Raw genomic sequence first — 113939 nt, forward strand, 5'->3', positions numbered from 1 at the left:
GTTACACTTGTTTGTCCAGCAACATAGTTGCTATGGTTTTTATCTTTAACCATTACAGTTTTATAAGGAATTTTGGCTTTTTTTGCTTCGCTTTCGGTTAAACCAGCTCGCCCTGCCTCAATATCAAAAACCTTTAGGGCTGATGTGCCAATAGTACCGGGGTATTCATTATGTCCTCCGCCTAAATTTTCGCCTGCGATTTTACCAAGCTTGTTTGCGCCTGTAGCAAGCGGAATATACACCATTGATTGGCTAATTCTATGATGAAGTGCGGCACAATCTCCAGCGGCGTAGATGTCAGTAATATTGGTTTGCCCAAAGCGATTGGTTATGACTGCGCCGTTTTCAAGTGTGTTGATCCCCATGTTTTTATAGATAGCACTATTGGGTTTTACACCTGTTGCAATGATAACAACATCTGCTGGGTATTGCGATTTATCGGTAACCACATGAGTGACTGTATGAGCCCCTTCAAAGCCTAACACGCGTTCTTGTAAGTGTAGGTCACAATGTTGTTTGATGTTTTCTTCTATCAGTTCGGTAATTTGCTCATCAAAAGCATCAACAAGAATTCTATCATCTAGCTGAATAAGTTTAACTTTTTTTTGTAGGGCAACGAGTGATTCGGCTATTTCAAGCCCAATATACCCAGCACCAACAACAATAACATTTTGGGTATTTGGATTGGTTAACGCTTGTTTGATTGCTAGCCCATCATGTAGATCGCGTAAGGTGAAGATATTTTTTAATTGATTATTTTTAAAAGGCGGAATAATGGGGCTAGCACCAACCGCGAGTAGTAGTTTATCGTAGTTATCATCAAAGCAATTGCCTGTATTGAGATCTTTAATGGTTAATTTTTTTTGATTAACATCAAGTGCAATAACTTCATGTTGTGTCTTGATTTCAATGCCATCTTTTTGGAATTGTGCTGGTGTTCTGGATATCATTTCATTGGCATCAGTAAAGTGGTTACCAATGAAATAAGGTAACCCACAAGCACCAAACGATACAATATCCGATTTTTCATAAATACGGATGGTGGCCTCAGGGTTTGTTCTTTTGGCTTTTGCCGCAGCACTTGCGCCTGCGGCTTGAGCGCCAATGATGATTATTTTCACTTAATTTTCTCCTTAGTGCTCAAAAACAGAATTATTCAATACTAGCTTATCATACGTTATCAATCATACGGGTGATAGATAACTGCTTGGTTTTAATATTTGTTAGTTTAAAATTTGAATTATTTGAAAGATATCTGCTTTTTTATTTTATTAATCGTATTATGTTGTAAAAACTTTTCAAGTTACTGTGTTTTTGAATATCAGTTTTTAAGTTTAACTGGTTGAATATAATTTATTAAATCTATAATTAAATTAATCTGTAAATGAGTGTCATTTAATGCAGGAATATAATAAAAGTTTTTGCCACCTGCATTTAAAAAAACTTCTCGATTTTCTTCGTCAATTTCGTAAATGGTCTCAATACAGTCTACCGAAAATCCTGGGCAGATGACTTGCACATTTTTAACGCCTCTTTGAGCTAAAATTTGTAGTGTGCTACTGGTGCTTGGTGTAACCCATTTACCTTTGCCAAATTTGGATTGATAAGCCATTTGAATGGGGATATTTATACCATTTTCTCGACATTTTTTGACTAATAACTGCGTGGTCATTTCGCAACGTTGTATATAATCATCATTGCGGTTATGGATATAACGCTCAGGAATGCCATGATAAGAAAGCACAAGCACGTCAGGTTCTCCTTGGTGGTGAAAAGCCTGTTTAATTTGTAGATAAAGTGCATTGATATAGCTTCGATGATCGGCATAATCTCGAATATAGTCAATATGATCAATGATATTGAGCGAAGTTATAATTTGCTTGATTTTATCAAGTACTGCGAGTGTAGTGGTTGTTGAATATTGTGGAAAGAGAGGTAATACTGTAATTTTTGTGCATGATCGCAGGTTATTTAACGCAGATTGCAAATTGGGATCGCCATAAGTCATGGCTAATTCACATTGAATATTAGGTAAATGGTGTTGTAATTTATCACATAATAATCGGCTATAATGCAATAAAGGCGAGGCGTTATTTATCCAGATTTTTTGGTAATGATTAATAATATAAGGCACTCGTTTAGGTATTACGCGGTACTTTAAAATTGGATACCAAAGCAGTTTTGGCAAATCAACTACATGCCGATCAAGCAAAAACTCGGTTAGATACTGCTTTATTGCATCTGGCGTTGCCGCATTTGGTGTGCCTAGATTAACTAGCAATAATCCTTGTTTTTTGTCCATAAGCGAGCCTTATTTGACACAAAGATAAGGGTTGATAACATCAAGAAGCCTACCTAGTGCGCCTTGATTTTGTTTTAATACTTGATAAGCATTTTCGCCAATCTGTTTACGATTGGTGTTATTTTCTAAAAGATCATTAATTGCTGAATAAAGGGAAGCTGGGGAGCTATCACAAATGATCATCCCTTTAGCTGCAATAAGCTGTTCACAAATAACTTTAAAATTGAAAAAATGTTCGCCACTAATGATAGGAATATGGTGGAGAGCTGGCTCTAATGGGTTATGCCCACCATGTTTCACTAAACTACCGCCAACGAAAGCGATATCGGCAAGACCGTAAAGCGTGGCTAACTCGCCCATTGTGTCGCCTAAAATGACTTGCGTTTGTTTAGTAGGAACTTGCTTACTACTACGGTTTATATAAGTTAACCCGTGATCATTAATTAATTTTTCAACTGCTTTAAAACGCTCTGGATGGCGAGGAACAATAATTAATAGTAAATCAGGATGTTTGGTTAACAAAAGTTCAAAGGCAGCTAGGATGATTTCATCTTCACCATGATGTGTGCTTGCAGCGATAAAGACAGGTTGGTTTAATTGCCATTGTTGCTTTAGCTTTGTGGTTGTTTGCCGCTGTTGATCCGTTAAATTAATGTCAAATTTGATACTACCTGTTATCGCTAAATGATCGTTTGGCAACCCCAATGCGACAAACCGTTCGCCATCTTGTTTATTTTGAGCTGCCACTATACTGATTTTTGACAATAATTTACCAATAGCCGATCCTAGTTTGTGATATCTGTTAGCAGAGCGTTGCGATAATCTAGCATTGGCAATAACCAATGGAATATTTCGTTTATGGCACTGGCAAATAAAATTAGGCCAAAGCTCCGTTTCCATAATGATAACTAACTTAGGCTGGGTCGTTTTTAAAAAACGATTTATCGCGCAAGGTAAATCATAAGGTAAATATACATGATTGACACTATCGCCGAGCAATGCTTTAACTCGCTCAGATCCTGTTGGCGTCATGGTAGTAACAGTAATAGGTAAATTAGGGTATTGCTGTTGTAGCGCTTTAATGAGTGGAATCGCAGCAATCGTTTCACCGACCGATACGGCATGCACTAAAATACTATTAGCTTTCACTTTATTTTTACAAAAACCATAGCGCTCACGCCACCGCTTTCGATAAGCCGGAGCTTTACGACTGCGCCAAAGTAACCTTAGCCACACTAAGGGCTGAATCAAATATAATAAAACGGTATATAAAATTTGCATATCAATCAATTATCTTGATAGATCAAAAAAGTGCTGACGATAATAAGCCAGCTCGGCAATTGAATCACGAATATCATCAAGCGCTTGGTGTGAGCTCTGTTTGCTAATTCCTTTTAATATTTCAGGCTTCCAACGTTTGGCTAATTCTTTGATGGTACTGACATCTAAATAGCGATAATGAAAATAGCTTTCTAAATTAGGCATGTAGTTGAATAAAAAACGGCGATCTTGACCAATGGTATTACCGCAAATAGGTGAGCAGTTTTCAGGTACCCACTGTTTTAAAAATTCGATAGTCTGCTGTTCGGCTTGCTGTTCAGTGATAGTGCTTTTTCGAACACGTTCAATTAATCCTGATTTACCGTGGGTGTTTTGGTTCCACTCATCCATCAATGCTAATTGCTCATCAGATTGATGAACCGCAATTACAGGTCCTTCAGCAAGAATAGTTAAGTTAGAATCAGTCACAACAGTTGCAATTTCAATAATACGATCGGTTATTGGATTAAGCCCCGTCATTTCAAGATCGATCCAAATAAGATGACTACTGTTAATTTGTGGTTGGTTGTTCATAATTTTTGATAGAAATTTTCTTTTTGATACGCAGTAGTGTAGCATAACTGACAATCTGTTTTAGCAAAAAATGAGTACTATGGCAAAAAATCGACTTTCCAATAATCAAAAAAGACGTGTGGCGGCAAAACATCAACAACGATTAGCCATAAGGCAAGATGAAAACCTAGCAAGTTTTTCATCACCTCGTGATGGTGTGGTGGTAAGCCGTTATGGTAAATCGGCTGATGTTGAAGATAGTGGTGGGCTTATTTATCGGTGTAGTATTCGACGTACGTTACCTTCGTTAGTGACTGGTGATAAAGTGGTGTGGCGTGAAAGTTTAGAGCCAAACACCAACGGTATTATTGAAGCCGTTCACCCTAGGCATTCTGAACTTGTTCGACCTGATTTTTATGATGGGGTAAAACCTGTTGCAGCTAATGTTGATCAAATCGTGATTATTTCCGCTGTTTTGCCAGAGTTATCACTTAATATTATCGATCGCTATTTAGTCGCTTGTGAAAGTACTGATATACAACCTATTATTGTTTTAAACAAAATTGATTTACTCAATGATCAGCAACGCGCTGAGGTTGAAAAACAATTGGCGATTTATACTCGTATTGGTTATCAAGTGTTGTATGTTTCATGCCAACCTCAACAAGGTATTGCGGTATTACAAGATATCTTGCAAGGTAAAGTTTCAATTTTAGTTGGTCAGTCTGGTGTGGGTAAATCAAGCATTATAAATTTGCTATTACCTCATCAATCACAATCGGCGATGACTGGTGGTATTTCAGAAATATCTGGTCTTGGGCAACATACAACAACCTCGTCAAGGCTCTATCATTTACCCAATGGTGGCGATATTATTGATTCACCAGGAATACGTGAATTTGGCTTATGGCATCTAGAGCCTGAACAAGTGATAAGTGGCTTTAAAGAATTCGATAACTATCTTGGCGGTTGCCATTTTCGTGATTGTAATCACTTTGATACGCCAGGTTGTTTGCTACAAAAAGCCGTGCAAGACGGTAATATTGCACCATCCAGGCTTGCCAACTATCATCGAATTTTACAAACAATGCAAGAAGTAAAAGCGAAAACCAACAAAAGCTATAAATAATTAGCTATTTTTTACAATAGCAACGCTTTTGCTGGCATTAAAATATGCAAAAAAAACTAAATATAATTAAAAAATCATCTACTTATAAATAAGTGGGTTACTAGGTTGTAACAGCGTAGACTAGTTAAACCAAGCAAAAAACTTCAATAAAATCAATGGCTTTTCTGAATGATTTTTAAGGGTAGTATGCATACAATTTGTATATTCGCAATTTGTATACCTACTGAAAGTGATTATTGTCGCTATTTTGTATGGGAATGCGCCAATACCTAAAGTAAATTGCCTGCTTAAAATATGAAAAGGTCGTCATAAGAGATTGTTTTTGCATGTAACGCTCTAAATATTTAACTATTTTAAATAAAAATTAATGCTTTAACCAAAAATTAAAAAACTAAAAACCTAAACGACATTAAACATTGATCTGCTCACAATCAGTGGCCACCGCTAATGGCAAATAGCTTGATTGTGGGCAGTGAATGAACCTATTTACTATTGATGGTCTTTAAAGCAAAACCAATAGCGACATATGCCCAACCTTGGAAAATAAGATCAATACCTAAAAACATACCTAAAACGTAAAGGCTGTCGTATGGCCAACCAGTGATAATCATAAATCCTAAAATGAGGGTGATAATACCTGATGTGAGTATCCACCCCCAACGAGGTAAATCACGGTTATTCATAGCAGCAAATATTTGCGTAAAACCACTCATAATTAACAAAAAGGAAACCACTAAAGTTAAAGCGGATGAAACGGTAACAGGTTGAAAAAATGACATTAAACCAATAAAAATGTATAGTACCCCCATTACAGCCCATAGTGCAGATTGACCGAAACTTTTAACCTGAAATGAATGTAGTGCTTGGATAATACCAGCGATCAAAATTAATGAACCAATAACATAGACCGAAAAAACAGTTGCAATGAACTGATAACCTAATGCGAAGCCTCCTAATATAATTAAAATAACACCCACTAAAATAAACCAGTTTGATTTTTGTTTAAGACCGTAAAAATTATTTTGGTTAGATATCATATTACTTTCCTATTTTATAAGTTAAATTTGGGTTTGAAATTAAAATCACTTTTAAGACAGGTGGTTTTGTCACAAGTGATTAATCAGTGAAAAGAAAGGCTGTGATACAATTCATTGCACAGTAATTGTTTTATCAAAACAATTACTGTGCATATAAATTAGACAATATAATAAAACTAAATTTACAATTAATCTTTATCTTTCAGTGCTTCGTCTAATGTTGAATAGAACATGAGTTTGTTAGAAATAGGAACAATTTTAGCTCTAGCTAATGTTTTTAATGGCTGAAATTGTAACTCACAGATTGATAAATCAACATTTTCAGGCAACTCATCAATAAAATGTATTAAAGCATTAAGCCCACCAGCATCAAGTATGGGTACCGCATCCCATTGTAGTATTATGTGTTGATATCCATTAATCTTTTGATAAATTTCTAAAAAGGTACGTTCAGCAGCAGCAAAAAACAGCGGCCCATTAATACGAAGTACTAAAGTTTTGTCATTACTGCGATTAAGTTCAACTAAACGCGTCATTCGGGCTATTCTGCGCATAAATAGAATTGATGCAAGCACGATTCCCAATGTAATAGCTATCACCATATCAAATAGTACGGTTAGTGACATACAAAGCAACATAATTAAAATATCGTCTTTAGGTGCACATTTGATAATATAAATAACACGTTGAACCGCACTCATATTCCATGCCACGATAAGTAATAGCGCAGACATAGCCGAAAGTGGAATAAATGATAATGCTGGCGCAAAACAGATAAGTGCCAGTAAAACAACCAAGGCATGTAATACCGCCGCAATCGGTGAAGTTGCTCCCGCTTTGACATTAGCTGCCGACCGCGCGATAGCAGCAGTTGCTGAAATTCCACCAAAAAACGGCGCAATAATATTACCTAACCCTTGGCCAATGAGTTCACTATTTGAATGATGTTTGGTATGCGTCATTTCATCTAATACCACTGCACACAATAACGATTCTATAGCGCACAACATCGCCATGGTAAGTGAAATCGGTAATAAAGCGCTAAGTGTTGACCAATCCCATTTAAAATCAGTATGTTGCCAAGGTAAAGCAAATTCTGGTAGTACAGAGGGTATACCATGCCCTAGGGTATTATCGGCTAATGTATAGGTAAAACGTGAACCAATTGTTTCAATTTGATAGCCAAATTGATTAAAGATAAACATGACTATAATACCGGCAACGAGTGCAGGTAAGTGGCCAGATATTCTTAATTTAAGCCTTGGCCACATAATTAATACTATTAGTGTTACAGCTCCGACTAAGGTGTCTGCTATATTGATGGTAGGTAGTGCTTTAGTTAGCTCAATCACTTTACTAATATAACTTTCTGGCATATGTTCGAGCTGCAAGCCAAAAAAATCTTTAATTTGCATAGTTGCTATCGTGATAGCAATACCGGATGTGAAGCCTAATACAACAGGTAATGGTATATATTCGATTAATCTACCTAAGCGAATTATTCCCATTAATATAAGAAATATGCCAGATAGTAGTGTTGCAATGAGTAATCCTGATAATCCATATTGTAATGATACGGGGTACAAAATAACGACAAATGCGGCAGTAGGGCCAGAAACACTAAAGCGAGAACCACCCGTTAATGCAATAATAAAGCCTGCTATAATTGCGGTATATAGCCCATGCTGCGGTGGCACGCCACTTGCAATTGCTAATGCCATTGCTAAGGGGATAGCAATAATACCAACCGTAATTCCAGCAATCAAATCCTTGATAAAACGAGTTGTATTATAAGGGGTCGTTATACATGCTGATATAAATGCAATGCTAATTTTGGTGCGAGAAAGGCTATATAATTTCATTGTGTTTAATAGACTTATGGGGAATTGTTTGAGATGCTTAATAAGATAATCTTTTTTACAAAAAATAAAAGAGTGTTACAAAAATAATCATCTTTTTTATAAATTAGATAGGCTATACTCAGTAACTTGAGAAAAAAATCAAAGATAAAAATTTACTTATAAAATCAGCATTGGAAATAAAAGCCTGTTACATTCGTGGCGTTGATAGCATTAAACCGATATAATATGACTATCATGTTACTATATCGTTATCATCTTATCTTTTAGTGGATTTTAAATCATATAGTCTAAAGGTTGTGCAAATTTGCTAACGATTAAACGATAACAGTATATACTTAATTCATTGCTTATCTTGATGCCCCAAAAGAGCACTATGTCTGTTTACAAGCAAAATACTTGCTTGTGGTGGGTTGATGGGTAAACAATTAATGTCAGTTAAGTATATCAATAACACAAAGGTATGAGGTTTATTTTTTATGTTTTCTTGGTGGGCTAAAGCTTATTTTTTTCTTATCCAAATCTTGGTGAAACTTTTTGTGAAAAGTAAACCTGTTCCTACCGATCCAATAATAGAATTAGACCTTGATACCGATAAACCAATTTTATATGTCTTACCTTATAACTCTCAAATCGATTTGATGGTGTTGCGATCGCTTTGTTTGCAATATAATTTACCAGATCCACTAGCTGGCTTAGATATCAATGGTAAAAACATTCCTGCTTACATCTATATTGATAAAGGACCTGGTATTTTTGCCTCTAACCAACAAAAAAATAAAGCAATTGAAATTTTAAGAGATTATATTTCAGCACATCAACAAAATCATGATCTTGATGTCCAAATGTTACCTGTTTCGGTTATGTTTGGTCGCAAGCCTGATATCGAAGGGAAGAAAAAACTATCATTACAGGTACTTGGCGCAACTAGCAAATTTTTAAAAATCATCACGTCAGGCAGAGATTGTTATACTCGATTTTCTCGTACAGTTTCATTTAAAGATATTCATGTTGATAAACAGCAAGATCTTCCTATTTTAGCGCATAAACTAGCACGCGTTGCACGCATCCATTTCGCCAAACAACGTATGGCATCCATCGGACCTAAGCTTCCTGTTCGTCAAGCGATGCTAAATAACTTACTAAAAAAGCAAGTAATTAGCGAAGCAATACAAGAAGAAGCAAAAAGTAAAAATATTGACCTTGATAAAGCAAAGAAAAACGCATTAGCGATTTTAAATGAAATTGCCGCTAATTTTTCTTATCGTATGCTACGAATAACCGATTTTGTGCTGACCTGGGCGTGGAATAGGCTTTATCAAGGTCTTAAAGTCACTAATGCCGATCCTGTTCGAGAGCTTGCCCAAAATGGGCATGAAATTGTCTATGCTCCTTGCCACCGCAGCCATATGGATTATCTATTACTTTCTTATGTGCTTTATCGACAAGGATTAGTTCCTCCTCATATTGCTGCTGGCATTAACTTGAACTTTTGGCCAGCAGGACCCATTTTTAGGCGATTAGGCGCCTTTTTTATTCGCCGTTCATTCCGAGGTAATAAACTTTATACATCCGTTTTTCGAGAATATTTAGCGGAACTTTTTATCCGTGGTTATGCTGTTGAATATTTTGTTGAAGGTGGACGATCTCGTACAGGTAGATTACTCGATCCTAAAACAGGTATGTTAATGATGACAATTCAAACATTATTACGTGGTGATGCAAGACCCATTACCGTTGTTCCTGTTTATATTGGTTATGAGCATGTGTTAGAAGTCGCTACCTATGCCAATGAGTTACGAGGAGCAAAGAAAGAAAAAGAAAGCTTGTGGCGTACTCTAAAAGCATTTTTAAAATTAAAAAAATTGGGATTTGGCTATGTGAATTTTGGTCAACCAATACCGTTAAATCAGTTTTTAAACCAACAAGTTCCAGAATGGCGAGATGCAATCGAACCGACTGGTACTCAACGCCCGCAATGGTTAACACCAACAACCAATTTACTTGCTAAACAAATTATGGAGCACATCAACTCTTCAGCTGCAATCAATGCAATGAACTTATGCTGTTCAATATTATTAGCGGCAGATCAACGTGCATTAACGAAAGTTAGATTAATTGAACTGATTGATTATTTGTTAAAATTATTAAAAAATATTCCTTATTCAGAGTTGATAACCATTCCAGAACAAACGCCAGAAGAATTGTTTGAGCATGCCAAAGAAATGGGAAAATTTGTTATTACCACAGACGAAGCTGGCGAAATTGTTGGTTTAACTAACGAACAAGCGGTTTTAATGACTTATTATCGTAATAATATTCAGCATTTACTGATTATTCCAGCTATTGTGGCCAGAATTTTACTCAAACATAACCGGATTTCATCGGATGAAGTTTTAGAACAAGTAAAACGACTTTTTCCGTTAATCAAATCAGAGCTATTTGTTTATCACAATGATGAACAACTCACTGAATATGTAGATAAAATTATTAAAATCTATGCCGAATTAAACCTAATTTGTTATTCGCCAGATAAATTAACACTAAACTACTTAAAAATGTCGGAATTACAATTAATTGCTTCATCATCTAAAGATACATTGCAACGTTATGCTATTGCATTTTCTTTATTGCAAAAAGATCCAACAATTAGCCGTGCAACACTAGAAAAAGAGGCTCGACTCATTGCTGAACGATTATCCATTTTACATGGTATTAATGCCCCTGAATTCTTTGATAAAGGCGTATTTTCCACATTAGTTGCATCACTAAGAGAGCAAGGTTATTTAGATGATAAAAATGGCTCAAACTTAGCTAAAATTGAAACGATGAACAAAACACTTAAGCCTTTAATTACAACTAGAGTAATGCAAACTATCGATGATATAAACCCATTAATCAAATAATTCAAAAATACGCTAATTCGGAGATAACTTTAATGAAGTGCAATATTATTTGTTCATTGTAAGCTAAAGGTTATAACATGGTAGTTAACATCATTCTGCAAGAAACAATCAATGAGCAAGATTTTATCTTGTTGGCTAACAAATGGCAGCAAAATGCATCGGTTATCATTGAATCATTATTAGAAAATAATGAAGCTAAAAACCGTATTTTTAATCTTGCTCTAAACTATATTCCAAATTCATTTGCCGAAGCTGTCATTGATATTTTTCTTGAAGATAGTACTTTTATTATTCGTGATGATGATCTGCTAAAATGTGCAAAGCAAGGCTCTATGGGTTTAAAAAAGAGCATTTGTTATCGTAAAAATGTGCCTCAATATATTATTGATTTATGTAATTTTTATTAATCAACATATTATCTACGCTAGGAAATATAAAATATGTTAGATTTTTCCTATTTATCGGATCAAGATGGCAGTAAATCATCTCTGGTTTTAAATGATAAAAAAGCCCAATTGCTTGATCACGCTTTTACTTATTTAAGACAAAAAACTGGCATTATGATTGATCCTTATGGCCAAACAAGAATCTATCCAGACCATCAAAAAATATTAATCAATTTGTTACATCAGCATAATGACAGCGAGATCCAAAAACTCGTTTTGCTATTTAAGCAAGCATCCAGTGAGGATGAAATAATTCTTGCTGATGGTGATTAAATGGATAAATTATTTATTTAGCCATAATGACACTTACCTCAAGTTGCATTAAACTAATGTGTATTTATTACAAACGTTTATTACAAATGCAACGCTCTCATGCAAGTTATTTAAGAGGAATTTATGGATTTTATCGCTATACGTGATGTGCTTTCTAACATAAAGGATATGCCAAATCATTTTTTTTATCTTCCTGCTGATCACTCCTCTTGGACACTTGATACACAAGGTCGGTTTTTGGATGATGATGCGTTAAATAATTTTGATTCAGGTCTTTCCCAAAAAGCAATAGAAGAAGACTGGATCCCAACGCTAGAAAAAGCCGATATTGAAGATATTATTGAAGTTGCTAACAATGAATTAGGTAATCCAACATTAGAAGATTTATTTAACTCTTTTATTTTCTATATTGAAAATGACGCTTTTTTACAATATGCTGATTAAACATAAATGGCATATGTTTTTTACACAATATGCTTGTTTAACACAAATAGTACTAGCACATAAATTATGTTATAGCATTTAAGCATGGTGATGTCTTCTAATAAAAAAGTGATCGAATTGATATCACATTTATCAACTCAACTTAATCAATTAGGCATTTTATTACAAACCAATATTGCTGATCAATTTACAGTACATAATATGGCTAGCTATGTACATATTGATATCTTAAAACACCGAATTTATCTTCGCTTCAAATTATCAATTAACGGCATTGAGCTATTTGATAACGATATCATCAATATTCAAATCACAGAGGGTATAATACATGCCACTTGCACCGTTTATTCAAATTATGGTATCGATAATGTAATGAAATACCAAAACGATCTAGATGATTTTGAGCTGGCAATCTTCGACAAAATTTTCATAGAATTATTGTCATGTATTACATCACATATTAGCTTGCTGACCCAAAGCAACTAAATAGCTTAACCCACGAAAATGATTTAAGTAACTTAACAACTTTCACTAAAGGCTGACTGATATAAATGGACATGACCCAATAATGAAGACTAAAAAAATTTAATTAAAGTATATGATTAGCTACTATTATTTGATAATTTAAAACTGCATAATTTGGGATTAAACTTTAGAGTATCATTTATAAGTAAACTATAAGTGAAGGTAGATAAACAATAAATAGAAAAGCCAATAGAAAATGAGCCATATACAAAACATCACTCAATTGGAAAACGCCATAATCCATCAAGCTCAAGCAGAAGATGAACAATCATTTTTGTATCAATTGCATGAACTAAGTTTTTTTGATAAATCAACATTTAATCAACTATTAAATAATTGCCAAGCCTTAGCAAAAACCTATCAACAGTTAGGAAAAACGAATAATTATAACGAGGTAGTAAAAGGCATTTTACTGATTTTTGAATATACACTATTTTCATTTTATTGCCATCATGCTGAGCATGATTACTTTCATATCAGCAATTATGGCGATGAACTAACCGCCAATGACATATCTGACTATTATGATAAAATCAGATTAATCACACAACAAATCATCTTATAAACGCATAAAATAATCACTTACATGACCAGCTCAATAAGGTATTTAAACAAATGGGATTAGATTTTATTATCCATATTGATAATCAACGGCAGGTACAATTTGTTATGAACGAAGATCTACATAGTAAAATATTTAGCAAATCAACAAATTGGCGTAGCTTTAAACAATTAAAAAAAATCAGTGATTATTACAAAACTGATGCCGTTTTTAATAGCAACGAGCTAACAACATTAATAGCAGATTTGATGCAAATCACCCAACAAATCGATGATTTTCAAGATGAATTACAACAGCTTATCACTAAACTGAGTCAGAAAAATGCCAAACTATTACGCGTTACTAGCGATTAGTCATACTTAGATTACTATCCACTCATCCCCATAGCTCTATCAATTTTATCATGAATGACATAAATTGAGGCAAACTGTACAATATACAATTTATCTGGCTGGTTTTGATAATTATGTCGATAAGCAATCAAACTGATAGCAAAAATGAGACAGCAATGTGCAAACTTCAGGATGGTAATCAATGATTGATTTTACTGCTGATATTATTAGTTATAAATCAATGGCTAATATTCAAATTGGTGATAACATTCTTTCTTATCTCGATGAAATGTATCAATATTTTGATGTTAACTACCAAGAACACGAGCTTCATTTTTCAATGGGTGAGATGACTAGACAGAGTTTTTATTCATTAAATGATGATACATTGACGCTAACAACCACATTTGATGGCGATATCATTGGCATAGGATGCAACCAAAACTACCAAGGTAAATACCAAAATCAATATAAAAATGAATTATATGCTGGTATTACCATGGAAGAGCTATGCTCTTTGAGCAAATTTCAGAAGATTGTATATGGCACACTGATTGTTGATAACGATTATGGCTTATATTTTACGTTACCCTCGCCTTATGACGAAATTGCCGACACGCTAAAAGACATCCCCTATGATTTAAAGCTAAATGAAATTTACGTAGCGGATAATTCCAGCTGGCAGCTTAAGCCACAAAAAAAGAAAAAGCCTAAAAAGCGCAAAATTGCCAAACCTTATTCTTATTTTTAATATTAATAAGCAATAATCTAATATGCATTACTAATTAGGTGCTGTGACTTAACTATATCCACTTAAAACACTGCTAAAGTGCCCATTATTAGATAGGGATGCACGAAAGAAAGATCTGACTAAACCATTTAGTTAATATTTTTAACTTGTCATAATCAAATCGAAAGCTTGTCAAATTAAGGTGTATATTTTACCTACAACTTATTTATATCAATATGATTTCCTTTTCATCTTTTCGGCAATTAAAACGAGCATGAGCTTATTTTTTGACATATGTCAAACTTTGGTAATTCATACTGGCATTTTCCTTTATTTCTGCATAAGAAACGATTATTATTGATATAAATAGGAAAGTTTATAGCTTTAAAAATATAATAAATTAAATAATGTAATGTCAGTTTTCTAAGGAGTCCATATGCTATTTAACCGTAGACAGTTCTTTAAGATCTGTGCTGGTGGTATGGCAGGAACAACCGTCGCCACATTAGGACTCGCTCCAAATGTGGCGCTCGCACAAACTCGCCAATTTAAATTACTCAAATCAAAAGAAACCCGTAATAACTGTACCTATTGTTCTGTTGGATGCGGAATGTTACTTTATAGTCGTGGAGATGGTGCAAAAAATGCTGAATCATCTATTTTTCACGTAGAGGGCGATCCCGATCATCCTGTCAGCCGAGGATCACTTTGTCCGAAAGGGGCAGGTGTACTTGATTTTATAAAAAGCGAACAACGTGTTAAATACCCAGAATATCGAGCCCCAGGCTCAGATAAATGGCAACGCATTAGTTGGGATGAAGCCATTGACCGCATCGCTCGTTTAATGAAAGAAGACCGAGATAAAAACTTTATTGAAAAAAATAAAAATGGCACCACAGTAAATCGCTGGACAACCACTGGTTGGCTTGTTACATCAGCGGCTAGTAACGAAACGGGTTGGTTAGCATTTAAAGTTGCTCGCGCTTTAGGTATGTTAAGCCTTGAAACCCAAGCTAGGGTTTGTCATGGTCCTTCTGTATCAAGTTTAGCTGCCACCTTTGGTCGTGGCGCTATGACCAACAACTGGAATGATATCAAAAATGCTAACGTTGTTATCGTGATGGGAGGAAATGCGGCAGAAGCTCATCCTGTTGGTTTTAAATGGGCAATAGAGGCAAAAATTAATAATGGTGCAGAATTAATTGCAATTGATCCGCGTTTTCATCGAACCGCTTCGGTTGCAGATCATTATGTTCCCATTCGTGCGGGCTCTGACATTGCATTTTTGCTCGGTATTATTAATTATCTTATTACTAATAATGAAGTTAATTTCGACTATTTAGTCACACACAGTAATGCTAGCTTAATTGTGCGTGAAGATTTTAATTTTGACGCAAATAGCGGTTTATTTAGTGGCTATGATGCAACTAACCGCCAATATGATCAAAGCAGTTGGGCATATCAAAAAGATGAAAATGGTTATGCCCTTCGGGATAAAACACTAAGCCACCCTCGTTGCGTTTGGAATCTATTAAAACAGCATGTTAGCCGTTATACCCCTGAAATGGTAAATAAGGTCACTGGTAGCCCAATTGATGGGTTTTTACATGTTTGCCGTTCACTCGCTAGCACAAAAACCCATGATAGAGCCGCAACCTTTTTATATGCATTAGGTTGGACTCAACATACTTATGGCACACAAATCATCCGCACAGCGGCGATGATCCAACTAATCTTAGGCAATATAGGTGTCATGGGGGGGGGAATTAATGCGCTACGCGGGCATTCAAATATTCAAGGATTAACCGATGTCGGCTTGTTATCCAATCGTTTACCAGCCTATCTTGATTTGCCAAAAGATTCTCAAGTTTCACTTACTCAGTATTTGGAAGAAAAAACACCAAAACCACTTGGTCCAAGTGAAGTGAACTTTTGGGGAAATTACCCAAAATTCTTTGTCAGTTTTATGAAGTCGATGTATGGTGATAAAGCGACTATAGATAATGATTGGGGATTTGATTGGTTACCCAAATGGGATAAAACCTATGATATCTTAAGATTCAGTAAAATGATGCGTGATGGTCAGGCTAATGGCTTTATCTGCCAAGGTTTTAATCCTCTTGCTGCACTCCCAGATAAAAATAGCATCCGTGACGGCTTATCTAATTTAAAATTTTTAGTTAACATTGACCCAATGCCAACAGAAACGGCTGAGTTTTGGAAAAACCATGGTGAATCCAATGATGTTGACTCTAGTAAAATTCAAACAGAAGTCTTTAGATTGCCGTCAAACTGTTTTGCTGAGGAAAACGGAACAATAGTGAACTCTTCTCGCTGGCTACAGTGGCATTGGGCAGCAGCTCGCCCGCCTTATGAATCTTTATATGATCCTGAAATTATTGCTCGTATCTTTTTAAGAATCAAAGAACTATATGCTCAAGAAGGGGGTGCCTATCACGATCCAATTGATAACTTAGTTTGGGACTATGAAGATCCTCAAGGGCCAGCGGCTGAAGAATTAGCCAAAGATTACAATGGGCGTGCGCTGGCTGATATCACTGATGCCAATGGCAATGTGATTCTTAAAAAAGGACAGCTACTCAGTGGCTTTTCACAATTAAAAGCAGATGGTACAACCTCATCAGGCATTTGGATATTCTGTGGATCTTGGACTGAGCAAGGCAACCAAATGGCACGACGCGATCCAAGTGATCCATCAGGTAAAGGCATTCATGCAGGTTGGGCTTGGTCATGGCCGATGAATCGACGCGTACTTTATAATCGCGCTTCAGCAGATGAAAACGGTCAGCCGTGGGATCCTAAACGAGTTTTAGTAAAATGGAACGGCTCAAGCTGGGTTGGTAATGATGTGCCTGATTTTACTGCAACATTATCACCAAATACAGGGGCAGGCGCCTTTATTATGAATAACGATGGTTTAGGTGGATTGTTTTGCTTAAACCGATTAGTCGATGGTCCATTCCCAGAACATTATGAACCGTTTGAAACACCTATTACTAATAATCCATTACATCCAAATCAAGTAAGTAGCCCTGTAGCACGTGCATTTAAAGAAGATTTGGAACGCTTAGGAAAGGCTAGCCAATTCCCTTACGTGGGCACGACGTACAGCATTACTGAGCATTTTCATTTTTGGACGCAACATGCAAGGCTGGCTTCAATTACTCAGCCTGAGCAATTTGTTGAACTAAGTGAAAATCTTGCAAATAAAAAAGGCATAAAGGTAGGTGATACCGTAAAAGTGACGTCATACCGAGGTTATATCAAAGCGAAAGCCGTTGTCACTAAACGACTTCCGACATTAACTGTTGATGGTAAACAAATCGAAACCATTGGAATTCCAATTGTTTGGGGATTCACTGGTCAGACAAAGAAAGGATTTTTGGTTAATGAATTAACACCACATTTAGGTGATGCGAATTCACAAACACCAGAATATAAATCATTTTTAGTCAATATCGAAAAAGTCACCACAGCGGCATAAGGGAGGAAAACTATATTATGTCATTACAAACTCAAGATATTATTCGCCGCTCTGCAACCAATACATTAACTCCAGCGCCACGGGCTCGCGATTATCAACAAGAAGTAGCTAAATTAATTGATGTGACAACGTGCATTGGCTGTAAAGCTTGCCAAGTAGCTTGTAGCGAATGGAACGATCTTCGAGCTGAAGTTGGTAATACCGTTGGTGTTTATGACAATCCTGCAGATTTAGAGCCCAAAGCATGGACTGTCATGCGATATTCAGAAGTTGAAGTTAACGGCAAATTTGAATGGCTTATTCGCAAAGATGGCTGTATGCACTGTTCTGATCCTGGGTGCTTAAAAGCTTGCCCATCAGAAGGTGCTATTATTCAATATGCTAATGGTATTGTGGATTTTCAATCTGAACATTGTATAGGTTGTGGTTATTGTGTCGCAGGTTGCCCATTTAATATTCCCCGAATTAGTAAAGAAGATAATCATTCATATAAATGTACTTTATGCGTAGACCGTGTGGCAGTTGGGCAAGAACCTGCTTGTGTAAAAACATGCCCAACTGGCGCCATTCATTTTGGTACAAAACAAGATATGATTCGCCATGCAGAGAATCGAATTATAGACTTGAAAAAACGAGGATTTGCACAGGCTGGGCTTTATGATCCACAAGGCGTAGGCGGCACTCACGTTATGTATGTTTTACACCATGCAGATCAACCTGAACTTTATCATGGCTTACCTAAAGATCCGCAAATTAGCGAAGTGGTTAAATTCTGGAAAGGTATTTGGAAACCGCTATCGGCGGCAGCATTTATTGCAACATTTGGCGGCTTACTATTCCATTATATGGGAGTAGGCGCAATTGAGGTAGATGAACAAGACATTGAACAAGAAAAAGAAGCCGATAACCAAGCTCGAAAACGCCTAGGTTTACCCATTTTTCGGCGTAAACATAGTTCCCCATTGTCACAACAGGAGAATCATCATGAATAAGCAAAACATGATATTAAGAACCCCTCTTCTTGTTCGCTTCTGTCATTGGTGCATGGTTTGCCTTTTCATTTTAACGGCACTATCGGGGCTATCCTTGTTTTTCCCATCCATTAAATTATTTGGGTTGGTGCTCGGCACTCCACAGTTAGTCAGAGCATTACATCCCATTATTGGTTGTATTGTCTTTGTACTGCTGATGTTTATGTTTTTAAAACTTGCTCATCATAATATTCCAAATAAACAAGATCTGTTATGGATAAAAAACTTTAAAAAAGTGATTATGGGTAAAGAAGAAGGTATTCCCATTGGTAAATATAATGTCGGTCAGAAATTTTTATTCTGGTGCATTATGAGCTTAATTTTGGTCTTGTTTGTAACTGGAATGATCATGTGGCGACGATACTTTTCTGATTATTTTCCAATACCAGTTGTGCGTATTGCGATATTCTTTCACTCGCTTGCTGCTATTGGCTTAATTTTACTTGCTATTGGTCATGCTTATATGGCAATTTGGGTTAAAGGATCTATTAAAGGAATGATAACAGGCTATGTATCACGAGCTTGGGCTCGCAAAAATCATTCGGCTTGGTATGAAGAAGAAATGGATAAAATTTATCAAAATGAACTCAATACAAAAGCAAAGTCTGAAGTAGAATCAGCGGATGTTAAACATAAACCAGCATGATAACACTCTCTATCTCTAATTGTATTTACCGCTGATAGTTACTATCAGCGGTATTATTTTAAAAGCAAAAAACCAGTGACAATCGAAAATCACAATCAATGAGCATTTATAATGAATATAAAAATCATTCCTCAAGATCAACTTGAACAACAAGCAAGTAGCTCCGTTATTCGGCAAATTCCATTACTTTTATATCCATCACCTAAAACACTTTATACGCATCGAGTTGAGCGTTTGAAAAGCCTTGCAAACAATAGCCCAATTAGCGATTATTTAAACTTTTGTGCAAAAATTGTTGAACAACAAGCCGATTTACTCAAGCAAAAACCAATAGATATTGATGTAGCATGTTTATTAAATAGTGAGCATCCCCCGCTAAGTTTAGATAATTTACCACTTACAAATACGTGGCAAGATTACTTAGCATCATTGTTGGACTCATGTGCCAACACAACAGAGCAAATTACTTTAGTCATCGAGCAACTAAAAAAAAATAGCTCTCAAGCGTTGCAAAATAAAGCAATACATTTACTTACAGGTGAATTTGATCAAGTTAATGGCGATGAAACAATTTTTATTTGGTCAGCTTTATCGGTTTACTACTGCCAACTGGCCAGTCAAATCAAAGGCAAAGCCATCGCAGAAAATATAGACAAACTTTGGTTGTGCCCAGTTTGCAAAAGCATGCCCTCAGCCAGTGTTATTCAATTAGGTAGCCACAGTGGTTTACGCTATTTACATTGTAGTTTATGTGAAAGTGAATGGTACGTGCCTAGAATTAAGTGCACCTGTTGCGATAATATGAAGGATATACAATATCTGTCACTAGAACAGGAACTTGCAGCAACTAAAACGGAGTGTTGTGACACTTGCCATAGTTATTTAAAAATATTTGATCAAGATAAAGATCCCCATATTGAAGTCATCGCTGATGATATTGCCTCATTGATTTTAGATATAAAAACAGAAGAAGAAGGTTTTGCTAAAAGTGGCGTTAATCCGTTTATATTTGCTCAAAAGCAAGATTAATACACAAAAAACTAAAAATTAAGATTTCTTAATGAATATAAAAATAGCGGCAAAACGGCTGGGTGAATGGTTTATTGTTACAATATTATCGTTGATAAGCTCATTTATTAATAAAATACAACTTCACTTTTTAGCTTGATAAAGTTAAACTGGCACCATTGTACTAGTTTGTGAGTTCTTATTATGAAACGCTTTTTGTTATCGCTAATAATTCTTTTAGTTACCCCTTTTTTTAGTTTTGCAGATACAATAAAAAATGTCGCTATTACCGCGATTGTAGAACATCCATCTTTAGACCAAATCCGTGATGGTGTTAAAGATGAATTAACAGACAATGGCTATAAGTTAAACGAAAATTTAACGGTTCAATACAAAAGTGCACAAGGCAGCAGCGCAACTGCTGCACAAATTGCCAGACAATTTGTCGCAGCAAAACCTGATGTTATTGTCGCAATTGCCACACCGAGTGCTCAAGCAACTGCGGCTGCCACCAGACAGATCCCGGTGGTTTTTGCCGGTATTACAGATCCAATTGCAGCCAAGTTAATTAAAAACTGGCAACCTACAGGTACAAACATCACTGGCGTTTCAGATTATCAAGAAATAGGGCCACAAATCGACTTTATAAAAAAAATCGTACCCAATGTTAAATCGGTAGGATACATTTATAGCCCAAGTGAAATTAACTCAACTGTGGTATTAAAAAACCTACAAGCACTTTTATCGCAACAAAATATCAAATTAGTTGCGGTACCTGCTCAGCGAACCGCTGATATCTCAACTGCCGTCAATACATTAAAAGGAAAAGTTGATTTAATCTACACAACAACCGATAACAATGTTGTTTCAGCTTATGAGTCATTAGTAAAATTTGCTAATGAAAATAAAATCCCGCTGTTAGCCTCTTTCCCTGATGCAATTGAACGAGGCGCTGTTGCCGCATATGGCATGAGTTACTATGATGTGGGACGCCAATCAGGCAAACTTGTTGTTCGAATCTTACAGGGTGAAAAAGCAGGTAACATTGCTCCAGAAATAGGACAATCATTACGTCTTGCCATCAATATTGGTGCTGCTAAAAAACAAGGTGTAACATTGTCTCCTGAAGTTATCCAATCCGCTTACAAAGTCATAGACTAATAATTAATTCCAATCTATTGTAACCAACAAAACTTTGCTCATTTCGGTGGGCAAAGAGCTAGGTTATACATAATTAATTTAAGGTCAATAATATTACCGACAGCCTTGGGCTAATAAAATAACAAAATTTTATCCACACAACAAAGTGTACTTTAGTTTCATCAATCAACATTTAATGTAAAAAAATGTTTACATTCACAGCTATTTTTTAACTCTAGAAAATTATCTAAATTTGCTTTATAGTAGCTTGGAATTTATCTTAGTTGTAAATAAAATATTACAGGAGTGCCATATGCGTAATTCTATTATAAAATTTTTTATGCTACTTAGCTTATCATTGGCAGTATTTAACTCTTCAGCAGATCCTAAATCTGAGCAAAAATTTGTGGCTATTACCGCAATTGTTGAACATCCAGCATTAGATAATGTTCGTCGAGGTGTTGAGGATGAACTAAAAGATAGCGGTTATATTGCTGGCGAAAATTTAAAATTACACTTTGCAAGTGCACAAGGTAGTAGCGCTAATGCAGCGCAAATCGCTAAACAATTTGTAGCTAACAAACCTGATGTTATTGTTGGCATTGCGACACCAAGTTCACAAGCTTTAGTTGCGACAACCAAACAAATTCCAATTGTTTTCACTGCCGTTACCGATCCTGTAGCAGCAAAATTAATTCCAAGTTGGAATGCATCAAAAACCAACGTAACTGGGGTGTCTGATGCGTTATCATTAGATGCTCAAATTGACATGATGCTAAAAATTAAACCTGATACTAAAAATATTGGTTATGTTTATAGCCCAAGTGAAATAAATTCAACAATTATACTAAAACAATTACAAGTTGAGTTAGAAAAACGAGGTATGAAAATAATAGCTGCCCCAGCTCAACGTACTTCGGATATATCAACAGCCGCAAGAAGTTTAAAAGGTAAAGTTGATATGTTTTATACCACGACTGATAACAATGTGGTTTCTGCCTATGAAGCGCTAGTAAAAATAGCAAACGAAAGCAAGATACCTCTTTTAGCATCAAACCCAGAATCAGCAGAACGTGGGGCGATTGCGGCTTTGGGAATGAGTTATTATGATCTTGGTCGTCAGGCAGGTAAAATTGTTATCCGCATACTGAATGGTGAAAAACCGGGTGATATCCCATCACAAGTGGGCAATGTTACTCAACTAACGATAAATAAAAAGGCGGCTGAACGCCAAGGTGTTACGTTATCTGATGATATATTGAAATCAGCGGCAAAAATTATCGAAAAATAATATTGCTCTTTTATAACTATGCCGCCATTTTGGCGGTTAACTTGAATGGATTTTTTCATGTCTTTTGAATTTTTATTAGGCTCAATTGGAATTGGGCTTATTTATGCCTTAGTGAGTTTAGGTGTATTTATCTCATTTCGTTTACTTGACTTCCCTGATTTGACAGCTGATGCCAGCTTCCCTCTTGGGGGCGCAATTTGTGGATTATGTATTTATATCGGTATCGATCCTTGGATTGCGACGTTATTCGGCATGCTTGCTGGTTGCCTTGCTGGCGCAATGACAGGCATACTGTACGTTAAGCTCAATATTCTACAATTACTTTCGAGCATTATTGTAATGATAGGACTTTATTCTATTAATTTAAGAATATTAGGTCTTGCACCTTATATTATGGATGAAACACCAAGAATGGCGGGTTCACCTAACCTTTCTTTACTGGATGCCAAAACCATATTTTCACCATTTATTGCTGATGATTACAGTAATCAATATATTATACAACCGCTTTTGGTGCTGGGATTTGTCATTGTGTGTTGGGCATTACTCAATTTATTTTTGAAGACCCAGATAGGATTAGCATTAAGAGCAACGGGAACCAATCAACGAATGGCAAAATCCCAAGGCATACCAACTGGAGGAATAACCATCCTCGGTATGGCAATATCAAATGGCTTAATTGCACTTGGTGGATCGTTATTTATACAAACTCAAGGTGGCGCAGATATTACCATTGGTGTTGGAACAATTGTCATCGGGCTTGCTTCAATTATCCTGGGTGAAAGCATCTTTCCAACAAAACGTATCTGGCTTGTTATGCTTTCAGTTATTTTAGGCTCTATTTTGTATCGCTTATTTATTGCTTTTGCATTAAGCAATGAATTCCTACAAACAATCGGCGTTGGAACAGAGGATCTAAATCTGATTACCGCAATATTGGTTGTGCTAGCTCTTGTGGTACCAAAACAACTAAAAAAACACGCTAAAAGAAGAGGGAAATAAGCATGATTAAAGTTGAACAATTACAATTAACTTTTAATCAAGGTACACCAATTGAAAATTATGTGCTACGAGGATTAAACCTAAAAATTAGTGAAGGCGAATTTGTTACCATAATTGGTAGTAATGGTGCAGGAAAAAGCTCGTTGCTCAATGTCATTAGCGGAGATCTATTTGCTGACTCAGGTAGTGTTGTTATCAATGAACAAAATGTAAGCCACTGGCCAGCATGGAAGCGGGCTAGCATGGTGGCACGAGTATTCCAAGATCCTATGGTTGGAACTTGTGAAAACTTAACCATCGAAGAAAATCTGGCTATTGCTTACAATCGAGGTCATCGTTTTACTCTCGCTTCAGCACTTAATAACAATATCAGATCAATATTTAAAGAAAAACTGGCGACTTTAAATTTAGGGCTTGAAAATCGATTATCGGATATGATGGGCTTACTTTCTGGTGGTCAAAGACAAGCTATTAGTTTGTTAATGTCAACATTAAAACCCTCTAAAATATTATTGCTTGATGAACATACCGCAGCACTTGATCCTAAAACAGCACAGTTTGTTTTAGATCTGACTGATAAAATTGTTTCAAAAAACCATTTAACGACGATGATGGTAACCCACTCAATGAAACAAGCATTGGAATATGGAAATCGAACAGTCATGTTGCATCAAGGTCAAGTTGTACTTGATGTATCAGGTGAACAACGCGCAAAATTAACCGTAACCGATTTATTAGATATGTTTGAAAAAACACGCGGTGAAAAAGTGACTGACGATGCATTGCTTTTAGGTTAATAATAAATAAAAAAGTAATATTTCAAGCAGAAATATTGCTTTTTGTTAATTAGATTTGTTAGTTCTGACGTAATCTGCCTGTGTTAGCTCAAACCTAATCTGACAGCTACTAGTTTTTATTTTGTGTCTGTCAGATTAAAAAGTTTATGGATAAATTCGACCGACACCTTGTAAATTGCCAACATAAAACGTATTTTGTGAATCAAGTTATCCTTGCCAAAGTATTAGACAAAACTCACTGCTATAAAAGTGTTATTTAGGTCATACGACTTTTCATATTGCTTAGGCGATACCCAGTTATTAACTCCGTGTCGGCAAACCTACTTATAATCGGTTTTGATATAGGCGAATAGGCTTTATTGGCTTCTTCCTTGTTTTGTTATCATCATGAATCATGGGTGTTAACGGATGGAAAAACTTTCAGCAATGGCATTATTTCAACAATTGCCCGTTTGCTTCAGACTTTGGCTAAGTCCATACTGTAACACTAATCTGTAACACTAATCGCTTAAAATTAGCGTTGCAATATTGGTTTTTGGGGCCACTAGGTCGTCGCTTTCCTTTGAGAAATGGACGACAAAATAAGGTATTTTGGAGCGTGGTACAAACTAAATACTGATCAATATACTTAATGTATTAATCAGTAAACCATAAGATACAGCTTGCAATAAAAGGATTAATGTTATTATTTTTTTAAATAAAAAAATTAATAAAATCAATGGGTTTTCTGACTGATTTTTATTGTGCTAGAACTTGATTTGAATGGGCATACCGTATCGGTTATCTCAATACCGTTTAAGATGACCTCATCATATGAATAGGTTTGTTATGTATTTTTCAATGCAAATAATCTAACAACTCGTTTAATAATTTTCATTGGTTTATCCTTTTTTATCATCAATTTCTTTGACTTCTTTATTTAAACCCGAAGAACACAAATAAAGCTCTTGTGCATACCAGATACACTTACTTTCAACTGACGACAGACCAGCAGTGCCAGATACGATGACAACGGTTGCTTCATATATTGGTGCTTCACCGTCTTGGGCGGTTGATGAAGTACACATGCGCTTTTTTAGCATTTCATTGGCTATTTTTAGTGCTTTGTTTTCTGTTTTTAGCGCGATAATTTTTGGTGGCTCATTAGTTAGCTCATGGTTACTGGTTAGGATTAAGTTACTTAACCCATTTATCCAGCGTTGATTTACCAATACCTAAATGATTAACGATTTTAGCTAATGAAATATGGGCATTAGATAAAGCATAATTCACCGTCTGCTGTTTGAACTTTGTACTCAATTTTTTGTGCCATAATGTGTTCGCTTATGATTGTTCGTTATAGCATATTCGTTATATTATAAAGGTGACATTTGCCGATTTTAGGGCGAGGATCAACATCATGTATTGGTATGCTAATTTGTTAGGTGCTAAAGATAAAGTTTACTTTAAATCTGTGGAGTAACTTCGACAGGAGACCAAACTGAACATTTCCACTGTATAAAATGATTAGTTAGAATTTGTTTGATATAACTTTCAAATTCAGAATTAAAATATTCATCAGATATTATTGTTATTTCAAGCGTATAATGCTCATCACACAATAATTCACTAAGCATATCAATTTTGTCTATAACGGCTATGCTAAAATTGGCCAATTCAGCTCTGGCAATATAACGACCTTTTTCATCTTTACAGGATAATTTACATTGAAATGCTGATGCTATCTTAGCCTGTATTTCTTGGAATGATTCATTATTATCAACTAATACAAAAGTTAACCACCTTGTATTTATATTCATAGAACTATCAACCTTACCAGCCAATTTAATATCACAGTATCAACTTCAACTATGATCTTATAAAAATATTCCATTCTTGCCACATCACAAGATCCATTGTTTGTATGTTAGCAAGTTTTTTTAATATTACCAATGTGTTGTTTAATATCAAAATGGATCTATCTTAACAGACCACCTTGGCGTAAAATTAGGCATCTTAATTGCCTACTTATCATATTAAGATGCGATATTACTTCAGCTAGATAGATTTGTGCTTTTAATCCATCTTACTTATCTCGGCGACGGCTTGTTAAGCTTTTGGGCTAGCTCCTCTACACATTCCTGAGCTATTTTTTTGTATTTTATCGCATTTTCTATAGAAAAATTTTCATCAATCATTTTATAAAAGCCATCAACTGTGCCAAAAAAGCCATTTGCTTGAATAGCAAATCCCCCATTAGCCCAACAAGCAAAAATGGTTGTTAAGTTGCCTTGGTTGCTTTTGCGATAAACTATATTCTGTACTTTATCTACATCTAAATATATACCACAAGCAACGGATAAATTTTCAGGTAATAATTTGATTTTGGTTGACTCTATATTCAAGCGACCACCAATAAATAAATTTTTAGGCAATACTTGAATGTCTGTATTAGCAACACTTAAATATCCTCCTACCGATAAATTTTCTGGTAATGTTTTTATTCTGGTATTTCTTAAATTTAGATAACCGTTAACAGAAATTTTTTGAGGTAATTGTTTGATATGGGTATTTCTTAGATCAAGATCTCCCCCAACAGTTAAGTTTTCGCCTAATAATTGAATATTGGTATTTGCTAAGTCTAAATCACCGCCAACCGATAAATTTTCAGACAATCTATTAATTTGGCTATTTATTAAATATATGTCACCGCCAACCGATAAGTTTTTGGGTAATGTTTCGATATCTGTATTTGCTAGATTTAAATTGCCACCAACCGATAAGTTATCCGGTAATGTCTGAATCATTGAATAGGTAAGATCTAAATTGCCGCCAACTGATAAGTTATCTGGTAATGCTTTAATCATTGAATAGGTAAGATCTAAATTACCACTAATTGATAAGTTTTCAGGTAATGATTGAATATCTGTGTGAGCTAAATTCAAATCACCACCAATAGCCAGATTTTCAGGTAGCGCTTTGATGTCTGTAAATTCTAAATACAAATTACCACCCACAGATAAATTATCCGGTAAGACTTTAATTTTAGTGATCGATAAATTTAAATCCCCACTAATTGTAAAATCATTCGGTAAGGCTTGGATTTCGGAGTCTGTTAAATTCAAACTACCATGAATAGCCATATTTTTTGGTAGTATTTGCATTTTTGTTTTACTTAAATTTAAATCACCATGGATAAGTAAATTGTCTGGCAAGACACTAATTTCTTTGTTTCTTAAACGCAAATTATCATTAATGATAACTTTATTATCTTGAACAACGTGTTTTACCCCTTTTTTAGTTAGTAATTCGAGAAATTTTTCCATAGGTTATTTCACCAATAATAAGCACTCTTCTAATTTGATATCACAAGTTATATACAATGAATTACTCAGTTAGAAATTGTCTTTGCTTTTGTCCGATTACAAGTTTGGATTACTTCATTCGGGGTTAGTTTTAAATATAATTACTACATTCGTTTTCTAAATCAATTAATAAGCTCTCAGCATTAACAATAGGAGTGCTTGATAGCGTAGGAATGGAGAAAATACCAACTTGAGTTCCTTTGGCTGATAAATCAGGCAATAATTTATTCATTATATAATCAAGCGATAATGCCTTGGGTTTATAATTCTTCCAGCCACCTAAAGCACAATTTGCAGCATATTCACGAGCAGGCCATAATATAAGAACTTCATTATTGTTATCATTTCTACCGGTTAAGGCAAACCCGTCATCGTCTAAGACCCAAGCTACTTCGTTATCAACAATTTTTTTTATGGAATAAATGTATCTTTCTTGGCTCCCTTTATTTGACATAACTTCAACTTCTTTGGCTGATAAGACTATCATAAGTGAATACTCCTTATATTTTTGCTTACGTCTAAATAAATTGTTGTAATCATAATCATCGTGTCGATGCTAAAACTAAGCTCGTTTTTTGCAGTTTAGCATACTAATTAAGATTCAGATCACTCAGCAACTCAATCCATTCTAGCAAGATAAATCTTCTATAGCAGGATTATATTACCTAAAAATATTGTAATGCTATCCCGTTTATCTGTCTAAATATTGTCTATGATGCCGAATTTTTTACTCAATTGACGTTGTAACTATCTCTCAAATGGTAGCTATCCCCCTAAAATAGTACAGCAAAAAAGTAGAAAATTGGAATGGCAACACATTTCAAACAAAAATTAAGGCGATAATTACAATAACGTTTAACGACGTATTTTGATACGAGCAATAAAAATTTCATCAGCCGAACAATGTAACAGCGTGATACCCAAATGTTCTCTTTTTGCAAATCAAAACCAATTCGCCTTGTACCATAACAATGATAGCTTCGGTTAAATAGCGTCACTACTTTATCTGCATAAAGTCTTACTGATTTTTGTTTATTCAATTTACATTGGTAATAAGCATAATATCTTGATAATACGAAATATTGACATCGTTTTGTCGGGCTATAATGATGTCGGTTTGCGTTTAGGATAGTCATTTTCACCCCATTATCAGTGCGGCTTGCTTTAAAATATCGTTTTCTATGCGGCGCTTTTTTAAGCGCTTTGCGTAAACCCTTAAAAAAGTTGTATGATTTAATGTAACCGCTCCGAATAGGACTTATTATAAAGACGGTGGAAGAAGCAAAAGCCCATTCCAAGAGGCAATTGATTTAGCGCGAGAAAAATAATGTGTATAGAATTCTTTCATAGTGAAGTCATTAACTTTTTAAATTACCACTCTTTATTTACTTTAAAATTGGATGCTAGAACAAATTTTTTATATGAAAATGGAATACTTGATGAGCAATCTATGGCTCTTTCTAAGAAACAGATTTACAACAATGATATTTTAGATAGTTATAAATTATCATCGTTAATTAGAAATAAATACTTAGAAAACAAAATAAAAGACATTACCGGTAATGATATAAAAATAATTGATCATCCAGATAGTGAAATTACTGGTGTTGCTTGTATCTCATGTCGATACCTTGTTTTCAAGGATTATGAAGATTCGATTTTTGAAATATGTCCAGTTTGTGATTGGCAAACAGACCAATTAAATGAAGATGGATATAGTAAATTAAATCAAAGTTATTTAACCTCTTATATAAGCACTTCTTTATACAAAGAAAAAGTACTGCAATATCAGGATGTCTATATAAGAAAATAGCATAAATTCGAAAATAAATGCGCCAGTCTGCACCACGAAGTATTATGCCCCTAAGGATGGTTGAGCATCGAATTCAAATACTACTATAACAGCTGCTGGCAACACAAACACTCCCCTGCGAGGTTAGCATCCCATCCTACTCACATCCTGACAGAGCGCATCTACCAGTACGACAACCTCGGCGGGTTAGTTAGCATAAAAACACAGCAGATATGATCCTCGCAAAAAAATGGCAAATGAAATTGTAAAAAAGTGTTACATGTTATCTACTACTGGATCTGTTTTAGTTAGCCTAAAGCCTAAAGCCTAAAGCGTAGGGCTATTCTTGAATAGTGTAGAGTATTTATGATCCTATTTTTGATGTAATGGGTCGATACGAAATTAAATATTATTAAAAAATAAAATGATAGAAGCTGGCTCAATAATTAGATATGTGTAGGATCGTGATTTATAGCATCAGGTTTACTGGTGAATTTCACAATGAAATGTCGCAACAAACCTAACTGCATCCAAAGCAAACAAAGTGCCAACTACAGCTAGCGTTACCGCTATTTCTACGACCACCTTATCGAAAAACATCAGCTAGACAGTGCAGGCGACCTCTTGCAACGTTAAAAACAGAAAAATTGTTTTGAACAAAAATATCATTCCATCCAAAGTATTTTTATATGATATATGAATTAAAAATATTTGATTATCCTAATAGCTATGGTTTCGAAGCTGAATCAGATCAGATTTCAAATTATGATTTTTGTTTTAGTGGTGGGTCGGATTTTATTTCAGTTAAGCTTGCAAATCTGCTGTTAGGTTATAAAGGTTTTTTAAAAGAGGTTAAATGCCTTGATGCCAATGTCATTATCAATGGTCAGAGCAATTCAGACTATAACGTCTTAAATATTCTTCATTCATTATCATATATAGGCATAAGCCTGATAGTGAACCAATATTAAATTATTTGCCTAATAAATCAAAGAAGTTTCATAGAATTGTCTTTAAAAAAATATCAAAGAAAACTTTTATATGGCAAGATATTAGGAATCTCAAAAACATGTCGTTATTTCCGATAAGCTAAGGCAATTCTTTGTTGATAATAATGCCAAAAGAATATATTTATAACGACTTTTGTTAGCATGTGTCCTAGTTATTATTAGTTTTATGTATAATCGTAACTATCGCTAAAATAGTGTAGAAAAAAGTAGCAAATTCTTCATGATAAAAATAAAAGGGTTTGTATGAAGTTATTATGTAATCATTGTAAAAAACAATTTATAACATCAGAAGAGCAAGACCATTTTATCTCGGTTTCTCGCCAAAAGAATATGAAATTCATTATGATAAAATGCCATTATTGCTCAATGAGTTATGACATTAATTCGATGCTATTAAATAAGCAGGAGGATAAACAAACTGCTGTTGTAAATGGATTAAAGTGCCCTAAAGAAACATGTGCAGGTATTGTTTCTTATATTGAAGATGTCCCCCCATTTTTTGGTTGTGGTCAATGTGGTAATGTGTGGTTTAAAAAAGAAGACTTATATAACGACATTAAAAACATAATTGCTAAATACCCTTATAGAAAACAAGCATATAATATTGTGAATGATAAATACTTGCCTGCTTTAGATAGCGAAATTCCCTCATGCTATGATGATCAAGTAAACTTGGAACAATAAATCAATTTTAGACAGATAATAATGGTTAGTTTAGTTACCTAGTGACTGGGGAAACCAATATTGCAGTGCGGATTTTAATCGGTTAGTGTTAAAGCATAGATTTAACCAAAGCATGCTCTATTACAGATCCCAAAGATCCTAATAAGAAAAATCATCTCCTTGTTTATAATTTTAATTTAGGTAATTTTAAACTAAATGAAGTTGGAACTATTTTCACCCACGAGATATTATCAATGTTTAGTTATCATCCTAATTTAATAATGATTATTTGTATAATAAACTAAACCATCATTACTTCTAATAAAATGTTCCAATATCTTCATTGTATAATAGAGTATGTAATTGCCTCTTATCAACCTTACCGATAGCCGTTATAGGCATTTCATTTAGCTCAATGACTTTTTTCGGCATTTGATAACGAGCCACTTTACTACGCAGCCAAGTAAACAATGCTTCGTTAGATAAAACTTGGTTTTTTCCTAATATAATAAAAGCAACAAATCGTTGTCCAAATTCATCATCGTTGATGGGTATGACTGTGGCTTCTTCAATTGCTGGATGCTCTAGTAACTGTTGTTCAAGATCATAAGGATATGCATTTTCTCCTGCTGATACAATCATGTCATCTTTTCGACCTTGTAAATAAAAATATCCATGTTGATCTTTATACGCTAAATCACCTGTTGAGATCCATTTGTTAGCTTGTATCGACCATGCGCACTTAATCCATAATTCGCCTATTCCTTTAACTATTTCCTGCCCATCTTGCATTAATTTTATATGTAATCCGTTAATTGGGCGGCCAATACAACTGGGTTGTTTTTCTAAATCTTCAGGTGTGGCAATTGTACATATACCGGCCTCAGATGTACCATATAAATTAAATAGCATTGGCCCCAATTTATTTTGTGTTTCTTGAACAAGCGTTTCTGCTAAAGGTGAACCACCACTAATAATACATTTCAAACTTAGTAACTTGGTGTGATCATACTTAAGTAAACGACCTAGCATTAACGGAACTAAAGTAATAACCTCTATTTTATGTTTATCTAATAACTGACTAGCTTCTTGTGTTGTAAATTTTTTATGTAAAAAAATAGTAGAGCCGAGCAGTACAGCTATGCAAAATGTAGCAATACCAAACCCATGGTAAATTGGTGTTGCGATATAAATGCTTGAATACTGATTAAGTTTTAATTTTGTAAATAAAGCAGTAAAAGGAATGATAAACCCTTTAGCTTTTGTGCTGCGCCCCGCTATTTTAAAATTGCCTGTTGTGCCACTGGTTAATACAATGATTTTGGGAAAATGACACACTTTTCTTTTTTGTGTTGTTTTCATTAAACGACCATTTATTAATCGTTGAATAGAAGGAAAATTGTCGTGATAAGTTAATAGGTTATTTTCTTTCTGTAAAAATTTAATCTCTGGATCATGAATAATTAAGTCAAATGAATACGCTTCGTCTAGTTTTTTAAATTGTGTCGCAGACATCTGTGCATTTAATAAATAGATATCTGCGCCCAATACAGATAAAGCAAAGAGAGTGTGTGCTAAATAAATGTGGTTATAAGCCATCACTGCAATCTTCTGTTTAGCTTTAACACCATAAAAAGTAGCTAGTTGATCAGCTAAATGTTGTGATTGTTTATATAGGGTACAAAAATTAATATTATCTTTTTCATCTTGAAACGCAATTTTTTGTGGGTAGAACCGTTTGCTTATATAAAGCAACGTCATTAAATTGATGCCGACAACTTTTATTGCACAAATTAAATACCAAATTCCTCTAAAGGTTAATAAGTTACATTGATAGAGTATTTTTAAAGTCTTAATCATTTTTTATTCCGTAAATAATACTGTGTTATTTTTAACCATAATGGATATAATAAAACGGAAGTTAGTTGCGCCCATATACTCCACCAAGGCTTATAATATGTCTTACGGTTAATCAATAAGTTATTAATACGCATTGCCGCCTGTTCAGCGCGCATTGCTGGCGCTTGTTGATATGCTTTAGTTGGTGCTATCATTCTAGTCTTAACCAACGGCAAATAGGTGCTGGAAACGGTGATCTTGTTGATAGCAAGCTCACTACTGGCACAATTCAGCCATTGATCAAAAGCGGCTTTAGAAGCTTGATAAGCTGCCCAGTAGGGGGTTGGCGCTAATAATACATTAATTGCTGATACGTTAATAATTTGCCCTTTATTTTTTTGTAATTCAGGAATTAATGCTAAGCAAAGTTTCACTGGAGCAAAATAATTTAATTGCATTGTTCTTTGAAAATCATGGTATCTGTCTAATGATTGCATAATTGGACGACAGATAGATTTACCAGCATTATTAATAAAAATATCAATTGTAAATTGAGATAATATTTTTATAAACTCGTTAAGCTGTTGCTCATCGGATAAATTGACAGAAAAAACGTGCACCGTTGCTTTTTGACTGGTTATCTGTTGCTTTATCGTTTCTAGTTTTTCTGTTGTGCGCGCGACTAAAATGAGTCTACAATCAATGTCTGCTATCTGATAACAAAGCGCTACCGATACCAAAAGTAGCACCAGTAATCAACACGGTTTTATGATGTAATCGCTGGGTAAGGAGTGCTTTATTTACTTTTATAGGAGGAAATAGAATAAATTCCAAACATCGCTTTATCGCGTTCATTGTTTTTTTATTTTTCTCTTTAAACAATAAATACCGTGTAGAATAACATAGAATTTATTATTTATTACTCATAAATAGGCGACAGTCAAAACTGTAATTACCAGATTAGGTAGCAGTTTAAACTTAATCTAACAGACGCTAACGACTTATCAGAATTCATTTTAACAAAATGAGATCCTCGCCAAAAAATGAACCTATGTCACCTTTATGATATAACTAACAATCATAGGAGGACATTGTGGCCAAAAAATTTAGCGCACAAATTGGTGAAGTACCAATATATAAAGCAACATTTGTTACCATACCCATTATTGCTAGTCTGCCGTCACTTAGAAGTTAGCGTATCAGATTACTATACTTGGCTAAAACCTGAGCCTAAATCAACGGGGTTATTTGAGAATATCAAAGCACTTTATTGTTAACATAAATCCTGCTCAAGCACACCCAGCTTAGTACATGATATCAGGGACAAGGGCTAGGATGTATCATAAAGAAAGATTAGCTGAGCATGATAAAAATTAGTCAGAAAGGACATTGATTTTATTTGATTTTTTATTTGTAACGCGACGAAAAATAATGGCATTAATCTTTTTGCTACAAGTCTATCATTATGATGTGCGGACTAATACATTAAGCATATTGATAAGTATTTAGTTTGTCATTCACCCAAAATTCCTTATTTTGTCGTCAATTTCCTAAAGGGATATTATACCTACTAGCCAATGAAACTAAATATTACAGTGCGGATTTTAAGTGATTAGTGTTACAGCATGGAATTAACTAAAGCATGATTCGCTACCTATTATTTAAACGCTATACCCAATTTTTTGGCGAGGATCTGATTGGCTCACAGAAAAATTGAAGTGGCTATCGGCTTTGGTTAGGTTAAATGGTATAGAATCCTGAATAATTTTTACAAATAGATTCTAAAGTAAATATCCAAATCATAAATAATTTATGACAAAACATAATATTTGCGTGAATTGATTTAAATAAAGTGTGCTTTTTTATAAAACAAATTTTTATAAAACAATTTTTGGAAAAAATATTGAATCTAGCACCATAACAGTATGAATATTTTTAATATGGGTTATTATAATATTGAGTAAAAATGCGAGCATGTAGATATACATCAAATGCTTCGCCATACGATAATGATGGCCAATGTCAAAACAATTGCAACGGTTTATCCTAAAGGATATTGTTAATGATTAATTTAATTATCCCCCCTGATTCTATTCGCGTATCAAAAAGTAAAATATCAACGCAAATATTCTCAAAAATATATTTTCAGATCGGGAACATTTTCTTTCCTGATGAACAATGGGATGATTTTACCGTAGTTATATTAAATTGGTGGTTAAAAGAAGCTTGTAAAATTCAGCAAAATAACATAACTCATTTTTACTTTATGGATGGACCTTTTTATTTTGAAGTTTTTTGTATTAATAAAATTTGTAAAATCAAATTTATAGATAATCGGTTTGATAAAAAAGAAGTCGTATATAGTGGTGAAATAGAATACACATCTTTACTGAATTTATTAAAGAAAAATGCAAATTTATTAATTCGAAGCTTACCTATGGATGCCGAAAAACTAAAAGATGTCATAGAATTAAAACAAAATTTAAAATTAATACAAACTCGATCCTGTAAATAAGTTTGTATTTTTGTCTATTTTTATATTTATCTTTGGTATCAACATATGCTTTTCTACTTTACGAAAATAATGTTATTGATTACGAAGATAAGATGTATCTAACATTGCAATTCAATAGATTGTCAATAATTCATTGTGTCTTGATTTTTATCATTGGTTTAATGGAATACCTAAGTAGCTAAATATTAAGGTTAATACGATCGATAGCTTTACCATATTGGTAAAAAAATAAGATTTAAGCAATGATAATTGAGGCGTTCTCGATATTATAATTACAGTGAGCGCCTTATAATGTTTATTTTGATGCGGGCTATAAATGAAAATTAAACAACAAAAATTTGAAGTGAAATATTACTGGTCTCCAGATATCGGTGATCCTTGGCTGTGGCAGCCAGAAGATAATGCAGTTTTTTATTTATTAGAGATGAATATCGGTATTACTGGCGAGGATAATTCTGATATTTACTCAATCATTGTCGCAACTCCAGAAGGAATACTCAATTTAAATAAGGGCAGAATTCAACAGCCAAAACGATATAAAATTTTATTATTAAATCAATATGATTGGGATAAAGTTAGACAATCCATAGATGAAAAGCTGGCTTGTATAAAACCTGCTGATGGCACCCCCGCTTTTGATAAATTAGCGAGTGATTTTTATTGGGAATATGACGGTATGCCATAATCACCGCATTTTGTAATTGTGCATTTGCCGGTTAGAAGTGATGATTAATTTTATTACCAAATTGTGTAATCAATTAGCTGTAATAAAGTTGCTTAAAGTTGCTTATTGTACATAACCTGTTTGGGATAGGTATACGTCCACAACTAGCTAGCAAGAAAATGCCAACCTATTGTCAATAATGCTTTTATTATTGATTAATTCAAAGGATAGCAAAATGCCTTCATAATTAATGCCAAGGACAATTAATTGTTCATCGACTTTATAGTAGTAACGCATATGATCTTCATAAAGATGATCTTTAAGAATATAATTATGATTAAAGGTATCGGTTAAAATAAACGGGGAGCCTAATTTAAACTCAAAGCCCAAGAAATTCAAAATTTGATTGGCTTTATCAAGTAACAATATATTATCTATCACTTCATCAATTAATAAAACTTCAATATTATCGGCAAGATAAAAAAACATAATTTGATAACCACAAATATCTGCTGTTCCTAGAATATCGGCATAGGCAAAATCTTTAATGGTATTGCGTTGATCTGAATTAAAAAAATAATTGATATCAAGCGAGCTAAATTTATTTTTATTATACATATCTAAAACTTAAATTTTGTACAACCACATAACAATTTGGGGGAGTAAAATTCGCTATGTGGTTGTAAATGAAGATTTTGATAATGAAGCGCAAACACTTCATCACCGCTCTACATTGGCACGCCAATTCATTATTAACGGATTGATGTTAAATTAGCTATGGCTTTGGTACAAGGTATCTAAAATAGAGCGTAATTGTTTGGCGTCTAATTGACCCGGTGCCGAAGCATGTTTGGCAGCGCCAAAGGTCATTGCTGAGCCAAATGTCGCACCTGCAATACGGCTCACCACACCCAGCCCAGCCATAGACATGGTAATAATGGGGGTGGTTGCATGTTGTTGGTTCATTTCGGTGGTTGCTGCAAGTAGTGTTAATACATCATCTGTTGTTTGTGGCATGACGGCAATTTTAGGAATGTCAGCACCCAGTTCCTGCATTTTCCTTAATCGGTAGATAATATCACTTTTGGATGGTGTTTTTTCAAAATCATGGTTTGATGCGACAACAAATACCTGATTTTTGTGTGCAACGGCAATAATATCTTTTACATCATCATCACCAATAAATAGCTCAACATCAATAAGATCAATAAGCCCACTACACGCCATTTCTTTATTCAACTGAATATAAGATGCGAGTGGCCAAGGTTTAACCCCCCCTTCATTTGCGGTTCTAAACGTAAATAAAATCGGTTTATTGGGCAGTAAATCGGCTATGCTTTTAGCTGCTTGTTTTACGGCATTGATATTGTCAACTTGAGTAAAGTGATCAACACGCCACTCTAAAACGTCAAAATCAATAGATTGTAAAAACTTAACTTCATCAATTAATTCTGCTTGAGTCTTACCCACAATAGGTACAATAATTTTAGGTGCACCCAAACCGATCTCAAGTTCTTTTATGGTAATTGTTTTCATTTCATATTCCATTAGCTAGCAATTGCATTAATAGATGGTGATTTTATAACGCTTAACAATATTTATCACTGACTATCCATCATGAATAAAATCGTTAAAAACTTAGATTATTCATTAATCATTAAAACCCATTTGTTCTTTCACATATTCAATCGGTGCATCTTCACCCGTCCAAATTTTTATTTGAGCAGCACCTTGCCATAGCATCATGCCAATACCGTTTAATGTTCGGCAACCTTGTTGCTCAGCCATTTCTAATAGCTTGGTTTTTCGTGGGCTGTAAATGCAGTCGGTAACAATAAGATCAGGTCTTAACATCGTGGCATCAGTAATTAAGCTTTGCCCCTCTAACGGCTTCATCCCAACACCTGTTGCATTACAAAGCACAACACTATCTGCAATCTCTTTGCGTAATTGATCTTTATCGGCGAGATCGATAACACGCACATGGCATTGACTCGTTTGATTCAATTTTTTCGCAATGGCTTCTATCTTTGTATAGCATTCATCTTTTTGATTAAAGATGGTGATTGCTTTTACTCCATCAAGTGCCGCTTGTACAACAATGGCGGTTGCCGCACCGCCCGCTCCAAGAATGGTTATTTTTTTGCCTATCACATCAATATTGGCTTCTTTAAGCATACGCATGTAACCCATTCCGTCTGTGTTATAGCCAGTTAACACACCATTATCATTGGAAATCGTATTACACGCGCCACTTAATTCAACGGCCGGCGTTAACTTATCAAGGTACTGGCAGACAAGCTGCTTATTGGGCATTGATACCGCACTGCCACGCAAACCTAATGCTCTAAGTCCTTTAATTGCATCAGCAAGTTTTTCTTGATCAACTTCAAATGCTAAATAAACATAAGGAACATTCAATTTTGAATAAATCGTATTTTGCATTTGCGGGGATAAACTATGGCGAATAGGGTAGGCCATTAAACCAATTAATAAAAAATGTCCGTCGATATTATTTCTCATTAACAACGCTCCACAATAACGTGACTTTAATATATTGACTTTAATATAAAAGCTTTTATGCTTAAAATGACTTCAGTAACACAAATTTGGTTTTGTCTATTGCAAAACAGTGAGTATACACTATCAATTGCACTTTCAATACCTATCGCCTACAATAATAAGCTTTGCTTCTTAACTAAGAATCTATCTTATGAATACAATGCTTGATTTGTTCTCGTCAATAAATGCAGTTGTGGTTGCGGTAATTTGTATGTTAATTTTATCGCTTTGCCGTGTCCATGTTGTTATTAGCTTAATCATTGGGGCGTTTGTTGGCGGTTTATTTAGCCATTTATCGTTAAAAGAAACTATTGATGCCTTTAACACAGGCATCAGCAATGGGGCAAATATTGCACTTTCTTATGCCATGCTAGGTGCATTTGCTGTGGCGATATCAAAATCTGGCTTACCAGAATTATTGGCAGATAAAGCGATTAAACAGCTGACATCAAGCGATGCTAAAAAACGTATCAAATGGATTTTGATTGTTATTATTGGACTAGTAAGTATTTCTTCTCAAAATGTAATTCCGATTCATATCGCCTTTATACCTCTTTTAATTCCGCCCCTATTATATGTGATGTCACGCCTACAGCTTGATAGAAGAATGATTGCGTGTATTATGACATTCGGATTAATTACTCCTTATATGTTTTTACCGGTGGGATTTGGCAATATCTTCTTGCACCAAATCTTATTAAAAAATATTACCGCATCTGGCATGGATGTAAGCCATGTTAATGTAATGCATGCCATGGCTATTCCTGCGTTAGGTATGTTTGTTGGCTTATTATGGGCTATCTTTGTTAGTTATCGTAAACCAAGAGAATATAAAATTATTCGTAGCGAAGCGAATCAAGGTGCTGTAAAAGAGGTGAATAAGCATTCACTTATTGTTTCATTATTGGCAATTGCGTTATCTTTTTCCGTTCAACTTTATACCGGCTCAATGATTTTAGGTGCCTTAATTGGTTTTATTTGCTTTATTGTATCGGGATCGATTAAATGGGGCGAAGCGGATGGTGTTTTTACTGACGGCATCAAAATGATGGCAATGATCGGCTTTGTGATGATTTCAGCGCAAGGATTTGCCGAAGTATTAAAACAAACGCATGAAATTGAACCGCTTGTTATTAATAGTGCAGCTTTATTTGCAGGAAATAAAGTGATTGCTGCCTTTGTAATGATGCTAATTGGCTTGGTTATTACATTAGGGATTGGCTCTTCATTTTCAACCGTCCCAATCATTGCAGCTGTTTATGTGCCACTTTGTGTACAACTTGGTTTTTCACCGATTGCCACGGTATGTTTAATTGGCGCATCGGGTGCGATTGGTGATGCAGGATCACCACCATCAGATACTATTTTAGCGACATCGTCTGGATTAAATAGTGATGGGCAACATGACCATATTCGAGATAGTGTTATCCCAACATTTACCCATTTTAATATTCCGTTATTTATTGCTGGTTGGATTGGATCTTTAATTTTATAAACTAATCACAATAGATAAATTAAGGTTGTCATGATTTATGAATAAAAAATTACACCAAAATATACGAGCTGTTTGTGCGCAAGCTATTTTTAATGTATTAGAAGAAGGGCAATCATTAAGTGCCACACTGACTGCTTTGCATCACAAAATAGCGGATAAAGATCGAGCACTAGTGCAAGAAATGTGTTTTGGTGTGATGCGAGTATTACCCGAGCTCAATTTTTATATCCATACCTTAATGAGTAAGGTTTTGACAGGTAAAAATAGGGTTTTGCACTATTTATTGTTAGTGGGTATTTACCAGATCCTTTATACACGTATTCCCGAACATGCCGCTGTTGGTGAAACAGTTGATGCAGTAAATACTTTGCAAAAGGCGCCATTAAAAGGATTAGTTAATGGCGTGTTACGTGAGTTTTTGCGTCAGCAAGCATCATTACAACAAAGATTTATGCAAGATGATAAGCAACAAAATAGCCGAACATTACACCCAAGTTGGTTATTGACTCGTATAAAGCAAGCTTACCCACAGCAGTGGCAAACAATTATTGATGCGAATAACCAAAAACCGCCAATGTGGTTGCGGGTTAACCAAAACCAATATTCAATTCAAGAATATCAAAAACTGTTAGCAAAACAGCACATTGAGTCAGAACCACATGATCAATTACCTTGTGCATTGCGGTTATTATCGCCCGTCAATGTTGCTAAATTACCTCATTTTGATGACGGTGCAGTGACAGTACAAGACTTGTCTGCTCAGTATGCTGCTTATTTATTAGCACCACAAAATGGTGAGCAAATTCTGGATCTTTGTGCGGCACCTGGTGGTAAAACCACGCATATTTTAGAGGTAGCGCCAAAGGCACAAGTGTTAGCTGTGGATGTGGATGCAAACCGAGCCAAACGTATTGATGAAAATTTAACTCGTTTGAAACAGCATGCTGACGTCAAAGTTGGCGATGGCTTAACGCCAGAGCTGTGGTGTGAGGGGCGTTCGTTTGACCGTATTTTATTGGATGCGCCTTGCTCTGCAACAGGTGTTATTCGCCGTCATCCAGATATAAAATGGTTACGCCGAGATAATGATATTGCCCAATTAACTGAGCTACAACATGCAATCTTAACTAATATTTGGTCTTATTTAAAAATTGGTGGTACTTTAGTTTATGCCACTTGTTCAATTCTACCAGACGAAAATAAATTACAAATTGAGCGTTTTTTACAAGAAAACACCAGCGCCAAATTACAAGGTGAACTTAAACAATTTTTACCTATTGAAAATGGTGGTGATGGTTTTTTTTATGCGGTTTTAAAAAAGCATAGTTAATACAACATAAAATATGATGATTTATCAATTATTATAAATCATCATATTGATTTTTATTGGTTATATTTATTTATGATTTCAACTAACTGTTGCCCATGTTGTCGTGCTTTTGTTTTTATTTTAGCTTGCATTTCTTCAATCTCTGGTGAAATACCATATAAAAGTATTGGTGGCAGATATTCCATTTGCGTATATAAAGTTGATACTTTGACGGGCTCTAATAAATTATCCATTAAATCGTTGTGATATTTTTTATAATTTTGTTCTTGTTGTCCTATGGTTAAACTTGGTAATAGTTTTTTACCTTTTAATTTATCGCCTTTGGAGCCATAAGCAAATTGGTAAGTAAATACTTCATCAAACCATATTTTTAATATTGCCGGCATGTTAAACCAATACATTGGATATTGTAAAACGATAAGGTCATGTCTGAGTAATGCGGCTTGCTCCTCTTGTACATTGATTTGATAGTTTGGATAAAGCTTGTGAATATTGCGAATTTCAATATCCTCAACTTTATCTTGTAATGTTTCGATAATTGTTTTATTGGCGATAGACTGTTTAATATTGGGGTGACCTAAAATAATTAATGTCATAATGATACTTTTTTCCTTTTTTGCTGTTAAAATGATAGTTACTCTAATTAGTTTATTTGTAAATAAACTTATAGCAATATCTATCAAACTTGATAGTTAGGTGAATTAATGCAAATAGATGAACAAAGACCATTAAAACGTTATAACAATAAAACTTATTATTGCCCTATTAGTTTGGCAATGGATTTAGTTGGTGGAAAATGGAAAGGGGTAATACTTTATTATTTGCTTTTTGGTGAAAAAAGATTCAGCGAATTGAAAACCATTATTCCTCATATTACCGATATGACATTAAGTATACAACTTAAAAAATTAGAGGAAGATGGGTTAATTACTCGACACGTTTTTGGTGATAAACCCCCTTTAAAAGTTTTCTATAAATTAACGCCATTTGGCGAAAAATTAGGGCCTGTATTAGAGCAACTTTGTTCATGGGCGTTGAATATTTAAGATTGATATAAGCATTGAGATGGAATGATTAAAGGCAACCTACGGATTTATCTATTTTGTTAAAAAAGTTTCAGATAACTATGTGTTTAAGTATAAAAAACTAAAAAAATCACACAATCCTAACTTGGACAATCTTTAACAGTTATGGTAAATTTTGAGCCCGTTTTATGTTAGGAAGACTTTCTGATATGGCTTACACCCTCACCTATAATGATTTACCTGAAAATATCCAACGCTGGCAAGGCTTACCACTTTCATTAAATGGCTGCGAAGTGGTGCCTTTAGATTATAATGCAGGTAAAACAGGTTGGATTATTTATGGCAAAAAGCTAAATAAAACAGTATTGTCAAAATTCCAAAATCAACTTGCTATGCCAATGGTAATTGTTTCATCTTGGAAAATAAAAACTTATCAGATTGTTCGTATTGCTGGTGTTATGCCTAAAAAAGCCAAGGCTATTTCATTAACATTAGGCATCGATGTATCGCCAATTGACAATTTACCAACACTCCATTCACCAGGATTATTGGTTATGGATATGGATTCAACGGCAATCAAAATTGAATGCATAGATGAACTGGCTAAATTATATGGTGTAGGTCAGCAAGTTGCGGCTGTGACTGAACAAGCAATGCATGGTGAGCTTGATTTTGCAACCAGTTTACGAAATCGGGTGGCAACGTTGAAAGGAGCACATCAAGATCTTTTACAACAAGTAAAAGATAACTTACCGCTTACTCCTGGATTGACCTATTTAGTCAAAGAATTGCATAAAAAAAATTGGCATGTTGCTATTGCATCAGGAGGATTTACCTATTTTGCTGATCATTTAAAGCAGAAACTAAAATTAGCGGATGTTTATGCTAACGAATTAGAAGTCAAACATAATAAATTAACGGGCAAAGTAATTGGTCAAATTGTCGATGCAAAGTATAAAGCGCGAACTTTACAACAATTAGCGGCATCACTCGATATACCTATTGAGCAAACGGTGGCTATTGGTGATGGCGCCAATGATTTAATGATGCTACGTATTGCGGGTTTAGGCGTTGCCTATCATGGAAAACCTAAAGTGGTTGAAAAGGCTAAAATTAGCATTAATTATGCAGATTTAACTGGATTATGGTGTATTTTATCAACCAGTTTATTAAGTGAAGGTTAGGAGATTAAATTGGCAAAAACCGTTAAACGTGCTTATGTTTGTAATGATTGTGGAGCAGATTATCCTCGTTGGCAAGGCCAGTGCAGTGCTTGTCATGCTTGGAATACCATTACTGAAGTTAGACTAGCAAGTACTTCAACGCGCAATGATCGATTAACGGGTTACGCAGGTAGCGGTGTTGGTCAAACAAAAATTCAAAAATTATCCGAAATCAGTTTAGAAGCGCTACCAAGATTTTCAACCGGTTTTTCCGAATTTGATCGTGTGCTTGGTGGGGGCGTTGTACCGGGTAGTGCGATTTTAATTGGTGGTAATCCCGGGGCAGGTAAAAGTACCTTATTACTACAAACCATGAGTAAGCTTTCATCACAAATGAATACGCTTTATGTGACGGGTGAAGAATCACTTCAGCAAGTAGCCATGCGTGCACACCGATTAGGTTTACCTGCTGATAATCTTAATATGTTATCAGAAACCAGTATAGAACAAATCTGCTTATTGGCTGAGCAGTCGCAACCTAAATTAATGGTGATTGACTCTATACAAGTGATGCATCTTGCTGATATTCAATCCTCACCGGGGAGTGTTGCGCAGGTTCGAGAAACCGCCGCTTATTTAACGCGCTTTGCAAAAACAAAAGGTATTGCCATTATAATGGTTGGGCATGTGACGAAAGATGGCTCGCTAGCAGGGCCTAAAGTGCTTGAGCACTGCATTGACTGTTCCGTTTTATTAGATGGTGATGCTGATTCTCGTTTTAGAACATTGCGTAGCCATAAAAATCGGTTTGGGGCGGTAAATGAGTTAGGTGTGTTTGCGATGACCGAGCAAGGGCTTAAAGAAGTCAGCAATCCATCCGCCATCTTTTTAAGTCGTGGTGAGGAAATGCTACCCGGCAGTTCGGTTATGGTATTGTGGGAAGGTACTCGCCCATTGCTAGTTGAAATCCAAGCATTGGTTGATCACTCGATGTATGGCAACCCAAGGCGTGTGACAGTAGGCCTTGATCAAAATAGGCTGGCATTATTGCTTGCAGTGTTACACAGGCATGGCGGATTACAAATGGCCGATCAAGATATTTTTGTGAATGTTGTTGGTGGCGTTAAAGTCACTGAAACTAGCGCTGATTTGGCATTGATTGCCGCATTAGTATCAAGCTTTCGTAACCGCCCATTGCCACAAGATGTCGTTATTTTTGGCGAGATCGGTCTTGGTGGTGAAATTCGTCCCGTACCAAGTGGGCAAGAACGTATTTCTGAAGCGGCTAAGCATGGCTTTAAAAAAGCGATTGTACCTATTGCGAATATGCCTAAGAAGAAGCCCGAAAATATGCAGATTTTTGCCGTGAAAAAAGTGTCTGAAGCGCTAGATATTTTAGGTGATTTTTAAAAGCGATATAAATGATTAATAAAACATTAACTATCAATCGATTAAATCACTCCGCCGATAATCGTATCGGCGGTAAGATAACATTTACCCGCGATTAAATTACTCGCTAATATTTTTGTTAATAACAAATTTCATAACAAGGTTGGTAGGCGCTTCCTCCTGGTAATTTCATTCGATCTTGTTTAATAAAACTACGTAATAAATTATCGAGTTGCTTCATGATTTCGGGATCGCCTTGCAATTTGTATCGGCCATGCTTAGCAATTTCCTTCATACCGAATTCTTTTACATTACCCGCTACAATTCCCGAAAATGCTCGGCGTAAATCGGCTGCTAATAATTCAACAGGTTGATTTCGATGAAGATTTAATGAAGCCATATTGGCATGGGTTGGCTCAAAAGGGTGTTGTAGTGGTTCATCAATTTTTAGTAGCCAGTTGAATCCATAAGCATCACCTGTTTTTAAACGAGAAGATTTAACATGCTTAACACCCTCTTTCATAATACGAGCCACTTGTTCAGGTGAGTCGATCACAATTTGGTATAATTTGGTTGCCTCATCACCTAATGTACTACGAATAAAATTATCAATAGCAGTAAAATATTCCTCACACTCTTTAGGCCCCGTTAATATCAGCGGTAATGTTTGATGTTTATTGGCTGGATTTAATAAAATACCAAGAATATAAAGTAATTCTTCGGCTGTTCCTGGGCCTCCAGGAAATATGATAATACCATGCGCCATACGTACAAAAGCCTCAAGGCGTTTTTCGATATCAGGCATAATAATCAGCTCATTTACTAATGCATTAGGTGGCTCGGCTGCAATAATTGACGGTTCAGTCATGCCAATAAAGCGACTTTCTTTATAACGTTGCTGAGCATGACCAACCGCTGCGCCTTTCATCGGGGCTTCCATCACACCTGGCCCACAACCAGTACAAATGTTCAGCTCGCGCAAACCCAGTTGCATACCGACTTGTCGTGCATAATAGTATTCATTTTCGTTAATTGAATGCCCACCCCAACAGACAACCAGATTAGGCTCTTCACCCACATGTAGCGCATTTGCATTGCGCAAAATTGAGAAAACAAGGTTTGTGATATAAAACGAATGATCTCTTTCAAATTTGATATTAGAGATAAGTTCTTTAATGGCACTGATTTGACTATTTAAAAAAAGAATATCGCGCAGCACGGCAAAAAGGTTTGCTTGGATTGAACGAATAATTCGCCCATCAACAAAGGCACTTTCAGGTGCATTAATGAGCTCTAATTTTACGCCACGTTCTTTACTAATGACATTAATTTCAAAAGACTTAAATCTATCTAGCAAATCTTTAGTATTATCGGTTTTACTACCTGCATTGAGTGTTGCTAGCGAACAGTTTCTATATAATTGATAAAGCTCACTATTGGCAGATTTTTTTAGAATATCGACTTCAGCTTGAGCAAGCAAATCCATTGATCCTAAAGGGCTAATATGGGTTATCATCACAACCTCCATTTGATGGTTTTATCAGCAAATGGAGTATTATATACTTAAACTGATTGAATAAGTAAAGTAGATCAATTTAATCAATTCAATACATTGTTTTTAATTAATAATTTTGAATAAGCGTTCAGAATTGATCAATCTATTTTTTAGTAAGATATTAAATGAATTAATTTTTATTGTTGTTGATAATTTAATCATAATATAGAATTATTTACCATTATACTTATGGAACTCAACAAGGGGTAGAGTTAATGAGGAATGATTTTTACTTATTACAAGGAACTGTAAGCTGTTTACAATTAGATGAAAATTCGCAACAAACTGGCACTAAGCTGACAGCGACGGATCGAATGGAAAAAGATCTTTATGCCGTGATTTGTTCAATTATTGCATTTATTTGCTTTTTTATTTGTTGCCGCCCGCCTTTAAGGGGGCAATACTTTTGTTGCCATATCGGCAATAAAAAAGTAGAGGGAAGGCTTAACACGATTGGTTTTAATGAGGGTGATTATGTTGAAATGCTTGTTAAGCCAAAAAAAAATGATGTTTACCAACCTTATGCGGTACGAATTCCAAGACAACATGCGATAATTTTTCCGCAAGATATTGGTTTAACAACGTTCGCACTTTTAAAAATTAGTTTTATTTTGATGACGATATTTGCCGTTATTATCCTGCTTTTTTTGTTAATTTTTGAATTATTTAACGGTTGTTCATTAAATTATATTTTAAACATATTTAAATATTGTTTTTGGGGCTGGATCATTGCAATTATTGCTGTTTTTTTTATAAGTGGAGGTGGATACTCTTTTTTTTCCAATCAAATTTATGCCTGCTTTGGGTATGATAAACCGTGGAAGTATGATTCTGCAAAAGAAAAGGAACGCTTTAAGGAGCTGTATCGAAGCAATGATCCTGAAATATTTAACGACCCACAGACCCCTGACTTTGAAAAGTTCGAAAAATTTAAAGCATTAACATATTACTACTGTAGAACGCCAATTTTACCTAATTGGGTTAAAATTATTGATGAGCTAAACAAAAAATAACAAATAATCAAATTGATAGATATAAGGAATAAAAATATGGAACAGAATATAGGCGATAGTCATTATTACCAAATCATTACTGGTTATATTACTGATCTAGAGATCTATGACACGCAAGAAAGTTATCTTAATGCTCGCAAACTAGCTGGACGGCCTGATATCAATGTATTAACAATAGGGCATTTAGATTTAGTTTCTATGGCTAATCAAATGAGAATAAATTCAGCAAAAATCAAAAACATTGATTACGACACAGCCGATATTGAACAGTATTTTTGCTGCAAATTAGGTGATAAGGTGATTGAAGGCGCATTTTGTCGAATATTTTTTAATGAGGGCGACTACGTAGAGGTAGTTGTTGATCCACTAGCAGGTGGAACCTATTTTGCTTATGCATTACGCCGTCCTGCCGATAAGCTTTTATGGTTACATCCTTATGCAACAGAGGGAACAGAAGCTGGCAATAACAAGCTGCATATGCCTATTTTACCGCTTATTTTCCTTATTGGTGCTGGAGGGTTGGGGGTATTTATTATCTTTTATTTTGTAGTAATGGCCTTTTCTAAAAATGATTTTTCGCTACTTCTTATGGCAGCTATGGGATTACTCTTTCTTTTACCTGCTTATCTAGTCTTTTCTGCATTAAAAAAATCAAATTCCGGTTCTGCTATTGCTGATAAGATTTTTGCGACTTTGGGGTATAGTGATCCTAAAGCGTTTGATATTGAGAAAGAATATCATATTTTTAGTGACAAATTATTCGATTTATATAAACAGTATTGTGAAAATCACGAGGGATCTTCAATGATTGATGAAGATGCATATAATGAGTTTATTGATCATTATATGCATCAGCAATCAGAAGATGATTCTCAGGACGATATATTACTAAAACAATATTTACGCCAGACAAAAAAAATAGACGGGATTCAATGGGCATTCTTTTATCTTAATACGCCAACTATTCCTAGCTATATTAACGTTATTCATACCGAAAATCACAACGACAGCCATGGACAATAATGGTTTTAGTTGTTGAGTGTTTTATTCAGCTCTGGAAACACAAACACGGGCAAAATCCCGTGTTTGTTGTTATTTGGTTTTATAGTAGTATACAATTTTCAAGCAATTTTTGCTCATCATTATAGCTCGAAAAAATTATACTTGCTGGGTTATCATCATATTTGAACGATACAATGCATTTAAATATGACTGTTTGACCTTTAGAGCTATAAGATTTTTGACGTGTATCATAAATTTTGCCACTTTTTCCTTGATAGGGAAAAAGATTGAATGGAAAGATAATTTTCCTGCCATAAATGATATTCGCCACTTAGAGGCTGTTCATAATGGTATGTGTCTATCCTTAGGGTTTCGTGTTTCTACTTGCTCATCGTTGAGAGGTGAATGGCGCGCTGATTTAATTAAGATGAAGTAAACAAAGGATAGTTGCCTAGCGAAGAGTTTTTTAATATGAAAACGGAATACAATAATAATCAATACTCTAATGTTGGTGATAGCACGGTATGTTTTCTACTTTTTGTCCGTGCTATTGTTTAGCTTATTTTGTTAATGTTTTAAGGTGATGAGCTTTGTTTTTTTAATTCCTGTGTTGTAGTTTTTTTGGGAGTTAAAATACGTTGCTCTTGCCTCAAAGAGAATTTCGTTGTTGAGTGAAATTCTTTTATAGTATTGTTCCAGCCGCTTATCCTGTGCCCAAACGGGAATATTCGTATAATGATAGTAATAATCGATCCATTTTCCTGACTCGACTTGGTTGTTAGTATATTCTATTTTGACGCTTTGAGTTTCATCGATTTTATCAAGGATTATATTACCAAAGCAGAATGCACCTTTACTGCCGATAAAGTATTTTTTCCCTTCTTCGGTTAATTGATATCTTAATCCTTCAATTTCGGTGGGGGATCTAGGCAGATCGGTTATATCTGTATTGGCATTATAATATTTGGCCGTGATGTTTTTGGTTTTTAAGAATTTAAGATCGACAAATAGGTCGAGTATTTCAGTTTGTTTATCAAAAAACACATCTTTCGGAAAGATGTTTTGGTTATTTGGTAGGAAATAACATAATGCACGATTATCTTCTCTACTTAAAGCTTCTTGTAGCGATTGCTTATAATCTACATTATTGCAACCAAATAGTAGTAAGCTGAAAGTGGTTATCAGTGGATATTTTAGATTCATGATAATTAATCTCAATATTTTTTAACAATTAAGCCAATACCATATTTGCTATAGAGCTTTTTTGTTTGTTCATCATAATCAAACCTTACAGTACCGGTTTTTAATTCATTTTGGGGCATTAATTTTGGCGGTAATTTATCAATAACATATTGATATTCAATTTCAATATAATTGCTATACGGCGTTATTTTGGTTACCGATTTGACAATCACTTTGCCAAAACAAAATCCTGACGACATCAAGTTAGGCCATTTTCTATAGTATTTTTTGCCTTCATCGGTAAGGTTATAGATATAAACGATGCGATTTTGATGAATTTCTCTAATTTCAATTTGTTCTGTTAGCAATCCTGCTTCTGTTAACGTTTGTAATAGGTTCATGTATTGTCTATCAAATAAGTAATAAGGCGCAGTCATTAATATTGATATACATTTTATTGGTTCGCCACTACCGTTTATGGTGTCGAATCGTTGTTGGATTTCGTTTTGCCATTGTTGTTCAGTTAAATTAAAAACCTCGGGCAGTTTCTCAAGTTTCGGTTGGCTTTGTGACGGCGGAGTATCACACGCATTTAGAGTGAGTCCGATTATTGTTACTGCTATTGTGCTGAGAAGATATTTTATTAATTCCATAAGGTTTTGCTCTCTTTTATCGGGTATTTGTTTTCCCTGAAGGAAAATAACTCACGGTAACCATTTAATTCAGTTTGCGTAGGATCTTTTTTAAAAAGTTTGGTTATTGGTAGTGGAAAGCAAAAATCTTTATCTAAATAAGTAAATTCACTGGCAGATAATGCCGAGTCTTTTATTGATAATTTGCTGCAAGGATAAGTCGAGCTAATATCGGCTTTTTCAAAAACTTTAATGCGATTAAGCCAATCAAATTCCATGGGCTTAAAATCGTTATAATCGTCGTGATAATCGTTTTTAAACACAATGATGTGGTCTTTGGCAAATTTTATATATTCTATAATTTGACTGGTTATGTTTTGATTGCTTTCTGCTATGTGATATCGATAGCCGAATTTTAAACTTTGGTTTTCAAAATCAAATTCAGGGTCAATTAACCATTCAAATTTTTGATAGTCATTGTATTCTTTATAATCTTCTACTCTTGAAGAAATTTTTGCTTTTAAATTATCAATGTTGGTTTTGTCGTCAAATAACTTTTTGACCTCAAGTAGGTCAATAAATCCTAGGTTATAAACATTTATACATAATCGGTTTTGATTGTCATAAGCTGGCGCGACAAACCTGTCACAATGTGCTGTATTAGATGGGTTGTATCTTTCACTATATATATACCCTTCAGGTATACTTAGTTCTGCAATACCCTCAATTTTAGTTGTGTTGGGGCCTGTAAGATAAATATTACTTCCGTTGAATGTAAATGGATTGGTATCTTTGTTGGATTGGATTTGTGTAAAATAGCGGCTGATTTCGGGAACTTTATCTTTTGGTATTTCAATCGCTTCACTTTCTTGCGCTTTATGTCGATAATTGTTGTCGTCCTCAGTTTTTGTTGGTTGAATATAACGTTCTAAAAGGCATTCTCGTTCTAGGTTTGTTGGCCAGACTATTTTGTTTTCTGCATTTTTTAATACTGTTACATCGCGATGACAGTGACTGTTTTGTTCTGAACCAACGATGTCTTCGTAAAGTAAGATGTTGCCATTTACATCAAAAATCGATAATAACGTTTTTTCATTATTATTTTTGGGATTGTTTTTTTTGGCATAGTAGAGTTTTTCTGTGCCAACTTGAAAAAGCGTATAATAATCATATTCGCCAATTGTTCGACCCGTAATATCGATCAAACGGTTTTTAGAATTATAATTATCTTTTACCCAACTTGCTGTACCATATAAAGGCGATGTGGAATCGTACTGATTTTGATAATGCATTTTTCCATCATAATCATAAATTTGATAAACATGATAACTATCTTGGTAATTTTCTAGCCAAAAATAACCTGCTGAAAGGTTTTCTTTATAGTTGTCAAAATTATTGATATGCGCTTTGGAACCAACATCGGTTTCTTTGCCTGTTTTGCTATTAATTAGATATTGGCTATTATTTTTTTTACATAGCTGCATTATTGCATCGGATGTGATTATTTTGCATTGTGGTTTTGGTTCAGTTTGGGATTGCATTTTTTGTATCAATGTTGTTTTAGGGCGTTTTTTGAAAAATCGACCTTGTAGATTTAAATAGCCTTCTTCATATTCTGGAGTAGTTACTTCGGCATAACCGTTAATGAAGGGGCTAATTGTGCGATAATAATGCCCTTTAGGTGTAATTAGATTACCATCGGTATCAATGACAACCGATAATGCTGTGTCTTGATAATAATAGGCTATTCGTTCTTCGCCTAAATAAGTTAAGGTGTCAATGGTTTTAAATTTCAATATGTCGCCTTTTTTTTCAAAAGCAAATTTAAAATTATCTATCTTTCTTATATTGCTGTAGAGGCGGCTATTGTGGCTGTTGTTTAACTGTACAATCCAATAATGATCTCGGTATTTTATTGAATCAATTTTTTGGCTGTTATCGATAATTACTGTGCCATCACGATCAAATAGTAGGTTGTTATAAGTAATATATTGGCTAGCATTACTAGCTAACGCTAATGTTGAAGATAGTAATAAGCTTAAGTTTGTTAGATATTGAGCGAGCTTGACTATTTTTTTATTCATTATGATAAGTAATTTTCCTTTTCAATTTTATTTTTGATTAAGTTGTTAGATAAACGATACTCATTTGAAAATGAATGATTTAATTGCACGATTTATTGATAGTTAATTAGTTTTATATAAACACGCTGTTATTGAAAACATCTGCTATGCGACAACTTAAACACTATTCCTTGGTTTTTACCAGTTGTTGATCATAATCATATAATATGACCAATGAATTAAATAAACCGCATAAGATAGCATAAATTAACATAATGTAAATTTATTCATAACAAATAAAATATTAGGTATATATAAATATTTTGCTTATTAATACCTTGTCTATAAGTAAGCCTTTATTGTTGGGTACCTAGGTCGCTTGCAAAGGTTAATTTGTTCATAGTCAAAAAATAATGCCTATGTTAGACTGAGCCAAACTCTGAAGCTCTTTTACCTAAGTGATTTTTCATAAGGTGAATTAGCCGCGGTATAGCGCAGAAATGGCTATGCTTCCCGATTTGGATAAGGTGTTTAATGTATATATGCAATTAGTTGATTATTATCAACGTCGATTTCAATATCTGCGTTTGTCGATTACTGAGCTGTGTAATTTTCAGTGTCAATATTGTTTACCTTATGGTTATCAACCCAAGAAAGGGCATAATTTTTTGTCGCTCAGTGAAATTGATCATGTTGTGGCAACATTTACTGAACTTGGGGTAAGCAAAATTCGCTTAACGGGTGGCGAGCCGACTTTACGTCGCGATTTTGTGGATATTTTGTCGCTCATTTCTTCTTACTCTAGTGTTAAAGAACTGGCCATTACCACTAATGGCTCACGTTTATTAAAAAATATTCATCACTGGCATCAAGCAGGTTTAAATGCAATTAATATTAGTATTGATAGCTTTTCTCCGCATTTATTTAAATTAATTACGGGTCAAGATAAGCTTAAAGAATTAATGCAATGTGTCGAAAAATCGTTAGAAGTAGGTATTAAAAAAGTCAAAATTAATACGGTGTTAATGAAAAACATGAACGATAATTTAGATGATTATTTGTCATGGATTAAAGATAAACCCGTAGAATTACGCTTTATTGAACTTATGGAAACAGGTGAAAGTAGCGATGTATTTAATCGTTATCACTTATCTGGCCATGTTATTGAGGCACAGTTAATTGCACAGGGTTGGCAGTTGCAACTCAAAAATCCACTATCAGGCCCAGCTAAAGTTTATGCTCATAGCGATTATCAAGGTAAAATTGGGCTAATTATGCCGTATTCAAAAGATTTTTGTAAAAGTTGTAATCGTTTGCGTGTGTCATCAATTGGTAAATTGCATTATTGCTTATTTGGTGAGGCCGCGGTTGATTTGCGTGATTTACTTCAAAGCTCAGCGCAAAAACAACAACTTATAACACGCATCTTTGCTTCGTTAAAAATAAAACCAGAAAAGCATTTATTACATGTGCATAATGTCGGTATGACTGGTAATTTATCCTATATTGGTGGGTAACTGGGTATTTTGTTTGGGTACTTTCGCAATTTGCCAATGTTGTATTGCCCATTGCAATAGCTGTTGTTGGCTGGCATCTTGCCAGTCTTTTGGTAGACATTGCCCTAAAAATTGCAGAGCGTGCGCCGTTAATGATTTGCTATTATTTAGCTCAATGGGCTTTGCATGGTTTTGTTTTGAAAGCTTATTGCCGTTGTTATCTAGTACTAGTGGTAAATGGCAATAGTTTGGCAGAGAAAAGCCAAAAAGCTTATAGAGTGACATTTGTTTAGCGGTAACCGGTAAAAGATCGGCTCCGCGCACAATTTCGGTAATTCCTTGTTTATGATCATCTAACACTACCACTAAGTTATATGCAAATAGACCATCTTTACGGTGAATAATGAAATCTTCTTGTGCACTAGCTGTTTCTACTGTTTGCAAGCCACGAATTTTATCTGTAAATTCAGAAATAGGGTGGTTTTGTTTTAGGCGAATAGCCAACTGTGATTGGTTAATCTTTAAATGCCTATGGCGACAATAACCGTCATAATGCCCGTTAGGCAATTTCTGTATTCGTTGCCTTGTACAATCACAATAATAGGCTTGCTGATGACTCAATAGCGATTGTAATACTGCTTGATAACGTTCGTGGCAAGCCGATTGATATAATACGTTATCATCCCAATATAAATGAAATGTTTCTAAAGTCTTTAAAATGAGAGATGATGCGCCTTTAACTTCTCGTGGTGGGTCGATATCTTCGATACGAACTAGCCATTTGCCATGGCAAGATTTAGCCTGTAAATAGCTACCAAGCGCTGTCACCAATGAACCAAAATGTAATGGTCCTGATGGTGACGGGGCAAAACGACCAATATAACGCTTAGGCATATCGGGTTGAATGGCGGTGGTAATTAATAACGTAGCAATTACTTGCCCATTTGTTTTTCGCGAAGTTCTGCAAGTGTTTTACAATCGATACATAAATCAGCCGTTGGTCTTGCTTCTAGACGGCGAATCCCGATTTCCACACCACATGATTCACAATAACCGAAATCATCTATTTCGATTTTCTTTAATGTTTTTTCAATTTTTTTGATGAGCCTTCTTTCTCTGTCGCGAGCGCGTAGTTCAAGACTGAACTCTTCTTCTTGTGTTGCTCGGTCAGCAGGATCTGGAAAGTTCGCTGCTTCGTCTTGCATGTGCGAAACGGTTTTACCCATTTCATCTTTTAGTTGTGCAAGCCAAGCTTCTAAAATAAGCTTAAAATGTTCCAATTGCTTAGGATTCATGTACTCCTCACCTTTTGCCTCTTTATAAGGCTCAAGCCCAGCAACTGAAAGCAGGCTAAGTGAAGATGTGTTTGCTTTTTGTTCTTTTTTCACAGCAATCCCCTTAAGTGCAGATTATTTAAAAGCGCTAAACTATAGCAATAATTCAGCCTTTGGCAAATTTTTTTTATCATTTTTTTGCTTAAAACTAAATAAAATAATACAACTATATGTTATTAATTAAGATAATTACTTATCCCATTTCGTTAGTTCATTTTTAGGGCATCGAGTTACTAAGTCATATAATTTATCGTTATCGGGTAGAATCAGCTCTGGGCTGATGTCAAATAGTGGATAGAGTACAAATTCTCTATTTTTCATATGGTAATGAGGGATAGTTAGCCTTTCACTGTTAATGACTAAATCATCATAAAGCAAAATATCTAAATCTAAGGTTCTTGCGCCCCAGCGGTTGTCTTTACGCACACGGCCTTGCGCTTTTTCAATTGTTTGTAGCTCGTCAAGTAGTTCAATAGGGGATAAATTCGTTGTCAGTTTTATTACTGCATTCAGATAGTCATTCTGATTTTGTGGTCCAAGAGGTTTACTTCGATAAAAAGGTGAAATATCTGCTACTTTTGTGTTTGGCAACTGTTTTAATGCAACAATTGCACGATTGGCTTGTGCTAATGGATCTTCAAGGTTGCTGCCTAAAGCAATATAACAAGTTGACATAGTTGCGCTAATTTTCGATTTCAATTGAATGAGGCTATTTTAGCATATAATGTAATAGGCAAACATGATTATATAAATAGATTAATACTTATTGTTTCTGGCTTCGAGTTGTTAAAATTTAATCATATTATCTTTAGCTTATTATTTATTGTTCACTATTTTACTTGTGGTAAAGTAAACCCAATTATCAAATCGCTATTGCATTTATTGAGAATGAAAATGAATTTAGGGCAACAATTAAGTTTTTTGATAAAAAACACGCCAATAATTAGTGATCCCCAAGTTATTAATTGTGCGATTAATGGGGTAACGGATTATTTTGCTTGTAGTTTGCAAGCTTGCCATGAAGATGACGTTCAGAAATTGCTAGCGTGGATAGCAGATGAGGGGGGAAATGCTAGAGCGTGGTTAATCGGCCAAAAGAAGCTAGTTACGGCAAGGCAAGCAGCGCTTTTTAATGGCTTTCAAGCGCACTGTTTAGATTATGATGATGTACATTCAGATGTTCGAGGTCATCCTTCATCGGTCATTTTGTCGGCACTTATTGCCAGCGTTCGATTAGATAATGATAAGCAAAAGATTGACGGGCGGCGTTTTTTGACAGCCTATGTTATTGGTGTTGAGGTGATGGCACGCTTAGGTAAAAGTGTTAATCCTGAGCATTACGAAAAAGGTTGGCATGCAACTATTACTTTGGGGGGGATCGCGGCAACGGCTGCGATTTGTTACCTTTATGATGAACCGTTTTTATCGCAAGCTTTAGCTTTGTCAGCAACTCAAGCTTCGGGGATGCGTTTGTTAATGGGCACGCCAATTAAGTTTTTGCATGCAGGCTTAGCCGCTCAACATGCCATTCAGTCCGTTGAATGGTTAAGAGCTGGCATAGATGCTGATCAGAATTTTTTAGACGATAAATTAGGTTTTTTGGCTATTTATGGGCAAGGTAATACACATTTTGATTTAAGTCATTGGGGGGATGTTTGGAAGATTGTTGAACCTGGTTTATGGTTTAAAAATTATTCTTATTGTTCAGCTGCGGCCTATGTTGCCGATGCAGGTCAATTATTATATAAAGATCCTGATTTTAATCTTGATAATGTTAGTGATATTACGATTTATTTTGTGCCATCAAATAGTGATGCGGCATTGATATATAAGACACCTTCATTAGCGCAACAAGGGCGTTTTTCGGCTGAATATATTTTGGCTTTAACCTTGTTAGGGTTACCGTTAAGTTTCGAGCAGTTTTCTGCAAAACCTATTCCTTATGAAATCAAACAATTGATGCAAAAGATGACGCGCAGTTATCAAATACAGCTTGCGCCACATCCTGATGCTTATAATGGACGTTATGTGATTATTGATATTGGTCTCAAAAACGGTAAAACAATAAGCCAACGTGTTGATATTCCTAAAGGCTCACCTAAAAATCCATATAGCCAGAGTGAAATGTCGTTAAAGTTACTTTCCGCAGTTAAAGATAAATCGAAAACAGCACGGTTATTAACAGATATTCAGCAACTGGCAACAGGTTTGGATCTTCGCCAATTTTTATTATCTTATTCTTTTACGCTTTAATTTTCATATGTTAATCAGCAAGGCAATTTAATCACTAATACAATTTAATCACTAGTACAATTTAATCATCAATACAATGAGTTAAAGTCGTTGTGGCTATTGTTCAAATTTCGAAGTCAATTTCATCTGTTAGCTGGCGCAAAAAACGTTGTGTAGTTTCATGTTGTGGGTTGTCTATGACTGATTTTGCTAGCCCTTCTTCCACAATCACGCCATCAGCCATAAAGATAACGCGGTCTGCAACGTACTTGGCAAATTCCATTTCGTGTGTCACGATAATCATAGAGGTTCGTTCTTTTGCCAGCTGTAGCATGACTTGTAAGACTTCGTGTACTCGTTCAGGGTCGAGCGCAGAAGTGGGCTCATCAAATAATAGTACTTTGGGTTTGACTGCCAGTGCTCTTGCAATTGCGATGCGCTGTTGCTGACCACCAGATAAGGTAATGGGATATTGTTTGGCATAAGGTAACATACCAACGCGCTTTAATAATGATAAGCCGAGTTTTTCCGCTTCTTTTTTATCTATCTTTTGCCCAACAATAAGCGGGTAGGTAATATTTTCTAACGCTGTTTTATTTTTAAATAAATTGTAGTGTTGAAAGACCATTGCTGATTGTTTGCGTAAATTGGCCTCTTCTTTATGACTATAATGTTTTGCATCAAGCGTTGCTGAGCCAATTTGAATTGTGCCATTATTCGGTTTTTCTAATAAATTTAAACAACGTAATAAGGTGGATTTGCCAGATCCTGATGGCCCAATAATCGCAACTACTTCACCTTGCTTGATATTTAAGTTGATTTCTTTTAAGACTTCATTATTAGCAAAACGTTTAGATAAATGCGATACTGTAATCATAACATTCTCCTTAACGATGATATGGCGCAGAAAGTTTTTGTTCTAACTGTTTTTGTATCCATGAATAAATCACAACAGTAAGCCAGTAAATAATGCCAACAGCTAAATAGGTTTCAAAGTAGAGAAAAGAATTAGCGGTTAACATTTTTCCTGCGGCTAATAGCTCTTGAACGCCAACAAAAAAGGCGACAGAGGAATCTTTAAGTAATGATATAAACATGTTTCCTGTGTTTGGTAAGGCATTGATCATGGCTTGCGGAAGAATAATGCCTCTGTAGACTTGCATTTTACTTAACCCAACCGTTAGCCCTGCTTCTTTCTGCCCATGATCGACTGACTCTAAGCTTGCTCTAAAAATTTCGGCTAAATAGGATGAGTACTTTAAGCTGAAACAGATAATTGCAGCGGTAGTTGCGCCCATTTGTTTTAAAATAGGAAAAATTTGTGGTAGACCATAATAAATAATAAAGAGTAAAACAACGGATGGTATGCCACGAAACAGTGAAATAAATAGTGCAAAAATAGAATCGATAATGATTATTTTGTTGTTGCGTAATAGCGCAATGGCTAGCCCTAATATAATGGCAATCGTAATCGATACAATGGTAATAAAAAGTGTAACGGGCAGATAAGGTAAGATCTGCGGAAATACACTTAAGAAATAATTTACATTAAAATTCATGATGTAATATCTTCACCAAAATATTTAATTGAAAGATTTTTCAATGTACCATTGGCACGTAGCTTTTCGATGGCTTGATTGAATTTTTCACGCAGCGCTTGGCCTTTTTCGTCTTTACTAAATGGGAAAGCAACCTGCTCAATAGTAATTGGCTCTCCAACTAATTTGAACGGTAGATTTTTACGTTTAATTTCAGCAAGTAAAATAGGTTTAGAATTGACATAACCATCAACTCGTTGGTATTCCGTATCATACATTGCGCCATCACGGGTTTCGTAGGTTTTGATAGTTACGTCGTTATTAGGGAAAGCTTTTTTTAGGTTATTAATATGATTCGATCCTAGCACACCAGCAATAGTTTTATTTTTAAAATCAGATAGCTTATTAATATCTTTGTTATCTTTATGGGTTACAATCTGGCTACCGTAAAAGCTATAGGTGTTGGAAAAGTCATATTTATCTTGACGGGCTGGTGTTATGGCAACCGCATTTGCAACGGTATCTAATCGCCCTGAATCAAATTGCCCCATTAAACCGCCAAATTCAGCAATCACCCATTCGACTTGATAACCTAGTTCTTGAGCAATGGCTTGAGTTACTTCAACATCAAATCCCACTAATTTGTCATCTTGTTTATAACCATTTGGATAGCTTTGTCCTGTAGAGCCAACTTTAATGATATTTTGCTTTGTTGCTTGGTCGTTGGATTTATTATCACAACCAATTAAGGCTAGACTGGTTAATAAAATAGCGGATAATAACGTACTTATTTTTTTCATGCTTTATTACTCCTTTGTTTCCATTGGGTATAGCTTTTATGGTTTAAGATTTTTTCAAAATAGAAGGTCGTATGATCGGGCGTTAAATCTGCTTGCCCTATTTTTTTATAACCTTTATTTATATAAGTTTGTACAAGCCATGGATGATTTGCTGCGGTACCTAAGGTCACAGCAGGTAATTTGAGTTGATTAATCAGGATTTGCTGTTCAACAAAATTCCATAATGTATTTCCATACCCTTTACCCTTATATTGAGGATCGGTTGCAAACCAACCTAAATGCGGTAACCCATAAGGTCCAGGATTATTTCCCCATGGAAAGCGAATACTTAACGTGGATAGTAACTGTCCCTCTTTCTCAAATAGATACACCGCATTAGATTCAAGATGCTCAGCAATTTGTGATTGATTGGCGGTTGCAGCTGCAAAATGAATGCCTAATTTAGTCGTGGCATGATAAGCACGATGTAATAGTGTTTGATAAGCTGGAATGTCATTATGAGTCATTAAGCGAAAACTCATGCTAACACTCCACAATAATCAGCATATTTAATCACTTGTTCTACTTTTTCAGGAGCAGAGCCGAGATAGTTAATAGGATCAAGCCAAGCATCAAGTTCAGATTCGGTAAACTCGTTGTTCAAGTTGGGATCTTCTAATAGGATGTCTTTAAATGGTCGATTTTGTTCAAATGCTTTCATTGCACTTTGGTAAACTAAATGGTGCGCAGTCTGTTTGCCTAATCGTTTACCTATTTCAAACATGACTTTTTCAGACAGCAGTAAGCCATTTTGTAGTTGTAAATTAGTTATCATGCGATCAGCGTTAACTTTTAGACCTTTTAGTACAGTTAATGCGATTTGTAATTGGGCTGAAATATAAAGGTTTATTTCAGGTAGTGCTATCCACTCTGCTCGCCAGCTCATGGCATCACGCTCATGTTCAACTTTCATTGATTCATGAATTAACGCAACACTTTTTAAAAGTGGCGCCGTTAGGCTGGCTAATCCTTCTAATGCTGCTGGATTGCGTTTATGTGGCATGGTTGTTGATCCAATTTTTCCTTCAGAAAAAGGCTCTTCGATTTCGTTAATTTCGGTACGCATTAAGTTGTAAAATTCATTCCCAATTTTTCCTAATGTGCCACTGATTAGTGCTATTACCGATGAGTATTCAGAAAAACGGTCTCGTGCCGCTTGCCAGCCAATGTTAGGGGTATTAAGTCCGAGTAAAGTTAAAGCACGTGATTCAACTTGTGGTCCTAATTTGCCTATTGATGCATAAGTGCAAATTGCTCCACTAATATTGCCGACTAATACCCGTTGTTTGATTTCGGTTAAACGTTGTAAGTGTCGAATAAATTCATCTAGCCACACCGCAAGTTTAAATCCAAAAGTTGTAGGTAGTGCTTGCATGCCATGAGTTCGCCCAACCATAGGTAAATATTGGTACTGTTTGGCTAAACGTTTTAGCTCAAGTGCCACCCGTTTAGTGTCTCGCTCAATGACAGTAAAAGACTGTTTTAATTGTAAAACGGTTGCTGTGTCGACAATATCTTGTGTGGTTGCACCGTAATGGATATATTGGCCTGCCTCGCCAACTTGTTTTTGTAGTGCATTAATTGTCGACATTAATGAGTGCTTCGCTTTTGCTGCTTCTTCGGCAATTTGATCAATTGATAGTTTTGAAGCATCGGCATTAGCAATGATTGAGTTGGCCGCTTCAATTGGAATAACACCTAGCTCGCCTTCAGCTTTGGCTAAAGCAACTTCGACATCCACTTGCCTTTTCAAACGATTTGTTTCCGACCAAATGGAACGCATTTCACTAGTGCCGAAGTTATTTCCCAAAATTAAAAAATCCAAAACATGTGACGCCACGACATTATCCTTAATCATTGTTATTACGTTATTAAACAATTATTAGTAATTATTGAGTTATCGTCTAATAATCAGTTTGTATATAGATATAACTAAATAGAATAAATGCATGAAATAGTTTATAAGAAAGCGGTTTTTTGCGCTAAATAACGCTAGTTTATTAAGCTATATTTTGTATAAAAAATAATCAAAAAACTTCAATAAAATCAATGGGTTTTCTGAATGATTTTTAAAGGTAGGATGATGTTGAATGTAAACGAATAAGTAGAAACACTCACCATTGGAGTGCCTCTAGTGTTATGGTATAAAAAGCCGCGCTAATAATCTATTTGCTTATTAGCGGTATTAAAGCACTTCTACAATGGATTCACAAAGTCTAGACATGTTATCCAATGTCATCCCTGCCACATTAATACGTCCTGAATTAACAATGTATATGCCATAATCGTCGCGCAATTTAAGCACTTGTTCTTCATTTAAACCACTGAACGAGAACATGCCATTTTGTTTAGCAATAAAACTAAAATCTTGATTTGCCCCTTTGTCTTGCAGTGTTTTGACAAATAATTGACGCATGCGGTGAATGCGTTGACGCATATTAGTTAGTTCGTCAATCCATTCTTCTTTTAATTCCTCATTATTTAAAATATAAGAGACGATTTTAGCGCCATGGGCAGGAGGGTTAGAATAATTGGCTCGAATAATGGTTTTGACTTGGCTAAAGGCGCGCTCGGCAATTTCAGTATTTGCGGCAATGAGCGTGAAGGCGCCAACGCGCTCGTTATATAAGCCGAAATTTTTAGAATATGAGCTAGCAATAAGGAGTTCAGGGTGATGATTAGCAAATAATCGTAGTCCATAGACGTCTTCTTCTATACCTTGCCCCAAGCCTTGATAAGCTAAGTCAAATAGGGGTAACCAACCATTTTTTATGGCTAAATCTGAGATGGCTTGCCACTGTTCTGGTGTTGGATCGATGCCTGTTGGGTTATGACAGCAACCGTGGAATAATACTGCTTCACCAGCGGCAACTTGGCTTAAGCTATTTATCAGGGCATCAAAGTCAAGTGTGTGTGTTTGTGCATTGTAATAATGGTATTCACGCACTTCAAGGCCAGCAGTTTGAAATACACTACGATGATTGGGCCAAGTCGGATTGCTGACCCAAACACGTTTAACTTTGGTTCGGCGAGCTAAAAAATCTGCCATTATACGTAAAGCGCCAGTACCGCCCGGTGCTTGTGCTGTTCTTGCTCGTTCGTTTTCAGATCCAAAAAGCAAAATTTGCGTTACAGTATTGAATGCTTTAATACCATCAATAGGTGAGTAGCTTTTGGTGGTTTCATCATTTAATAAAAAATGTTCCGCTTTTTTTACACTTTCTAAAATAGGTGTTTGGGTTGTTTCGTCTTTATAAACACCGACACTTAAATTAATTTTATTGGTGCGTTCATCTCTATTATAAAGATCGGCCAGTCCTAAAATAGGATCTGCCGGCGCTGCTGTTAAATATTCAAACATAATTCACCTATCTGATCTAATGACTTTTAACGCATTATATACACATTATTTTATAAGATACAATTTTGATAGCATTTACGATTGCTATTGATATAAACATATATTGCGTTATTGTTGAGCAGCATTAGCTTAACAAGTAACAATTAGTTTACTTAAAAAAGTGGTTAAATCATGAGCTAGAATAGAAAGTTTACCTGTAATTAAATCTTCTTTTACGACTTCGCCAGTTAAATTATTTATTGCAATAATTTCGGTATTTTCATCTGTTGACGCGATAAAAGTCGTTGGTGTTCGTTTTAATTTTTTTTGTTGGGATAAATGGGCTATTAAATTTTGTTCTAAATTGGAAAAATCATCATCATTCCATGCTTGGATTAATGTTAAGTGGGTGTCATGCAATTTAGCCGTCATATTGGCAGCATATTGTGTACCATAAAATATATGTGCGTTAGGATGTAAAGTAATGCCCACAATTTGCTCAGCAATAGCAAGATCTCTTGGCGGCTTTAATAAAAAGGGTTGCCAAAATACAGTGAGATTTTCTGTTTTTAAAATACAAGGCGAAGGTATAGCATGCAGTTCTTCGCTTTGCGGTGCGTAACTGAATTGGTTAACCCAGCGAGTGGTAAAATTAAGCAAGGCGATTTTATCGGTAGTGTTCATAAACAACCCTATTTGGTATTTAAATTATTATCTAATCATAATTATACTAATTAAGTTTTGTTATGCATAATTGCTTCAATGTTTTATTTTTTGTTAAATGTTTAACTAATTAATAAAACAAAAAAGTGTAAAGAAGTTTTAGTGAACGATACGTTTCAGTATAAAAAGTTAAGGAAATCAAATTAATTATTTATAATGAGGTAACATAGTTAAAAATAAGCAAAAAATAAATCTTTAACTGTTTATAAAATAGCGAATTTAATTTTCTTGCTATCCTTGGCTGAAACGTTAATAATAGTGGCGGGTAGTTTTACCCTTGTAATGCAGCAATGGCGTTAGACATTACAGTTTGTCAAAATAAAATAGCGTAAGTAGAATCATTATAATGAGATAATATGTTTATTTTAAACAATTGCAGAAAGATTAAGTTTGTTTGCTAAAACCAGTAAAATATTCAGGTTTGCAAATTAACCATATTAATAGCTTCAATAAATTATATACTTAGCATTTTACAAAGCGTTGTGTCTGATGCGCTATGTTGATGCTGTGTAAGCGGTATCGGGTTCACATAAAATAATAACAAAAATAACATAAATAAAATAATGAATGCCGTATACAAATATTTAGTTAAGTACCATTATTTATCATTGTTAAAATAATCACTTATCAATAATAAGATTCTACCTACAGTTAATTAAGATTAATGAAGAGTGTAGAATAATGAAAAGAATGTTAATCAACGCAACCCAGCAAGAAGAGCTGCGTGTTGCGCTTGTTGATGGTCAACGCTTGTATGATTTAGATATCGAAAGCCTTGGGCATGAACAAAAGAAAGCGAATATTTATAAAGGTAAAATCACTAAAATTAACCCAAGTTTAGAAGCTGCGTTCGTTTCTTATGGTGGTGAGCGCGATGGATTTTTACCTTTAAAAGAGATTGCTGAAAGTTATTTCCCATCTAATATTTCAGGTCGTCGTAGTATAAAACATCTGCAAGAAGGACAAGAAGTCCTTATCCAAATTGAAAAAGAGATTCGCGGTAAAAAAGGCGCGGCTTTAACAACTTATATTAGCTTAGCAGGTAGTTATTTAGTCTTGATGCCTAATGATCCTCGTGCTGGTGGTGTGTCGCGCCGTATTGAGGGTGAGGAACGAGCTGATTTAAAACGTATTATTGATGCCATCGAAAAACCTAGAGGTATGGGGGTAATAGCTCGAACTGCGGGTGTTGGCAAAAGCCAAGAAGAGTTACAACAAGATTTAGATGCATTGGTTAACTACTGGACGGCAATTCAGAATGAAGCTAAAAAGCATCAAGCACCCAGTTTAATTCACAAAGAAAGCGATATTATCACGCGAGCATTTCGTGATTATTTACGTGATGATGTGGGCGATATTTTAATTGATAATCCTAAAGTGCTTGAAATTGCTAAAAAACGGTTAGCCGATTTAGGGCGAGTTGAGTACGTGAGCCGCTTAAAGCTTTATGAGGGAGATGTACCGTTATTTAATCATTTCCAAATTGAAGGTCAGATTGAGTCGGCATTCCAACGTGAAGTTCGCTTGCCTTCTGGCGGTTCAATTGTGATTGATGCCACTGAAGCGCTTACAGCTATCGATATTAACTCAGCTAAATCAATCCGTGGTAGTGATATTGAAGAAACTGCATTTAATACTAATCTTGAGGCGGCTGAAGAAATCGCCCGTCAGTTACGTTTACGTGACTTAGGTGGTTTGATTGTTATCGACTTTATTGATATGACGCCTGTTCGTAATCAGCGTGAGGTGGAAAATCGCCTGAAAGAAGCAATGAAGACAGATCGTGCTCGTATCCAAACAACCCGCATTTCACGCTTTGGTTTGCTCGAAATGTCTCGCCAACGATTAAGTCCTTCATTACGAGAAGCAACTCATCATATTTGCCCTCGTTGTCAAGGCACGGGCACTGTTCGTGATAGTAACTCATTGTCTTTATCTATCCTTCGGTTAATTCAAGAAGAGGCGATGAAAGATAATACCGTACAAATTGATGTTATTGTTCCAGTACCAATAGCCAGTTATTTACTTAATGAAAAACGTCGGGCAATTACTAATATTGAAAGAATGCACCCTGATGTCAAAATTGTGATTGCTGGTGATGAAGAGATGGAAACGCCTCTCTATAAAGTGATTCGTAAGCGTGTCGGTGAAGAGACTGATGTGTTAAGCTATAATCTTCCAAAATTGATTCGTGAGCTTGAAGAAGAGGAAGATGAGCAACAAGCTGTTGAAGTTATTGTTGAGCAAGCGGTATTATCAGGTCCAAAAGTTGAGGCATGTGTCGCACCAAAAGAAAAGGCTGAGCCAAAAGCTAAAAAATCAGGTAGCCTATTTAGTGGATTATTTGGTAAATTGCGTAAACTGTTTGTCACAGAAAAAGTGGAAATTCAGCCAGAGGTTAAACCGAAAACGACCAAAAGACGCGATCAACGTTCAAACAATCGACGTCAACGTAATAACCGAAACAACAATTTGGCTGGTAACACGAATACCGTTGCAACAAGTTCTACTGAAGAGGGCAAACCGTCGAGTAGAAATAATCATCGCAGAGCTAAACAAAATAGTAATGCAAATGCTAACCTTGCAAACTCAGCAAATCATTTTAAAGCTGATAAAACCTTGGATGAGGCGGTACCCCCCAAACAGCGTGAGGCTAGACCAAGGCGCCAACAACGCGCATTAACGAAAAGTGTTCGCGTAAAAAATGTTGATATAACCAGACCAATTGAACAAGAAAGAGTCGTTATTCCTTCTTTATTGTTGCCAATTATTGTTTCTGAATCAGCGCAATACAATAATATTGCATCGGAAGCTCAACCGAAGCGCCAGCGCCGTACTTCACGGCATTTACGCATGAATGGACAACGGAATAAGCGCCGATCCCGTAATGTGGAGCTAAAGCAGTCACCAATGCCGCTTCCATTTGCAGCAGCATCATTAGAATTAGCATTAGGTCGAGTGGCAGTTGATTACAGCCAAATAGTAAGTGATGCACCAAATACTGTGGTACCTGTTATCCCTTCGCTCTTACTTCCTGTTATTGTAAAAAATGAAGAGGAAGTAAATCGTGTTGCTAGTGTTGATAGCGTTATTGTCGATACGCAACCAAAAAGTTCTTTATTTGCAAAAACGCAAGATCACTTGAAAAATAGTAATCATAATGATTTGGCAATTAATGATTCACCATCAACAGGCTATTCTTCTTCTGTGATGACTAAAGCACCTGCGCCACAATATGTGGCTTGTGATGTTGGAATAAAATCGCGTGAAGAATCAAATTATCATTTTGAGGGTAAAGGCCATGCTGGTGGTTTAAGCGCACAAAATCATGCTTATGCTGCAGCAAGTAAACCGGTGATACCGGATAATCAATAAGTAAATTAAAGCACGGTGAGCTATTTTTATGCCACCGTGTTTTATTTACTCAAATAGCAATAAAGATAAATAATGATTATCTATATTTTCAAAAAAATAGTAACCTGTTTATTTATTATCTGCGTATTGGCTCAGATTAGTTTTTGTTTAGTTTATTTTGCCCCCCATTCAATGTTTAATTTTAACAATCTAAGTTTTGTCGATAGTTATTGCGCTTTTTTTAAACAGTTGTTGCAAGGGCAATTTAGATTGTTAACGGGTGAAACTGTGCCGTTTTTTCACACCTTATTGGCTACATTTGAACTTTGTATTCTCGCTTTATTCGTGGCTTTATTTATTGGGTTACCTTTGGGGATCTTTCTTGGTCTTAGTCATATTAATTGGCTAAATAATATGATTCGTTTGGGATCTTTATTATTGTATTCTTGCCCTATCGTTATGTTGGTTGTTGTCATCATGTATTGGTTATCACCAACTTGGTCAGTATCGATGAATTTTGATGTGTCACCAGTAGCTGCTGGCACTTCGTTATTGGATATTTTTGGCGCGTCAAAAACTTTTAAATGGCACGTATTATTTGAGCAACTGCACTATTTGTTTTTGCCTATCATTATTTTAGCCATTCAACCGTGCATTATGACGATTCAATTAATCAGTCAAAATGTGAAAAGTATATCGCGCCAGAATTTTATAAAAATGGCGATCATTCGTGAGCGATCGCCATTTAAAGTTTTGCGTCGACACTTGTTGCCTAATTCAATCCCAGCGACTATTCCTCAGTTGACATATAATACAACTACACTGTTATTTTCAACTATGGTAATTGAAATTTTGTTTAATCGAATAGGATTAGGGCAATGGGTGATGATCGCGTATCGTCATCACAATTATTTTATTATATCTATTGCAATTCTGGCTTGTGGTTCTGTCATTAGTTTATTAACGTTATTAGGTGAAATTTTGGCAGTTGCTATTTATCCTTTGCGTCATAAGGAACATTATGTTTAGGCTAGCTAGATTACTTAAAAATATAAAATTAAGCTTTAATCGCTTACATAGTAATCTTTACTTAATTGTTGGTTTTTATGGCATATTAGCGATCGCATTTATAGCATTATCAACTAAATGGTTTTTTCATGCCCATTTAAATCCTATCTATCCCTCTTGGTTACCGCCTGCTTGGTGGCCCAATGGTGATATCAATCATATATTAGGTACGAATGCTAAAGGGCAAGATATTTTTGATTATTTGTTAATCGGTTATCGTTCGACTATGTCAATGACATTAAAAGTAGTATTTTATGTGGTTGCTGTTGGCGGATTAATTAATTATTTAATGTTTTTTATATCATTTATACGACCTTTCGTATTATTTATTTTTAAATTTTGTATGGTTGTACCGCCGCTGCTTGGTGTGATTGTAATTAGTTTATTATTAAAAGATGATATTACTAATATGTTATTGGTGATTGGATTTTCTTACAGCCCTCGCTTTATTTACAATATTCATCAACGCGCTATCAACGAATGGAATAAAACGTATATTACGGCTTATAGGCTTGATGGATTATCTTCATTTGCAATCTTAAATCATTATATTATACCTAACATTTTACCTGTTTATTTGACTGAAATTGTTTCATTATTTTCTTCAATTATTTTAGCTATCACCACTATAACTTTTTTAGGTTTTGCTAATGATGTTTCCCGTCCAGATTTGGGAATGATGATGTTTCAAATGAAAGATATCATTGCAACCAATTATTTGGCCTTTTTATCTCCAGGCATTGCGGTTTCAGCAACAATTATTTTGGTTTATTTATTCAACTTTGGATTGTATGGTCGCCGAGCAGGACATTAACGATGGCTTTGTTAGATATTCGAAATTTAACCATTGAATTTATTACCCCTGATGGTCTTTTGCGTGCAATTGACCGGATTAATCTGAAATTATCTGAAGGTGAGATTCGTGGCCTTGTTGGAGAGTCTGGTTCAGGGAAAAGCCTTATTGCTAAAGCTATTTTAGGCGTTACTAATCATAACTGGAAAATTTCAGCAGATCGCTTTTATTTTAATGATATTGATCTTCTTAAGCTAACGCCTAGGCAGCGACGAAAAGTCATTAGTGCAAATATATCCATGATATTTCAAGAGCCTCAATCTTGTTTAGATCCTTCTATGAAAGTAGGGCAACAGTTAATAGACGCTATACCGAGAAGAACATTTAAGGGGCATTGGTGGCAAAGGTTATTTTGGCGTAAACATCGAGCCATTGAGCTATTACATCGAGTAGGAATTAAAAATCATCAGGAAATATTAAAATCTTATCCATTTGAATTGACTGAAGGTGAATGCCAGAAAGTTATGATAGCTATCGCATTAGCTAATCAGCCAAAACTACTTATCGCCGATGAGCCAACAAATGCAATGGAAGCAACAACCGAAGCGCAAATATTTAGGCTATTGGCTAGCATGAATCAGAATTTGGGCACAACTATCTTGCTTATTAATCATGACCTGCAAATGGTAACTAGATGGACTGATCGTATTAATGTGCTTTATTGTGGTCAAACGGTTGAAATTGCGAATAGTGAAGATTTAATTAAATCACCTTATCATCCATATACTCAGGCTTTGATTTATGCGATTCCTGATTTTGGTAAATCAATGCCTCATAAAAGCCCATTAAATACCTTGCCAGGGGTTATTCCATCTTTAGAGCATTTACCCATCGGTTGCCGTTTAGGTCCTCGGTGCCCTTATGCACAAAAAAAATGTATCCAAGCACCTGAGCTTATATCGTTAAAAGATCATGCTGTTGCTTGCCATTTTCCGTTAAATACTGATGAGTTGCCATAAATAATAGGAATATAAAGATGAGTCCAATATTAAAAGTACGCAATTTATCAAAGCGATTTAAAATCCCCAAAGGGCTTTTTGGTCATTTGCAAATTAATGCGGTTAATCCTATCTCGTTTTCATTAAATGAAGGCAAAACTCTGGCTATTATTGGGCAAAATGGCTCAGGAAAGTCTACTTTAGCTAAAATGCTAGTTGGTATGATAAAACCCGATAGTGGTGATATTTGGATTGATGGTAATAAAGTTCAATATGGTGATTACAGCCATCGCTATCAGTTGATCCGAATGATATTTCAACACGTAGAAAGTTCATTTGATCCAAGATTACGTATTGGGCAATTACTAGAAATTCCACTTAAACGCAATGCGAATTATGATGCTCATGAACGTGAAAGGCTCATTAATAGCGTATTAAAACAAGTGGGGCTATTGCCTGAACATGCTTCGTATTATCCTTCGGTAATGGCGGCAGGACAAAAACAACGTGTCGCATTAGCTAGAGCATTAATTTTAAAGCCTAAAGTTATTATTTTAGATGAGGCTTTGGCTGCGTTAGATATTTCCATGCGTTCACAGATTGTTAATTTGATGTTGTCATTACAAGTTGAGCAAAATATTTCTTATGTTTATGTAACTCAAGATATTGGTATGATGAAACATATTAGTGATGAAATTTTAGTTATGCATAATGGCGATCTTGTTGAGTATGGCAATACAGCGGAGGTGTTAGCTTCCCCCCTCAGTGATATTACCCAAAAATTAATCAATAGCTATTTTGGTGAGGCTCTTACGGCTGATACTTGGCGTACTGATACAAGCGCTTTTTAAGCAAGCTCTCTTTATTTTTATTAACCTATGGTAGTAATGATAATATTTATTAATTAGCTATTGGCATGATTTTGTTTAAAATATTATGTTTATTATTGTCTAATAAAAAACCTCGACAAATGATCCAAAACACACTATATTTAGCTGTATAGATTTCTAGACGTCTGCTTTTAATGTTGAACATAATTTATCGTTGTTAGGAGCTTTTGTTATGCCTATTTGCATTCCTGATTCATTACCTGCTGTTGACGTGCTACGTAATGAAAATGTATTTGTTATGACTTCATCACGTGCTAATACACAAGAAATTCGCCCTCTTAAGCTTCTTTTTCTAAATTTAATGCCTAAAAAAATAGAGACAGAAAATCAATTTTTACGCTTACTATCTAATTCCTCTTTACAGATAAATATTCAATTACTACGTATCGATCAACGTGAGTCAAAAAATACACCAGTTGAGCATTTAAACAGTTTTTATTGTGATTTTGATGATATTCGCGAACAAAATTTTGATGGATTAATTATTACTGGTGCACCTTTGGGTAAAGTCGCTTTTTCTGATGTTGTTTATTGGCCTAAATTAACTGAAATTATAACGTGGGCAAAAGATCATGTGACATCGACTATGTTTGTTTGTTGGGCCGTTCAAGCTGCATTGAATATATTATATGATTTACCTAAATTTACTCGTGCGCATAAGCTGTCAGGCGTTTATCAGCACCAAATTGCTCAGGCTAATGCAATTTTAACACGTGGATTTGATGATACTTTTTTAGCTCCACACTCCCGTTATGCGGATTTTCCAATTGATAAAATTAGCAATTATACAGATTTAACCATCCTGGCAAAGTCCGATATCACAGGGCCTTATTTAATGGCAACCCCTGATAAACGTATGGCATTTGTAACAGGGCATCCAGAATATGACTCATTTACATTAGCTAATGAATATGTTCGTGATGTAAAGGCAGGTATGAATCCAGATATTCCTTATAATTATTTTCCTGATAATAACCCTGATATTGCACCAAAAGCAACGTGGCGTAGCCATGCATATTTGTTATTTAGTAACTGGCTTAACTATTATGTTTATCAGTTAACGCCATATGATTTGACTACTCGTAATTTAACGATTGATGATTAATTTAGTTAATGCTCATCTTCTACTTTGCTAGTATCCGATATGTTAAAATTAACAGGAAATTAAAAGAACTCATTTCAATTGTTGTTAATGAAATATAAAAAACAGCGATAATTTATCAAATATTAGCAAAATGTATTTTTGATTATATGGTTAAACTTGTAACCAAAATGTTACTGGGCCATCATTGATCAAAGATACTTGCATGTCGGCGGCAAATTGTCCTGTTTTAGTTGATATTTTTTGTTGGCATTGTTCGACAAAAAATTGGTAAAGTTTATTTGCTTCATCAGGTTTTGCGCCTTTAGTAAAACTGGGACGCATTCCTTTTTTAGTATCTGCTGCCAGTGTGAATTGAGAAACAACCAATACTTCGCCGTTAGCTTGGCTAACATTTAAGTTCATCTTTCCTTCACTATCACTGAAAATACGGTAACCTAATACTTTTTCACATAAACGAATTGCTTTTTGTTCGTCATCACCTTGCTCAACACCGAGTAAAATTAGTAAACCCTGATTAATCTGCCCAACAATATTATTCTCTACTGTAACACTAGCTTGTTTAACTCGTTGGATTAAGGCGATCATAAATTAATTACTCCGATAATGGTTGGTTATCAACGCCATGCTTTTTTTGTTGGTTATAGTCAGTTAAAGTTGCAGCAAATTCAGCACCGAACAACACAATACACCAAGAAAAATAAACCCAAACTAACATAATGGGGATGGATGATACAACACCGTAAATAAGTTGATATGTTGGAAATGAAGTAACATATAGCGAAAAAGCGCGTTTGCCTAATTCAAATAATATTGCAGCGACAAGCGCACCAATGAGTGATTCTTTTAATGGCACAGGTTCGGTCGGAATAATACTATAAAGTAACCAAAATCCGATCACCGAAATTATAAATGGCAGCATGTTAAGTAAAATAGTATTTGTTGCTGCTGTTGAAAACCATTTTAGCGAAAATATGTAAGAGCTGACAGCTATGCTAGAGCCCACTAAGATGGGTCCCAACGTTAAGATGGTCCAGTATATAGCTAGATTGTACATAAAAGAACGTTTTCGTTTAGTTTTCCAAATACGATTAAGTGTTGTATTAATGGAATTGATGAGCAGTAGAGATGTAACAATCAATCCAATTATGCCAACAAAGGTCATTTTTTTCGTATTAGTGATGAACTGCTCTAGGTAGCTTTGGATGGTATCACTAGCGGTAGGAACAAGGTTATTATAAATTAGTTGTTTTAATGATTGGCTAGCATCATCAAACATCGGGAAAGCGGACAGTAATGAAAATATAACGGTAATAAGGGGAACTAGTGCAAGTATCGTAGTATAAGCAAGCCCAGCAGAATAGGTTGTTAGGCGATCGTTATTGATCCTAACCCATAACATTTGGGTAAATAGCTGTATTTTATTAAGTAGTTTCATCGTTTTTTTCTAGTTAGAAATAACACAATTATTAATCCCATTATTATTTAATGAGTTTAATACGCTATTCGCTTCTTTTTTACTCGTATATGGTCCTACGGTGACACGATATAACTGGCCTGAAGAAATGTTGCTACTAATGCCTGTCATCGCAAGCTTGGCTTTGAGTGTGTCGGCATTAGATTTATCCTTGAATGCTCCACATTGTAATAGCCATTTATTGTTAATAGTTGGCGCTGTTTGTGATGCTACGTTCGAAGTCTGATTTTGTATTGTATTTCCTGGTGAGGAAGGGGTAGCGATACGTGCATTATTAATAAAACTATCTAATATTTTTTGTCTTTCATTAGCAATTGAGCTTGATGCTAAGCCAGAACTAGCATTAGGCGCTTCTAATTCTTTTAGATATGTCCAGCGCTCTTGTGGTTGCTCTGGTAAAGTCATCACGGGCGGTTGCGTTTTTGCTTTTGGTCGTTCAATAGCTTTTTTAGGAGAATTATTTGCAATAAGATAAAGGATAGCGGAAAATAGAATAATGATAATAATAGCCAAGAACATCATCAAATTAGGCTTATTTTTTTGCTTGTTTTTTTTGGGTTGGCTCTTTTTTCTTACATAATCGCGCTGAACCACAATAAACTCTCTTCTATTATTTTATTAATATTGCGTGAATGATTAGTATACAAATAAAAAAAGTGGCTTACACCACTTTTTGTTATTTTTCTTTAACTATGATAGTTAACAGATAAATATATTATGCTAATGCTTTAATTTGTTTAATTAAATTTGCTTTATGACGTGCCGCTTTGTTTTTGTGAATTAAGCCACGAGACGCTTGACGGTCAACAACTGCTTGCATGTCTTTGAATGCTACTTCAGCTGTTTGTTTATCACCAGCTGCAACAGCTGCGTAAACTTTTTTAATATAAGTACGCATCATTGAACGGTTACTAGCATTATGTTTACGGCGTTTTTCGGATTGAACCGCACGTTTCTTAGCTGATTTGATATTAGCCAAAGTCAACTCCCAAGTTTGTATAAAAATTACATATTAATTAAGGTGGCAAAATATGCCTGATTTTATCCATTTTGTCAATGCCGTTGCACAAAAAAAATATAATTGGTAATTTTTTGTTTATAATAAATGTTTATTATTTGTTCATTAAAGTCTATAACCTAAAAAGAAATTTTATGTTAGAATAAAGAGAGTTTTATTTTTATTATATTTTATAAGAGGAAATCTCATGTCTATTATTAGAATGCAAGATCTTGATCTAAAAGGAAAACGCTTATTTATTCGCTCAGATCTTAATGTGCCGGTTAAAAATGGTAAGGTAACTTCAGATGCGCGTATTAAAGCATCACTACCTACTATTGAAGATGCCATTAAAAAAGGTGCTAAAGTAATGGTTACCTCTCATATTGGCCGTCCAACAGAAGGCGAATATAACCCAGAATTTTCTTTACAACCTGTTGTTGATTATTTAAAAGAACATGTGTCATTCCCTGTCCGTTTAGTCAAAGACTACCTTGATGGTGTTGATGTAAAAGAAGGTGAATTAGTCGTTCTAGAAAATGTTCGTTTCAATGTAGGTGAAGGTAAAGATGGCGAAACTTTATCTAAAAAATATGCAGCGCTTTGTGATATCTATGTAATGGATGCATTTGGCACGGCTCACCGTGCCCAAGCCTCAACTCATGGTGCAGGTAAATTTGCGCCAGTTGCTTGTGCTGGTCCATTATTAGCCGCTGAACTTGATGCTTTAGGTAAAGCACTTGATAATCCAGCAAGACCAATGGTTGCAATTGTTGCTGGATCAAAAGTATCAACTAAGTTAACTGTACTTGATTCATTATCAAAAATTGCCGATCAAATTATTGTTGGTGGCGGTATCGCAAATACATTTATTGCAGCTGAAGGTTATGATGTTGGTAAATCACTTTATGAAGCCGATTTAATTCCTGAAGCGAAAAAATTAATGGCAAATTGTGAAATTCCAGTACCTACTGATGTCCGAGTTGCAACAGAGTTTAGTGAGACTGCAACTGCCACTGAAAAATCAGTAAAAGACGTTAAAGAAAACGAACAAATTCTTGATTTAGGCGATAAATCAGCTGAAGTATTAGCAGATATTATCAAGAACGCTAAAACCATTTTATGGAATGGTCCAGTGGGTGTTTTTGAATTCCCAAATTTCCGCCGTGGCACTGAAATTGTTGCGAAAGCAATTGCAGATAGCGAAGGTTTCTCAATTGCTGGTGGTGGTGATACTTTAGCCGCAATTGATTTATTTGGCATTGAAGATAAAATTTCTTATATTTCAACCGGTGGTGGTGCTTTCCTTGAGTTTGTTGAAGGTAAAAAACTTCCTGCTGTTGCAATGCTAGAAGCTAGAGCAAAAGCATAATATAGGTTCAGTGAAAAGGATGAGATAGTTACTCATCCTTTACTTTTTATATAAATAAATTTATAGGTAATAAAATGGCTACAAAGATTTCTGATGTTGTTAAACCTGGTGTTGTAACTGGTGACGATGTTCAAAAAGTTTTTCAAGTTGCACGTGAAAATAATTTTGCATTACCCGCTGTAAACTGTGTTGATACTAATACCATCAATGCAGTAATTGAAACAGCCGCTAAAGTTGGCTCACCTGTTATTGTACAGTTTTCTAATGGTGGTGCTCAGTTTATCGCCGGTAAAGGGTTAAAACTGGAAGGGCAAGAGTGCGCTGTTTTAGGAGCAATCTCTGGTGCCAAACATGTTCATCTTATGGCTGAAAAATATGGTGTGCCGGTTATTGTCCACACTGATCATTGTGCTAAAAAATTACTTCCATGGGTTGATGGATTACTTGATGCAGGTGAAACACATTTTGCTAAAACAGGTAAACCATTATTTTCATCTCATATGATAGATCTTTCAGAAGAGTCATTAAAAGATAACATTGATATTTGTTGTCAATACCTTGCTCGTATGTCAGCAATGAAAATGACTTTAGAGTTAGAATTAGGTTGTACTGGTGGTGAAGAAGATGGCGTTGATAATAGCCATATGGATAGTTCAGCACTCTATACTCAACCAGAAGATGTGGCTTATGCTTACGAACGTTTAAGTGCAATTAGCCCTCGTTTTACTATTGCCGCGTCATTTGGTAATGTACATGGTGTTTATAAGCCAGGTAATGTGAAATTAACGCCAAAAATTTTAGATAATTCACAAAAATATGTATCAGAGAAGTTTAACTTACCTGAAAAATCATTAAACTTTGTGTTCCATGGCGGATCTGGTTCTACACCAGAAGAAATTGCTGAAGCAGTGAGTTATGGTGTCATTAAAATGAATATTGATACAGATACTCAATGGGCTAACTGGGCAGGTGTGTTGAATTACTACAAAGCCAATGAAGCTTACTTACAAGGGCAATTAGGTAATCCTGAAGGTGCTGATGCGCCAAATAAAAAATACTACGACCCTCGCGTATGGTTACGTAAAGGTCAAGACTCTTTAGTTGCTCGTTTAGAGCTTGCGTTTAAAGAGCTTAACGCAGTTAACGTACTTTAAATTTATTGTTATTTCATTTAGTTGTAACTTAAAAGCAAGGTGTTTACCTTGCTTTGGTTATTTCTTTTTAAATAAATCTTGTAATTTTATCCGAGTTGTAGGATAATTTTGCCCTCATTTAACTTAGGGGAGCTGTCTATTTATTAATAGTTATTATTAATAGAGGCGTTTGCACCCGAGCACAGGAAACTAAAAATGGCAAAAAAAGTACAAGCTTACATCAAGTTGCAAGTTGCAGCTGGTGCAGCAAATCCTAGTCCGCCAGTTGGTCCAGCACTTGGTCAACATGGTGTTAATATCATGGAATTCTGTAAAGCATTTAATGCAAAAACAGAAAGCATGGAAAAAGGGTTACCAATTCCAGTTGTAATTACGGTATATTCTGACCGCTCATTTACTTTTGTAACCAAAACACCTCCAGCAGCTGTTTTATTGAAGAAAGCGGCTAAAATCAAGTCAGGTTCTGGCGAACCTAACAAGAAGAAAGTAGGTAAAGTAACGAGCGCGCAAATTCGCGAAATCGCAGAATTAAAAGCAGCTGATATGAATGGTGCTACTATTGAATCGATGATGAGTTCTATTGAAGGAACTGCACGTTCAATGGGCTTGGAAGTGGAGGGTTAATCAATGGCTAAATTATCTAAGAAAGCTAAACTTATCCGCGAAAAAGTGAACGCAACTAAACAATATGACATTAACGAAGCTATTGCCTTATTAAAAGAACTAGCTACTGCTAAATTTACAGAAAGTGTTGACGTAGCTGTAAATTTAGGTATCGATTCACGTAAATCAGACCAAAATGTTCGTGGTGCAATTGTGCTTCCACATGGCACAGGACGTAGTGTACGCGTTGCTGTATTTACTCAAGGAGCAAATGCAGAAGCAGCGAAAGAAGCTGGTGCTGAATTAGTCGGTATGGATGATCTAGCTGATCAAATCAAAAAAGGTGAAATGGACTTTGATGTTGTTATTGCATCGCCTGACGCTATGCGTGTAGTTGGTCAATTAGGTCAAATTTTAGGACCTCGTGGTTTAATGCCAAACCCTAAAGTTGGTACTGTAACCCCTAACGTTGCTGAAGCGGTAAAAAATGCTAAGGCTGGTCAGATTCGTTACCGTAATGATAAAAATGGTATTATCCATACAACTATCGGTAAAGCTGATTTTGATGCAGATAAGCTTAAAGAAAATTTAGAGGCATTACTTGTTGCTTTAAAACGTGCAAAACCAGCATCTTCGAAAGGTGTATTTATTAAAAAAGTTAGCCTTTCTACTACAATGGGTGCAGGTGTTGCAATTGATCAAGCAACATTAAATGCAAGTGTTTAATTAATTTAATAATTAAACAAAAAGATCGGTTGGTGTCTGGCCTTAACCAGACCCCGTCCAAGACCGTAGGTGTAGTTGAGTTTTGACTACTTAATTTTCCTACGTAGACGGTGACAGAGCCTGATAAGATATAATAGAGGGATTCTGCTCATCGTGGTTGTGCTAGCTACATATTGTAGTTAGTTAAAATAAGTCTAGGCTTTGCCTAGTATAATCCAGGAGCAATACCAATGGCACTAAATCTTCAAAATAAACAAGAAATTGTTGCTGAAGTTAATGAAATCGCCAAAGGTGCGCTATCTGCAGTTGTTGCTGATTCTCGTGGCGTAACTGTAGAAAAAATGACTGCATTACGTAAATCTGCTCGCGAAGCGGGTGTTTATATGCGTGTTGTTCGTAATACGCTATTACGCCGTGTTGTTGAGGGCACTCAATACGAGTGTTTGAAAGATACGTTTGTTGGTCCAACTCTAATTGCGTTTTCAAGTGAGCACCCAGGTGCTGCAGCGCGTATTTTTAAGGCGTTTGCAAAGGAAAATGATAAATTTGAGATAAAAGCCGCAGCCTTTGAAGGTGAGTTAATTACTGCAGCGAATATTGATCGCTTAGCAACATTACCTACTTATGAAGAAGCATTAGCTCGCTTGATGTCGACCATGAAAGAAGCCGCAGCTGGCAAATTGGTTCGCACTCTTGCAGCGGTTCGCGATCAAAAAGAAGCAGCTTAATTAGCAGCTTGATTGTGAATTTTATTAATTAAAAAAATGTAAATTTAGGAAACTATATTATGTCTATCACTAAAGAACAAATTTTAGATGCAGTTGCTGAAATGTCTGTTATGGACGTTGTTGAACTTGTATCGATGATGGAAGAAAAATTTGGTGTTTCTGCAGCAGCAGCTGTAGCTGTAGCCACAGCGGGTCCTGCTGAAGCAGCAGAAGAAAAAACTGAATTTGATGTGATCTTAAAAGATGTTGGCGCTAACAAAGTTGCTGTTATCAAAGCAGTTCGTGGTGCAACTGGTTTAGGCTTAAAAGAAGCTAAAGATCTTGTTGAATCAGCTCCAGCAACTGTTAAAGAAGCTGTTAGTAAAGCTGATGCCGATGAGCTTAAAAAGGCACTTGAAGAATCTGGTGCGGTTGTCGAACTTAAATAAGTTTATCGATAACACAGCAAATGGCTGGGGGTTTTATACCTCCAGCCTTTTTGCGCTATAATAAGTTAAAGAATTTTATTTGAAGATTATCAATAAAAGTAATAAAGAAATAGTATATTTATTAAGCCTAATCAATTGATATTTATAGATATTTTCGATGAGGTGTCAGGTGCCATCAGTTAGCGATAGTAATCCTGATGAATATTTAATCATGCTAGAATAGCAGATAAGCAAGTTGAGGAACTAATGGTTTACTCTTATACCGAGAAAAAGCGAATTCGTAAGAATTTTGGTAAGCGTCCACAAGTCTTGGATATACCGTATCTTCTTTCTATTCAACTTGATTCGTTCCAGAAATTTATTGAGCAAGATCCAGAAGGCCAATATGGCTTAGAAGCCGCATTTCGTTCAATATTTCCGATAAAAAGTTATAGCGGTAACGCTGAGTTGCAATACGTGAGCTTTAAGATGGGCGAACCTGTGTTTGATGTTAAAGAATGTCAAATTAGAGGAATCACTTACTCAGCACCGTTGCGTGTAAAATTACGTTTAGTGATTTATGATAAAGATGCGCCAGAAGGAACAGTTAAAGATATTAAAGAGCAAGACGTCTACATGGGCGAAATTCCTTTGATGACGGACAATGGTACATTTGTGATCAACGGCACAGAGCGTGTAATCGTATCGCAATTGCATCGTAGTCCTGGTGTGTTCTTTGATAGTGATAAAGGTAAAACACACTCTTCTGGTAAAGTTCTATACAATGCTCGGATTATTCCTTATCGTGGCTCTTGGCTTGATTTTGAATTTGATCCAAAAGATAATCTTTTCGCTCGTATTGACCGTCGCCGTAAGCTTCCAGCAACAATTATTTTACGTGCGTTAGGTTTTGAAACGGAAGAAATTTTAGACATTTTCTTTGAGAAAACCATTTTTGAAGTTGGTAAATCTAAGTTAAAAATGGATCTTGTTCCAGAGCGTTTACGGGGCGACACAGCACTATTTGATATTGAATCAAAAGGTAAAATTTATGTTGAAAAAGGTCGTCGTATTACTGCTCGTCACATTCGTGAGTTAGAAAAAGATAATGTTAGTAAAATTGATGTACCTGTTGAATATATCGTTAATAAAGTTCTTGCTAAAAATTATGTTGATGAAGCAACGGGCGAGGTAATTGCTTTTGCTAATACTCCAATCTCGCTAGAGTTATTACTTCAATTAACCAATGCGGGATATAAAAGAATAGAAACCTTGTTCACTAATGATTTAGATCATGGTGCATTTATTTCTGAAACATTAAATGTTGATTCAACGCGTGACCGATTAGGTGCGTTAGTTGAAATTTATCGCATGATGCGCCCAGGTGAGCCGCCAACAAAAGAAGCAGCTGAAGCATTATTTGATAATTTATTCTTCTCTGACGAGCGCTATGATTTATCTGCTGTTGGTCGTATGAAGTTTAATCGTTCTTTAGGTCGTGATGACATTGAAGGCGAAAGCGTTTTAACGAAAGATGATATCGTTGACGTGATGAAAAAATTGATTGCTATTCGAAATGGTCACGGTGAAGTTGATGATATTGACCATTTAGGCAATCGTCGTATTCGTAGCGTTGGTGAAATGGCAGAAAACCAATTCCGTATTGGTTTAGTTCGTGTTGAGCGAGCAGTGAAAGAGCGCTTATCTCTAGGTGATCTCGATTCGCTCATGCCACAAGATATGATTAATGCGAAACCAATTTCAGCTGCGATTCGTGAATTTTTTGGCTCTAGTCAGCTATCGCAGTTTATGGATCAAAATAACCCATTATCTGAAATTACGCACAAACGCCGAATATCTGCATTAGGTCCAGGCGGTTTAACTCGTGAACGAGCAGGGTTTGAAGTGCGTGACGTGCATCCAACGCATTATGGTCGTGTTTGCCCGATTGAAACACCGGAAGGTCCAAATATCGGTTTGATTAATTCATTAGCGGTTTATGCGCGGACTAATGAGTATGGTTTCTTAGAAACGCCGTATCGTCGAGTTATTGATGGAATCGTAACTGATGAAATTAATTATCTATCAGCGATTGATGAAAGTGAATTTGTGATTGCTCAGGCAAACTCAAACCTTGATGAAGATGGTCGCTTTAAAGAAGATTTAGTGACATGTCGTTTAAATGGTGAATCAGGTTTATATAGTCCTGAACAAGTTCATTATATGGACGTATCAACTCAACAAATCGTATCAGTTGGTGCTTCATTAATTCCATTTCTTGAGCATGACGATGCGAACCGTGCCTTAATGGGTGCGAACATGCAACGTCAAGCAGTACCTACGTTAAAAGCGGAAAAACCGTTTGTTGGAACTGGTATGGAACGTGCTGTAGCGGTTGACTCTGGTGTAACAGCAGTAGCACGCCGTGGTGGTACAGTGCAATATGTAGACGCATCACGTATTGTTGTTAATGTTAACGCTGATGAGATATACGCTGGTGAAACAGGTATTGATATTTATAACTTAACTAAATATACCCGTTCTAACCAAAATACTTGTATTAATCAAATTCCATGTGTGGAATTAGGTGAGAAAGTTGAACGTGGCGATGTACTTGCCGATGGTCCATCTACTGACTTAGGTGAATTAGCATTAGGTCAAAACATGCGTGTGGCATTTATGCCATGGAATGGTTATAACTTTGAGGATTCTATTTTAGTCTCTGAAAAAGTAGTACAAGATGATCGTTTCACCTCTATTCATATTCAAGAATTATCTTGTGTCTCTCGAGATACAAAGTTAGGTGCAGAAGAAATTACTGCTGATATTCCAAATGTGGGTGAAGCTGCATTATCTAAACTTGATGAGTCAGGTATTGTTTATATTGGTGCTGAAGTCCAAGGTGGCGATATTCTGGTTGGTAAAGTAACGCCTAAAGGTGAAACACAATTAACCCCAGAAGAAAAATTACTGCGTGCCATATTCGGCGAAAAAGCATCTGATGTTAAAGATACTTCGTTGCGTGTGCCAAATGGTGTTTCAGGTACAGTTATTGATGTTCAAGTGTTTACTCGTGATGGTGTACAAAAAGATAAACGTGCACTTGAAATTGAAGAAATGCAACTTAAACAAGCAAGAAAAGACTTAACTGAAGAGCTTAAAATCTTAGAAGCTGCGCTATTTGCTCGTATTCGTGATGTGCTTATTTCTGGTGGCATCAAAGCAGATAAATTGGATGCTTTACCTCGTGAAAAATGGCTGACAATCGGTATAGCTAACGAAGATAAGCAAGCTCAATTAGAACAACTTGCTGAGCAACATGAAGAAATCAAAGCTGAATTTAATAAAAAGCTAGAAGCTAAACGCATGAAGATCACTCAAGGCGATGATTTACAGCCAGGAGTGCTTAAAATTGTTAAAGTTTACTTGGCGGTTAAACGTCAAATTCAGCCTGGTGATAAGATGGCAGGTCGTCATGGTAACAAAGGGGTTATCTCTAAAATTAATCCAATTGAAGACATGCCATATGATGACCAGGGTCGCCCAGTTGATATTGTATTAAATCCATTAGGTGTTCCATCTCGTATGAATATCGGACAAATACTAGAAACTCACTTGGGTATGGCCGCTAAAGGCATTGGTCAGAAGATCGACACTATGCTAAAAGAGCAGCAAGAATTAGCTAAATTACGTGAATTTATCCAAAAAGCGTACGATCTTGGTTTAGGCGCTGCACAAAAAGTGAATGTGGACGAATTTACGGATCAAGAAGTTATGACGCTTGCGCAAAACTTACGTAATGGTATGCCACTTGCAACACCTGTTTTTGATGGTGCTAAAGAGCAAGAAATTAAAGCACTACTTGATTTAGGCGATTTACCAACATCTGGTCAAATTACCTTATACGATGGGCGTACAGGTGAGCAGTTTGAACGTCCGGTAACTGTAGGTTACATGTATATGCTGAAATTGAATCACTTAGTTGATGACAAAATGCATGCTCGTTCTACTGGTTCATATAGTTTAGTTACTCAGCAACCCTTAGGTGGTAAAGCTCAATTTGGTGGTCAACGTTTTGGTGAGATGGAAGTATGGGCACTTGAAGCATATGGTGCAGCTTATACCTTACAAGAAATGTTAACTGTCAAATCAGATGACGTAAACGGTCGTACGAAGATGTATAAAAATATTGTAGATGGCGATCATCGTATGGAGCCTGCGATCCCTGAATCATTTAATGTACTATTAAAAGAGATTCGTTCGCTAGGTATCAATATCGAGTTAGATGAAGAGTAATTTTGCTAACTTAAATGATTTCTATTTATAGGGATAACTTATTAGCAATAATAAGTTATCTAATTGGTTTAACTCCATAGGAGTCAATTGTGAAAGACTTACTAAAGTTTCTAAAAGCACAAACAAAAACAGAAGATTTTGATGCTATTAAGATAGGCCTAGCCTCTCCTGATATGATTCGCTCATGGTCTTTTGGTGAAGTTAAAAAGCCTGAAACAATCAACTACCGTACGTTCAAACCAGAACGTGATGGATTGTTTTGCGCACGTATTTTTGGACCAGTAAAAGATTATGAATGTTTATGTGGAAAATATAAACGTTTAAAACACCGTGGTGTAATTTGTGAAAAATGTGGTGTGGAAGTGACTCAAGCTAAAGTGCGCCGTGAGCGCATGGGGCATATTGAGCTTGCATCACCAACTGCGCACATTTGGTTTTTAAAATCATTACCATCTCGTATCGGTTTATTACTTGATATGCCACTACGTGATATTGAGCGCGTACTGTATTTTGAATCATTTATGGTTCTTGATGGTGGCATGACAAATCTTGACCGTGGGCAAATTTTAACGGAAGAACAATATTTAGATGCGTTAGAAGAGTTTGGTGATGAATTTGATGCGCGCATGGGTGCAGAAGCGATTCAAGAATTATTACGTAATATTGATGTGCAAGCAGAATGTGAAGCGTTACGTGATGAACTTGCTACCACTAATTCTGAAACTAAACGTAAAAAACTGACGAAACGTATTAAAATTATTGAAGCATTTATTCAATCAGAAAATAAACCTGAATGGATGATTCTAAACGTATTACCAGTGTTACCACCAGATTTGCGTCCATTGGTACCACTTGACGGTGGACGTTTTGCAACATCAGATTTAAATGATCTTTACCGTCGAGTTATTAACCGTAATAATCGTTTAAAACGCTTATTAGATTTAGCCGCACCAGATATCATTGTACGTAACGAAAAACGGATGTTACAAGAATCAGTCGACGCATTATTAGATAATGGTCGTCGTGGTCGTGCTATTACCGGTTCAAATAAACGTCCACTGAAGTCTCTTGCTGATATGATTAAAGGTAAGCAAGGTCGTTTCCGTCAAAACTTGTTAGGTAAGCGTGTTGACTATTCTGGTCGTTCGGTTATTACTGTAGGTCCTTACTTACATTTGCATCAATGTGGCTTACCGAAAAAAATGGCACTTGAATTATTCAAACCATTTATTTACGGAAAATTAGAGCGTCGCGGTTATGCAACAACCATTAAAGCAGCGAAGAAAATGGTTGAACGTGAAGATGCAGTTGTTTGGGATATTTTAGATGAAGTTATCCGAGAACACCCAGTATTACTAAACCGTGCACCTACATTACATAGATTAGGTATTCAAGCATTTGAACCGATTCTAATTGAAGGTAAAGCGATTCAATTACATCCATTAGTCTGTGCGGCATTTAATGCGGACTTCGATGGTGACCAAATGGCGGTTCACGTTCCATTAACGTTAGAAGCACAATTAGAAGCTCGTGCGTTAATGATGTCAACTAACAATATTCTTTCGCCAGCAAGTGGTGAGCCTATTATTGTTCCTTCTCAGGACGTGGTTTTAGGTCTTTACTATATGACTCGTGATAAAGTCAATGCTAAAGGCGAAGGGATGATTTTAACAGGGCCTAAAGAAGCTGAAAAACTATATCGTTTAGGTTTAGTTGAATTGCACGCTAAAGTTAAAGTTCGTATTACTGAAAGCCAACATAATAGTGTGGGTGAGTGGGAAGATACTACCTCGGTTGTTGATACAACTGTTGGTCGTGCGATCTTATGGTTAATTATGCCAAAAGGAATGAGCTTCTCTGTTATCAATCAACCACTTGGTAAAAAAGCAATCTCTAAAATTTTAAATATCTGTTATCGCCAATTAGGCATGAAAGATACAGTTATTTTAGCTGACCAAATTATGTACACAGGGTTTGCCTACGCTGCACGTTCTGGTGTATCGGTTGGTATTGATGATATGGAAATTCCAGCGAAGAAATCACAAATCATCAATGAGGCTGAAATTGAAGTTGCTGAGATTCAAGAACAGTTCCAATCAGGTTTAGTAACGGCAGGTGAACGTTATAACAAAGTTATTGATATCTGGGCAGCAGCCAATGAACGTGTTGCTAAAGCCATGATGGATAACTTATCAACTGAAAAAGTGATTAACCGTAAAGGTGAAGAAGAAGTTCAGTCTTCTTTCAATAGTATTTATATGATGGCCGACTCTGGTGCGCGTGGTTCTGCTGCACAGATTCGTCAGCTTGCTGGTATGCGTGGTTTGATGGCAAAACCAGATGGCTCGATTATTGAAACACCAATTACAGCAAATTTCCGTGAAGGGCTAAACGTACTTCAGTACTTTATTTCGACCCATGGTGCGCGTAAAGGTCTTGCCGATACCGCATTAAAAACAGCGAACTCAGGTTATTTAACGCGCCGTTTAGTTGATGTTGCACAAGACTTAGTGGTTATCGAAGATGACTGTGGTACTTTAGAAGGTGTGGTGATGACGCCAGTTATCGAAGGTGGCGATGTTAAAGAGCCACTTCGTGAACGTGTTTTAGGTCGTGTTACTGCTGAAGATGTGTTAAAACCAGGCAGTGCAGATATCTTAATTCCGCGCAACACGTTACTTGATGAAAGTAAATGTGACTTACTTGAAGCTGAATCTGTAGATAGTGTTAAAGTCCGTTCTGTTGTTTCGTGTGATACTGACTTTGGTGTTTGTGCAAAATGCTATGGTCGTGATTTAGCTCGTGGTCACTTGGTCAATAAAGGTGAAGCAATCGGTGTTATTGCTGCACAATCAATCGGTGAACCAGGTACACAGTTAACCATGCGTACGTTCCATATCGGTGGTGCGGCATCGCGAGCAGCAGCGGAATCAAGTGTCCAAGTTAAAAACAAAGGTAGTATTAAATTAACTAATGCTAAATTTGTAACTAACCCAGACAAGAAATTGGTTATTACTTCGCGTAATGCCGAGCTAACCATTATTGATGATTTAGGTCGAATGAAAGAAACTTATAAAGTTCCTTATGGTTCGATTTTAAGCAAAGGTAATGGCGAGGCAGTTGAAGCAGGTGAAACTGTTGCTAACTGGGATCCACATACAATGCCTGTTATCTCTGAGACTAAAGGGTATATTCGTTTTGTGGATATGATTGATGGTCAAACTATTACTCGTCAAACTGACGAATTAACAGGTTTATCATCTATTGCGATATTAGATGTAGCTGAACGTACTGGTGTAGGTAAAGATCTGCGCCCAGCAATTAAAATTGTTGATGCTAAAGGTGATGATATCTATTTGGCTGGTACAGAAATGCTTGCTCAATATTTCTTACCAGGTAAAGCATTAGTCCAGTTGGAAGATGGTGCTGAAATTAATATTGGTGACACACTTGCTCGTATTCCTCAAGCATCTGTTGGTACCAAAGATATTACCGGTGGTTTACCACGCGTTGCTGATTTATTTGAAGCACGTAAACCAAAAGAGTCTGCTATCTTGGCTGAAATTGATGGTATTATTTCATTTGGTAAAGAAACAAAAGGTAAACGTCGCTTAATTATCACGCCATTGGATGGTAGTGAACCATACGAAGAGATGATTCCAAAATGGCGTCAACTTAACGTGTTTGAAGGTGAACAAGTTGGGCGTGGTGATGTGATTTCGGATGGTCCTGAATCAGCGCATGATATTCTGCGTTTACGTGGTGTTAATGCGGTGACACGTTATATTGTTAACGAAGTTCAAGAAGTTTATCGTCTGCAAGGTGTAAAAATCAATGATAAACATATTGAAGTTATCGTACGACAAATGTTACGTAAGGCAACAGTTATTCATCCAGGTGGTTCTCGTCTGCTTGAAGGTGAACAGCTTGAAGTTTCTCGCTTGAAGATTATTAATCGTGAACTTGAAGCACAAGGCAAAGAGCCGATTGTTTACTTGCATGACTTGCTTGGTATTACTAAAGCATCATTGACGACTGAATCGTTTATTTCTGCTGCTTCGTTCCAAGAAACGACTCGTGTATTAACTGAAGCTGCGGTGGCTGGTAAGAATGATGAACTGCGTGGCTTAAAAGAAAACGTTATTGTTGGTCGATTAATTCCAGCAGGTACTGGTTATGCTTACCATAAAGAACGTTTACGTAAACGCGCAATGCCATCAGTCGATGAGGCTCCAGCAACCATTTCAGCAGAAGAAGCAACAGCTAACTTAGCTGAATTGTTAAATTCTGCCGAAGAGAATCAATAATTTTTTGAACTCAATTTACAAATAGCACGCATGGCGTGCTATTTTTTTATATGATGTCTAATTTAGAAATGTAAAAAGGAGATAGGGATGTATATTGTAATGAACCGTTTTAAAATTAAACGAGGTAGTGAAGATGCTTTTATTGAAATATGGTGCAACCGCGATAGCCATTTGAAAGAAATGAAAGGGTTTAATCGTTTTTACTTTTTACAAGGAAAAACAGAAGAAGATTACACATTATTTTCTTCATTTGTTGAGTGGGATTCAAAAGATGATTTTGATGCTTGGGTAAACTCACCACATTTCAAGCATACACACCGCAACACAGATAATAGACCAAATAATAAAGATATTTATTTCGACTCAGCACAACTAGAATGTTTTGAAGTTATTTTATAAATCAAAAAACAGTTATAGTCGCCAGTAATAATAACGATAGAGTCTTATGATAAGCAGAAAGCTTTATGAGCAATGACAAATAAGAGTGGAATCTGTTTATAGTTGTCATTATTTTCATTCTACAGGCGTTGCAAGCCAACATTCTAGCTACAGATAATGCTATTTACACAGAACGTTACACATTAAAAAGGTGTAATAATAGACTAAAAATGCTTCAGAAAAACCATTGATTTTATTGAATTTTTTATTTTTAAGCAAGTAAGGTTTCAACTTGCTTGCGTTATGAAATTTCAGATTTACCTTTCTTCAGTGTCTAACAAACAAATCTTATTATATTTTTTTATGATCTAGTTCACAAAATTGAATATCAAGATTCGCAAATGATCCACCATATAAAATAGCAATCCCTTTTGATTATTATGTTTAACTAACTTTGTAACAAATTTCCTCTTTCTGAAGGAAAAACTCTCTATCCACATTCAAACACGTTTGTTTTACGCTTAATCCATCCAATCTAAAATAACAATAAGAGAAATGTATTAGCTATGACCCAAATCAAATTTAGAATGTTTGAAGACAATCTTGAACCAGAGCTAGTTACCCAACAAACCATTAACATTATCAACAGTTGGTTAGTGCAGCATCAAATTATACAAAATGATGTTCAAAAAGCGATGTTATTTTCACATGTAAAAGCGATGGTTGAAAGGGCTAAAACATTAGAAAAACTACCTGAAATCGATCCTGCATTGTTTGATGAACTTTCAGAAGAATCATTAGAGCTGGCACGAAAGACGGTAGCGTTATTTGATAATTTACCAATAGAAGAAGCGTATTTATTGGCAGTTCATTATGAAGTTGCTAAAGCAAATTAAACGATTACTAAACAACTAAAAAACAATAATTAATAGGAGAAATGTTATGGCAGAGGTGGTCATTGTTATCGGCGATAGAATGGGAAAAGGGCAAAAAATTGCCACGGGAATTGATTCAGTAGCAGGTTGCCGTGCAATTGTTATTCCTGGTATGGCTGCAGATATGAAATTAGGTGATGTAATGAATAAGGAAAATGCCGATTTAGGGCTTTCTTTCTGCGGTAGTGGTGGGGCAGGTGCTATTACGGCACAAAATAAATATGGTTACCCACAGCGTCATGGTATGCGTTCAATTGAAGAAGGTGAAACGGCTATCAATGAAGGGTGTAAAGTCCTTGGTTTTGGGTTTATGGATACGGAAGAATTAGGACTGCGTATTGCAAAAGCATTTCTGAAAAAATACCCACGTTCATAAGCGAAAAATGAATATGAAAAAACAAGAACAGATACTTGTGAGAGTAAAAGGCCATGGAGATTCTAAGCAACGAACATTTTCTAATGCTTTAAGTCAGGTTCAGAAAGAAGTATTGAAAAATACTAATAACATTCTGTTGCGTATAGAGCCGATTGATATTCAAGTGGTATCAGCAATAGAAAAGATAGTAATGGAACGTTTTTTATTTATTTTTTTACCAAGAAAAAAGACATTTTATGAAATCACCCTTGATGTATCTGTTAATGTAACTTTTATTGATTTAAATGATATTGAATTTACTTCTAAATAACATAACGTAAAAGGAAAGTTATGGAAATTTTAATTATTGCATTTAAGTCTATTATTATCGGTGGACTTTGTGGTTTTGGCGTTGGTGTTGGGGCTGCTCGAATGTTTCATGCGCCAACGTGTCAAGGCATGGGGGCATTTCGTACATTGGGGGAGCTTAACTCATGCGAAGGCGATCCTACGGCGCACTTTTCATTTGGTTTAGGATTCTTTTTTAATGCATGGGCATCATCAGTTGCAGCAGGCTCTTTTACTCAAGATGTCGATCATAGAATCATTCCCAATTGGGGCGCTTCTTTATTGATGATAAAAAATCGTAATCTTGACGAAACCTTACACGATCCTAAAAAAATGGCTTTTGCCTGTGCATTTGTTGGTATGGTTGTTGTGTTGTTTTTAAATACGACAACATCTGTCATTCCCGATTCGCTAAAAATTACTGCAACTAAAGTTCTGGTTCCTGCTGCAAACTTGCTAGTTGCAACTGTTATGCCAGTTATTTTCTGGTTAGCCGCATTAGATGCTGGGCGCCGTAGTGGTTTTTGGGGAACATTGTTTGGAGGGCTTGCGCAGTTAATTATGGGGAATGCTGTACCTGGGCTGGTATTAGGGATATTGATTGGGAAAGGTGTTGATGATAGTGGCTGGAATCGTGTGATGAAAATCATGCTGGTGTCTGTCATTATTCTATTTGTTATGAGTGGGTATTTTCGTGGTTTTGATATGAAGATGATAAATTCATTTAGAGACGGTTTATCTTATTGGTTTAAATAATACAGGGAACATGTTATGAACACACAAACAACGATCAATAAAAGTTTTTGGTATGCTGATTGGTCATTCCCTATTATCTGTGGATTATTGTCTGCTGGTATTTTTGCTGGAACGCATACTTTCTATGTATATGGTATTGGTGCCTTTAACGAAATTGCTTTCGTTGCCATGCTTAAATCAGGAATGACTACGGGGGATTATGGTGCAGTTGCGGCTTTTGGGGCTAGCTTTTTATTTGCTCGAGTTATTGAAGGCTCATTAGTGGGTATATTGGATATCGGTGGCGCATTGCAAACCGGTATTGGGCTTGGTATACCAGCATTATTGCTAGCGGGAGGTTATACATTACCTGTTGAAAATTTCTTTGTTGCATTAATAACGGGGTTGGTTTTGGGGATCCTAACGGGTTTAATCATTATTCTGATCCGTAAATTTACGGTTAATGGTGGTTCTGGTTCAACATTTGGTGCCGATGTTATGATGGGTGCGGGCAATGCTTCTGGGCGTTTTCTTGGCCCAATGATTATTTTATCTGCTATGGTCGCTTCCATCCCTATTGGTATTGGTTCTTTATTGGGAGCACTGCTTTTTTATGTATGGAAAAAACCGATCACCGGTGGGGCTATTTTAGGCGCAATGATTTTTGGCGGTGTATTCCCAATCCTATAATATTAATTACTCTCTATAATTTATTCAATTGTAGAGAAGAGTGAAAAATTATGTATGATTTAATTATCAAAAATGCCAAACAGATTGATGAGTCAGTAACCGATATTGCTATTGCTAATGGTAAGATAGTTGCGATGGCTAGTTCTATTATAGGGCAATCTAAACGTGTACTGGATCTAAAAAATAAACATTATATTAGTGCTGGGTGGATTGATTCACACACGCATTGTTTTGCGCGATCCCCCCTCTATCATGATGAGCCAGATTTGATTGGTGTAAAGGCGGGTGTCACCGCTGTTGTTGATGCTGGTAGTGTTGGCGCTATTGATGTTGATGAGTTTTATCAATTAGCTCAGCAAGCAAGTACACATGTTTACTCTTTTTTAAATATTTCTAAAATTGGTTTATTAAGACAAAGTGAGCTCGCCGATATGCAGGATATTGACGCGCCGTTATTTGATGAAGCATTAGCTAAATATCCTAATTTTATTATTGGCATCAAAGTACGAATGAGTGGTAGCGTCGTGGGTAGAAATGGCATTTTACCATTAGTTAAAGCCAAAGAAATGCAAAAAAAGAGCGGTTTGCCTCTAATGATTCATGTTGGTAATAATCCTCCTGAGCTCGATGAAATTGCCGATTTATTAACTAAAGGTGACATTATTACACATTGTTTTAATGGTAAACCCAATCAAATCTTTGATAAACAAAATCAATTGCGTGGTTCAATCAAAAGAGCAATCGAACGTGGAGTGATATTAGATATCGGCCATGGTGGTGAAAGTTTTAGTTTTTCAGTAGCAGAACGTGCTAAATGCTTGGGTATTTACCCCAATACGATTAGCTCTGATATTTACTCTAAAAACCGTCTACATGGTCCAGTTTTTAGCTTGGCTAATGTGATGACAAAGTTTATTTGTCTTGGTTATAGCCGAAAAAGAATTATTGATAGTGTGACACAAAATGCGGCTCAAATTTTGCATATTAAAAATAAAGGTGTTTTATCGGTTGGTTATGATGCAGATTTGACCATTTTTGATATTAAACGGCAAACTATTTCATTATTAGATTCTGAAGGCGAAGTTAGGCAAAGTGATGAACAGTTTGTTCCTTTAGCATCTATTGTCGCTGATACGGGAAAGCATTTGATACGCATTGAACTAACAGAGGAAGGTAGTAAAAATGAGCTCAGAATCTCCAACTAAAAAAGATATTTATAATAAATATCACTTAAAAAAGGTAATTAATGCGTCAGGAAGAATGACCATTTTAGGTGTATCAACTCCAAGATCTGAAGTGATTGATACGGTATCATGTGGGCTAAATGAATATTTTGAAATTAAGGATTTAGTAGATAAAACAGGCCAATATATTGCGCAATTGCTCAATGTTGAAAATGCCGTGGTAGTATCGTGCGCTTCCGCTGGTATTGTTCAAGCGGTTGCAGGCTTGATTACCAAAGATGATCGTGACTTATTATTTAATTTACATTCATCTGATAAATATGTTCCTCGTGAAATTATTGTCCCTAAAGGCCATAATGTTAATTTTGGTGCACCAATTGGGACAATGGTTTCTTTAGGTGGTGGGATTATGGTTGAAGCAGGCTATGCAAATGAGTGTAAACCTGAACATATCGAATCACTAATTAATCCAGATACTGTTGCGATTTTATATGTTAAATCACATCATTGTGTACAAAAAAGCATGTTGTCGGTCGCGCAAACAGCTGCTATTGCTAGAGAATATGATATCCCATTGATTGTTGATGCAGCGGCGGAAGAAGATTTACAAACTTATTATCAACAAGGGGCTGATTTAGTGATTTACAGTGGCGCTAAAGCAATTGAAGGGCCGACCAGTGGTTTAGTCATTGGGCGTCATCAAGCGGTGGAATGGTTAAAATTACAGTCACAAGGTATTGGGCGGCCAATGAAGATAGGCAAAGAAGGTATTTTAGGATTAACAAAAGCTATTGAGCTTTATGTTACCGATCCACAATCAGAAACAGGACAACAGATGGTTGCTAAGATGACCCCATTTATTGAAAGTCTAAATACACTTAAAGGTATATCGGCTAAAGTGGTTTGGGATGGAGCTGGGCGTGATATTGCACGAGCCGAAATAGCATTTGATGCAAGTGTAATAGGTAAAACCGCAGTCGAGATAATTGAACTGATGAAACAAGGTGAGATTGCAGTATATTTTAGAGAATATAAAGCCAATGAAGGCAAAGTTGATGCTGATGTGCGTAGTGTGACATCAACACAACTCGACATTATTTACCAAAAAATTAAAAATATTACTCAAGGAGCACAATAATGCAACTGACTCCAAATTATTATAATGATCGTGTTTGTTTAAATGTATTAGCGAATTCAATTGATAATGCGAAAGCGATTTATGAGGCAGCACAAACTTATGTTGTTGTTGGCATTTTATCTAAAAATTACGCCAATAATGAAGCAGCAATTGCTGATATGAAAAAGTATGCAGTAGCCATTGATAATGCTATTTCAATAGGACTTGGTGCTGGTGATCCTAATCAGTCAATGATGGTTTCTGAAATATCAGCTATACTCCAACCACAACATATTAACCAAGTGTTTACAGGGGTTGCAACCAGTCGAGCTTTGCTAAGGCAAAAAGAATCTATCATTAATGGATTAGTTTCGCCAACGGGAAAAGTTGGCTTAGTCAATATTGCAACAGGTCCGCTAAGCTCAAAATCTCCAGCTGCAATTGTTCCTGTTGAAACGGCTATTGCTTTATTAAAAGACATGGGTGGTAGCTCAATAAAATACTTTCCTATGGGTGGGCTAAAACATAAAGATGAATTTGCGTATGTAGCTAAATGTTGCGCTGAACATGATTTCTATCTTGAACCAACTGGTAGCATTGATCTAGATAATTATGAAACAGTTTTAAAAATCGCCTTAGATGCAGGTGTGAAGAAAATTATCCCACACATCTATAGTTCTATTATTGATAAAGCAACAGGCGCAACGCGCACTAATGATGTCAAACAACTTTTAGCTATCACACAAAAGCTTGTAGGATAAATAATGTCATCTAAAGTGCTATTCTCTTCTCAGCGATTAGCGTATTTATTTGATACCATAAAAAATGAAACGCTGCCACAACAAGAGTTAGCGAATCGTTTTTCGGTTTCTACTCGCACTATTCGCACTGATATTTCAGCACTTAATGGTATTTTAAGCGATTATGGAGCACAAGTTGATTATACCAAAAATATTGGATATCAACTTGTGGTAACCGATCCCATTCTTTATGCAACATTGCCTATCACTCAGGCAATTGAGCGCATCCCCCGAACAAGTAGAGAAAGAGTTTCGGCTTTATTGATTGCTTTTTTAACGCAATCTAATTCAGTAAAATTGGATGATATTGCTGGGAAATGGTTTTTAAGCCGTAGCACGTTGCAAAATGATGTTATTGAGGTTAAACAATATTTAGATAAATACAATTTATTAATCGAAAATCGTCCTTATTATGGTATGCGGTTAGTTGGTGATGAGTTATCAATTCGTACCTGTTTAACCGATATTTTATGGCAACGGCATATGGCTGAAGATTTCATTACGGTTAATAGACTACGTAAAACAGTTTTAAATGATATCGATTTAGAGTATCTTGAAAAAATTCTTCAAAATCAACTTGAATGTTTTGAGTTAAAATTAAATGCTGAAGGGCAAGGATATCTACTTTATAGCTGTGCGGTTTCAATTACTCGAATTAATCAAGGGCATGAGTTACTTGAATATGATGTAGATCAAATTAATACTACTGTTATCAGCGCAGTGACTCAAATCTCTGAAGATGTTTCCTATTTCCTAGGCAGTGTGCTTTCCGATGCGGAATTTAATTATTTATGTGCTCAGGTTATTTCTAGAACGGTTATGGAATCGCCAAATCAGGCACAAAGCTTAGCAATGGTTAAACATATATTATCTTATATTAATGATACGTATCATTATAATTTATTAGAAGATAAGAAGCTAAACCAAGATATATTAATACATATTTCATCAATGTTATCTAGGATTAAATACCAAATTCGTACAACTAACCCTTTATTACATGAAATAAAAAAGTATTATCCTTTTGCTTATGATATTACGCTGTCTGCTCTTGCTAATACCGAAAAGTATACTGGAGCAAAAATGACAGAAGATGAAATTAGCTACTTAGCGGTACATATCGGTGTAGCATTAGAGCGTAATTATAGCGCTGGGCATGAAAGATGTGCGCACATTTTACTTGTTAGCGAGCTTGGTAATGCAGCATTGCGTATGATTGAGGCAAAAATTAAAAGGGATTTTCCTCATATTAAAATAAATCGCACACTTTCTTATCGAGAGTATGAACAGCTTTCCAATATTGAAGAAGATTTTGTTGTTTCAACTGTTCGTTTAACAAAAAAAAATAAACAAATAGTTAAAATTGCACCATTTCCTACATCTTATCAGCTTGAACAATTGGGACGATTGGCAATGATAGATAGAAAGATGCCTTATATTATTGAGCGTTTTTTTAGTGAAAAATTTTTTCTAATTATTAACCAACCCATGACCCAAGAGGAACTTTTTAACAAAGTTTGCAAAAAACTTGAACAAATGGGGTATGTTGATGTTGATTTTTACCCTTCTGTTATTGAGCGAGAGGCAATTGTTTCTACGCTATTGGGTGAAAATATTGCTATTCCTCACTCTGTTGGGTTGCTAGCTAAAAAGACGATAGTAACTACCATATTGGCTCCACAGGGGATCGTGTGGGATAAAAATCAAGTTGCCTATGTTATTTTTTTATTGGCAATTAGTAAAAATGAATATGAAGATGCAATGCGTATTTATAATTTATTTGTTAACTTTGTCAAAGAAAAATCCACTAAGCGTTTATTAGATAGCAAAACATTTAATGATTTTCGTGCAATTGTCAAAGATAGCTTTGGTCGATTGTCATAATATAATGTCTGATTAGTTTATTTATTGTTTTTGTCTTAAATCGTGTTTTTAGCAAAAATTTTCTAAAAATAAAAAAATATTCAGAATAAATATTAAGGTAATAATCAATAGCTAAAACAAATTATCTTGCTTATGCCCATTGACGAAACCATGATTTAAAGGTAATATGCGCGCCTTATGGCATTGTGTAGTTTTTAGCTACGCTAAATAAATTTTTAAGGTAGTATGCATATCTTATGCAAAATAGATTACCATTAACTATTGACCCGATTAAAGCAGCACAAAAACGACTTGATTATACTGGATATTATCCACTTCAAGCGATAAAGAGGGTTGAAAATCCAAAAAGTGATATCGCCTGTAGTTTATCTTTCCATTATGATGAACAAAAGCTTTGTGTTATCGCTATTGATGCAAAAATGACGTTAGAACAAACTTGTCAACGTTGTTTTGAACCTTTTGTCACTGAAGTTCATGTGATGAATAAATTTAGTCCTGTTAAGAGCGATGCTCAAGCAGAGGCACTACCGGAACATTATGAGCCCGTTCTGATGAACGAGTTTGGCGAAGTAGATATATTAACGTTACTTGAGGACGAAATTATTCTCTCGCTACCGATTGCGCCGGTACATGATAGTAAACACTGCGAAGTGTCAGAGGCAGATATGGTATTTGGTGAAATTCCAACTGAGAATGAAAAAACAAATCCATTTGCAATTTTAGTTAGTTTAAAGAATTAAGGGGTAAATCCATGGCTGTTCAACAGAATCGTAAAACTCGTGCAAAACGTGGTATGCGTCGTTCTCATGATGCATTAACTGTTGCTAATATCTCAGTTGATGAATCAGGTAAAACACATTTACGTCATCACGTAACCGCTGATGGTTATTATCGTGGTCGTAAAGTGATTTCTAAATAATTACTAAGTAATTATTTAGAAATTCTCAGGTGACATTTTGGATAATCTAACCATTGCGTTAGATGCTATGAGCGGGGACTTCGGTCCTCGTGTTGTTGTTCCTGCTGCAATACACGCACTGAATTGTTATCCAAATCTATCTATCTTTCTGGTGGGATGCCCAACAGAAATCAATCTTTTTTTACCTAAAGAAAAAGCAAAATTAATTACTCAATATCAACAAGAAGGTCGGTTAATATTAACGGAGTCGACCACAGTTATTGCCAATGATATGAGGCCTTCTTATGCAATTCGTCATAGTCAAGGATCCTCTATGAGAATGGCGCTTGAACTAGTTAAAGAGAATAAAGCTCAAGCATGTGTAAGTGCGGGTAATACTGGCGCGTTAATGGGATTGTCAAAACTATTATTACGTTCATTAACTGGTATAGATCGCCCAGCACTTGTTGCCACAGTTCCTGCATTAAATAATCAAAATACCGTAGTATTGGATTTAGGCGCTAATGCAGAGTGCGATAGCAATATGTTAGTGCAGTTTGCGATAATGGGCGAAATTTTAGCTAAAACAGTACTTAAGATTGACCATCCCCGTGTCGCGTTACTTAATATTGGTGAAGAAGATAGTAAAGGTTTGGATAAGATTCGTTTAGCGTCTTCTATTTTAAAATCAAATAACCAAATGAATTATATTGGCTATTTAGAAGGTAACGAACTTTTAACAGGTAAAACAGATGTACTTGTTTGTGATGGTTTTGTGGGTAATGTAACGTTAAAAACAGTCGAAGGTTTAATAAAAATTTTTATGTCTTCGTTTAAATTATCCCTATCTCATCATTCATTATTAATGAAATTATTAAGTAAATGGCTACAAAGAAAGATCGCGAAAAATTTTGGTTATTTAGATCCTGGAAGATATAATGGAGCTTGCTTGCTTGGACTTCGAAGTATTGTGATTAAAAGTCACGGTAGTGCCAATCAAAAATCATTTTATGCAGCAATAGAACAAGCTATTTTGGCTATACAAACAAATATACCAGAGAAGATTGCAATGAGTCTTTCTTCCGCACTACCCAAGAGCGAATAATTAGATGTATACAAAGATATTAGGAACTGGGAGTTATCTTCCAAAACAGATAAGAACTAATGCAGATCTTGAAAAAATGGTCGATACTAGTGATGAATGGATCACAACGCGTACTGGTATTAAAGAAAGACGTATTGCAGAACCAAATGAAACGGTAACGAGCATGGCTTATGAAGCCGCAATGAATGCAATTGAAATGGCCAATATTGATAAAGAAGAAATCGGTATGATTATTGTTGCAACGGCAACCTCGGTCAATGCATTTCCAAGTTCTGCAACAGAATTACAGGCCAAATTAGACATTGGTGATGTTGTTGCGTTTGATGTATCTGCAGCTTGTTCTGGATTTATTTATGCACTTGATATTGCAGATAAATATATTAAAAGCGGCGCTATTAAATACGCTTTAGTCGTTGGTTCAGATATGTTAACACGTGGCGTGGATCCAAATGACCGAGGAACCATTATTATTTTTGGTGATGGTGCAGGGGCAGTTGTTGTGGGCGCATCAGAAGAGCCTGGTATTATCGCTTCACACCTCCATGCTGATGGTCGTTATGGCAATTTATTAAAGTACCCATATGTTGATCGTCGTAATATGGACGATCCAGTCTATATGACTATGCATGGTAATGAAGTATTTAAAGTTGCAGTTAAAGAGCTTTCAAATTTGGTTGATGAACTTTTGGTTGAGAATGCGTTTAACAAAGCCGATTTGGATTGGCTTGTGCCACATCAAGCAAATTTGAGAATTATTTCTGCGACTGCTAAACGACTAGATCTGGACATGAGTAAAGTTATTGTTACATTAGATAAGCAGGGTAACACCTCAGCTGCCTCTGTGCCTTGCGCTTTAGATGCTGGTGTGCGAGATGGACGAATTCAACGAGGCCACTTAGTTTTGCTAGAAGCGTTTGGTGGTGGATTTGTTTGGGGATCAGCACTAGTTAGATTTTAGTTTGTTTTTATAATCAAGGATTTAATAATGACCAAATTTGCAATGGTATTTCCAGGACAAGGTTCACAAGCTGTCGGCATGTTAAAAGAACTTGCTGATAATTATTCAATTGTGAAATCAACTTTTGATGAAGCTTCTGAAGTACTCGGTTATGATTTATGGGAGCTGGTACAAAAAGGCCCTGTAGAAGAATTAAATAAAACATGGCAAACACAACCAGCGCTACTTGCTGCTTCTGTTGCAATATTTAGAGTATGGCAAAGTGTCAGTGGTCCTCAACCTGCTTTTATGGCTGGTCATAGTTTAGGAGAATATTCAGCATTAGTCTGTGCTGGTGTTATTGACTTCAAAGATGCAATAAAATTAGTTGAATTACGAGGTAAATTAATGCAAGACGCTGTGCCAAGTGGCACAGGTGCAATGTATGCCATTATTGGATTAGATAATGATTCAATTAATAAAGCATGTGAACAAGCAGCTCAAGGTCAAGTTGTTGCTCCAGTAAATTTTAACTCCCCAGGTCAAGTTGTTATCGCTGGGCATAAAGAAGCCGTTGAACGGGCTGCTGCATTGTGTAAAGAAGCTGGTGCAAAGCGAGCTCTACCACTTGCTGTTAGCGTGCCATCTCATTGTGCGTTAATGAAACCTGCAGCAGATAAATTAGCCAATACATTAAACGATATAGAATTTAGTGCGCCAAATTTTGCAGTTATCAATAATACTAATGTTAAAATTGAAACATCAGCTGAAAAAATTAAAGCTGCACTAATTGCTCAGCTTTACAGCCCTGTTCGTTGGACTGAAACTGTTGAAGAAATGGCGAAACAAGGTGTAACGCTTTTAGTTGAAGTTGGTCCTGGTAAAGTGTTAACAGGACTAACTAAACGCATTGTTGATACCTTGTCTGGTTGTGCTGTTAATGATAAAGCTTCATTAGATGCTGCATTAGAAAATACTAGATAAAAGATAAAAAATAAAAAAGGGGTTGTTATGAACTTATCAGGAAAAATTGCGTTAGTAACTGGTGCAAGCCGTGGAATCGGTAAAGCGATTGCAGAAAAACTAGTTGCTTGTGGCGCAACCGTTATTGGTACAGCGACAACAGAAAAAGGTGCTGATGCCATTAGCCAATATTTAGGTTCACATGGGAAAGGCTTTGTTTTAAATGTGACCGATGAGACATCAATTGAATCTGTTATTGCGGCAATTAAAACTGAATTTGGTGATATTGATATTCTAGTTAATAACGCTGGTATTACTCGTGATAATTTGTTAATGCGAATGAAAGAAGATGAATGGCAAGATATCTTAGATACAAATTTAACGTCTGTTTTTCGTTTATCTAAAGCATTATTGCGCACAATGATGAAAAAGCGTTATGGCAGAATTGTCACTATTGGCTCAGTAGTGGGTACAATGGGTAATGCTGGTCAAGCTAACTATGCTGCAGCAAAAGCTGGTTTAATTGGTTTTAGTAAATCATTAGCGCGTGAAGTTGCATCGCGCGGTATAACTGTTAATGTAGTTGCACCTGGTTTTATTGCAACAGACATGACAGAAGCATTAACTGATGAGCAAAAAGCTTTAACATTAGCACAAGTACCTGCAGGGCGTTTAGGTGAGCCAACAGAAATTGCAAATGCTGTAGCATTTTTGGCCTCCGATGAAGCATCTTACATTACTGGCGAAACTTTACATGTCAATGGTGGCATGTATATGGTGTAATTGTTTAGAATAGTGTAAAATAAGTCAATATATTGAAGTTTTGTATAAAAAATAAGCAATTGGGTTGAAAAATGATTGGCATCTTTTTCAACATTTTATAAACTTACATTCACCGCCACTTTCGGCGATTTTTATAGGAAAAAAAAGAGTATGAGCACTATTGAAGAGCGAGTTAAGAAAATTATTGTTGAGCAACTTGGTGTAAAAGAGGAAGAAGTTAAAAATGAATCTTCTTTCATCGAAGATCTTGGCGCTGACTCTCTTGATACAGTTGAATTAGTTATGGCTTTAGAAGAAGAATTTGATACTGAAATTCCTGATGAAGAAGCTGAAAAAATTACAACTGTTCAATCAGCAATTGATTATATTACTGCGAATCAATAAGGTTTAGCAGAGTTTTCATAATAGGCGGTCATATGATCGCCTAGTTTGCATCTACCTATTTAGTTCTAAAAGAAAAGCGGTATAGATTGGCAGAAAACTCAAAATAAAATTTTCAATGATTCAAATTTCATTTCAATCCTTTCCTGGAGGACAATGTGTCTAAACGCAGAGTTGTTGTTACTGGAATGGGCATGATATCTCCTGTAGGTAATACAGTTGAATCCACTTGGCAAGCTTTACTCGCTGGGCAAAGTGGCGTTGAACTCATAGAACACTTCGATACAGCCCCTTTCGCAACACGCTTCGCAGCGATGGTTAAAAACTTTAATGGCGAAGATTATAATATTTCACGCAAAGATGCTCGTAAAATGGATTTTTTTATTCAATACGGTATTGCTGCGGGTATGCAAGCAATGCAAGATGCGGGCATTGAGATCACGGAAGAAAATGCTGAACGAATTGGTTGCGCGATAGGCTCAGGTATTGGTGGACTTGGGTTAATTGAAGAAAACCACAGCGCATTAGTCAATGGTGGGCCACGTAAAATTAGCCCATTTTTTGTTCCGTCAACAATTGTTAATATGATTGCTGGTCACTTATCCATTATTTATGGATTAAAAGGACCTAGTATTACTATTGCCACAGCATGTTCTTCTGGTGTGCATAATATTGGTCATGCAGCACGTATGATTGCCTATGGTGATGCAGATGCTATGTTAGCTGGTGGTGGAGAGAAAGCTAGTACACCACTTGGTATTGGTGGTTTTGGGGCTGCTCGTGCCTTATCAACTAATAATGATAATCCTAAAGCAGCAAGTCGCCCTTGGGATAAAGATCGTGATGGCTTTGTACTAGGAGATGGTGCAGGAATTATGTTCTTAGAAGAATATGAGCATGCCAAAAAACGCGGCGCTAAAATTTATGCTGAAGTTGTTGGTTTTGGTATGAGTGGTGATGCTTATCATATGACTTCTCCTCCTGCGGATGGCAGTGGTGCAGCTTTAGCAATGAAATGTGCACTTCGTGATGCGGGTATTAACCCTGAGCAAGTTGGTTATATCAATGCTCATGGCACTTCGACACCTGCTGGTGATAAAGCTGAAACTCAAGCAGTAAAAAGCATATTTAAAGCGAATGCCAACAAAGTTATGGTTAGTTCAACTAAATCAATGATAGGGCATTTATTGGGTGCTGCGGGCGCAGTTGAGTCAATTTTCACTGTACTTGCATTGAGCGATCAAGCCGTGCCACCAACAATTAATCTAGATAATCCTGATGATGGTTGCGATCTTGATTATGTTCCACATACTGCTCGTCAAGTTAAAAACTTAGAATATGCACTTTGTAATTCTTTTGGTTTCGGTGGAACTAATGGTTCAGTGCTGTTTAAGAAAATCTAATATTTTATTATCCGCCAATAGTTTATTATTGGTGGGATATTTTTAATATATATTTTCACTGATAAAATTTATAATAAAAATGGCTTCCCTCTTTTATTTTCAATTAGAACTCGTAATTAAAGAGAATAAGAATATTTTTCCTGCTTGTGTTATAATTACAAACTAATTTTATAGCTTAATTTTGGTAATTATGGCGCAACCTAAATTTATTCACCTTCATTTGCATAGTGATTTCTCAATGATTGATGGGATTGCCAAAGTTGGCACATTAGTAAATGAAGTGAGCAAGTTACAGATGCCCGCTTTTGCGATCACTGATTTTACTAATCTTTGTGGACTAGTTAAGTTTTATGGCTCAGCAATGTCTAAAGGTATTAAACCGATCATTGGTGCCGATCTTGCTATTAGAAGCCCCCAAATGCCTGATGATATTTATCGTTTAACTCTATTAGCGGCTAATAATCAAGGGTATCAAAATCTTACTTTATTAATTTCTAAAGCTTATCAACGAGGGTATATTGGTGATTTTCCCGTTGTTGATAATGAGTGGTTGATTGAGCATCGAGCTGGGTTAATTGTATTAGCTGGGCGTGAAAGCGATATTGGTATTGGCATTGTTCGCAATAATCAAATTATCATTGATAATGCGATTAATTTTTATCTTGAAAATTTTCATGACCATTTTTATTTTGAATTAGTACGAACTAAACGCAACAATGAAGAACTATTTATTCATCGTGCTGTAAGTTTGGCTGAACAATATTTGTTACCAGTCGTTGCAACTAATGATGTTCGTTTTTTAAAAGCTTCTGATTATGAAGCTCATGAGATTCGTGTTGCTATTCATGATGGTAATACATTAGATGATCCTTCTAGGCCTAAAAATTACTCAGCCGAGCAATATCTACGTTCAGAACAGGAAATGTGTGAGTTATTTTCTGATATTCCAGAAGCCCTTGAAAATAGTGTTGAAATAGCAAAGCGTTGTAATGTTTCTATCCGGTTGGGAGAGTATTTTTTACCTAAATTTCCAACTGGCGATATGTCAACTGAAGACTTTTTAGTGCATAAATCGCGTGAAGGATTAGAAGAAAGATTAACGTTTTTATTTCCTGATCCTGAAATCAGAAAACAAAGAAGATCTGAATATGATGAACGTTTAGAAACGGAATTAACTGTTATTAATCAAATGGGTTTTCCTGGCTACTTTCTAATTGTTATGGAATTCATTCAATGGTCAAAAGATAATGATATTCCTGTAGGACCAGGGCGAGGCTCTGGTGCAGGTTCTCTCGTTGCGTATGCTTTAAAAATTACCGATTTAGATCCACTTGCGTTTGATTTGCTTTTTGAACGTTTTCTAAATCCAGAACGTGTTTCAATGCCCGATTTTGATGTTGATTTTTGTATGGAAAAACGCGATCTGGTTATTGATCATGTTGCTGATATGTATGGGCGAGATGCTGTTTCCCAAATTATAACCTTTGGTACTATGGCAGCTAAAGCGGTAATACGGGATGTTGGTCGAGTGCTTGGACATCCTTATGGATTTGTTGATCGTATTTCTAAATTAATACCTTTAGATCCAGGCATGACTCTCGCTAAAGCTTTTGAAATTGAGTCTCAGCTTCAAGATTTATATGATAATAATGAAGAAGTTAAATCATTAATCGATATTGCACGCCAATTAGAAGGCGTAACTCGAAATGCAGGTAAGCATGCTGGGGGAGTAGTCATTTCCCCAACTAAGATTACTGATTTTTCACCAATTTATTGTGATCCAGAAGGTCATCACCCAGTTACTCAGTTTGATAAAAACGATGTTGAATATGCAGGGCTTGTCAAGTTTGACTTTTTAGGGCTAAGAACATTAACCATTATTGATTGGGCCATCAAAATGATTAATGATCGCCAGCTTCGAACTGGAAAAGAAAGAGTCGATATCACTAGAATTCCTTTAGATGATGAAAAATCGTTTGAATTATTGTTAAAAGCTGAAACCACAGCCGTATTCCAGTTAGAATCTAGAGGGATGAAAGACTTAATCAGACGGTTAAAACCGGACTGTTTTGAGGATATGATTGCTTTAGTTGCACTATTTCGCCCTGGTCCATTACAATCAGGTATGGTAGATAACTTCATTGACCGCAAACATGGTCGAGAAGAGGTTTCTTATCCCGATATTAAATATCAACATGAATCATTAAAACCTATTTTAGAGCCAACATACGGTATTATTTTATATCAAGAACAAGTTATGCAAATCGCACAGACCTTATCAGGTTATACACTAGGCGGTGCTGATTTACTACGTCGAGCTATGGGTAAGAAAAAGCCCGAGGAGATGGCAAAGCAACGTTCTGTTTTTAAAGAAGGGGCAGAAAAACAGGGCATTGATGGCGAATTGTCAATGAGAATATTTGATCTGGTTGAGAAGTTTGCTGGGTATGGTTTTAATAAATCTCACTCGGCGGCATATGCACTTGTTTCTTATCAAACGTTATGGCTAAAAACTCACTATCCCGCCGAATTTATGGCTGCGGTTATGACTGCTGATATGGATAATACTGATAAAATTGTCGGTTTGGTTGACGAGTGCTTACGAATGGGATTAAAAGTCAACCCTCCTGATATTAACAGTGGGCTTTATCATTTTCATGTAAATGATAAAGGAGAAATTGTTTATGGAATAGGTGCGATAAAAGGTGTTGGAGAAGGACCTATAGAGGCAATTGTTGAAGCACGTAATAGTGGTGGGTACTTCAAAAATATTTTTGAGCTTTGTGCCAGAACAGATATGAAAAAGGTTAACCGCCGTGTGCTTGAAAAACTCACTATGGCAGGGGCTTTTGATAAATTAGGACCCCATCGAGCAGCTATTTTACATAGTATCAATGATGCAATGCAGGCAGCAGATCAATATGCTAAAGCGCAACATATTGGTCAAGAAGATATGTTTGGTGTGTTGGCAGAAGAGCCCGAACAAGTTGAACATGCTTATGCTGCGGTTCCAGAATTGCCTGATCAAGTTTTGCTTGATGGAGAGCGTGAGGCTTTAGGACTTTATTTAACAGGGCATCCTGTAACGCAATATTTAAAAGAATTAAATCGTTATACAGGTGGGCTACGAATTAGTGAAGCATCGCCGACAGGATGGGGAAAAGTGGTCACTTTTGCAGGTATTGTAGTAGATGCTAGGGTTAGAATTACCAAAAGAGGGAACAAGATTGGTTTATTTACTTTAGATGATCGTTCTGGTCGAATTGATGGTATGCTTTTTGCGGAGTCTTTAGAAAATTTTGGGCATTTACTTGTAAAAGATAAAATTTTAATTGTGACGGGGCAAGTTAGCCATGACGATTTTAATGGTGGCTTTAAAATGTCGGTGCGCGATATTGTCGATTTAAAAGATGCTCGAACTAAATATGTAAAAGGATTGTCCATTACGTTAACGGAAAACGAAACAAATCAAGCAATATTACAACGTTTGCAACAGTTGTTAGAACCTTATCGGCATGGAAGTGTACCTGTTAACTTATATTATCATCGAGACGATTCTGTTGTGAGGATCCAATTTGGCACGAAATGGAGAATTATCCCGGAAGATGCTTTGATTGTTGAACTAAAGACTCTACTTGGTGTTGAGCGTATAGAATTTGAGTTTGAATAAATCAGATAAACTTATTAATAATAGTAAGCATTATAAATTTATTGAATAAATAAAGTTATATTTCAGTCAATGTGAGAGACATAATAGTTGAAGCCTAATAATACAAATGTAGGTGGCTTCAATGAGTGTTACATAGTAGAATTGATTTAATTTTATCTTAAGAGTTAGTCAGTATATTGTATTAAGTAGTGTATTTTTTTAAAATACCGAATAAATTAAGAGGCAATTACAAGCGTTATGAATAATTTTTTGGAATTTGAAAAGCCGATAGCGGAATTAGAAGCAAAAATTAATTCCTTGAAGAATATAGATTCGCAACAAGTAGAATTAGATATTAATTTAGATAAAGAAATTAAGCAATTACATAAAAAGAGCCGTGAGTTAACAAAAAAAATATTTGCTAATTTAACGCCTTGGGAAATTGCGCAACTAGCTAGGCATCCAAATCGCCCTTATACATTAGATTATATAAAAGAAATTTTTACCGATTTTGATGAATTGGCTGGTGACAGAGCCTATGCTGACGATAAAGCAATTGTTGGTGGGATCGCGCGTATTGATGGGCGTTCGGTGGTAGTTATTGGGCATCAAAAAGGTCGTGAAACAAAACAGAAGATTTATCGAAATTTTGGTATGCCAGCCCCAGAAGGTTATCGTAAAGCTTTACGGTTAATGCAACTAGCTGAACGCTTTAAATTGCCCATTATTACTTTTATTGATACTCCTGGAGCTTATCCTGGGATTGGTGCCGAAGAGCGAGGTCAAGCAGAAGCTATTGCGCGTAATTTAAGAGAAATGTCACGCCTTAAAGTTCCTACCATTTGCACCGTCATTGGGGAAGGTGGCTCTGGTGGAGCGCTAGCGATTGGTGTGGCAGATAAGGTTAATATGCTTCAATATAGTACTTATTCTGTTATCTCACCAGAAGGTTGTGCTTCTATTTTATGGAAAAGTGCAGATAAAGCACCAATTGCTGCTGAAGCCATGAATATGACGGCAGATAATTTATTAAAATTAAATTTAATTGATTCAATCGTGCCAGAGCCTTTAGGTGGCGCTCACCGAGATTATGCTACTGTATCTGTTTCACTTAAAACACAGCTACTTAGTGATCTTGATGAGCTTGAAAATATGGATTTATCTACATTACTAGAAAGACGATTCCAACGTTTGATGAACTATGGTTATGTAAGGTAATTTTAGATTTGGAATACTATAATGAAAAAAACGGCAGGACTACTGCGCATTTTTAATGCAACAAAATACTCTTTAAAAGGCTTAAAATCGGCGATCAAATATGAAACAGCGTTTCGCCAAGAGTTCATTTTATTGGTTGTGGCTTATATTATCGTAATGCTGGTCGATTTTTCTATTTATGAACGAATTTTGTTATTGGGGTCAATTGGTGTTGTGATGATTACAGAGTTAATTAATAGTGCGATTGAGTGTGTTGTTGATCGCATTAGCACTGAAAGACATGATTTATCTGGTCGAGCAAAAGACTATGGCTCAGCCGCAGTCTTTTTATCGTTATTATTGGCGGTTATTTTGTGGGTTTATCTATTTTCTTGCCATTTTTTTTCATGATTTTTTACTTAAGCATAGGTTTTTCTGAAAGTGTTTGATAACCAATAACAAAAAGTTATTCCGTAACTAACTCTTTAATGATGAAACTTCCCGTTTTGTGAATGTCTAAGGTGGTTTTCAACCACGGCATGATTGTAAGCATTTGTTCATGTAATTTCCATGGTGGGTTAATCACTATCATTCCTGATGCAGTCATGCCTTTTTGATTATTATCAGGTTTGATGGCAAGCTCAAACTGAGAAATACGTTTAATACCTAAATTAACAATATTATCAATCATTTTTTGCGTTTGGGTACGAGATACCACCGGATACCAAATTAGATAGACACCTGTAGCAAAACGTTTATAAGCTTCAAATAGTGCAGCAGGAATTTTTTGATAGTCATCTTTTATTTCATAGGAAGGATCGATTAGGATAATCCCTCGTCGTGAACTTGGTGGTAACTTTGATTTTAATTGTGCAAAACCATCTTCACGTAATACTTTTGTTCGTTTATCTTTATTAAATTCTTGTCTCAATAAGGGGTAGTCTGTTGGATGTAATTCGGTAAGATTAAGTTTGTCTTGCTCGCGTAGTAATTGTTTAGCAATTAAAGGCGAGCCAGGATAATATTTTAATTCATCAAAAGGATTATAGCGCTTTAATACTGATATATAGCTATTAAGCAATTCCGGAATATTAGCTTGTTGCCATATCAAATTAATTCCTGATAAATATTCGCCTGTTTTTTCGGCATGTTCGCCTCGTAATAAGTACCTTCCTGCGCCAGAGTGTGTATCTAGATATAAAAAAGATTTTTCTTTTTCTTTTAATGACTCAATACATAGTGTTAAAACTACATGCTTTAGCACATCAGCGTGATTGCCTGCGTGATAACTATGGCGATAGCTTAACATTATAAATTCTCCTTCTTTTTTTGTTCATTTTTTTGCATATAAAATGTCGTTAAAGCTAAACAAAGAAGGCAGGGGCACTCCATTAACTCTTCGATTAAATCTTTTCGTTCTTTTGCTATAACTAAGAATTCATGCCCCATACGATGATGCTCAGCAATATCAGCTATTCCTAAGAATAGAAAAGCTAAAAATATATGCCAAACTGGAATTTGTTCAAATTTGTAGCGACGTGCAATTTCTTGGCGAATAGTTGGTAAAAACATACTTAGCATTGGGATAGAGATTAAAGTGCTAGCAATAATTTTATAATAAAAACGTGGCACATCGGGAAAGAAATCTCTTCCCCAGCTAATTCCTCGCCCAAAAAGCATAAACCACCAAAATATTGTCCAAATCCAAAATTTATATAGTTGTGAATGTTCAGCTACTCGCTGAGCATAATAATAAGTGTAGCCACACATGAATAATAAAAAAAGTGATTGAACATGTTCAATAAGAGTGACGGTAAGCCCATTGTATAAAGGTATAAAGAAATTGCCTGTAATGTAAAGAATAATACCAAGAGTAAGAATCAACAAAGAGCTTTTATAAAAATGGAAATCTAATTTACACATACAATATCTTAATATTAAGTGACGTTTTTGAATTTGAGTATAGTACCGCATTTGCGGCATAAATAACTAGTGTTATTCTTTTGGATTTTATTGTGTCTTATTGATGTTAAGTGATGTTGTTGGCACTGGCAGTAGTATAAATGAGTGTTGCGCTTTACCTGAAAATGATGAGTTGTTGAAGGTGTCTTGTCGAAAATTTTTGACATAACATATTGCCATTCTTTACCATGTGGTTTGACTTTGCCAAATTCTTTAAAAACAATGAGATGAGCAAGCTCATGGGGCACGACTTCTTCAATAAATTGGGTGCCATTTTCTAGTAACATAACTGAATTAAGTTGAATTTCCCAACGCATTAAAAGCGCACTACCTGCAATGCTACCTTTGGGTTTGTAGATGATGTTAGGTTCTTTATATTCGGTATGTAAAAATTGATTGGCTTGCATTAAGTGAGTTCTTAAACAAGCCATTATTTGATTATGTAAATAAATTGGTATGCGCTTATAATCCTGCTGCATCGCGAAGTAGTGCTGCCTTGTCAGTTTTTTCCCAAGGAAAAATATCTCGGCCAAAATGACCATAACTTGCCGTTTGTTGATAAATTGGTTGAATAAGATCAAGCATTTGAATTAATCCATAAGGTCTTAAGTCAAAAAATTCTTTAATCAATGAAACAATTTTATCGTGATTGATTTTTTCGGTACCAAAAGTATTGACATAAATTGATGTAGGATTTGCAATACCAATTGCGTAAGATATTTGTAATTCACATCGGTCAGCAAGCCCAGCAGCAACAATATTTTTGGCAACATAGCGGGCAGCATAAGCCGCTGAGCGGTCAACTTTTGACGGATCCTTTCCTGAAAATGCGCCACCGCCATGGTGCGCAGCACCTCCATATGTGTCCACTATGATTTTGCGGCCAGTTAGTCCACAGTCTCCCATTGGTCCTCCAATAACAAAGCGTCCCGTTGGATTAATAAAGTATTTTGTTCTTGCTGTTAACCATTGAGCTGGTAATGTTGGTTTAATGATTTCTTCCATAACAGCTTCATGTAATGCTTTTTGCTCAATATCTGTGGAGTGTTGTGTCGATAAAACAATTGTATCAACACCTTTGATTTTTCCATCTTCATAAATTAACGTGACTTGGCTTTTGGCATCCGGTCTCAACCAAGGAAGCGTGCCATTTTTTCTAACTTCTGATTGTCTGCGCATAAGCTCATGTGCATAAGTAATTGCCGCAGGCATTAAGTTTGGCATTTCGTTTGTTGCATAACCAAACATAATACCTTGGTCACCAGCGCCTTGCTCAAGTGGATTTTGCTTATCTACTCCTTGATTAATATCTGGAGATTGTTTGCCAATTGCATTAAGAACAGCACATGAATTAGCATCAAATCCCATCTCTGAGCTAGTGTAACCAATATCATTAATGGTTTTCCGAGTTAACTCTTCTATATCAACCCAAGCTGAAGTAGTAATTTCTCCACCGACTAAAGCCATGCCTGTTTTTACATAGGTTTCACATGCGACTCGTGCTTTTGGATCTTGTTTTAATATAGCATCAAGCACTGCATCAGATATTTGATCGGCAATTTTATCTGGGTGACCTTCTGAAACGGATTCTGAAGTAAATAAAAATTCTGACATGGAATACCCCCCCTTAGCATTATTTTTGTATATTGCTTAAAATATAATATTCGGCTTTAATCTAAATAACTATTTTAGCAGTTTTACCATCTAGACGTCTAGCCAAATAATTGTCATAGATAAAATGTAATGCTTGTTTAAATAAAATGGCTTGCATTAATTTTTAATCAATTTACGATATTGCGGTTTTTGAATTATCTAATGACCTAGAGCTAAAATGAATATTGTAAGTCGGGCACCTTCAGTGCTAGTGTTTGATTCAGGTATTGGCGGATTATCTATTTATAATGAGATCTATAATAAATTGCCGAATGCGCGTTATATTTATGCATTTGATAATGAAGAATTTCCTTATGGAGATAAATCACCGACATTTTTAATTAATAGAGTCAATTCGGTTATAGAAGCTATTACTAAATTTTACTCAATTGATTTAGCGATTATTGCATGCAATACGGCTAGTACTATTTGTTTGCCGAGTTTGCGTTCTAAATTTTCTTTTCCTATTGTTGGTGTTGTACCAGCAATTAAGCCAGCTAGTCAAATAACTAAAAATAAATGCATAGGACTATTAGCGACAAAAGCGACAATCAAAAGATCCTATACTGCCAATTTAATTCAACAATTTGCGCCTAATTGCAACGTTGAGCTACTTGGTTTATCTGAATTAGCTCTTATTGCTGAAAATAAGCTGCAAGGTATTGCCGTAAATATGCAACAACTTAAAGATTTATTACAGCCATGGATCTATTTACCAATCATCCCAGATACAATCGTATTGGGTTGTACTCATTACCCATTTATTAAAGATGAATTAAAGATCATTTTCCCTAATGCGACCTTTATTGATTCAGGTAGTGCAATTGCGAATCGAGCTTATAATCTGCTAAATGAAAAATTTCACCTTAATAAAATTCAAGCGCCATTAAAAGAAAATATTATTATCAGCACAGCACATAATCAATATGTTGAAAAATTAGCTTTGAAATTAGCTAAATATAATCTCAATAATTATCAATGCATTAATGTTCATGGTGTTTAAAGAGTATTCATTCAAATACGTAATTGGATATTTTTGCTTGCCAAAAAAAATGAAGTCCCTATAATGCGCATCCACTGACACGGCGTCAGCGAAAAGCTGAGGCAAGTTAGTGAAAAAAGCAAGATCAAAAATTTTGAAAAAAGATCTTGACGAATAAAAAAGGTTAGCGTAGTATACGCAACCCTTGAGACAGCGAAGTAAATTAACGAAAAGTTAGTTGATTTAAAAAGGCTGTTAGCTCTTTAAAAATAAGAAACAGACAATCTGTGTGGGCACTTGCGAGACAAAAGATTAAAGTCTACGGACTAAAAAATTAAGTCTTGATAAGTGACACTGAAGATTCATTTGAATATGTCAGAGACAGTTATTGAGCATCAAACTTTAAATTGAAGAGTTTGATCATGGCTCAGATTGAACGCTGGCGGCAGGCTTAACACATGCAAGTCGAACGGTAACATGAGTGCTTGCACTTGATGACGAGTGGCGGACGGGTGAGTAAAGTATGGGGATCTGCCGAATGGAGGGGGACAACAGTTGGAAACGACTGCTAATACCGCATAAAGTTGAGAGACCAAAGCATGGGACCTTCGGGCCATGCGCCATTTGATGAACCCATATGGGATTAGCTAGTAGGTGGGGTAAGGGCTCACCTAGGCGACGATCTCTAGCTGGTCTGAGAGGATGGCCAGCCACACTGGAACTGAGACACGGTCCAGACTCCTACGGGAGGCAGCAGTGGGGAATATTGCACAATGGGGGGAACCCTGAT

General features: G+C 35.7%; 107 protein-coding genes, 1 rRNA gene and 1 riboswitch (1 of these 109 cut by a window edge). Of the genes, 68 read left to right on the forward strand and 40 right to left on the reverse strand.

Features of this window, described 5'->3' with window-relative positions; genetic code table 11:
• The 4 genes from A9G47_RS01375 to orn form a co-directional block, all read right to left on the reverse strand.
• On the reverse strand, window positions 1-1121 hold the 5' portion of the coding sequence (locus tag A9G47_RS01375; protein ID WP_065641988.1) for a CoA-disulfide reductase. It extends 211 nt beyond the left edge of the window; 1121 of the gene's 1332 nt are visible here — the first part of the coding sequence; its start codon is at window positions 1119-1121; the stop codon falls past the left edge of the window.
• A 200-nt stretch (window positions 1122-1321) separates the two neighbouring features.
• Entirely contained in the window at window positions 1322-2302 is a 981-nt protein-coding gene (gene hemH / locus A9G47_RS01380; protein WP_065567363.1) for a ferrochelatase, read from the reverse strand.
• A gap of 9 nt (window positions 2303-2311) precedes the next feature.
• Entirely contained in the window at window positions 2312-3583 is a 1272-nt protein-coding gene (gene waaA, locus A9G47_RS01385; protein WP_065579940.1) for a lipid IV(A) 3-deoxy-D-manno-octulosonic acid transferase, read from the reverse strand.
• A 9-nt stretch (window positions 3584-3592) separates the two neighbouring features.
• Window positions 3593-4156 carry an oligoribonuclease gene (gene orn / locus A9G47_RS01390; RefSeq protein WP_065641989.1) on the reverse strand — a complete coding sequence of 188 codons (564 nt, stop codon included), beginning with the start codon at window positions 4154-4156 and terminating at the stop codon, window positions 3593-3595.
• Between the two features lie 79 nt (window positions 4157-4235).
• Here orn and rsgA point away from each other — a divergent pair, with 79 nt between their 5' ends.
• A complete protein-coding gene (gene rsgA / locus A9G47_RS01395; RefSeq protein WP_065641990.1) occupies window positions 4236-5264 on the forward strand; it encodes a small ribosomal subunit biogenesis GTPase RsgA in 1029 nt (342 codons plus the stop codon).
• A gap of 482 nt (window positions 5265-5746) precedes the next feature.
• On the opposite strand, the gene A9G47_RS01400 is transcribed toward rsgA, so the two are convergent.
• The gene (locus A9G47_RS01400) at window positions 5747-6301 is read right to left on the reverse strand and encodes an HdeD family acid-resistance protein (protein WP_065579938.1); all 555 of its coding nucleotides are present in this window, start codon (window positions 6299-6301) and stop codon (window positions 5747-5749) included.
• A gap of 188 nt (window positions 6302-6489) precedes the next feature.
• Window positions 6490-8163, reverse strand: coding sequence for a C4-dicarboxylic acid transporter DauA (gene dauA, locus A9G47_RS01405; protein WP_065567367.1), 1674 nt, complete (start codon window positions 8161-8163; stop codon window positions 6490-6492).
• 476 nt (window positions 8164-8639) lie between these two features.
• On the opposite strand from dauA, the gene plsB reads away from it, so the two are divergent.
• The 16 genes from plsB (at window position 8640) to A9G47_RS01485 (ending at window position 24798) form a co-directional block, all read left to right on the forward strand.
• On the forward strand, window positions 8640-11066 hold the full coding sequence (gene plsB, locus A9G47_RS01410) for a glycerol-3-phosphate 1-O-acyltransferase PlsB (protein ID WP_065567368.1): 2427 nt from the start codon (window positions 8640-8642) through the stop codon (window positions 11064-11066).
• Between the two features lie 77 nt (window positions 11067-11143).
• Window positions 11144-11473 carry a hypothetical protein gene (locus A9G47_RS01415; RefSeq protein ID WP_065567369.1) on the forward strand — a complete coding sequence of 110 codons (330 nt, stop codon included), beginning with the start codon at window positions 11144-11146 and terminating at the stop codon, window positions 11471-11473.
• A 33-nt stretch (window positions 11474-11506) separates the two neighbouring features.
• Window positions 11507-11785: a hypothetical protein gene (locus tag A9G47_RS01420; RefSeq protein WP_065567370.1), complete on the forward strand. Its 279-nt coding sequence runs from the start codon at window positions 11507-11509 to the stop codon at window positions 11783-11785.
• 123 nt (window positions 11786-11908) lie between these two features.
• Entirely contained in the window at window positions 11909-12229 is a 321-nt protein-coding gene (locus tag A9G47_RS01425) for a DUF7716 domain-containing protein (RefSeq protein WP_065567371.1), read from the forward strand.
• 84 nt (window positions 12230-12313) lie between these two features.
• Window positions 12314-12715, forward strand: coding sequence for a hypothetical protein (locus A9G47_RS01430; protein WP_065567372.1), 402 nt, complete (start codon window positions 12314-12316; stop codon window positions 12713-12715).
• A gap of 235 nt (window positions 12716-12950) precedes the next feature.
• Window positions 12951-13319 carry an Imm41 family immunity protein gene (locus A9G47_RS01435; RefSeq protein ID WP_065641991.1) on the forward strand — a complete coding sequence of 123 codons (369 nt, stop codon included), beginning with the start codon at window positions 12951-12953 and terminating at the stop codon, window positions 13317-13319.
• 50 nt (window positions 13320-13369) lie between these two features.
• Window positions 13370-13669, forward strand: a complete 300-nt coding sequence (locus A9G47_RS01440) for a hypothetical protein (protein WP_065641992.1) — start codon at window positions 13370-13372, stop codon at window positions 13667-13669.
• A gap of 181 nt (window positions 13670-13850) precedes the next feature.
• The gene (locus tag A9G47_RS01445; RefSeq protein ID WP_065641993.1) at window positions 13851-14399 is read left to right on the forward strand and encodes a hypothetical protein; all 549 of its coding nucleotides are present in this window, start codon (window positions 13851-13853) and stop codon (window positions 14397-14399) included.
• A gap of 415 nt (window positions 14400-14814) precedes the next feature.
• Window positions 14815-17883: a formate dehydrogenase-N subunit alpha gene (gene fdnG, locus A9G47_RS01450; protein ID WP_081301501.1), complete on the forward strand. Its 3069-nt coding sequence runs from the start codon at window positions 14815-14817 to the stop codon at window positions 17881-17883.
• 17 nt (window positions 17884-17900) lie between these two features.
• Entirely contained in the window at window positions 17901-18875 is a 975-nt protein-coding gene (fdxH, locus tag A9G47_RS01455; protein ID WP_081295828.1) for a formate dehydrogenase subunit beta, read from the forward strand.
• A complete protein-coding gene (locus tag A9G47_RS01460; RefSeq protein WP_065567375.1) occupies window positions 18868-19560 on the forward strand; it encodes a formate dehydrogenase subunit gamma in 693 nt (230 codons plus the stop codon). The genes fdxH and A9G47_RS01460 overlap by 8 nt, the downstream gene beginning before the upstream one ends.
• 111 nt (window positions 19561-19671) lie before the next feature.
• Window positions 19672-20589 carry a formate dehydrogenase accessory protein FdhE gene (gene fdhE / locus A9G47_RS01465; protein WP_065641994.1) on the forward strand — a complete coding sequence of 306 codons (918 nt, stop codon included), beginning with the start codon at window positions 19672-19674 and terminating at the stop codon, window positions 20587-20589.
• Between the two features lie 183 nt (window positions 20590-20772).
• A complete protein-coding gene (locus A9G47_RS01470) occupies window positions 20773-21729 on the forward strand; it encodes an ABC transporter substrate-binding protein (protein WP_065567377.1) in 957 nt (318 codons plus the stop codon).
• A gap of 292 nt (window positions 21730-22021) precedes the next feature.
• Window positions 22022-22999, forward strand: a complete 978-nt coding sequence (locus A9G47_RS01475) for an ABC transporter substrate-binding protein (RefSeq protein ID WP_065641995.1) — start codon at window positions 22022-22024, stop codon at window positions 22997-22999.
• Between the two features lie 57 nt (window positions 23000-23056).
• Window positions 23057-24001: an ABC transporter permease gene (locus A9G47_RS01480; RefSeq protein ID WP_065567379.1), complete on the forward strand. Its 945-nt coding sequence runs from the start codon at window positions 23057-23059 to the stop codon at window positions 23999-24001.
• Window positions 24002-24003: 2 nt separating this feature from the next.
• On the forward strand, window positions 24004-24798 hold the full coding sequence (locus tag A9G47_RS01485; protein ID WP_065567380.1) for an ABC transporter ATP-binding protein: 795 nt from the start codon (window positions 24004-24006) through the stop codon (window positions 24796-24798).
• A gap of 881 nt (window positions 24799-25679) precedes the next feature.
• Here the strand turns inward: A9G47_RS01485 and A9G47_RS01490 are convergent.
• The 6 genes from A9G47_RS01490 to A9G47_RS14805 all read right to left on the reverse strand — a co-directional run bounded on the left by A9G47_RS01490 (window position 25680) and on the right by A9G47_RS14805 (window position 29278).
• A complete protein-coding gene (locus A9G47_RS01490; protein ID WP_065641996.1) occupies window positions 25680-26009 on the reverse strand; it encodes a hypothetical protein in 330 nt (109 codons plus the stop codon).
• Window positions 25975-26097: a helix-turn-helix domain-containing protein gene (locus A9G47_RS14125; protein WP_176700633.1), complete on the reverse strand. Its 123-nt coding sequence runs from the start codon at window positions 26095-26097 to the stop codon at window positions 25975-25977. The genes A9G47_RS01490 and A9G47_RS14125 overlap by 35 nt, the downstream gene beginning before the upstream one ends.
• A 146-nt stretch (window positions 26098-26243) precedes the next feature.
• The gene (locus A9G47_RS01495) at window positions 26244-26597 is read right to left on the reverse strand and encodes a hypothetical protein (protein WP_065567382.1); all 354 of its coding nucleotides are present in this window, start codon (window positions 26595-26597) and stop codon (window positions 26244-26246) included.
• A 270-nt stretch (window positions 26598-26867) separates the two neighbouring features.
• Window positions 26868-28103: a hypothetical protein gene (locus tag A9G47_RS01500; protein ID WP_065641997.1), complete on the reverse strand. Its 1236-nt coding sequence runs from the start codon at window positions 28101-28103 to the stop codon at window positions 26868-26870.
• 130 nt (window positions 28104-28233) lie between these two features.
• Window positions 28234-28629 carry a DUF2750 domain-containing protein gene (locus tag A9G47_RS01505; RefSeq protein ID WP_218057322.1) on the reverse strand — a complete coding sequence of 132 codons (396 nt, stop codon included), beginning with the start codon at window positions 28627-28629 and terminating at the stop codon, window positions 28234-28236.
• A gap of 286 nt (window positions 28630-28915) precedes the next feature.
• Complete coding sequence (locus A9G47_RS14805; protein ID WP_141672006.1) at window positions 28916-29278, reverse strand: IS3 family transposase; 363 nt, start codon at window positions 29276-29278, stop codon at window positions 28916-28918.
• Window positions 29279-29469: 191 nt separating this feature from the next.
• Between A9G47_RS14805 and A9G47_RS01510 the strand changes: the two genes are divergently transcribed.
• The 3 genes from A9G47_RS01510 (at window position 29470) to A9G47_RS01520 (ending at window position 31628) form a co-directional block, all read left to right on the forward strand.
• A complete protein-coding gene (locus tag A9G47_RS01510; RefSeq protein ID WP_065641998.1) occupies window positions 29470-29955 on the forward strand; it encodes a CPCC family cysteine-rich protein in 486 nt (161 codons plus the stop codon).
• A 668-nt stretch (window positions 29956-30623) separates the two neighbouring features.
• A complete protein-coding gene (locus A9G47_RS01515; RefSeq protein WP_065641999.1) occupies window positions 30624-30905 on the forward strand; it encodes a hypothetical protein in 282 nt (93 codons plus the stop codon).
• 282 nt (window positions 30906-31187) lie between these two features.
• The gene (locus A9G47_RS01520; RefSeq protein ID WP_065642000.1) at window positions 31188-31628 is read left to right on the forward strand and encodes a hypothetical protein; all 441 of its coding nucleotides are present in this window, start codon (window positions 31188-31190) and stop codon (window positions 31626-31628) included.
• A 297-nt stretch (window positions 31629-31925) separates the two neighbouring features.
• On the opposite strand, the gene A9G47_RS01525 is transcribed toward A9G47_RS01520, so the two are convergent.
• Entirely contained in the window at window positions 31926-33467 is a 1542-nt protein-coding gene (locus A9G47_RS01525; protein ID WP_065567387.1) for an AMP-binding protein, read from the reverse strand.
• On the reverse strand, window positions 33464-34186 hold the full coding sequence (locus A9G47_RS01530; protein ID WP_218057402.1) for an SDR family NAD(P)-dependent oxidoreductase: 723 nt from the start codon (window positions 34184-34186) through the stop codon (window positions 33464-33466). Before A9G47_RS01530 ends, A9G47_RS01525 begins: the two co-directional genes overlap by 4 nt.
• 1322 nt (window positions 34187-35508) lie before the next feature.
• Between A9G47_RS01530 and A9G47_RS01540 the strand changes: the two genes are divergently transcribed.
• A complete protein-coding gene (locus tag A9G47_RS01540; protein WP_065642001.1) occupies window positions 35509-35961 on the forward strand; it encodes a hypothetical protein in 453 nt (150 codons plus the stop codon).
• Between the two features lie 316 nt (window positions 35962-36277).
• The gene (locus A9G47_RS01545) at window positions 36278-36646 is read left to right on the forward strand and encodes an Imm8 family immunity protein (RefSeq protein ID WP_065642002.1); all 369 of its coding nucleotides are present in this window, start codon (window positions 36278-36280) and stop codon (window positions 36644-36646) included.
• Window positions 36647-36793: 147 nt separating this feature from the next.
• On the opposite strand, the gene A9G47_RS01550 is transcribed toward A9G47_RS01545, so the two are convergent.
• From A9G47_RS01550 to A9G47_RS01560, 3 genes are all read right to left on the reverse strand, one after another.
• Complete coding sequence (locus tag A9G47_RS01550; RefSeq protein WP_065642003.1) at window positions 36794-37243, reverse strand: hypothetical protein; 450 nt, start codon at window positions 37241-37243, stop codon at window positions 36794-36796.
• A gap of 153 nt (window positions 37244-37396) precedes the next feature.
• Window positions 37397-38161 (reverse strand): type I 3-dehydroquinate dehydratase, encoded by a 765-nt coding sequence (gene aroD / locus A9G47_RS01555; protein ID WP_065642004.1) that lies wholly within the window; start codon window positions 38159-38161, stop codon window positions 37397-37399.
• Between the two features lie 114 nt (window positions 38162-38275).
• Window positions 38276-39148, reverse strand: coding sequence for a shikimate dehydrogenase (locus A9G47_RS01560; RefSeq protein WP_065567393.1), 873 nt, complete (start codon window positions 39146-39148; stop codon window positions 38276-38278).
• A gap of 199 nt (window positions 39149-39347) precedes the next feature.
• Here A9G47_RS01560 and A9G47_RS01565 point away from each other — a divergent pair, with 199 nt between their 5' ends.
• Window positions 39348-40682, forward strand: coding sequence for a Na+/H+ antiporter family protein (locus A9G47_RS01565; RefSeq protein ID WP_065567458.1), 1335 nt, complete (start codon window positions 39348-39350; stop codon window positions 40680-40682).
• Window positions 40683-40719: 37 nt separating this feature from the next.
• Complete coding sequence (rsmB, locus tag A9G47_RS01570) at window positions 40720-42012, forward strand: 16S rRNA (cytosine(967)-C(5))-methyltransferase RsmB (protein ID WP_065642005.1); 1293 nt, start codon at window positions 40720-40722, stop codon at window positions 42010-42012.
• A 53-nt stretch (window positions 42013-42065) separates the two neighbouring features.
• Here the strand turns inward: rsmB and A9G47_RS01575 are convergent, their stop codons facing one another.
• A complete protein-coding gene (locus A9G47_RS01575; protein WP_065567395.1) occupies window positions 42066-42608 on the reverse strand; it encodes an NAD(P)H-dependent oxidoreductase in 543 nt (180 codons plus the stop codon).
• Window positions 42609-42716: 108 nt separating this feature from the next.
• Between A9G47_RS01575 and A9G47_RS01580 the strand changes: the two genes are divergently transcribed.
• The 3 genes from A9G47_RS01580 (at window position 42717) to radA (ending at window position 45610) form a co-directional block, all read left to right on the forward strand.
• Window positions 42717-43058, forward strand: a complete 342-nt coding sequence (locus A9G47_RS01580) for a winged helix-turn-helix transcriptional regulator (RefSeq protein ID WP_065567396.1) — start codon at window positions 42717-42719, stop codon at window positions 43056-43058.
• A gap of 188 nt (window positions 43059-43246) precedes the next feature.
• Window positions 43247-44221, forward strand: coding sequence for a phosphoserine phosphatase (serB, locus tag A9G47_RS01585; protein WP_065642006.1), 975 nt, complete (start codon window positions 43247-43249; stop codon window positions 44219-44221).
• A 9-nt stretch (window positions 44222-44230) separates the two neighbouring features.
• Complete coding sequence (gene radA, locus A9G47_RS01590; protein ID WP_065567398.1) at window positions 44231-45610, forward strand: DNA repair protein RadA; 1380 nt, start codon at window positions 44231-44233, stop codon at window positions 45608-45610.
• A gap of 118 nt (window positions 45611-45728) precedes the next feature.
• Here radA and ppnN read toward each other — a convergent pair whose 3' ends face one another.
• A complete protein-coding gene (gene ppnN / locus A9G47_RS01595; RefSeq protein ID WP_065567399.1) occupies window positions 45729-47105 on the reverse strand; it encodes a nucleotide 5'-monophosphate nucleosidase PpnN in 1377 nt (458 codons plus the stop codon).
• 254 nt (window positions 47106-47359) lie between these two features.
• On the opposite strand from ppnN, the gene A9G47_RS01600 reads away from it, so the two are divergent.
• Window positions 47360-48157, forward strand: a complete 798-nt coding sequence (locus A9G47_RS01600; protein ID WP_065642007.1) for a hypothetical protein — start codon at window positions 47360-47362, stop codon at window positions 48155-48157.
• A 36-nt stretch (window positions 48158-48193) separates the two neighbouring features.
• Window positions 48194-49180 (forward strand): putative type VI secretion system effector, encoded by a 987-nt coding sequence (locus tag A9G47_RS01605; protein WP_065579916.1) that lies wholly within the window; start codon window positions 48194-48196, stop codon window positions 49178-49180.
• A gap of 546 nt (window positions 49181-49726) precedes the next feature.
• Here the strand turns inward: A9G47_RS01605 and A9G47_RS01615 are convergent.
• The 3 genes from A9G47_RS01615 to A9G47_RS01625 are packed head-to-tail and all read right to left on the reverse strand — an operon-like array spanning window position 49727 to window position 53057.
• Window positions 49727-50362 carry a hypothetical protein gene (locus tag A9G47_RS01615; RefSeq protein WP_065642008.1) on the reverse strand — a complete coding sequence of 212 codons (636 nt, stop codon included), beginning with the start codon at window positions 50360-50362 and terminating at the stop codon, window positions 49727-49729.
• An 11-nt stretch (window positions 50363-50373) separates the two neighbouring features.
• The gene (locus tag A9G47_RS01620) at window positions 50374-50994 is read right to left on the reverse strand and encodes a hypothetical protein (RefSeq protein ID WP_065642009.1); all 621 of its coding nucleotides are present in this window, start codon (window positions 50992-50994) and stop codon (window positions 50374-50376) included.
• Entirely contained in the window at window positions 50985-53057 is a 2073-nt protein-coding gene (locus tag A9G47_RS01625) for a hypothetical protein (protein ID WP_065642010.1), read from the reverse strand. Before A9G47_RS01625 ends, A9G47_RS01620 begins: the two co-directional genes overlap by 10 nt.
• A 404-nt stretch (window positions 53058-53461) precedes the next feature.
• A riboswitch (molybdenum cofactor riboswitch) is annotated at window positions 53462-53582 on the forward strand.
• Here A9G47_RS01625 and moaA point away from each other — a divergent pair.
• Window positions 53579-54553: a GTP 3',8-cyclase MoaA gene (gene moaA, locus A9G47_RS01630; RefSeq protein ID WP_065567400.1), complete on the forward strand. Its 975-nt coding sequence runs from the start codon at window positions 53579-53581 to the stop codon at window positions 54551-54553. Its footprint overlaps the riboswitch before it by 4 nt.
• On the opposite strand, the gene gluQRS is transcribed toward moaA, so the two are convergent.
• From gluQRS to folK, 3 genes are all read right to left on the reverse strand, one after another.
• Entirely contained in the window at window positions 54533-55426 is an 894-nt protein-coding gene (gene gluQRS / locus A9G47_RS01635) for a tRNA glutamyl-Q(34) synthetase GluQRS (protein WP_065567401.1), read from the reverse strand. The genes moaA and gluQRS overlap by 21 nt on opposite strands.
• A gap of 38 nt (window positions 55427-55464) precedes the next feature.
• Window positions 55465-55920 carry an RNA polymerase-binding protein DksA gene (gene dksA, locus A9G47_RS01640; RefSeq protein ID WP_065567402.1) on the reverse strand — a complete coding sequence of 152 codons (456 nt, stop codon included), beginning with the start codon at window positions 55918-55920 and terminating at the stop codon, window positions 55465-55467.
• A 135-nt stretch (window positions 55921-56055) separates the two neighbouring features.
• Window positions 56056-56541: a 2-amino-4-hydroxy-6-hydroxymethyldihydropteridine diphosphokinase gene (gene folK, locus A9G47_RS01645; protein WP_065579913.1), complete on the reverse strand. Its 486-nt coding sequence runs from the start codon at window positions 56539-56541 to the stop codon at window positions 56056-56058.
• A gap of 219 nt (window positions 56542-56760) precedes the next feature.
• On the opposite strand from folK, the gene A9G47_RS01650 reads away from it, so the two are divergent.
• Entirely contained in the window at window positions 56761-58119 is a 1359-nt protein-coding gene (locus A9G47_RS01650; protein ID WP_065642028.1) for an MmgE/PrpD family protein, read from the forward strand.
• Between the two features lie 103 nt (window positions 58120-58222).
• Here the strand turns inward: A9G47_RS01650 and A9G47_RS01655 are convergent, their stop codons facing one another.
• The 7 genes from A9G47_RS01655 to syd all read right to left on the reverse strand — a co-directional run bounded on the left by A9G47_RS01655 (window position 58223) and on the right by syd (window position 64499).
• Entirely contained in the window at window positions 58223-58975 is a 753-nt protein-coding gene (locus A9G47_RS01655) for an amino acid ABC transporter ATP-binding protein (RefSeq protein ID WP_065642011.1), read from the reverse strand.
• A 10-nt stretch (window positions 58976-58985) separates the two neighbouring features.
• Window positions 58986-59657, reverse strand: a complete 672-nt coding sequence (locus A9G47_RS01660) for an amino acid ABC transporter permease (protein ID WP_065567406.1) — start codon at window positions 59655-59657, stop codon at window positions 58986-58988.
• The gene (locus tag A9G47_RS01665; protein ID WP_065567407.1) at window positions 59654-60436 is read right to left on the reverse strand and encodes an amino acid ABC transporter substrate-binding protein; all 783 of its coding nucleotides are present in this window, start codon (window positions 60434-60436) and stop codon (window positions 59654-59656) included. Before A9G47_RS01665 ends, A9G47_RS01660 begins: the two co-directional genes overlap by 4 nt.
• Entirely contained in the window at window positions 60433-60957 is a 525-nt protein-coding gene (locus A9G47_RS01670; protein ID WP_065567408.1) for a GNAT family N-acetyltransferase, read from the reverse strand. Before A9G47_RS01670 ends, A9G47_RS01665 begins: the two co-directional genes overlap by 4 nt.
• Window positions 60954-62315 carry an adenylosuccinate lyase gene (purB, locus tag A9G47_RS01675; RefSeq protein WP_065642012.1) on the reverse strand — a complete coding sequence of 454 codons (1362 nt, stop codon included), beginning with the start codon at window positions 62313-62315 and terminating at the stop codon, window positions 60954-60956. Before purB ends, A9G47_RS01670 begins: the two co-directional genes overlap by 4 nt.
• A gap of 345 nt (window positions 62316-62660) precedes the next feature.
• Window positions 62661-63836 (reverse strand): amino acid aminotransferase, encoded by a 1176-nt coding sequence (locus A9G47_RS01680; protein ID WP_065567409.1) that lies wholly within the window; start codon window positions 63834-63836, stop codon window positions 62661-62663.
• 129 nt (window positions 63837-63965) lie between these two features.
• A complete protein-coding gene (gene syd, locus A9G47_RS01685) occupies window positions 63966-64499 on the reverse strand; it encodes a SecY-interacting protein (RefSeq protein ID WP_065567410.1) in 534 nt (177 codons plus the stop codon).
• Between the two features lie 720 nt (window positions 64500-65219).
• Here syd and rne point away from each other — a divergent pair.
• From rne to metA, 6 genes are all read left to right on the forward strand, one after another.
• Window positions 65220-67913 (forward strand): ribonuclease E, encoded by a 2694-nt coding sequence (gene rne, locus A9G47_RS01690; protein ID WP_065642013.1) that lies wholly within the window; start codon window positions 65220-65222, stop codon window positions 67911-67913.
• A 72-nt stretch (window positions 67914-67985) separates the two neighbouring features.
• Entirely contained in the window at window positions 67986-68921 is a 936-nt protein-coding gene (locus A9G47_RS01695; protein ID WP_065567412.1) for an ABC transporter permease subunit, read from the forward strand.
• Window positions 68914-69774 (forward strand): ABC transporter permease subunit, encoded by an 861-nt coding sequence (locus A9G47_RS01700; protein WP_065567413.1) that lies wholly within the window; start codon window positions 68914-68916, stop codon window positions 69772-69774. Before A9G47_RS01695 ends, A9G47_RS01700 begins: the two co-directional genes overlap by 8 nt.
• Window positions 69775-69776: 2 nt before the next feature.
• Complete coding sequence (locus A9G47_RS01705) at window positions 69777-70772, forward strand: peptide ABC transporter ATP-binding protein (RefSeq protein WP_065579906.1); 996 nt, start codon at window positions 69777-69779, stop codon at window positions 70770-70772.
• A gap of 17 nt (window positions 70773-70789) precedes the next feature.
• Window positions 70790-71602: a peptide ABC transporter ATP-binding protein gene (locus A9G47_RS01710; protein ID WP_065579905.1), complete on the forward strand. Its 813-nt coding sequence runs from the start codon at window positions 70790-70792 to the stop codon at window positions 71600-71602.
• 211 nt (window positions 71603-71813) lie between these two features.
• Window positions 71814-72746: a homoserine O-acetyltransferase MetA gene (gene metA, locus A9G47_RS01715; RefSeq protein ID WP_065567416.1), complete on the forward strand. Its 933-nt coding sequence runs from the start codon at window positions 71814-71816 to the stop codon at window positions 72744-72746.
• A 150-nt stretch (window positions 72747-72896) separates the two neighbouring features.
• Here metA and dtd read toward each other — a convergent pair whose 3' ends face one another.
• The 4 genes from dtd to rpsT all read right to left on the reverse strand — a co-directional run bounded on the left by dtd (window position 72897) and on the right by rpsT (window position 75199).
• A complete protein-coding gene (gene dtd, locus A9G47_RS01720; RefSeq protein WP_065567417.1) occupies window positions 72897-73331 on the reverse strand; it encodes a D-aminoacyl-tRNA deacylase in 435 nt (144 codons plus the stop codon).
• A gap of 7 nt (window positions 73332-73338) precedes the next feature.
• Window positions 73339-74181, reverse strand: coding sequence for a virulence factor BrkB family protein (locus A9G47_RS13810; protein ID WP_065567418.1), 843 nt, complete (start codon window positions 74179-74181; stop codon window positions 73339-73341).
• Between the two features lie 9 nt (window positions 74182-74190).
• Entirely contained in the window at window positions 74191-74814 is a 624-nt protein-coding gene (locus A9G47_RS13815) for an SPOR domain-containing protein (RefSeq protein ID WP_065567419.1), read from the reverse strand.
• A gap of 121 nt (window positions 74815-74935) precedes the next feature.
• On the reverse strand, window positions 74936-75199 hold the full coding sequence (rpsT, locus tag A9G47_RS01735) for a 30S ribosomal protein S20 (RefSeq protein ID WP_065567420.1): 264 nt from the start codon (window positions 75197-75199) through the stop codon (window positions 74936-74938).
• Between the two features lie 226 nt (window positions 75200-75425).
• Here rpsT and pgk point away from each other — a divergent pair, with 226 nt between their 5' ends.
• The 29 genes from pgk (at window position 75426) to A9G47_RS01880 (ending at window position 108963) form a co-directional block, all read left to right on the forward strand.
• On the forward strand, window positions 75426-76589 hold the full coding sequence (gene pgk, locus A9G47_RS01740; protein WP_065642014.1) for a phosphoglycerate kinase: 1164 nt from the start codon (window positions 75426-75428) through the stop codon (window positions 76587-76589).
• A gap of 74 nt (window positions 76590-76663) precedes the next feature.
• Window positions 76664-77743 (forward strand): class II fructose-bisphosphate aldolase, encoded by a 1080-nt coding sequence (fbaA, locus tag A9G47_RS01745; protein ID WP_065567422.1) that lies wholly within the window; start codon window positions 76664-76666, stop codon window positions 77741-77743.
• 195 nt (window positions 77744-77938) lie between these two features.
• Window positions 77939-78367: a 50S ribosomal protein L11 gene (gene rplK / locus A9G47_RS01750; protein ID WP_065567423.1), complete on the forward strand. Its 429-nt coding sequence runs from the start codon at window positions 77939-77941 to the stop codon at window positions 78365-78367.
• A gap of 3 nt (window positions 78368-78370) precedes the next feature.
• Entirely contained in the window at window positions 78371-79072 is a 702-nt protein-coding gene (gene rplA, locus A9G47_RS01755; RefSeq protein WP_065567424.1) for a 50S ribosomal protein L1, read from the forward strand.
• Window positions 79073-79302: 230 nt separating this feature from the next.
• Window positions 79303-79800 (forward strand): 50S ribosomal protein L10, encoded by a 498-nt coding sequence (gene rplJ / locus A9G47_RS01760; RefSeq protein WP_065567425.1) that lies wholly within the window; start codon window positions 79303-79305, stop codon window positions 79798-79800.
• A gap of 59 nt (window positions 79801-79859) precedes the next feature.
• Entirely contained in the window at window positions 79860-80228 is a 369-nt protein-coding gene (gene rplL, locus A9G47_RS01765) for a 50S ribosomal protein L7/L12 (RefSeq protein WP_065642015.1), read from the forward strand.
• 246 nt (window positions 80229-80474) lie between these two features.
• Window positions 80475-84503 carry a DNA-directed RNA polymerase subunit beta gene (gene rpoB / locus A9G47_RS01770; protein WP_065567427.1) on the forward strand — a complete coding sequence of 1343 codons (4029 nt, stop codon included), beginning with the start codon at window positions 80475-80477 and terminating at the stop codon, window positions 84501-84503.
• Between the two features lie 89 nt (window positions 84504-84592).
• On the forward strand, window positions 84593-88810 hold the full coding sequence (gene rpoC / locus A9G47_RS01775) for a DNA-directed RNA polymerase subunit beta' (protein WP_065642016.1): 4218 nt from the start codon (window positions 84593-84595) through the stop codon (window positions 88808-88810).
• Between the two features lie 87 nt (window positions 88811-88897).
• The gene (locus tag A9G47_RS01780) at window positions 88898-89209 is read left to right on the forward strand and encodes an antibiotic biosynthesis monooxygenase family protein (RefSeq protein WP_065642017.1); all 312 of its coding nucleotides are present in this window, start codon (window positions 88898-88900) and stop codon (window positions 89207-89209) included.
• 545 nt (window positions 89210-89754) lie between these two features.
• Window positions 89755-90084, forward strand: a complete 330-nt coding sequence (locus tag A9G47_RS01785; protein ID WP_065579901.1) for a hypothetical protein — start codon at window positions 89755-89757, stop codon at window positions 90082-90084.
• Window positions 90085-90130: 46 nt separating this feature from the next.
• Window positions 90131-90499 (forward strand): SFCGS family glycine-rich protein, encoded by a 369-nt coding sequence (locus A9G47_RS01790; protein ID WP_065567431.1) that lies wholly within the window; start codon window positions 90131-90133, stop codon window positions 90497-90499.
• 13 nt (window positions 90500-90512) lie between these two features.
• A complete protein-coding gene (locus A9G47_RS01795) occupies window positions 90513-90809 on the forward strand; it encodes a DUF4312 family protein (RefSeq protein ID WP_065567460.1) in 297 nt (98 codons plus the stop codon).
• 20 nt (window positions 90810-90829) lie between these two features.
• Window positions 90830-91582, forward strand: coding sequence for a DUF4311 domain-containing protein (locus A9G47_RS01800; protein WP_065642018.1), 753 nt, complete (start codon window positions 90830-90832; stop codon window positions 91580-91582).
• Between the two features lie 15 nt (window positions 91583-91597).
• Window positions 91598-92251, forward strand: a complete 654-nt coding sequence (locus A9G47_RS01805) for a DUF4310 family protein (protein WP_065567433.1) — start codon at window positions 91598-91600, stop codon at window positions 92249-92251.
• Between the two features lie 50 nt (window positions 92252-92301).
• Window positions 92302-93456 (forward strand): amidohydrolase/deacetylase family metallohydrolase, encoded by a 1155-nt coding sequence (locus tag A9G47_RS01810; protein WP_065642019.1) that lies wholly within the window; start codon window positions 92302-92304, stop codon window positions 93454-93456.
• Window positions 93434-94573: a DgaE family pyridoxal phosphate-dependent ammonia lyase gene (locus A9G47_RS01815; protein ID WP_065567435.1), complete on the forward strand. Its 1140-nt coding sequence runs from the start codon at window positions 93434-93436 to the stop codon at window positions 94571-94573. Before A9G47_RS01810 ends, A9G47_RS01815 begins: the two co-directional genes overlap by 23 nt.
• On the forward strand, window positions 94573-95313 hold the full coding sequence (dagF, locus tag A9G47_RS01820) for a 2-dehydro-3-deoxy-phosphogluconate aldolase (protein ID WP_065642020.1): 741 nt from the start codon (window positions 94573-94575) through the stop codon (window positions 95311-95313). Before A9G47_RS01815 ends, dagF begins: the two co-directional genes overlap by 1 nt.
• Window positions 95314-95316: 3 nt before the next feature.
• Window positions 95317-97236 (forward strand): BglG family transcription antiterminator, encoded by a 1920-nt coding sequence (locus tag A9G47_RS01825; protein ID WP_065642021.1) that lies wholly within the window; start codon window positions 95317-95319, stop codon window positions 97234-97236.
• A gap of 236 nt (window positions 97237-97472) precedes the next feature.
• Window positions 97473-97976 (forward strand): 23S rRNA accumulation protein YceD, encoded by a 504-nt coding sequence (gene yceD / locus A9G47_RS01830; protein WP_065642022.1) that lies wholly within the window; start codon window positions 97473-97475, stop codon window positions 97974-97976.
• A gap of 11 nt (window positions 97977-97987) precedes the next feature.
• Window positions 97988-98155 carry a 50S ribosomal protein L32 gene (rpmF, locus tag A9G47_RS01835; protein ID WP_025316508.1) on the forward strand — a complete coding sequence of 56 codons (168 nt, stop codon included), beginning with the start codon at window positions 97988-97990 and terminating at the stop codon, window positions 98153-98155.
• Window positions 98156-98192: 37 nt separating this feature from the next.
• Complete coding sequence (plsX, locus tag A9G47_RS01840) at window positions 98193-99239, forward strand: phosphate acyltransferase PlsX (protein WP_065579897.1); 1047 nt, start codon at window positions 98193-98195, stop codon at window positions 99237-99239.
• Window positions 99240-99243: 4 nt separating this feature from the next.
• The gene (locus tag A9G47_RS01845) at window positions 99244-100197 is read left to right on the forward strand and encodes a beta-ketoacyl-ACP synthase III (protein ID WP_065567440.1); all 954 of its coding nucleotides are present in this window, start codon (window positions 99244-99246) and stop codon (window positions 100195-100197) included.
• Window positions 100198-100224: 27 nt separating this feature from the next.
• Entirely contained in the window at window positions 100225-101160 is a 936-nt protein-coding gene (fabD, locus tag A9G47_RS01850; protein WP_065579896.1) for an ACP S-malonyltransferase, read from the forward strand.
• Between the two features lie 27 nt (window positions 101161-101187).
• A complete protein-coding gene (gene fabG / locus A9G47_RS01855; protein ID WP_065642023.1) occupies window positions 101188-101922 on the forward strand; it encodes a 3-oxoacyl-ACP reductase FabG in 735 nt (244 codons plus the stop codon).
• Between the two features lie 150 nt (window positions 101923-102072).
• Entirely contained in the window at window positions 102073-102306 is a 234-nt protein-coding gene (gene acpP, locus A9G47_RS01860) for an acyl carrier protein (protein WP_034910452.1), read from the forward strand.
• A 155-nt stretch (window positions 102307-102461) separates the two neighbouring features.
• Complete coding sequence (gene fabF, locus A9G47_RS01865; protein ID WP_065579895.1) at window positions 102462-103706, forward strand: beta-ketoacyl-ACP synthase II; 1245 nt, start codon at window positions 102462-102464, stop codon at window positions 103704-103706.
• A gap of 190 nt (window positions 103707-103896) precedes the next feature.
• Window positions 103897-107376: a DNA polymerase III subunit alpha gene (gene dnaE / locus A9G47_RS01870; RefSeq protein WP_065642024.1), complete on the forward strand. Its 3480-nt coding sequence runs from the start codon at window positions 103897-103899 to the stop codon at window positions 107374-107376.
• Window positions 107377-107613: 237 nt separating this feature from the next.
• Window positions 107614-108573, forward strand: a complete 960-nt coding sequence (gene accA, locus A9G47_RS01875) for an acetyl-CoA carboxylase carboxyl transferase subunit alpha (RefSeq protein ID WP_065642025.1) — start codon at window positions 107614-107616, stop codon at window positions 108571-108573.
• A 21-nt stretch (window positions 108574-108594) separates the two neighbouring features.
• Window positions 108595-108963, forward strand: a complete 369-nt coding sequence (locus tag A9G47_RS01880; RefSeq protein WP_065567446.1) for a diacylglycerol kinase — start codon at window positions 108595-108597, stop codon at window positions 108961-108963.
• Window positions 108964-109018: 55 nt separating this feature from the next.
• On the opposite strand, the gene A9G47_RS01885 is transcribed toward A9G47_RS01880, so the two are convergent.
• Genes A9G47_RS01885 through metK form a run of 4 tightly spaced genes read right to left on the reverse strand, consistent with a single transcriptional unit; the run spans window position 109019 to window position 112128 of the window.
• Window positions 109019-109861 carry a 23S rRNA (adenine(2030)-N(6))-methyltransferase RlmJ gene (locus A9G47_RS01885; protein ID WP_065579892.1) on the reverse strand — a complete coding sequence of 281 codons (843 nt, stop codon included), beginning with the start codon at window positions 109859-109861 and terminating at the stop codon, window positions 109019-109021.
• Window positions 109861-110475 (reverse strand): hypothetical protein, encoded by a 615-nt coding sequence (locus A9G47_RS01890; protein WP_065589070.1) that lies wholly within the window; start codon window positions 110473-110475, stop codon window positions 109861-109863. Before A9G47_RS01890 ends, A9G47_RS01885 begins: the two co-directional genes overlap by 1 nt.
• Window positions 110476-110489: 14 nt before the next feature.
• Window positions 110490-110993 carry a SprT family zinc-dependent metalloprotease gene (locus A9G47_RS01895; protein WP_065589069.1) on the reverse strand — a complete coding sequence of 168 codons (504 nt, stop codon included), beginning with the start codon at window positions 110991-110993 and terminating at the stop codon, window positions 110490-110492.
• Entirely contained in the window at window positions 110977-112128 is a 1152-nt protein-coding gene (gene metK, locus A9G47_RS01900) for a methionine adenosyltransferase (RefSeq protein ID WP_065567450.1), read from the reverse strand. The genes A9G47_RS01895 and metK overlap by 17 nt, the downstream gene beginning before the upstream one ends.
• A 217-nt stretch (window positions 112129-112345) precedes the next feature.
• Here metK and murI point away from each other — a divergent pair, with 217 nt between their 5' ends.
• Window positions 112346-113170 (forward strand): glutamate racemase, encoded by an 825-nt coding sequence (gene murI, locus A9G47_RS01905; protein ID WP_065567451.1) that lies wholly within the window; start codon window positions 112346-112348, stop codon window positions 113168-113170.
• A 383-nt stretch (window positions 113171-113553) separates the two neighbouring features.
• Window positions 113554-113939 (forward strand): 16S ribosomal RNA (locus tag A9G47_RS01910); the annotation flags it as partial.

The sequence above is a fragment of the Gilliamella sp. WF3-4 genome (assembly GCF_001690275.1).
Classification (GTDB): domain Bacteria; phylum Pseudomonadota; class Gammaproteobacteria; order Enterobacterales; family Orbaceae; genus Gilliamella; species Gilliamella apicola_C.

Bases quoted from the DNA above. Each gene is read 5' to 3' on its own strand.
- hemH (WP_065567363.1), bottom strand. From the start codon at position 2,302: ATGGACAAAAAACAAGGATTATTGCTAGTTAATCTAGGCACACCAAAT.
- waaA (WP_065579940.1), bottom strand. From the start codon at position 3,583: ATGCAAATTTTATATACCGTTTTATTATATTTGATTCAGCCCTTAGTG.
- orn (WP_065641989.1), bottom strand. From the start codon at position 4,156: ATGAACAACCAACCACAAATTAACAGTAGTCATCTTATTTGGATCGAT.
- rsgA (WP_065641990.1), top strand. From the start codon at position 4,236: ATGGCAAAAAATCGACTTTCCAATAATCAAAAAAGACGTGTGGCGGCA.
- A9G47_RS01400 (WP_065579938.1), bottom strand. From the start codon at position 6,301: ATGATATCTAACCAAAATAATTTTTACGGTCTTAAACAAAAATCAAAC.
- dauA (WP_065567367.1), bottom strand. From the start codon at position 8,163: ATGAAATTATATAGCCTTTCTCGCACCAAAATTAGCATTGCATTTATA.
- plsB (WP_065567368.1), top strand. From the start codon at position 8,640: ATGTTTTCTTGGTGGGCTAAAGCTTATTTTTTTCTTATCCAAATCTTG.
- A9G47_RS01415 (WP_065567369.1), top strand. From the start codon at position 11,144: ATGGTAGTTAACATCATTCTGCAAGAAACAATCAATGAGCAAGATTTT.
- A9G47_RS01420 (WP_065567370.1), top strand. From the start codon at position 11,507: ATGTTAGATTTTTCCTATTTATCGGATCAAGATGGCAGTAAATCATCT.
- A9G47_RS01425 (WP_065567371.1), top strand. From the start codon at position 11,909: ATGGATTTTATCGCTATACGTGATGTGCTTTCTAACATAAAGGATATG.
- A9G47_RS01430 (WP_065567372.1), top strand. From the start codon at position 12,314: ATGGTGATGTCTTCTAATAAAAAAGTGATCGAATTGATATCACATTTA.
- A9G47_RS01435 (WP_065641991.1), top strand. From the start codon at position 12,951: ATGAGCCATATACAAAACATCACTCAATTGGAAAACGCCATAATCCAT.
- A9G47_RS01440 (WP_065641992.1), top strand. From the start codon at position 13,370: ATGGGATTAGATTTTATTATCCATATTGATAATCAACGGCAGGTACAA.
- A9G47_RS01445 (WP_065641993.1), top strand. From the start codon at position 13,851: ATGATTGATTTTACTGCTGATATTATTAGTTATAAATCAATGGCTAAT.
- fdnG (WP_081301501.1), top strand. From the start codon at position 14,815: ATGCTATTTAACCGTAGACAGTTCTTTAAGATCTGTGCTGGTGGTATG.
- fdxH (WP_081295828.1), top strand. From the start codon at position 17,901: ATGTCATTACAAACTCAAGATATTATTCGCCGCTCTGCAACCAATACA.
- A9G47_RS01460 (WP_065567375.1), top strand. From the start codon at position 18,868: ATGAATAAGCAAAACATGATATTAAGAACCCCTCTTCTTGTTCGCTTC.
- fdhE (WP_065641994.1), top strand. From the start codon at position 19,672: ATGAATATAAAAATCATTCCTCAAGATCAACTTGAACAACAAGCAAGT.
- A9G47_RS01470 (WP_065567377.1), top strand. From the start codon at position 20,773: ATGAAACGCTTTTTGTTATCGCTAATAATTCTTTTAGTTACCCCTTTT.
- A9G47_RS01475 (WP_065641995.1), top strand. From the start codon at position 22,022: ATGCGTAATTCTATTATAAAATTTTTTATGCTACTTAGCTTATCATTG.
- A9G47_RS01480 (WP_065567379.1), top strand. From the start codon at position 23,057: ATGTCTTTTGAATTTTTATTAGGCTCAATTGGAATTGGGCTTATTTAT.
- A9G47_RS01485 (WP_065567380.1), top strand. From the start codon at position 24,004: ATGATTAAAGTTGAACAATTACAATTAACTTTTAATCAAGGTACACCA.
- A9G47_RS01495 (WP_065567382.1), bottom strand. From the start codon at position 26,597: ATGAATATAAATACAAGGTGGTTAACTTTTGTATTAGTTGATAATAAT.
- A9G47_RS01500 (WP_065641997.1), bottom strand. From the start codon at position 28,103: ATGGAAAAATTTCTCGAATTACTAACTAAAAAAGGGGTAAAACACGTT.
- A9G47_RS01505 (WP_218057322.1), bottom strand. From the start codon at position 28,629: ATGATAGTCTTATCAGCCAAAGAAGTTGAAGTTATGTCAAATAAAGGG.
- A9G47_RS14805 (WP_141672006.1), bottom strand. From the start codon at position 29,278: ATGACTATCCTAAACGCAAACCGACATCATTATAGCCCGACAAAACGA.
- A9G47_RS01510 (WP_065641998.1), top strand. From the start codon at position 29,470: ATGTGTATAGAATTCTTTCATAGTGAAGTCATTAACTTTTTAAATTAC.
- A9G47_RS01515 (WP_065641999.1), top strand. From the start codon at position 30,624: ATGATATATGAATTAAAAATATTTGATTATCCTAATAGCTATGGTTTC.
- A9G47_RS01520 (WP_065642000.1), top strand. From the start codon at position 31,188: ATGAAGTTATTATGTAATCATTGTAAAAAACAATTTATAACATCAGAA.
- A9G47_RS01525 (WP_065567387.1), bottom strand. From the start codon at position 33,467: ATGATTAAGACTTTAAAAATACTCTATCAATGTAACTTATTAACCTTT.
- A9G47_RS01540 (WP_065642001.1), top strand. From the start codon at position 35,509: ATGATTAATTTAATTATCCCCCCTGATTCTATTCGCGTATCAAAAAGT.
- A9G47_RS01545 (WP_065642002.1), top strand. From the start codon at position 36,278: ATGAAAATTAAACAACAAAAATTTGAAGTGAAATATTACTGGTCTCCA.
- A9G47_RS01550 (WP_065642003.1), bottom strand. From the start codon at position 37,243: ATGTATAATAAAAATAAATTTAGCTCGCTTGATATCAATTATTTTTTT.
- aroD (WP_065642004.1), bottom strand. From the start codon at position 38,161: ATGAAAACAATTACCATAAAAGAACTTGAGATCGGTTTGGGTGCACCT.
- A9G47_RS01560 (WP_065567393.1), bottom strand. From the start codon at position 39,148: ATGAGAAATAATATCGACGGACATTTTTTATTAATTGGTTTAATGGCC.
- A9G47_RS01565 (WP_065567458.1), top strand. From the start codon at position 39,348: ATGCTTGATTTGTTCTCGTCAATAAATGCAGTTGTGGTTGCGGTAATT.
- rsmB (WP_065642005.1), top strand. From the start codon at position 40,720: ATGAATAAAAAATTACACCAAAATATACGAGCTGTTTGTGCGCAAGCT.
- A9G47_RS01575 (WP_065567395.1), bottom strand. From the start codon at position 42,608: ATGACATTAATTATTTTAGGTCACCCCAATATTAAACAGTCTATCGCC.
- A9G47_RS01580 (WP_065567396.1), top strand. From the start codon at position 42,717: ATGCAAATAGATGAACAAAGACCATTAAAACGTTATAACAATAAAACT.
- serB (WP_065642006.1), top strand. From the start codon at position 43,247: ATGGCTTACACCCTCACCTATAATGATTTACCTGAAAATATCCAACGC.
- ppnN (WP_065567399.1), bottom strand. From the start codon at position 47,105: ATGATAACCCATATTAGCCCTTTAGGATCAATGGATTTGCTTGCTCAA.
- A9G47_RS01600 (WP_065642007.1), top strand. From the start codon at position 47,360: ATGAGGAATGATTTTTACTTATTACAAGGAACTGTAAGCTGTTTACAA.
- A9G47_RS01605 (WP_065579916.1), top strand. From the start codon at position 48,194: ATGGAACAGAATATAGGCGATAGTCATTATTACCAAATCATTACTGGT.
- A9G47_RS01615 (WP_065642008.1), bottom strand. From the start codon at position 50,362: ATGAATCTAAAATATCCACTGATAACCACTTTCAGCTTACTACTATTT.
- A9G47_RS01620 (WP_065642009.1), bottom strand. From the start codon at position 50,994: ATGGAATTAATAAAATATCTTCTCAGCACAATAGCAGTAACAATAATC.
- A9G47_RS01625 (WP_065642010.1), bottom strand. From the start codon at position 53,057: ATGAATAAAAAAATAGTCAAGCTCGCTCAATATCTAACAAACTTAAGC.
- moaA (WP_065567400.1), top strand. From the start codon at position 53,579: ATGCAATTAGTTGATTATTATCAACGTCGATTTCAATATCTGCGTTTG.
- gluQRS (WP_065567401.1), bottom strand. From the start codon at position 55,426: ATGCCTAAGCGTTATATTGGTCGTTTTGCCCCGTCACCATCAGGACCA.
- folK (WP_065579913.1), bottom strand. From the start codon at position 56,541: ATGTCAACTTGTTATATTGCTTTAGGCAGCAACCTTGAAGATCCATTA.
- A9G47_RS01650 (WP_065642028.1), top strand. From the start codon at position 56,761: ATGAATTTAGGGCAACAATTAAGTTTTTTGATAAAAAACACGCCAATA.
- A9G47_RS01655 (WP_065642011.1), bottom strand. From the start codon at position 58,975: ATGATTACAGTATCGCATTTATCTAAACGTTTTGCTAATAATGAAGTC.
- A9G47_RS01660 (WP_065567406.1), bottom strand. From the start codon at position 59,657: ATGAATTTTAATGTAAATTATTTCTTAAGTGTATTTCCGCAGATCTTA.
- A9G47_RS01665 (WP_065567407.1), bottom strand. From the start codon at position 60,436: ATGAAAAAAATAAGTACGTTATTATCCGCTATTTTATTAACCAGTCTA.
- A9G47_RS01670 (WP_065567408.1), bottom strand. From the start codon at position 60,957: ATGAGTTTTCGCTTAATGACTCATAATGACATTCCAGCTTATCAAACA.
- A9G47_RS01680 (WP_065567409.1), bottom strand. From the start codon at position 63,836: ATGTTTGAATATTTAACAGCAGCGCCGGCAGATCCTATTTTAGGACTG.
- syd (WP_065567410.1), bottom strand. From the start codon at position 64,499: ATGAACACTACCGATAAAATCGCCTTGCTTAATTTTACCACTCGCTGG.
- rne (WP_065642013.1), top strand. From the start codon at position 65,220: ATGAAAAGAATGTTAATCAACGCAACCCAGCAAGAAGAGCTGCGTGTT.
- A9G47_RS01695 (WP_065567412.1), top strand. From the start codon at position 67,986: ATGATTATCTATATTTTCAAAAAAATAGTAACCTGTTTATTTATTATC.
- A9G47_RS01700 (WP_065567413.1), top strand. From the start codon at position 68,914: ATGTTTAGGCTAGCTAGATTACTTAAAAATATAAAATTAAGCTTTAAT.
- A9G47_RS01705 (WP_065579906.1), top strand. From the start codon at position 69,777: ATGGCTTTGTTAGATATTCGAAATTTAACCATTGAATTTATTACCCCT.
- A9G47_RS01710 (WP_065579905.1), top strand. From the start codon at position 70,790: ATGAGTCCAATATTAAAAGTACGCAATTTATCAAAGCGATTTAAAATC.
- metA (WP_065567416.1), top strand. From the start codon at position 71,814: ATGCCTATTTGCATTCCTGATTCATTACCTGCTGTTGACGTGCTACGT.
- dtd (WP_065567417.1), bottom strand. From the start codon at position 73,331: ATGATCGCCTTAATCCAACGAGTTAAACAAGCTAGTGTTACAGTAGAG.
- A9G47_RS13810 (WP_065567418.1), bottom strand. From the start codon at position 74,181: ATGAAACTACTTAATAAAATACAGCTATTTACCCAAATGTTATGGGTT.
- pgk (WP_065642014.1), top strand. From the start codon at position 75,426: ATGTCTATTATTAGAATGCAAGATCTTGATCTAAAAGGAAAACGCTTA.
- fbaA (WP_065567422.1), top strand. From the start codon at position 76,664: ATGGCTACAAAGATTTCTGATGTTGTTAAACCTGGTGTTGTAACTGGT.
- rplK (WP_065567423.1), top strand. From the start codon at position 77,939: ATGGCAAAAAAAGTACAAGCTTACATCAAGTTGCAAGTTGCAGCTGGT.
- rplA (WP_065567424.1), top strand. From the start codon at position 78,371: ATGGCTAAATTATCTAAGAAAGCTAAACTTATCCGCGAAAAAGTGAAC.
- rplJ (WP_065567425.1), top strand. From the start codon at position 79,303: ATGGCACTAAATCTTCAAAATAAACAAGAAATTGTTGCTGAAGTTAAT.
- rplL (WP_065642015.1), top strand. From the start codon at position 79,860: ATGTCTATCACTAAAGAACAAATTTTAGATGCAGTTGCTGAAATGTCT.
- rpoB (WP_065567427.1), top strand. From the start codon at position 80,475: ATGGTTTACTCTTATACCGAGAAAAAGCGAATTCGTAAGAATTTTGGT.
- A9G47_RS01780 (WP_065642017.1), top strand. From the start codon at position 88,898: ATGTATATTGTAATGAACCGTTTTAAAATTAAACGAGGTAGTGAAGAT.
- A9G47_RS01785 (WP_065579901.1), top strand. From the start codon at position 89,755: ATGACCCAAATCAAATTTAGAATGTTTGAAGACAATCTTGAACCAGAG.
- A9G47_RS01790 (WP_065567431.1), top strand. From the start codon at position 90,131: ATGGCAGAGGTGGTCATTGTTATCGGCGATAGAATGGGAAAAGGGCAA.
- A9G47_RS01795 (WP_065567460.1), top strand. From the start codon at position 90,513: ATGAAAAAACAAGAACAGATACTTGTGAGAGTAAAAGGCCATGGAGAT.
- A9G47_RS01800 (WP_065642018.1), top strand. From the start codon at position 90,830: ATGGAAATTTTAATTATTGCATTTAAGTCTATTATTATCGGTGGACTT.
- A9G47_RS01805 (WP_065567433.1), top strand. From the start codon at position 91,598: ATGAACACACAAACAACGATCAATAAAAGTTTTTGGTATGCTGATTGG.
- A9G47_RS01810 (WP_065642019.1), top strand. From the start codon at position 92,302: ATGTATGATTTAATTATCAAAAATGCCAAACAGATTGATGAGTCAGTA.
- A9G47_RS01815 (WP_065567435.1), top strand. From the start codon at position 93,434: ATGAGCTCAGAATCTCCAACTAAAAAAGATATTTATAATAAATATCAC.
- dagF (WP_065642020.1), top strand. From the start codon at position 94,573: ATGCAACTGACTCCAAATTATTATAATGATCGTGTTTGTTTAAATGTA.
- A9G47_RS01825 (WP_065642021.1), top strand. From the start codon at position 95,317: ATGTCATCTAAAGTGCTATTCTCTTCTCAGCGATTAGCGTATTTATTT.
- yceD (WP_065642022.1), top strand. From the start codon at position 97,473: ATGCAAAATAGATTACCATTAACTATTGACCCGATTAAAGCAGCACAA.
- rpmF (WP_025316508.1), top strand. From the start codon at position 97,988: ATGGCTGTTCAACAGAATCGTAAAACTCGTGCAAAACGTGGTATGCGT.
- A9G47_RS01845 (WP_065567440.1), top strand. From the start codon at position 99,244: ATGTATACAAAGATATTAGGAACTGGGAGTTATCTTCCAAAACAGATA.
- fabD (WP_065579896.1), top strand. From the start codon at position 100,225: ATGACCAAATTTGCAATGGTATTTCCAGGACAAGGTTCACAAGCTGTC.
- fabG (WP_065642023.1), top strand. From the start codon at position 101,188: ATGAACTTATCAGGAAAAATTGCGTTAGTAACTGGTGCAAGCCGTGGA.
- acpP (WP_034910452.1), top strand. From the start codon at position 102,073: ATGAGCACTATTGAAGAGCGAGTTAAGAAAATTATTGTTGAGCAACTT.
- dnaE (WP_065642024.1), top strand. From the start codon at position 103,897: ATGGCGCAACCTAAATTTATTCACCTTCATTTGCATAGTGATTTCTCA.
- accA (WP_065642025.1), top strand. From the start codon at position 107,614: ATGAATAATTTTTTGGAATTTGAAAAGCCGATAGCGGAATTAGAAGCA.
- A9G47_RS01880 (WP_065567446.1), top strand. From the start codon at position 108,595: ATGAAAAAAACGGCAGGACTACTGCGCATTTTTAATGCAACAAAATAC.
- A9G47_RS01885 (WP_065579892.1), bottom strand. From the start codon at position 109,861: ATGTTAAGCTATCGCCATAGTTATCACGCAGGCAATCACGCTGATGTG.
- A9G47_RS01890 (WP_065589070.1), bottom strand. From the start codon at position 110,475: ATGTGTAAATTAGATTTCCATTTTTATAAAAGCTCTTTGTTGATTCTT.
- A9G47_RS01895 (WP_065589069.1), bottom strand. From the start codon at position 110,993: ATGCAGCAGGATTATAAGCGCATACCAATTTATTTACATAATCAAATA.
- metK (WP_065567450.1), bottom strand. From the start codon at position 112,128: ATGTCAGAATTTTTATTTACTTCAGAATCCGTTTCAGAAGGTCACCCA.
- murI (WP_065567451.1), top strand. From the start codon at position 112,346: ATGAATATTGTAAGTCGGGCACCTTCAGTGCTAGTGTTTGATTCAGGT.